The organism is Spongiivirga citrea (assembly GCF_010671565.1).
Taxonomy (GTDB): Bacteria; Bacteroidota; Bacteroidia; order Flavobacteriales; family Flavobacteriaceae; genus Spongiivirga; species Spongiivirga citrea.
In genome coordinates this window covers 1-115,343 of sequence record NZ_JAABOQ010000003.1, presented here as the reverse complement: position 1 = coordinate 115,343, position 115,343 = coordinate 1, and the positions used below count along the sequence as shown (strand labels likewise).

The 115,343-nt window shown below is 36.5% G+C and carries 86 protein-coding genes and 1 tRNA gene; 50 read left to right on the top strand and 37 right to left on the bottom strand.

Annotated features, from left to right (window positions below; genetic code table 11):
* From GWK10_RS07110 to GWK10_RS07095, 4 genes are all read right to left on the bottom strand, one after another.
* Complete coding sequence (locus GWK10_RS07110) at nucleotides 1–798, bottom strand: undecaprenyl-diphosphate phosphatase (RefSeq protein WP_164030846.1); 798 nt, start codon at nucleotides 796–798, stop codon at nucleotides 1–3.
* A 67-nt stretch (nucleotides 799–865) separates the two neighbouring features.
* Nucleotides 866–1,129 carry a DUF3098 domain-containing protein gene (locus GWK10_RS07105; RefSeq protein ID WP_164030843.1) on the bottom strand — a complete coding sequence of 88 codons (264 nt, stop codon included), beginning with the start codon at nucleotides 1,127–1,129 and terminating at the stop codon, nucleotides 866–868.
* Complete coding sequence (locus GWK10_RS07100) at nucleotides 1,126–1,503, bottom strand: hypothetical protein (RefSeq protein WP_164030839.1); 378 nt, start codon at nucleotides 1,501–1,503, stop codon at nucleotides 1,126–1,128. Before GWK10_RS07100 ends, GWK10_RS07105 begins: the two co-directional genes overlap by 4 nt.
* Nucleotides 1,503–2,381 (bottom strand): cell division protein FtsX, encoded by an 879-nt coding sequence (locus GWK10_RS07095; protein ID WP_164030836.1) that lies wholly within the window; start codon nucleotides 2,379–2,381, stop codon nucleotides 1,503–1,505. The genes GWK10_RS07100 and GWK10_RS07095 overlap by 1 nt, the downstream gene beginning before the upstream one ends.
* Nucleotides 2,382–2,472: 91 nt before the next feature.
* Here GWK10_RS07095 and GWK10_RS07090 point away from each other — a divergent pair, with 91 nt between their 5' ends.
* From GWK10_RS07090 to GWK10_RS07070, 5 genes are all read left to right on the top strand, one after another.
* Nucleotides 2,473–3,408 (top strand): ketopantoate reductase family protein, encoded by a 936-nt coding sequence (locus GWK10_RS07090; RefSeq protein ID WP_164030834.1) that lies wholly within the window; start codon nucleotides 2,473–2,475, stop codon nucleotides 3,406–3,408.
* Between the two features lie 44 nt (nucleotides 3,409–3,452).
* A complete protein-coding gene (locus tag GWK10_RS07085) occupies nucleotides 3,453–6,497 on the top strand; it encodes a leucine--tRNA ligase (RefSeq protein ID WP_164030832.1) in 3,045 nt (1,014 codons plus the stop codon).
* Between the two features lie 270 nt (nucleotides 6,498–6,767).
* A complete protein-coding gene (locus GWK10_RS07080) occupies nucleotides 6,768–6,929 on the top strand; it encodes a hypothetical protein (protein WP_164030828.1) in 162 nt (53 codons plus the stop codon).
* Nucleotides 6,930–7,181: 252 nt separating this feature from the next.
* Nucleotides 7,182–7,649: a hypothetical protein gene (locus GWK10_RS07075; RefSeq protein ID WP_164030824.1), complete on the top strand. Its 468-nt coding sequence runs from the start codon at nucleotides 7,182–7,184 to the stop codon at nucleotides 7,647–7,649.
* Nucleotides 7,650–7,743: 94 nt separating this feature from the next.
* On the top strand, nucleotides 7,744–8,436 hold the full coding sequence (locus GWK10_RS07070) for a zinc metallopeptidase (protein WP_164030818.1): 693 nt from the start codon (nucleotides 7,744–7,746) through the stop codon (nucleotides 8,434–8,436).
* Between the two features lie 89 nt (nucleotides 8,437–8,525).
* Here the strand turns inward: GWK10_RS07070 and GWK10_RS07065 are convergent, their stop codons facing one another.
* Nucleotides 8,526–8,996 carry an Lrp/AsnC ligand binding domain-containing protein gene (locus GWK10_RS07065; protein WP_164030815.1) on the bottom strand — a complete coding sequence of 157 codons (471 nt, stop codon included), beginning with the start codon at nucleotides 8,994–8,996 and terminating at the stop codon, nucleotides 8,526–8,528.
* Nucleotides 8,997–9,053: 57 nt separating this feature from the next.
* Entirely contained in the window at nucleotides 9,054–10,418 is a 1,365-nt protein-coding gene (locus GWK10_RS07060) for a saccharopine dehydrogenase family protein (RefSeq protein ID WP_164030811.1), read from the bottom strand.
* 75 nt (nucleotides 10,419–10,493) lie between these two features.
* Between GWK10_RS07060 and GWK10_RS07055 the strand changes: the two genes are divergently transcribed.
* Nucleotides 10,494–10,892, top strand: coding sequence for a DUF423 domain-containing protein (locus GWK10_RS07055; RefSeq protein WP_164030807.1), 399 nt, complete (start codon nucleotides 10,494–10,496; stop codon nucleotides 10,890–10,892).
* A gap of 91 nt (nucleotides 10,893–10,983) precedes the next feature.
* Nucleotides 10,984–12,600 carry a phosphoenolpyruvate carboxykinase (ATP) gene (gene pckA / locus GWK10_RS07050; protein WP_164030804.1) on the top strand — a complete coding sequence of 539 codons (1,617 nt, stop codon included), beginning with the start codon at nucleotides 10,984–10,986 and terminating at the stop codon, nucleotides 12,598–12,600.
* Nucleotides 12,601–12,702: 102 nt separating this feature from the next.
* Here the strand turns inward: pckA and GWK10_RS07045 are convergent, their stop codons facing one another.
* Nucleotides 12,703–13,449 carry a uroporphyrinogen-III synthase gene (locus tag GWK10_RS07045; protein ID WP_164030800.1) on the bottom strand — a complete coding sequence of 249 codons (747 nt, stop codon included), beginning with the start codon at nucleotides 13,447–13,449 and terminating at the stop codon, nucleotides 12,703–12,705.
* A 15-nt stretch (nucleotides 13,450–13,464) separates the two neighbouring features.
* Entirely contained in the window at nucleotides 13,465–14,151 is a 687-nt protein-coding gene (locus GWK10_RS07040) for a DUF4271 domain-containing protein (protein WP_164030797.1), read from the bottom strand.
* Between the two features lie 120 nt (nucleotides 14,152–14,271).
* Here GWK10_RS07040 and GWK10_RS07035 point away from each other — a divergent pair, with 120 nt between their 5' ends.
* The 3 genes from GWK10_RS07035 to GWK10_RS07025 are packed head-to-tail and all read left to right on the top strand — an operon-like array spanning nucleotide 14,272 to nucleotide 16,788.
* On the top strand, nucleotides 14,272–15,012 hold the full coding sequence (locus GWK10_RS07035; RefSeq protein ID WP_164030794.1) for a polyprenol monophosphomannose synthase: 741 nt from the start codon (nucleotides 14,272–14,274) through the stop codon (nucleotides 15,010–15,012).
* Nucleotides 14,999–16,342 carry a dihydroorotase gene (locus tag GWK10_RS07030; RefSeq protein ID WP_164030790.1) on the top strand — a complete coding sequence of 448 codons (1,344 nt, stop codon included), beginning with the start codon at nucleotides 14,999–15,001 and terminating at the stop codon, nucleotides 16,340–16,342. Before GWK10_RS07035 ends, GWK10_RS07030 begins: the two co-directional genes overlap by 14 nt.
* Complete coding sequence (locus GWK10_RS07025; RefSeq protein WP_164030787.1) at nucleotides 16,339–16,788, top strand: DUF4296 domain-containing protein; 450 nt, start codon at nucleotides 16,339–16,341, stop codon at nucleotides 16,786–16,788. The genes GWK10_RS07030 and GWK10_RS07025 overlap by 4 nt, the downstream gene beginning before the upstream one ends.
* Here the strand turns inward: GWK10_RS07025 and GWK10_RS07020 are convergent.
* The gene (locus tag GWK10_RS07020; protein ID WP_239540723.1) at nucleotides 16,766–17,806 is read right to left on the bottom strand and encodes an NAD-dependent epimerase/dehydratase family protein; all 1,041 of its coding nucleotides are present in this window, start codon (nucleotides 17,804–17,806) and stop codon (nucleotides 16,766–16,768) included. The genes GWK10_RS07025 and GWK10_RS07020 overlap by 23 nt on opposite strands.
* Before the next feature lie 218 nt (nucleotides 17,807–18,024).
* On the opposite strand from GWK10_RS07020, the gene GWK10_RS07015 reads away from it, so the two are divergent.
* Together GWK10_RS07015 and tyrS are read left to right on the top strand one after the other, a co-directional pair.
* The gene (locus tag GWK10_RS07015) at nucleotides 18,025–18,192 is read left to right on the top strand and encodes a DUF6747 family protein (protein ID WP_164030783.1); all 168 of its coding nucleotides are present in this window, start codon (nucleotides 18,025–18,027) and stop codon (nucleotides 18,190–18,192) included.
* A 227-nt stretch (nucleotides 18,193–18,419) separates the two neighbouring features.
* Nucleotides 18,420–19,715, top strand: coding sequence for a tyrosine--tRNA ligase (gene tyrS, locus GWK10_RS07010; protein ID WP_164030780.1), 1,296 nt, complete (start codon nucleotides 18,420–18,422; stop codon nucleotides 19,713–19,715).
* Nucleotides 19,716–19,791: 76 nt separating this feature from the next.
* Here tyrS and GWK10_RS07005 read toward each other — a convergent pair whose 3' ends face one another.
* The 3 genes from GWK10_RS07005 to GWK10_RS06995 form a co-directional block, all read right to left on the bottom strand.
* Nucleotides 19,792–20,244 (bottom strand): YHS domain-containing (seleno)protein, encoded by a 453-nt coding sequence (locus GWK10_RS07005; protein ID WP_164030776.1) that lies wholly within the window; start codon nucleotides 20,242–20,244, stop codon nucleotides 19,792–19,794.
* Between the two features lie 98 nt (nucleotides 20,245–20,342).
* The gene (locus GWK10_RS07000) at nucleotides 20,343–21,314 is read right to left on the bottom strand and encodes a LuxE/PaaK family acyltransferase (RefSeq protein WP_164030773.1); all 972 of its coding nucleotides are present in this window, start codon (nucleotides 21,312–21,314) and stop codon (nucleotides 20,343–20,345) included.
* 48 nt (nucleotides 21,315–21,362) lie between these two features.
* The gene (locus tag GWK10_RS06995; protein ID WP_164030770.1) at nucleotides 21,363–21,731 is read right to left on the bottom strand and encodes a T9SS type A sorting domain-containing protein; all 369 of its coding nucleotides are present in this window, start codon (nucleotides 21,729–21,731) and stop codon (nucleotides 21,363–21,365) included.
* A gap of 221 nt (nucleotides 21,732–21,952) precedes the next feature.
* On the opposite strand from GWK10_RS06995, the gene GWK10_RS06990 reads away from it, so the two are divergent.
* Together GWK10_RS06990 and GWK10_RS06985 are read left to right on the top strand one after the other, a co-directional pair.
* Nucleotides 21,953–22,636, top strand: a complete 684-nt coding sequence (locus GWK10_RS06990) for a response regulator transcription factor (protein WP_164030767.1) — start codon at nucleotides 21,953–21,955, stop codon at nucleotides 22,634–22,636.
* Nucleotides 22,637–23,677: a sensor histidine kinase gene (locus GWK10_RS06985; RefSeq protein ID WP_164030764.1), complete on the top strand. Its 1,041-nt coding sequence runs from the start codon at nucleotides 22,637–22,639 to the stop codon at nucleotides 23,675–23,677.
* Here GWK10_RS06985 and GWK10_RS06980 read toward each other — a convergent pair.
* Nucleotides 23,651–24,712, bottom strand: coding sequence for a glycosyltransferase (locus tag GWK10_RS06980; RefSeq protein WP_164030761.1), 1,062 nt, complete (start codon nucleotides 24,710–24,712; stop codon nucleotides 23,651–23,653). The genes GWK10_RS06985 and GWK10_RS06980 overlap by 27 nt on opposite strands.
* A 225-nt stretch (nucleotides 24,713–24,937) precedes the next feature.
* Here GWK10_RS06980 and trmB point away from each other — a divergent pair, with 225 nt between their 5' ends.
* The 3 genes from trmB to GWK10_RS06965 are packed head-to-tail and all read left to right on the top strand — an operon-like array spanning nucleotide 24,938 to nucleotide 26,579.
* Complete coding sequence (trmB, locus tag GWK10_RS06975) at nucleotides 24,938–25,612, top strand: tRNA (guanosine(46)-N7)-methyltransferase TrmB (RefSeq protein ID WP_164030758.1); 675 nt, start codon at nucleotides 24,938–24,940, stop codon at nucleotides 25,610–25,612.
* A 3-nt stretch (nucleotides 25,613–25,615) separates the two neighbouring features.
* The gene (locus GWK10_RS06970) at nucleotides 25,616–26,242 is read left to right on the top strand and encodes a LysE family translocator (RefSeq protein WP_164030755.1); all 627 of its coding nucleotides are present in this window, start codon (nucleotides 25,616–25,618) and stop codon (nucleotides 26,240–26,242) included.
* 1 nt (nucleotide 26,243) lies between these two features.
* A complete protein-coding gene (locus GWK10_RS06965; protein WP_164030752.1) occupies nucleotides 26,244–26,579 on the top strand; it encodes an MGMT family protein in 336 nt (111 codons plus the stop codon).
* Between the two features lie 30 nt (nucleotides 26,580–26,609).
* Here the strand turns inward: GWK10_RS06965 and GWK10_RS06960 are convergent, their stop codons facing one another.
* Entirely contained in the window at nucleotides 26,610–27,452 is an 843-nt protein-coding gene (locus GWK10_RS06960; RefSeq protein WP_164030749.1) for a hypothetical protein, read from the bottom strand.
* A gap of 168 nt (nucleotides 27,453–27,620) precedes the next feature.
* Between GWK10_RS06960 and GWK10_RS06955 the strand changes: the two genes are divergently transcribed.
* The 4 genes from GWK10_RS06955 to GWK10_RS06940 all read left to right on the top strand — a co-directional run bounded on the left by GWK10_RS06955 (nucleotide 27,621) and on the right by GWK10_RS06940 (nucleotide 30,475).
* Nucleotides 27,621–28,751 (top strand): Mrp/NBP35 family ATP-binding protein, encoded by a 1,131-nt coding sequence (locus GWK10_RS06955; protein ID WP_164030747.1) that lies wholly within the window; start codon nucleotides 27,621–27,623, stop codon nucleotides 28,749–28,751.
* A gap of 2 nt (nucleotides 28,752–28,753) precedes the next feature.
* Nucleotides 28,754–28,999 (top strand): NifU family protein, encoded by a 246-nt coding sequence (locus GWK10_RS06950; protein WP_164030744.1) that lies wholly within the window; start codon nucleotides 28,754–28,756, stop codon nucleotides 28,997–28,999.
* An 88-nt stretch (nucleotides 29,000–29,087) separates the two neighbouring features.
* Complete coding sequence (locus GWK10_RS06945) at nucleotides 29,088–30,143, top strand: NAD(P)/FAD-dependent oxidoreductase (RefSeq protein WP_164030741.1); 1,056 nt, start codon at nucleotides 29,088–29,090, stop codon at nucleotides 30,141–30,143.
* 11 nt (nucleotides 30,144–30,154) lie between these two features.
* Nucleotides 30,155–30,475, top strand: a complete 321-nt coding sequence (locus GWK10_RS06940) for a 2Fe-2S iron-sulfur cluster-binding protein (RefSeq protein ID WP_164030739.1) — start codon at nucleotides 30,155–30,157, stop codon at nucleotides 30,473–30,475.
* Here GWK10_RS06940 and GWK10_RS06935 read toward each other — a convergent pair.
* Entirely contained in the window at nucleotides 30,472–31,371 is a 900-nt protein-coding gene (locus GWK10_RS06935; protein ID WP_164030736.1) for a metallophosphoesterase, read from the bottom strand. The two genes, GWK10_RS06940 and GWK10_RS06935, sit on opposite strands and share 4 nt — an antisense overlap.
* A gap of 187 nt (nucleotides 31,372–31,558) precedes the next feature.
* On the opposite strand from GWK10_RS06935, the gene GWK10_RS06930 reads away from it, so the two are divergent.
* Nucleotides 31,559–33,931, top strand: coding sequence for a GAF domain-containing protein (locus GWK10_RS06930; RefSeq protein WP_164030733.1), 2,373 nt, complete (start codon nucleotides 31,559–31,561; stop codon nucleotides 33,929–33,931).
* A gap of 11 nt (nucleotides 33,932–33,942) precedes the next feature.
* Here GWK10_RS06930 and GWK10_RS06925 read toward each other — a convergent pair whose 3' ends face one another.
* Nucleotides 33,943–34,656 (bottom strand): GLPGLI family protein, encoded by a 714-nt coding sequence (locus GWK10_RS06925; protein ID WP_164030731.1) that lies wholly within the window; start codon nucleotides 34,654–34,656, stop codon nucleotides 33,943–33,945.
* A 43-nt stretch (nucleotides 34,657–34,699) separates the two neighbouring features.
* Nucleotides 34,700–35,899 (bottom strand): Pycsar system effector family protein, encoded by a 1,200-nt coding sequence (locus tag GWK10_RS06920; protein WP_164030727.1) that lies wholly within the window; start codon nucleotides 35,897–35,899, stop codon nucleotides 34,700–34,702.
* 53 nt (nucleotides 35,900–35,952) lie between these two features.
* On the opposite strand from GWK10_RS06920, the gene GWK10_RS06915 reads away from it, so the two are divergent.
* Both GWK10_RS06915 and GWK10_RS06910 read left to right on the top strand, forming a co-directional pair.
* The gene (locus GWK10_RS06915; RefSeq protein ID WP_164030724.1) at nucleotides 35,953–39,642 is read left to right on the top strand and encodes a metallophosphoesterase; all 3,690 of its coding nucleotides are present in this window, start codon (nucleotides 35,953–35,955) and stop codon (nucleotides 39,640–39,642) included.
* A gap of 17 nt (nucleotides 39,643–39,659) precedes the next feature.
* Complete coding sequence (locus tag GWK10_RS06910) at nucleotides 39,660–40,331, top strand: TIGR00266 family protein (protein WP_164030719.1); 672 nt, start codon at nucleotides 39,660–39,662, stop codon at nucleotides 40,329–40,331.
* A gap of 2 nt (nucleotides 40,332–40,333) precedes the next feature.
* Here GWK10_RS06910 and ccsA read toward each other — a convergent pair whose 3' ends face one another.
* From ccsA to GWK10_RS06825, 17 genes are all read right to left on the bottom strand, one after another.
* Nucleotides 40,334–43,483 carry a cytochrome c biogenesis protein CcsA gene (gene ccsA, locus GWK10_RS06905; protein ID WP_164030715.1) on the bottom strand — a complete coding sequence of 1,050 codons (3,150 nt, stop codon included), beginning with the start codon at nucleotides 43,481–43,483 and terminating at the stop codon, nucleotides 40,334–40,336.
* Nucleotides 43,484–43,541: 58 nt separating this feature from the next.
* The gene (nrfA, locus tag GWK10_RS06900) at nucleotides 43,542–45,047 is read right to left on the bottom strand and encodes an ammonia-forming cytochrome c nitrite reductase (protein ID WP_164030712.1); all 1,506 of its coding nucleotides are present in this window, start codon (nucleotides 45,045–45,047) and stop codon (nucleotides 43,542–43,544) included.
* A 15-nt stretch (nucleotides 45,048–45,062) separates the two neighbouring features.
* Nucleotides 45,063–45,668: a cytochrome c nitrite reductase small subunit gene (gene nrfH / locus GWK10_RS06895; RefSeq protein ID WP_164030710.1), complete on the bottom strand. Its 606-nt coding sequence runs from the start codon at nucleotides 45,666–45,668 to the stop codon at nucleotides 45,063–45,065.
* Nucleotides 45,669–45,744: 76 nt separating this feature from the next.
* On the bottom strand, nucleotides 45,745–47,025 hold the full coding sequence (locus tag GWK10_RS06890) for an alginate export family protein (RefSeq protein WP_164030707.1): 1,281 nt from the start codon (nucleotides 47,023–47,025) through the stop codon (nucleotides 45,745–45,747).
* A 113-nt stretch (nucleotides 47,026–47,138) separates the two neighbouring features.
* Nucleotides 47,139–48,005 carry a hypothetical protein gene (locus GWK10_RS06885; RefSeq protein WP_164030705.1) on the bottom strand — a complete coding sequence of 289 codons (867 nt, stop codon included), beginning with the start codon at nucleotides 48,003–48,005 and terminating at the stop codon, nucleotides 47,139–47,141.
* On the bottom strand, nucleotides 47,986–48,891 hold the full coding sequence (locus GWK10_RS06880; protein WP_164030703.1) for a GyrI-like domain-containing protein: 906 nt from the start codon (nucleotides 48,889–48,891) through the stop codon (nucleotides 47,986–47,988). Before GWK10_RS06880 ends, GWK10_RS06885 begins: the two co-directional genes overlap by 20 nt.
* Nucleotides 48,892–48,907: 16 nt before the next feature.
* A complete protein-coding gene (locus GWK10_RS06875) occupies nucleotides 48,908–50,245 on the bottom strand; it encodes a vanadium-dependent haloperoxidase (RefSeq protein WP_164030700.1) in 1,338 nt (445 codons plus the stop codon).
* Nucleotide 50,246: 1 nt separating this feature from the next.
* Nucleotides 50,247–53,492, bottom strand: a complete 3,246-nt coding sequence (locus GWK10_RS06870) for a CRTAC1 family protein (protein WP_164030698.1) — start codon at nucleotides 53,490–53,492, stop codon at nucleotides 50,247–50,249.
* Nucleotides 53,485–56,835, bottom strand: a complete 3,351-nt coding sequence (locus tag GWK10_RS06865) for a VCBS repeat-containing protein (protein ID WP_164030695.1) — start codon at nucleotides 56,833–56,835, stop codon at nucleotides 53,485–53,487. The genes GWK10_RS06870 and GWK10_RS06865 overlap by 8 nt, the downstream gene beginning before the upstream one ends.
* A complete protein-coding gene (locus GWK10_RS06860) occupies nucleotides 56,828–60,136 on the bottom strand; it encodes a VCBS repeat-containing protein (protein ID WP_164030692.1) in 3,309 nt (1,102 codons plus the stop codon). The genes GWK10_RS06865 and GWK10_RS06860 overlap by 8 nt, the downstream gene beginning before the upstream one ends.
* 138 nt (nucleotides 60,137–60,274) lie before the next feature.
* Nucleotides 60,275–61,900, bottom strand: a complete 1,626-nt coding sequence (locus GWK10_RS06855; protein WP_164030686.1) for a RagB/SusD family nutrient uptake outer membrane protein — start codon at nucleotides 61,898–61,900, stop codon at nucleotides 60,275–60,277.
* Nucleotides 61,901–61,918: 18 nt separating this feature from the next.
* The gene (locus GWK10_RS06850) at nucleotides 61,919–65,044 is read right to left on the bottom strand and encodes a SusC/RagA family TonB-linked outer membrane protein (RefSeq protein WP_164030682.1); all 3,126 of its coding nucleotides are present in this window, start codon (nucleotides 65,042–65,044) and stop codon (nucleotides 61,919–61,921) included.
* 304 nt (nucleotides 65,045–65,348) lie between these two features.
* Nucleotides 65,349–68,705 (bottom strand): alpha-amylase family glycosyl hydrolase, encoded by a 3,357-nt coding sequence (locus GWK10_RS06845; RefSeq protein WP_164030679.1) that lies wholly within the window; start codon nucleotides 68,703–68,705, stop codon nucleotides 65,349–65,351.
* 65 nt (nucleotides 68,706–68,770) lie between these two features.
* Nucleotides 68,771–70,210, bottom strand: a complete 1,440-nt coding sequence (locus tag GWK10_RS06840) for a SusE domain-containing protein (RefSeq protein ID WP_164030674.1) — start codon at nucleotides 70,208–70,210, stop codon at nucleotides 68,771–68,773.
* Nucleotides 70,211–70,233: 23 nt separating this feature from the next.
* A complete protein-coding gene (locus GWK10_RS06835) occupies nucleotides 70,234–71,334 on the bottom strand; it encodes a SusE domain-containing protein (RefSeq protein ID WP_164030670.1) in 1,101 nt (366 codons plus the stop codon).
* A gap of 18 nt (nucleotides 71,335–71,352) precedes the next feature.
* Nucleotides 71,353–72,936, bottom strand: coding sequence for a RagB/SusD family nutrient uptake outer membrane protein (locus GWK10_RS06830; protein ID WP_164030667.1), 1,584 nt, complete (start codon nucleotides 72,934–72,936; stop codon nucleotides 71,353–71,355).
* An 11-nt stretch (nucleotides 72,937–72,947) separates the two neighbouring features.
* Entirely contained in the window at nucleotides 72,948–75,884 is a 2,937-nt protein-coding gene (locus GWK10_RS06825) for a SusC/RagA family TonB-linked outer membrane protein (RefSeq protein ID WP_239540722.1), read from the bottom strand.
* Between the two features lie 237 nt (nucleotides 75,885–76,121).
* Here GWK10_RS06825 and GWK10_RS06820 point away from each other — a divergent pair, with 237 nt between their 5' ends.
* The 16 genes from GWK10_RS06820 to GWK10_RS06745 all read left to right on the top strand — a co-directional run bounded on the left by GWK10_RS06820 (nucleotide 76,122) and on the right by GWK10_RS06745 (nucleotide 98,069).
* The gene (locus GWK10_RS06820; RefSeq protein ID WP_164030662.1) at nucleotides 76,122–77,162 is read left to right on the top strand and encodes a LacI family DNA-binding transcriptional regulator; all 1,041 of its coding nucleotides are present in this window, start codon (nucleotides 76,122–76,124) and stop codon (nucleotides 77,160–77,162) included.
* A gap of 98 nt (nucleotides 77,163–77,260) precedes the next feature.
* A complete protein-coding gene (gene pgmB, locus GWK10_RS06815; RefSeq protein ID WP_164030659.1) occupies nucleotides 77,261–77,917 on the top strand; it encodes a beta-phosphoglucomutase in 657 nt (218 codons plus the stop codon).
* Between the two features lie 25 nt (nucleotides 77,918–77,942).
* The gene (locus GWK10_RS06810; RefSeq protein ID WP_164030656.1) at nucleotides 77,943–80,255 is read left to right on the top strand and encodes a glycoside hydrolase family 65 protein; all 2,313 of its coding nucleotides are present in this window, start codon (nucleotides 77,943–77,945) and stop codon (nucleotides 80,253–80,255) included.
* Nucleotides 80,256–80,365: 110 nt separating this feature from the next.
* On the top strand, nucleotides 80,366–82,228 hold the full coding sequence (locus GWK10_RS06805) for a glycoside hydrolase family 13 protein (protein WP_164030653.1): 1,863 nt from the start codon (nucleotides 80,366–80,368) through the stop codon (nucleotides 82,226–82,228).
* Between the two features lie 23 nt (nucleotides 82,229–82,251).
* Nucleotides 82,252–84,126, top strand: coding sequence for an alpha-amylase family protein (locus tag GWK10_RS06800; RefSeq protein ID WP_164030650.1), 1,875 nt, complete (start codon nucleotides 82,252–82,254; stop codon nucleotides 84,124–84,126).
* A gap of 221 nt (nucleotides 84,127–84,347) precedes the next feature.
* The gene (locus GWK10_RS06795) at nucleotides 84,348–85,076 is read left to right on the top strand and encodes a glycerophosphodiester phosphodiesterase (RefSeq protein ID WP_164030647.1); all 729 of its coding nucleotides are present in this window, start codon (nucleotides 84,348–84,350) and stop codon (nucleotides 85,074–85,076) included.
* The gene (locus GWK10_RS06790; RefSeq protein WP_164030645.1) at nucleotides 85,073–86,284 is read left to right on the top strand and encodes a BaiN/RdsA family NAD(P)/FAD-dependent oxidoreductase; all 1,212 of its coding nucleotides are present in this window, start codon (nucleotides 85,073–85,075) and stop codon (nucleotides 86,282–86,284) included. The genes GWK10_RS06795 and GWK10_RS06790 overlap by 4 nt, the downstream gene beginning before the upstream one ends.
* 99 nt (nucleotides 86,285–86,383) lie before the next feature.
* The gene (gene dnaE / locus GWK10_RS06785; protein WP_164030642.1) at nucleotides 86,384–90,763 is read left to right on the top strand and encodes a DNA polymerase III subunit alpha; all 4,380 of its coding nucleotides are present in this window, start codon (nucleotides 86,384–86,386) and stop codon (nucleotides 90,761–90,763) included.
* A gap of 4 nt (nucleotides 90,764–90,767) precedes the next feature.
* On the top strand, nucleotides 90,768–91,964 hold the full coding sequence (locus tag GWK10_RS06780) for a multiheme c-type cytochrome (protein ID WP_164030637.1): 1,197 nt from the start codon (nucleotides 90,768–90,770) through the stop codon (nucleotides 91,962–91,964).
* A 136-nt stretch (nucleotides 91,965–92,100) separates the two neighbouring features.
* The gene (gene trxA / locus GWK10_RS06775; protein ID WP_164030633.1) at nucleotides 92,101–92,418 is read left to right on the top strand and encodes a thioredoxin; all 318 of its coding nucleotides are present in this window, start codon (nucleotides 92,101–92,103) and stop codon (nucleotides 92,416–92,418) included.
* 178 nt (nucleotides 92,419–92,596) lie between these two features.
* Entirely contained in the window at nucleotides 92,597–93,526 is a 930-nt protein-coding gene (locus GWK10_RS06770) for a DUF58 domain-containing protein (RefSeq protein WP_164030631.1), read from the top strand.
* A 222-nt stretch (nucleotides 93,527–93,748) separates the two neighbouring features.
* A tRNA-Asp gene (locus GWK10_RS06765) sits at nucleotides 93,749–93,822 on the top strand.
* A gap of 421 nt (nucleotides 93,823–94,243) precedes the next feature.
* Nucleotides 94,244–94,978 (top strand): LytR/AlgR family response regulator transcription factor, encoded by a 735-nt coding sequence (locus GWK10_RS06760; protein ID WP_164030628.1) that lies wholly within the window; start codon nucleotides 94,244–94,246, stop codon nucleotides 94,976–94,978.
* Between the two features lie 181 nt (nucleotides 94,979–95,159).
* Nucleotides 95,160–95,315, top strand: coding sequence for a hypothetical protein (locus tag GWK10_RS06755; protein ID WP_164030624.1), 156 nt, complete (start codon nucleotides 95,160–95,162; stop codon nucleotides 95,313–95,315).
* A 29-nt stretch (nucleotides 95,316–95,344) separates the two neighbouring features.
* A complete protein-coding gene (locus GWK10_RS06750; protein WP_164030621.1) occupies nucleotides 95,345–97,402 on the top strand; it encodes an ATP-binding protein in 2,058 nt (685 codons plus the stop codon).
* The gene (locus tag GWK10_RS06745) at nucleotides 97,389–98,069 is read left to right on the top strand and encodes a response regulator transcription factor (RefSeq protein WP_204263101.1); all 681 of its coding nucleotides are present in this window, start codon (nucleotides 97,389–97,391) and stop codon (nucleotides 98,067–98,069) included. The genes GWK10_RS06750 and GWK10_RS06745 overlap by 14 nt, the downstream gene beginning before the upstream one ends.
* A gap of 338 nt (nucleotides 98,070–98,407) precedes the next feature.
* Here the strand turns inward: GWK10_RS06745 and GWK10_RS06740 are convergent, their stop codons facing one another.
* On the bottom strand, nucleotides 98,408–98,926 hold the full coding sequence (locus tag GWK10_RS06740; protein ID WP_164030614.1) for a DUF456 domain-containing protein: 519 nt from the start codon (nucleotides 98,924–98,926) through the stop codon (nucleotides 98,408–98,410).
* 152 nt (nucleotides 98,927–99,078) lie between these two features.
* On the opposite strand from GWK10_RS06740, the gene GWK10_RS06735 reads away from it, so the two are divergent.
* From GWK10_RS06735 to GWK10_RS06710, 6 genes are all read left to right on the top strand, one after another.
* Complete coding sequence (locus tag GWK10_RS06735; protein WP_164030611.1) at nucleotides 99,079–99,447, top strand: BlaI/MecI/CopY family transcriptional regulator; 369 nt, start codon at nucleotides 99,079–99,081, stop codon at nucleotides 99,445–99,447.
* The gene (locus tag GWK10_RS06730; RefSeq protein WP_164030608.1) at nucleotides 99,444–101,723 is read left to right on the top strand and encodes a M56 family metallopeptidase; all 2,280 of its coding nucleotides are present in this window, start codon (nucleotides 99,444–99,446) and stop codon (nucleotides 101,721–101,723) included. The genes GWK10_RS06735 and GWK10_RS06730 overlap by 4 nt, the downstream gene beginning before the upstream one ends.
* Before the next feature lie 3 nt (nucleotides 101,724–101,726).
* On the top strand, nucleotides 101,727–102,857 hold the full coding sequence (locus tag GWK10_RS06725; protein WP_164030605.1) for a tetratricopeptide repeat protein: 1,131 nt from the start codon (nucleotides 101,727–101,729) through the stop codon (nucleotides 102,855–102,857).
* 57 nt (nucleotides 102,858–102,914) lie between these two features.
* Nucleotides 102,915–103,373 (top strand): hypothetical protein, encoded by a 459-nt coding sequence (locus tag GWK10_RS06720; protein ID WP_164030604.1) that lies wholly within the window; start codon nucleotides 102,915–102,917, stop codon nucleotides 103,371–103,373.
* A gap of 125 nt (nucleotides 103,374–103,498) precedes the next feature.
* Complete coding sequence (gene ruvC / locus GWK10_RS06715; RefSeq protein WP_164030601.1) at nucleotides 103,499–104,053, top strand: crossover junction endodeoxyribonuclease RuvC; 555 nt, start codon at nucleotides 103,499–103,501, stop codon at nucleotides 104,051–104,053.
* 91 nt (nucleotides 104,054–104,144) lie between these two features.
* Nucleotides 104,145–104,765: a LysE family transporter gene (locus GWK10_RS06710; RefSeq protein ID WP_164030599.1), complete on the top strand. Its 621-nt coding sequence runs from the start codon at nucleotides 104,145–104,147 to the stop codon at nucleotides 104,763–104,765.
* Here the strand turns inward: GWK10_RS06710 and GWK10_RS06705 are convergent.
* Nucleotides 104,762–105,556, bottom strand: coding sequence for a DUF2797 domain-containing protein (locus tag GWK10_RS06705; RefSeq protein ID WP_164030596.1), 795 nt, complete (start codon nucleotides 105,554–105,556; stop codon nucleotides 104,762–104,764). The genes GWK10_RS06710 and GWK10_RS06705 overlap by 4 nt on opposite strands.
* Before the next feature lie 41 nt (nucleotides 105,557–105,597).
* Between GWK10_RS06705 and GWK10_RS06700 the strand changes: the two genes are divergently transcribed.
* The 4 genes from GWK10_RS06700 (at nucleotide 105,598) to GWK10_RS06685 (ending at nucleotide 111,618) form a co-directional block, all read left to right on the top strand.
* Nucleotides 105,598–107,127 carry a GH3 auxin-responsive promoter family protein gene (locus tag GWK10_RS06700; RefSeq protein WP_164030595.1) on the top strand — a complete coding sequence of 510 codons (1,530 nt, stop codon included), beginning with the start codon at nucleotides 105,598–105,600 and terminating at the stop codon, nucleotides 107,125–107,127.
* Between the two features lie 94 nt (nucleotides 107,128–107,221).
* A complete protein-coding gene (locus tag GWK10_RS06695) occupies nucleotides 107,222–109,690 on the top strand; it encodes an ATP-dependent Clp protease ATP-binding subunit (RefSeq protein WP_164030591.1) in 2,469 nt (822 codons plus the stop codon).
* Between the two features lie 114 nt (nucleotides 109,691–109,804).
* Nucleotides 109,805–110,251, top strand: a complete 447-nt coding sequence (locus tag GWK10_RS06690) for a hypothetical protein (protein ID WP_164030588.1) — start codon at nucleotides 109,805–109,807, stop codon at nucleotides 110,249–110,251.
* 14 nt (nucleotides 110,252–110,265) lie between these two features.
* Complete coding sequence (locus GWK10_RS06685; protein ID WP_164030585.1) at nucleotides 110,266–111,618, top strand: DUF5458 family protein; 1,353 nt, start codon at nucleotides 110,266–110,268, stop codon at nucleotides 111,616–111,618.
* A 141-nt stretch (nucleotides 111,619–111,759) separates the two neighbouring features.
* On the opposite strand, the gene GWK10_RS06680 is transcribed toward GWK10_RS06685, so the two are convergent.
* Nucleotides 111,760–115,343, bottom strand: a 3,584-nt coding sequence (locus GWK10_RS06680; RefSeq protein WP_164030582.1) for a beta strand repeat-containing protein, incomplete at its 5' end; no start/stop codon positions are given.

Genomic DNA, 115,343 nt, shown 5'->3' with positions numbered 1-115,343 from the left:
CTATTGCGATAAATATGAATACATAATGGCACCTGCCCCCACAATAAGACAGTAAACGGCAAAATAACTAAGCTTACTCTTCTTTACAAGACTAATCATCCATGTACATGCGAAAAGGCCGGCAACAAAAGCCGCAATAAATCCAGCCGAAAGTGGAACTAACTGCGAACTGTCTAAGGTGATTTTGCCGTCTAAAAGTGTCTTGGCTATGCTGCCGAAAATTAATGGAACAACCATTAAAAATGAGAATTTTGCAGCTCTTGTTTTATCAATTCCTAATAGGACAGAAGTGGATATCGTTGCACCGGATCTAGAAATACCCGGTAACATTGCAATTGCTTGAGAAAGGCCGATTATAAATGCATTTGGATAACTTACGCTTTTCTCTGTGTTCTTTGCTCTATCGGCTAAAAATAACAGCAGTGCAGTAACCAACAACATAAAACCGACTAGTTGTAAATTCTCGCCAAAAAGGGCTTCCAGTTGTTCTTCAAAAAATAGGCCTAAAAAAACGGCAGGAATCATCGAAAGGATAATTTTTAATGAGAATTGTGTTTCTTCATTCCACTTAAATTGAAACAAACCTCTTACAATCTCCATTACTTCCTTTCTAAAAATAACCAAGGTACTTAATGCAGTGGCAAAATGCATTACTACTGTAAAAAGTAAGCTTTCTTCTGGAACAGATTCGTCACCTAAAATGGCTTTTCCTAGTTCTAAGTGTCCGCTTGATGATACTGGTAAAAACTCAGTAAGTCCTTGAATAATACCAAGAATAATTGCATCGATGATCTCCATTAACTGGAAGTATTAGCTGTTGATTTTCGGCAAAAATACACTATAAATTTGAGTTGAAGTGTGAGATCTATTTCTTGTTAGGCGAAGCTAAAATGGCATAGATTTCAATAGCAAAACCTATAAGTACTAAAGTAGGTGCTATTCGTATTCTTCGAGTACTATAAATCTCTGGATTAAAAACGTTGGGGTCGTCGCTAGCACCACCCGCCATTAAGATAAAACCTAAGGCAATAAATGCAATGCCGATAAACATAAAAAGATAGTTGCGCTTACCGAAAACAAATTGTTTTGAAGGTTCTTGTTCAGGCTTTTTAATATTCTTTTTACTCATTGGTCTTCAATTTCATTAAAAATGACCTTATCATCAACCACTAGTTTTGATATGTGTGGATGTATGCCATCTGTGGTTAAAGGGGTCCATCTTTTAATGCTGTGCAAAATAACCCTTTTATTTAAAACCGTGTTGTTAAGACTATCTAAATAAAGCCCAAGTTTCATCCCTCTGTTAATGTAAAAAGGTCGTTCTACTTGTTTTATTTTGAAATAGATGTCATTGCCACTCCCCTGATAAATATCGGTTACAATTCCTTCAACCTGAACAACATCTTCGGCAGTCACATTTTTTATAGGGCGAAAGGTGATCCAAAATAAGACCAAAAAAACAACGAATAGCGTAATCGAAATCGTCCAGAAAAAATACTTCATTAGGCGTATAACTGATCTGTTCGTAAGTTGAGAAAACGCTGGGTTGCAAAAAAGGTGCTAATCCAAGTAATGATAATACCTACTAATAAAATACCAGTAAACAATCCCGCTATAAGTAAGGTGTCACTAAGTAGATTGAGTTCTAAGAAGCTTTTATTAAGGTAGTATAATACTACAGCTACACCAGCGATTGCTAGAAGAGCTCCTACGATGCCTAGTTTTATGCTTTTCCAAATAAATGGCTTTCTAATAAAGCCTTTGGTGGCACCAACCATCTGCATGGTCTTAATAATAAATCGCTTTGAATAAACTGATAATCGTATCGAGCTATTAATCAGCAGCACCGCTATGAATGTAAAAACACCACTTATAACCAATACCCAAAAACTAATGCGCTTTACATTGTCATTAAGTAGGGCGATGAGAGGTTTGTCATATACAACTTCATCTACAAAATTTTTCGAGCTGATTTCAGTAGTGATTTCCTCTAAAGCTTCTGGCGAAACAAAATCAGCTTTTAGAAAAATATCCATACTATTCTGCAGGGGGTTGTACCCTAGATAGCTTAAAAAGTCTTCGCCAATTTTTTTGCTTTGCTCTTCAGCAGCTTGTTCTTTCGAAATATAAGTAACCGATTTGGTGTAATCGGCCATCGATAGTCGTTTTTGTAATCTATTTACTTCAATTTCTTTAGCGTTGTCTTTTAGATAGACTGATAAAGCAATCTTTTCTTTAAAATGGTCGGCAACCTTTTTGGTATTCAGTACTAACAATCCCAATAAACCCAGTAAAAAAAGCACCAATGAAATACTGATAACTACTGAAAAATAGGAGGATATTAAGCGACGTTTTTGATATTTATCGTACGATGAACTCATGTAGATTTTTGGTAAACAGAAATTTCACAAACAAAAGTAAACGAATTATATATCGTATTTTAAATTCGTATAGATATTATAACCACATATTATGAACATTGTTGTATTTGGTGTAGGCGGGGTAGGTGGATTTTTTGGTGGAAAATTAGCGAAAGCAGGTCATGAAGTTACTTTTATTGCCAGAGGGAAGCATTTAGAAGCGATTAAGGAAAATGGTCTTACTGTAAAAAGTATCGAAGGTGATTTTAAAATCCCAAAAGCAAAAGCTACTGATGAAGTAGCAATAGTTAAACACGCCGATGTTATTTTTCTCGCTGTAAAATCGTGGCAGGTAGAAGATATTGGTAAGCAATTGAAATCGGTGTTAAAACCTGATGCCGTTGTAATTCCATTACAAAATGGTGCAGATAATGCAGAAAAATTACTGATTTCCCTCCGGAAAAATCAAGTTTTAGGAGGATTATGTCGAATTATTAGTAAGATTGAATCACCGGGTGTGATCAATCATTTTGCATTTCATCCTCAGATTATTTTTGGGGAACTGAATAATGAAAAATCGGATAGAGTTTTAAAAATACAGTGGTTGTTTATGGATGCAAAAGTAGATTGTATAGTGCCTGAAGATATCCAAGCCGCCATTTGGACAAAATTCTTATTTATTACAACAATTAGCGGACTTGGTGCTTTGACCAGATCAGAAATTGGTGTTATGCGCGAGGATGAAAAACTACGCGATATGATGCAGCAAACGGCAAACGAAATTCTGGAAATTGCCAATACAAAAGGAATTAACATCAATCAAAAGACAATTGAAAAGGCATTCGCTGCAATTGATAAACAAGCATATCATACCACGGCATCCATGCAGCGTGATATAATGGAAGGAAGACCTTCAGAACTAGAAAATTTTAATGGATATGTTGTAAAAGAAGGATTGAAAATGGGGATTCCTACTCCTGTAAATTCTTTTATTTATAACTGTCTACTGCCAATGGAGAAAAAAGCACGAAAGCACCTTAGAAATTAGGTAAAACCCTGTATTTTTGCAGGCTGATATACAATACAAATACCGTGCAATATCACTTTAATACTATAGAAGCCAAATGGCAAAAACATTGGGCAGAAAATGGAACTTTTCATGCTCAAAATAATTCTGATAAACCTAAGTACTATGTCTTAGATATGTTTCCTTATCCGTCGGGAGCAGGGTTACATGTTGGGCATCCTTTAGGATATATCGCCAGTGATATTTATGCGCGCTATAAAAGGCATAAAGGCTTTAATGTATTGCACCCGCAGGGCTATGATAGTTTTGGTTTACCGGCTGAACAGTATGCTATTCAAACCGGTCAGCATCCTGCTATTACGACAGAAACTAATATTAAGAGGTACCGCGAGCAACTAGATAAAATCGGATTTTCATTTGATTGGAGTCGTGAAGTGCGAACATCAGATCCTAGTTATTACAAATGGACGCAGTGGATATTTATTCAATTATTCAACTCATGGTATGATAACGATCAAGATAAAGCGCGTTCAATTGATGACTTAGTTTCCATTTTTGAAAAAGAAGGGAATAGCAAGGTCAAAGCAGCTTGTGATGACGATACAGAGGCATTTGATGCCGCTACTTGGAATTCGCTTTCGGAAGACGAAAAACAACAATTACTATTAAAATATAGACTGACTTATTTAGCTGAAACCGAAGTAAACTGGTGCTCCGCTTTAGGTACAGTATTGGCGAATGATGAGATCGTAAATGGTGTTTCAGAGCGTGGCGGACATCCAGTTATTCGTAAGAAAATGACGCAGTGGAGTATGCGTATTGCAGCCTATGCGCAACGTTTACTAGATGGATTAAATAAAATAGATTGGCCGCAGCCGCTTAAGGATTCGCAGGCTAATTGGATAGGGCGTAGTGAAGGAGCTCATGTTGAGTTCAGAGTTCAGAGTTCAGAGTTCAGAATTGGGGTGTTCACAACTAGACCTGATACTATTTTTGGAGTATCATTTATGACTTTAGCTCCAGAACATGAGTTGGTTTCTCAAATTACTACTCCAGAGCAAAAAGAAGCAGTTGATGCCTATGTTGAAGCAACTGCAAAACGAAGTGAACGTGAACGAATGGCTGATGTAAAAACCATTAGTGGGGTATTTACGGGGGCATATGCCGAGCATCCATTCTCAAAAGAACCAATCCCAATTTGGATAGGCGATTATGTATTGGCTGGCTACGGTACAGGAGCTGTTATGGCCGTACCCTCCGGGGATCAACGTGATTATGATTTTGCAAAGCACTTTGGTATCGATATTCCCAATATTTTCAAGGATATAGATATTTCTGAAGAAGCATTTGCCGATAAAGACAATACTGTCATCGCTAATTCGGATTTTCTTGACGGATTGCCATATAAAGAAGCAGTAAGAAAAGCGATTGACGAATTAGAAAAAATAGGACAAGGCAAAGGCAAGATTAATTACCGATTGCGTGATGCGGTATTTAGCAGACAGCGTTATTGGGGTGAGCCATTTCCGGTATATTATAAAAACGGATTGCCGCAAATGATTGATTCCAAACATTTGCCCATTGAATTACCAGAAGTTGAGAAGTATTTACCAACTGAAACAGGAGAACCCCCTTTAGGAAATGCCACTGACTGGGCTTGGGACACAAATAAAAATGAGGTTGTTTCAAACGATCGTATTGATAATGAAACCGTTTTTGCTTTAGAACTAAATACGATGCCAGGTTGGGCAGGAAGTTCGTACTACTTTAACCGCTATATGGATCCGCATAATGAAGAGGCCTTTGTAAGTAAAGAAGCCGTGGATTATTGGAAAGAAATTGACCTATATATAGGGGGAAGCGAACACGCCACTGGCCATTTATTGTATTCGCGTTTTTGGCAAAAATTCTTGTTCGATCGTGGGTATTTACCGGTTGATGAATATGCAAAGAAGTTGATTAATCAGGGGATGATCTTGGGAGAAGGGGCATTTGTTAGCTTTTATAGGGGTCCGTATTGGAACAGTAAAAATTCAGCTTCGGAAGGTTCGGATTTCAAGACGATTTTGTTAAGTTTTGATGTTGTTCTTTTTATTAGGAAACATATAAAGTTTTTTGGAACCCTTTGGCTATCTAACCCGGAGAATATAGCAAGTGACTTTGATAGATATAAGATTGATGGAACTACTCAAAATAAAATACTTAAGATTTATAATGAATTAAATTCCTTTGCAAAAGAATTAGGATATGATGCAATAGATTGGAATAGAAATTTATTTCAAGTCTTTCCTTCTAGAGTTGATGTAAGTATGGTCAATATAGATAATACAATTGATGTGCTTGAATTTCAGAAGAAAACAAAACAATTCAAGGATTCAAAAGTTCTTACAATGGAAGATGGCCTTTTCAAAGTTTCTAGAGAAACGGAAAAAATGTCCAAGTCCAAGTACAATGTCGTCAACCCAGATGACATCTGTGAACGCTACGGGGCTGATACTTTGCGCATGTACGAAATGTTTCTAGGTCCGCTTGAGCAAGCCAAACCTTGGAATACTGCTGGTATTACAGGAGTACATTCTTTCCTTAAAAAAATGTGGAAGTTGTATGCTGATGATAATGGCGTAAAAGTCACCGATGCTGAACCTTCAAAAGAAAGTTTAAAGACACTACATAAAACCATTAAAAAGGTAGAAGAAGATATCGAGAACTTCTCGTTTAATACATCGGTATCAACCTTTATGATTGCGGTAAACGAATTGACAGTTCAAAAATGTCGATCTAAAGCCGTGTTAGAGCCCTTGTGTATACTAATATCGCCTTATGCTCCGCATATCGCAGAAGAGCTGTGGTCGCTTCTAGGGCATGAGGATAGCATTTCAACTGCGTCTTTCCCAGTGTTTGAAGAAAAGTATTTGGTAGAGGATAGTAAGACCTACCCGATATCATTTAATGGCAAAATGCGTTTTACGATGGATTTACCTTTAGACCTTAGTAAAGATGATATAGAGGCAGCAGTAATGGTGCATGAAAAAACAAAAGAACAGCTACAAGGTCGCACTCCAAAAAAGGTAATTGTAGTACCAGGTAAGATTGTAAATATTGTTGGTTAGAAATTTATTTTGTTAATAAAGTGTTGATAAGGTAGGGTATTTGGTTTTTAGGTTGTTATATATATGCAACCCCAAATTGCTAAATCTTAACAACATGAAAAAAGTACTTATCTATTGTAGTTTGCTTACCACTTTATTAGCTATTGCTATCTGGTAATAACAAACAGACCTAAAACAAATAAAATCCCGCACTTAGCGGGATTTTTTGTTGAAAGAGGTAGGGTATTTTAAGGAGTTGTTGTTATATAAGTAACCCCAAACTTTTCTATCATGAGATGTACAAAACAAATTAAAAGAGGACTTATCTATTTTGTAATTGCCTTAGTACTAAGTGTTGCAAATATCGCTTTAAACTCATCTGAGACTGAAATGGATAATGCTACCGATACTCAATTTTCTGTTGCAGTAACACAACCAGCTAACTTCAAATAAAAGAGAGTAGTTTACCCTTTAGAACCAGACCTAAAATGAACGATTTATTCGCTGTCTTTCTTAGCAATTAAATTACTGACTAAAGGTTAAAAATATTTCAAAAGATCTTGCTAGAAAGCAAGATCTTTTTTGTTTTAAAAATATATTTTAAATAACTGATTATCAATTATTTAAAATAATAAATTTATATGAAATTTGGGTAGGGTTTTTTAGGTTTAAACTGTTTTATATACGAACATAATAATAACCAAAATGACAATTAAATTTCCCCTTGCCCTTCCAACCTTAATCCTTGCTTTTTTCTTACTACAATCTTGTTCTAAAGATGAACCCGTAGAAATAGAAAATCTAATGACCATTGAAAATTTTATTCCGGAAGGAAAAATTAATGGAATAGACTTTAATCCGGATAGTGGTTTTGCGATCGTAAATGGAAATAATCAATTAATTATAGTACTGTCTGAAACTGAATTTTCATGTGATAATCTAAGTTTACAAAATGAGAATCACGTTACCATAAAAACTAAAAATGAAACGGGTAATGTAGATGAGACGGAACTAGTGCTGTGGGAAAACTTAGCTAGTGGTGCTATCATGCAAAATACCACAATTACTATAGATAGTATTGACGATACCCACGTACAAGGTACATTAAGTCATGAAATTGATACTGATAACTTTATAGAAGGAAAATTTCAAGTAATGATCTGTCAAAACTGACAAATTTTCACAAATATGACATCAAGTTAAAACCTCGCTAATCTGGCGAGGTTTTTGCTTTTTAATAACTATATTTAATAAAAACTAGAAAGTTATGATGACCTATTATATTTTGGTAGGTGGTATTGCGTTAATCAGTATGTTAGTTAGCAACCGCCTAAAATCTAAGTTTAAGCACTATTCAAAAGTCCATTTGCGAAATGGAATGAGTGGCGCAGAGATTGCGCAAAAAATGTTGTCTGATCACGGCATTAGTGATGTAAAAGTTATTTCTACTCCAGGACGCCTTACCGATCATTATAATCCAAGAGATAAAACTGTGAATTTGAGTGAAGCAGTTTATAGCCAACGAAATGCTGCTGCTGCTGCTGTAGCTGCACATGAAGTTGGTCATGCCGTCCAACATGCGCAAGCATATAGTTGGCTAACAATGCGGTCTCAGTTAGTACCGGTTGTAGGAGTTGCCTCAAAATTTTCGATGTTTGCCATAATGGGGGGTATTATTTTGATGAGTGCAGCAAGTGTTGGTATTGGTAAAATGGTATTATTAGTGGGCCTAGGAATGTTCGCCATGGGAACCCTTTTCAGCTTTATCACACTACCTGTAGAATATGACGCCAGTAACCGAGCACTGGTCTGGTTAGAGCGAAAAAACATGGTAAGTCGGGAAGAATTGTCTGGAGCTAAAGATTCGCTTAAATGGGCTGCAAGGACTTACTTGGTTGCTGCTTTGGGGTCATTGGCAACCTTGGTTTACTTCGCATTTCGATTTTTAGGGAATGACTAAATAGAAATATTGAATGATTTATTTAAACCATCAATACTATTTGTGTTGGTGGTTTTTTTATTGGGTATTCGAGACTATTCTGCTAAAAACTAAACTTTAATTTGCCGTTCTATCTGCTGATTTAGACTAATAAAAGTTTCTGTGCGCTGCACTCCTTTTATAGTTTGAATCTCCTTATTCAGCAAGTTCATTAAATGCTCGTTGTCCTGACATAAAATTTTTATGAAGATGGACCAGTTTCCTGTCGTATAATGACATTCGAGTACTTCGGGAATTTGTTTTAACTGGCGAACAGCATCCGGATTGCTCATTGCTTTGTCTAAAAAGATTCCGATAAACGCCATTGTATTATAACCCAGTGCTTTTGGATTAATAATAAATTTTGAACCAGAAATTAGACCAGAGGATTCCAACTTTCGCAATCGTTGGTGTATTGCTGCTCCTGAAATTCCGATTTGTCTGGCAATTTCCAGTATTGGTTTACGGGCGTCGGCCATTAAAAATCGTAGAATCTTTTTATCAATCCCATCAATTTGAACGATCTCATTTTTTAGCTTCATAACTATTCGAATTGAAAGTAAATGTAGCTAAAATCAGAATAAATGAAATAAAAACTATTATTTGTTTTGAGGATTGTAACCTACATAAGACACTTGCTTTTCGTGAAACACAATACCGTAATCTTCTAGTTCCTTTAAAATAGGATCGTATACTTCTTTGGTTATAGGTAGTTGCACGCCAGGTTTTTTTATCGTCCCGTTTAAAATATGTAACGCTGCAATAGCCACTGGTAGTCCCACTGTTTTTGCCATAGCCGTATAAGGCTGATCATCCCCGATAACAACAAGGTTAGAATCAATTTGTTTCTTTACTCCGTTTAGTTCATAACCAAACTTATGGTACATCACTATCATATCCTTATCATCAGGGGCTAATGTCCAGCTATCCATTAATATTTTTTGAAGCATTTGGGCTGGTGTGGCATCTTTTAACCCTATCATTTTATTAGGATTAAACAGGTCAAGTTCTTCTAGCTTCAGCCAGAAAATGTCATCTTGGTCAATCTTTAAAAGATGGCGCAGTTTAAGTTCAACACTATCAGTTAAACTGTATGGAAGGAAAGAATTGATAAAATCACGATAACTCATATGTTCGCTGCCTTCCATAATATAAGTGTCGTCGGTCATTCCTAACTGAACAAAAATATTCCAAGCTTTACTAAAGCCAACTTTTCTTATGGTGCCTCTATAAAGGGTCAAAATATCATCAAGACCATACACACTGCGGTATTTTAAAGAATCGCGATTAGCATAGGCTTCGAATCTTCCGTGTCCTTCAATTTCTAAAAACTCGGTACGTCGGAATAATTTGTGATATGGGATGTATTTATAACTGCCTTCCTGAATAAATTTAGCTGCACCTCCATGTCCAGCCAATACAACATTTCTAGGATTCCACGTGAATTTATAGTTCCATAAGTTGTTATCGCTTTCTGGAGCTACTAATCCACCTGCAAACGATTCAAATAGCAATAATTTGGCACCGCCTTCACGAATACGATCAATTATTTGCATAGCACTCATATGGTCGATACCTGGATCAAGGCCAATCTCATTCATAAATACCAAGCCGGCACTTTTAACTTCTTGATCTAGTGCACGCATCTCATCGCTGATGTATGATGCCGTTACCATGTGTTTTTTAAATTGAAGACAATCTTTTGCTACTTGAATATGAAAGCGTGCAGGAAGCATACTAATTACAAGATCACAGGCTTTGATTGCAGTTTGTCTTCCTTCCGTATTAAAAACGTCTAGCGCTATTGCACTGGCATTGGTATGATCTCCGGTAAGTTGTTTGGCATTCTCAATTTGTAAATCTGCGATGGTGATATGCAGTTGTTCAGTTGCAGATTTGTCTAAAAGGTATTGTATTAAAGAGGAAGCTGATCTTCCTGCGCCAATTACCAGAATTTTTCTCATAGCTTTGTACTAACGATCAAGTGTTATGTATGTAACACAAATATACCTAAATGTTATATTTAAAAAATACAATATATGAATAAGGTTGATAAAAAGTTGGTGCTTACAGCAGCGCTATTCGGACTAATTGCTGTTTTAATAGGGGCTTTTGGCGCCCATGGATTAAAACAACTAATTAGTGCGGAACAAATACAAACCTTAGAAACAGGTGTAAAATATCAAATGTATCACGCGCTATTCATGTTATTGATAGCGTGTATTTCGGCATTAAAAACTAAAACGAAGAATGTGCTGTGGCATCTTGTAACAATTGGAATTATTCTGTTCTCAGGATCTATTTACGGTTTGACAACAAACGACCTTACTTCATTTAATTTTAAATCGATTGCCTTGATTACGCCTGTGGGTGGGACATTGCTTATTATTAGTTGGATTGTTTTATTCGTTAATGTGCTTAAAATAAAGACGAAATAATATCACATTAGAGTACCTAGTGGTTAAATAATTTATAGTTTTGCTATCTGTTTAAACATTAGAAACACATAACAACACAACACACAAATTCATGGATTCGAACACCGAATTAACGAAAACGATTTCGCTGGAAAAATACGGTATTAAAACCGAAAAAATTAACTACCAGCTTAGTCCAGATGCGCTTCATGATATTGCAATTGAAAAAGGTCAAGGAGTTGAAGTAAATTCCGGGGCGCTTGCGATTAACACTGGCAAATTTACGGGAAGATCACCATTAGATCGTTTTATTGTAAAAGATGATATTACCAAAGATAAGGTTTGGTGGGGCGACATTAATATACCTTTTAATAGTGATGATTTTGATGCACTTTATGATAAGGTTGTCGATTACTTAGGAGATAAAGAAGTCTTTGTGCGTGACGCTTACGCCTGCGCTGATGAAAATTATAAGCTAAATATCCGGGTAGTTAACGAATATCCTTGGTCTAATATGTTTGCATATAACATGTTTTTACGACCATCGGATGCAGAATTAGAAAGTTTTCAAGAAGAATGGCTCGTAGTAAATGCGCCAGGATTTTTGGCAAATCCGGCAGTAGATAAAACACGTCAGGCTAACTTTGCAATTCTAGACTTCACAAGAAAAATCGCATTAATTGGCGGAACAGGTTATACCGGCGAAATAAAAAAGGGGATTTTCTCTGCTTTAAATTTTATTCTACCCGTATTTAAAAATACACTACCAATGCACTGCTCAGCTAACGTTGGTAAAAATGATGACACGGCAATATTCTTTGGGTTATCGGGTACTGGCAAGACGACATTATCGGCTGATCCTGATCGCCGTTTGATTGGTGATGATGAACATGGTTGGACAAATGAAAATACTGTTTTCAATTTTGAAGGAGGGTGTTATGCAAAAGTGATTGATCTTTCATCTGAAAAAGAACCGGAGATTTATAACGCAATAAAACGAGGAGCAATCCTTGAGAACGTAATTATTGACGATAAAGGCGCAGTTGATTTTGGAGATACAAGTATCACCCAAAATACAAGAGTAAGTTATCCTATCTATCACATTGAAAATATTCAAAAACCATCAATTGGGCGAAACCCTAAAAACATCTTTTTTTTAACAGCAGATGCTTTTGGTGTGCTTCCTCCAATTTCTAAATTGACACCAAGTCAAGCGGCCTATCACTTTATATCTGGTTATACTGCAAAAGTTGCCGGAACCGAAGCTGGTGTAAAAGAGCCTATTCCGTCATTCTCTGCTTGTTTTGGAGCGCCATTTATGCCATTACATCCAACAAAATATGCCGAAATGTTAAGTACTAAAATGAAAGAAGCTGGAGTAAATGTATGGCTTGTGAATACTGGGTGGACTGGTGGACCTTATGGAGTGGGGTCTCGAATTAAACTTAAGTATACACGAGCAATGATTAATGCTGTACTTAACGGAGATTTAGGATTGTATAATTATGACGATTACCATATTCACTCTGTTTTCGGAGTGGCGCAACCTCGATCTTGCCCAGGTGTGCCAACGGAGGTACTTAGTCCTAGAACTACATGGAATGATGATGAAGCTTACTATAAAAAGGCATTTACCTTATCAAATGCATTTCGAGAAAACTTTAAGCAGTTTGAGTCTTATGCGAGCGAAGAAATTCGCCGTGGAGGACCCCAACGATACGCTTTTTAGTAGAGGTGTAATTAAATAAAAACAAAAAAATCCCTGAAAGTTAATTCAGGGATTTTTTTGTTTTATTGAATAAGCAGCAACTCACGCTGTTGCCCTAAAGTATTATTTTTTATTAGCTTGAGAAATGTACTTTTCTAATGCCATTGTCATCGATGGTGTTTCAGGCGTTGGGGCCTGAATATCGATTCGGAGTGCTCTATTGGTTGCTTCACGAACCGTGGTGTTACCAAAAACAGCAATACGGGTATCGTTTTGTTCAAAATCTGGAAAATTCTCAAACAACGATTGAATACCTGAAGGGCTAAAAAAGACTAGAATGTCATAATACACATTTCTTAAGTCAGACAAGTCACTAATAACCGTTTTGTACAAAGTAGCACGTGTCCATGATACTTTTAGGTCGTCCAAAATTTCAGGAATAATTGGTTTCAATTTATCTGAAGACGGAAGCATGAATTCTTCGTCTTTGTACTTTTTGACAATTATTGATAGATCCTGAAATGTACGTTTGCCAACATAAATTTTACGTTTACGGTATACAACATATTTTTGAAGGTAATATGCAACCGCTTCCGACTGGCAGAAATACTTCATAGTATCTGGGACTTTAAATCGCATTTCTTCTGCGATTCTGAAAAAGTGATCGACTGCATTACGACTTGTTAGTATAATTGCAGTGAATTTATTCAGGTCGATCTTTTGTTGTCTAACTTCCTTCGCGTCAACCCCTTCTACATGTATAAAGGGTCTAAAATCGATCTTTACTTTCTGCTTCTCAACAAGCCTTAAATAAGGAGAGTTTTCTACTTTAGGCTCCGGTTGAGAAACCAGAATGGTTTTCACTTTCATAAGCGATATTTCGTATTAATTTGCGTTTAGGTGAATCACTTTTAACACAACTAAATAGGGTGCTATTTCAAGTGCGCAAAGATACAAAATAAAATAAAACAGATTGTCTATGATTAGTTTTTGATATTTCCTGAAGATAATTAGCTGGGCAGCGAGATTAACTAATATAAACAATGCTATTGTTATATATAATAAGGTGTTGTTGCTAAAACTAAAGTATATCAATAATGCATTAATCGGAATTAAGTATAAGCTAATCAGATTTCTATAGCTTATTTTTTGAAAATTATAGTCCTCAAACAGGGCATCAATTTCAAAGACTGCTGCAATAGTTTTTTCTAAAAAATACTTAAAAGCAATGATTACCAATAAATATGAGATTATTTTTATAAAAAGATAATCCGTGGTTGCAGCAACATCAGATAAAGCAAAAAAGGATAAATAAATGAAAATAGCAAGACTAATTATTTGAGCTGAAAACAATAAAAGGCTAAAGCGATTAATTACGAGATTTTTTTCCTTGCCATAGATAGAAATGTATTTGTTGTTGGTAAATAAGGAAGTAAAATAGGCAAAACGTGATTCGAAAAGGCTTTTTGCGACTGTAGTTAATACTAATGCTAGTACCAGTAATATGGTTAGCCAATCGTTGGTTTCTACGTTTCGTATAATCGCATCAGTCATCGTTGGTAAAAATAACATTATTGTATTGATTGCGCTATATGGTATTTGCAATTTACTAACTAGTTGTTCTTGATTTTATAGTAACAAAGATGGTCATCAAAATGTGTACTTTTGTTGCCCAAAATAAATAATGATCACATGAGTGATGCGCTGGTAATTATACCTACGTATAATGAAATCGAAAATATAGATGCTATTGTAAATGCCATATTTGCAAAGCATCCAGCGTTTCATATTTTAGTAGTAGACGATAATTCTCCTGACGGAACAGCTGCACGTGTCGCCACACTTCAAAACTCATATAAGGATCATCTTTTTATATTAAATAGAGAAGAGAAAAAGGGATTGGGAGTTGCCTACATCGCCGGATTTAAATGGGCTTTATCGCGTGATTATCAATTTGTTTTCGAAATGGATGCGGACTATTCTCATGATCCTAATGACCTAGCTAGATTATATGCAGCCTGTAAAGACGATAGTTTTGATGTCGCCGTCGGATCACGTTACGTAAAAGGTGTAAATGTGGTAAACTGGCCATTGGGTAGAGTGCTATTATCTTATTTTGCTAGTATGTATGTGCGTTTTATTACAGGATTACCTGTAAAAGATGCCACAGCCGGATTTATATGCTTTAGGCGAGAAGTTTTAGAAGCAATTAATTTTGAAAAAATACAATTTGTAGGCTATGCCTTTCAAGTAGAATTAAAGTTTAAAGCCTGGTTAAAAGGCTTTAAAATCAAAGAGGTTTCAGTTATTTTTACAAACAGAGCACTCGGGAAATCGAAAATGAATACTTCTATCTTCTCTGAGGCTATTTTTGGTATTATGACCATGAAGCTTCGTAGCATTTTTAATAGAAAACAATATGAGCAAAAATAAAACCCTGATAAAAAATGCATTGGTCGTTAACGAAGGAGCGAGTATTAAAACCGATGTGCTTATTGAAGGAGATTATATCGCAAAAATTGCGAATGAAATTACCCCTGATAATGATTGTTTAGTAATTGATGCTAGTGGTAAGTTGTTATTACCAGGTATGATCGATGATCAGGTTCATTTTAGAGAGCCTGGTTTAACTCATAAGGGAACTATTGCAACGGAATCGAAAGCAGCTATAGCTGGAGGAATTACCTCGTTTATAGAAATGCCAAATACCAATCCACAAACAACTACGGCTGAAGAATTTGACAATAAACTAGCTACTGCTGCAAAGTCAAGTTATGCCAACTATAATTTTATGTTTGGCGGGACCAATGACAATCTAGACGAGATTTTAAAGATCGACCCTAAAAAGGTGGCAGGACTTAAGTTATTCCTAGGCAGTAGTACGGGCAATATGTTGGTTGATGATGAAGATATCATCAGAAAAATATTTAGCAGTACAAAGTTGCTAATTTCTGTGCATTGTGAAGATGAAGCTACGATTAGACGAAATTTAGCGGAGTATAAAGAAAAATATGGGGAGGATATTCCGATCGAGTTACATCCAATCATCCGAAGTGAAGAGGCTTGTTATTTATCATCATCAAAAGCAATTGAACTTGCAAAGGAAACCGGTGCTCGATTACATGTATTTCATTTATCAACTGGAAAAGAAACGGCATTATTTGACAATTCCATCCCCCTAAAAGATAAAAAGATAACCGCTGAGGTATGTTTACATCATTTATGGTTTTCTGATGAGGATTATAAAACAAAAGGAACTCATATTAAATGGAATCCCGCAGTTAAAACGGCAAGAGATAGAGACCAATTATGGGAAGCTTTATTAGATGATCGTATAGATGTAATTGCTACTGATCATGCCCCTCATACCATGGATGAAAAAGCGAATGTTTACACCAAAGCGCCATCGGGAGGGCCCTTAGTTCAACATGCAATTGTAGGTATTTTAGAAGCAGTTGCTCAAGGAAAATTAAGCTACGAAAAGGCTGTAGAGAAAATGTGTCATAATCCTTCTATCTTATTTGAAATTGAAAAAAGAGGATACATTAAAGAAGGTTTTTATGCTGACATAGTATTAGTTGATCCAAAGGATACTTGGACCGTTGAAAAAGATAATATTTTATATAAGTGTGGGTGGTCACCGTTTGAAGGAACTACTTTTCAACACAAAATAACGCATACATTTATAAATGGTAAACTAGCCTATGAAAATGGGAATTTTGATGAGCATTTGCATGGAAAACAGTTAACTTTTAATCGATGAGAAAACTATTTGTATTCATAGTATTACTAAGTTTTTCGTGCAAAAAGCCGGATGCCATTAAAAAGCCCGAAAATTTGATCGAGAAAGAGAAGATGATACAGGTTTTGTATGACCTACATATGCTAAGCGCTACCAAAAGTAGTGCGAAAGAGGTATTGGCAGATCATAATATTGATTCAGAGAACTATGTATTTACGAAATATAGCATAGATAGTACTCAATTGGCTCGAAGTATCACATTTTATGCATCAAAACCAGCACAAATGCTAAAGATGTATGAAGAAGTTAATGGTCGACTAGCAGCTCAAAAAGAGTTGTTTGAAAAAGAACGTGATGCGCGTAATGAGGAAAAGAAAAATGAAGCAAAGAACCTTAAAATGCGAGATTCAATAATAAAGCTTACTCAAGACAAGAAAAAAATTCCTAGTCCCGCACGTTCTCAATAAGGTAATGCTCACTCACTTCTGCTATAGTATCTTCTAGGTGAGTGAATTTATAGCCGATAGCTGCTTGTATTTTTTGATTGTCGTATTCAAGTTCTTGCAGGGCGGATATAGCACTTCCTTTAAAAAACCTTCTTTTTTTGTTAAACAAAATATGGGCAGTCTTATCCAGTCGCCATGCTAGATGAAGCATCCAACCGGCAGCTTTTTTTGTTGTTGGTTTTACCTTTAGATGGAAGGCGATCAAATCGAAAACTTCCTTAAAACTCCTATTTTCGGCTACCAGAATGTAACGTTCGTTGCTAATTTTGCTATTTGTAAGATCAATCATTACCTCAACAACATCTTTTACATCAACAAAACCAACGCGACCATAGGTGTAATACTTAAGGCCTTTAGCTACACTTCTAAATAGTTGACCGCTACCACCGCGCCAAAACCCACTTCCTAAAATTACACCAGGATTTACAATTACGGTATCTAGCCCTTCTTGAGAGCCTCGCCAAACCTCCAATTCCGCGCCATATTTTGTGATGGAGTAAATATTATTTTGCGCTTCAGGATTCCAATGCGTTTCTTCAGTAATTGGTTCGCCATTTTCGTTTACTCCTAGGCTAGCGATCGAGCTGGTATAACAAAGTTTGCTGACCTTGTTAGATAAACAAAGATTTACAACGTTAGCCGTTCCCTCGATATTTACTTTCTTTAATTTTTTGGCCTCCGCCTCATCAAAAGATATAATGGCTGCACAATGATAAACAATATTAATATCGTTAAACGCTTCTGCAAGCTTTGGCACTCCTGTAATATCAGCTTGAAACCAATCGATAGTATCAAAAAGGGCATCTACGTTGTCGGTGTAGTAAGCCAGAATATTTTTTACTGCTAGTTTTTTTTTCTCAGTTCGGTATATTGCACGAACCTTAGTTTTGGTTAAGAGAAGTTTTGCCAATAAATGGCTGCCCACAAGACCGGTTGCGCCTGTAATAAGAATCATATTGTAAAAGTAAGTATTCGCCATGTAATTCTATTGACTGTTGCTTGTTTGAACGAACGTTAATATTTTGTTAACATAAAATGTTAATTTTTTAACACTTAAAACCTTTATCGATTTTTTTCCTTTGCTAAACGAGTATTTTGATTAAGGTTATTGTAGGGTTTAAACTCTGGTTATACATTCGCTATAACCAATCTGAAAACCTATTGTTTTTATAATGAACACTTAAAAAACAATAGACTATGACAACATTTCTACTTTTTAAAAAATTATATGCTGAAGCATTTAATGGCTTGACATCAGCATCTGAATTATTATTAAAAACAATTACTTGGTTCGTGTTAGGGACTACGGCTATTGGGCTATTTGCATTTGTATTTAGAATCTTTACAGGATTCTTCACCATTTAGTAGAATTACGACCAAGTTCAAAAACCGCTTATTTATAGGCGGTTTTTTTTATTCCATATTCTTCACAAGCTTTTTTAGAACAAGTATTTTCCATTTAATAGCTGCCTGTTATTAGGAAATTGGCGAATTAAAAAAAATCGACACCATTTTATCTTAAGGATATGCTCGATTTTACCCCACATAGCTACAATCAATTAGTATATTTGCCCGTATTTTAAAAAATTCTGATGGATACAAATTTTGTTGAAGAGCTACGTTGGCGGGGAATGGTTCATGATGTTATGCCCGAAACTGAAGAAACACTCCTTAAAAAATCAATAGCAGGTTATATTGGGTTTGATCCAACGGCCGATTCATTGCATATTGGTAGTCTTGTACAAATAATGATTTTAATGCATTTTCAACGGGCAGGGCATACGCCGATAGCGTTGGTCGGGGGTGCAACCGGAATGATAGGCGATCCGTCGGGTAAATCGGCGGAAAGAAATCTGCTTGATGAAGAGACCTTAAATAAAAACATAGCCGGTATAAAATTGCAACTAGAGCGATTTTTAGATTTTGATGCTAGTACTTCCAACAGTGCTCAATTAGTAAACAATTACGATTGGATGAAAAACTTTTCGCTAATCGATTTTGTGCGCGATGTAGGGAAGCATCTAACGGTAAATTATATGATGGCGAAAGACTCAGTTAAAAAGAGGTTGAGTGCAGAGTCAAAGGTAGGAATGTCGTTTACGGAGTTTACTTACCAACTTTTTCAAGGGTACGATTTTCTTCATTTATATCAAGAATATGACTGTTTGTTACAAATGGGCGGATCTGACCAATGGGGCAATATCACTACCGGAACCGAGCTTATTAGACGAAAAACTGGTGGTAAGGCCTATGCCTTAACATGCCCATTAATCACAAAAGCAGACGGAACCAAATTTGGTAAGACTGAAGGAGGTAATGTATGGCTTGATAAAAACAGAACATCACCTTACAAATTCTATCAATATTGGTTAAATGCGACCGATATAGATACAGAAAAATACGTTAAGATTTTCACCTTTTTGACAAAGGATGAAATCGATAACTTGATTGCCGAACATAAAGATGCACCACATCTAAGAATACTTCAAAAACGAGTTGCCGAAGAAGTAACCAAGCTAGTTCACGGTCAAGAAGACCTTGCTAATGCTGTAAAAGCCTCGGCTATTTTATTTGGCAAATCGACTGCTGATGATTTGAAACAGTTAGATGAGCAGACATTTTTAGATGTTTTTGAAGGAGTTCCACAAGCTACTTTGCCGATGAGCGAACTTGAAAATGGATTGGATATGATTGGAGCGCTGGCAGCAAAAACTAATTTCTTAGGTTCTAATGGTGAAGCACGACGAGAGCTAAAACAAAATTCAATTGCAGTAAATAAAGAAAAAGTAAAGGAGGATTATGTCATTTCTAAAACCGATTTGATAAACGGGAAGTACGTGTTACTGCAAAAGGGAAAAAGAAATAATTATTTAGTGATATTTGAATAGTTTCAAAAAAATGAAAAACCCCGCAATTTTGTAGATATGCGAGGCTTTTCGAAACTAAATAACTAAACAACTAACCTTAACTCTTTTTCTTTCCAATTTTTTCCCATTTTTTGTCGGCTTCTGCTTGTAATTTTGCAGCCCCTTTCTCTTTCCATAGCTCTAGCGTATTTGTACCCCAGGCGTTATAGAAAAGATATAATTTATCGTCTCGAATCTCGTATGTTTCCGGATCAACACTTACTTTTTTCCCTTTTGCGGCAACTGCGTAAGCGCAATAACCACCATATTGAGGAACGTATTTTTCGGGATTTGCTTTAAATTGCTCCAAATGTTCTTTGGTTGCAAAACTGAAAGTAGCACCGTCATATTCGGTCGTTATTTTCTTATCTCCCTTTTTAGGCGTTCCTTCAAAATAAGAAACAACATCATAACCTTCAATTGCAAAACCTTTCTTAATGTAGTAGTCATTTTTTTGAGCATTACTTACAAAAGCTGCTAAAAAAAGTATGATGGCAAATGTGTTTTTCATTTATATATCCTTTTACAATGATTAGGTCGAAAAAAAGCAAGGACATTACAGCATTAAGAAAAGTTTATGAAATTTTGGCAAAATCAAATGGTATTCGATTAAAGCACCATCAAATTACACCCTCGTATATCGGCATGATCAAAACGTCCTAGGACCTCAAAATTACCATTAACTTGTACCTTACCAAGATCTTGAGTTGCTATAAATGAACAGGAATTATAATTGGCTAGATCGATGATATTGAGCCCTCCTGTTTTTGCGGTCGCTTGAATTGTCAAAGGATCATCAGTTTCTCGAGAAGTGACTCTCATCCATGGTGGGCAGGCGAAAACGCCATTTCCTAAAGAGTAGGCTTGCGAAAGTAATTCGGTCATACCATATTCACTATGTATAGTGGCTACACCAAACCCTTTTTTTAACTTGTCATGAAGCTCCTTTCGAGTCAGTTCTTTTCGACGACCTTTCATACCTCCTGTTTCCATAACCGTTGTATGCTTTAAATTAAAAGTCATTTTTTCAACGAGATCTAATAATGCGAATGATACCCCGATTAACAATGTTCTTTGACCAGACTTTTCTAGGCTCATTAGTGTATTTGAAAGCTCTTCAATATTGTCTAAATAGAATCCGCTTTTAGGATGACTACTTTTTTTTATAAAATCGTCAACCATATATATTAAAGACGAACCTGAACGCTCTAAGTAGGAAGGTAACAATGCTAATAGTGCATAGTCTTCGATGTCTCCATAAAAATGATTGAATCCATTCTGGTAGCTTTTTTCATATAACGAAAGGTCGCTCACAAAATGAGTACTCGTGTTTCCTGTAGTACCGCTGCTGGTAAATTCATGAAAAGTAGAAGTATTAGTGCTAACTACTTTATGCGATTTAAAAAATTGAATTGGTAAAAAAGGGATATCCTCGATACGATGTACATCACTAGGATGTCTATATAGTAAATCACAAAATGCGCGATACACGCCATTATTTTCAAACTGATGTGCAAAGGTTGCTAGAGCTGCCTTTTTAAAATCATCATCAGTTTTTATTGAAAAAATGTCGTGTCGCATGTACCCCACAAAAGTAGGGCTATAGTATTTAAAATAGGAAAAAGGGTGCTATTTAATGACCAATTTTCGAGCAATTGATCTACCGTCTTGAACAACCTTCATAATATAGACGCCAGCTGTTAAACTAGTAACATCTAATTGATTGTTTTTTAATCGTTGTTTCAAAATTTCTTTACCCAGTATATTGTAGACAAGTACGTTTTCGTGCAATTTTTTGTCTGATTTGATAGTTACGAACTTGTTATACTTTACTGGATTTGGGTACATCAAAAGTGTATCTGCAGTATTTAGTGAATTGTTGTTCACTACTGTTTTTTCACTCTGCGACTTGTTGATTTTTTCTGGCGGATTCGCCATTTGGGCAAATACCAAGCATGGGTAAACGCTTAGCATTAGTGCTGTGCATAATTTGTTCATAGGTGTAAGTTTTAGGTGCTAGATTGGGGTCTAACAATCAACAATATACGAATGCATTTGAAAAAATCATCAAAACTTTAACATTTAACAATAAAAATCGATGAATTACATCTCTTACCAACTACCTTGTTAACTTCATGTTACCTATATTAAATCAATGTAAACTTTGATAAACAATTAATTTTATCGTTACTTTTGGGTAAAATCATGTGCAACAGCAAATGAAAAAAAAGGATACAAAAATTCTTTTAGTCGACGATGAACCGGATATACTAGAGATCGTTGGTTATAATTTGTCATCAGAAGGCTACTCTGTTATCACAGCTAAAAACGGGATTCAGGCCATTGAAAAGACAAAAAAGCATAAACCCCATTTAATTATTCTAGATGTGATGATGCCTGAAATGGATGGTATTGAGGCATGTGAAGAGATTAGGAAAATTCCTGAAATGAGTAATGTATTAATAACCTTTTTAACTGCTCGCGGCGAGGATTATTCACAAGTAGCCGGCTTTGATGCTGGTGCTGATGATTACATTACAAAGCCCATAAAGCCAAAAGTCCTGGTGAGTAAGGTAAAGGCGCTATTGCGCCGTTTAAAAGATGACGATGCGAATCCTCAAATAGTTTCGGTTGGCGAACTCACTATTGATCGAGAGGAATATAAGATCATTAAAAATGGTGAGGATATTATTTTACCGCGTAAAGAATTTGAATTATTGGCATTGCTTACCTCAAGACCCGGAAAAGTTTTTAAGCGAGAAGAAATTCTTGATAAAGTTTGGGGTAGCGAAGTAATTGTTGGAGGTCGAACTATTGACGTACATATTCGTAAATTGCGAAAAAAGATAGGTGACCAATACTTCCAGACCATAAAAGGTGTTGGTTACAAGTATACACAATAAATGGCCAGAGAGCTTAAAACATCCTACAGATTTGCAGTGCGAGCCTCATCTCTTATTGCAGTTGTTTTAACCGTTATTTTCGTTGCGCTTCAGTTTTTCTTATTTGATATAAGTTGGTGGGCTTCTTTAGCCTTTCCAATTTTAGTTTTGGCTATTTGTTTTACGGTCATTCAGTATGGCGTACAACGCTTTATTTATAGACGTATTAAACAGATTTATGATGACCTTACGCTTTTAGAATCTACAAGTTTTGAAAAGCAGCCGATTACTAATGATATGAAAACGCTCACAAAAGATATTGAAGAGTTTGCGCGTAATAAGAAGTTGGAGGTCGAGACTTTAAAAATCAAAGAAAATTATCGGAAAGAGTTTATGGGAAATGTGTCCCATGAGTTAAAAACGCCACTTTTTACTGTGCAAGGCTATCTTCTAACCGTTTTAGATGGTGAAATGGATGCAGCACTTCAAAAAAAATACCTTCAAAGAGCTAGCAAAGGAGTCGAAAGATTGGTTTATATAGTGAGTGATCTTGATATGATCACAAAGCTGGAAATGGGAAATCTCAACTTAGAGTATGAGGACTTTGACATTGTTGATCTCGTTCAAAATGTATTTGATCTATTAGAGATGAAAGCTTCCAAAAAGGATATCACCCTTATGTTTGATATGGATTATGAAGAACCTATATTGGTGCATGCTGATAAAGAGCGTATTCAACAAGTGGTCACGAATTTAATTGTAAATTCTATTAAGTACGGGACCAAAGGCGGCACTACTGAAGTAAGCATTGAAAATTTAATAATGAACAAGGTAATTATCCGTATCACCGACAATGGCGAAGGCATTTCCGGGTCGCATTTACCAAGGATTTTCGAACGTTTTTATCGGGTTGATAAAAGTGGATCTCGTAAAGAAGGAGGTTCCGGTCTTGGCCTGTCAATAGTAAAACATATTATCGAGGCTCATGATGAACGAATTTATGTAGAAAGTGATTATGGAGTGGGCTCAGAATTCTCATTCACCCTCGAAAAGACCAAATAGGTCAGTTAAATTGGTTTGCCTATCAAAAGAAGAAAATCCCGTATAATTAGTCATTCTTTTAAGCTGATCAATGGTAAAATCGTCCTGCTTGCAGTAAGGTGCTAAACCTTGTTTATCTAATTTTTTTGCTAAATAAACTTGTTCAAATTGCCCTGGCGTTGGAATAAAAAACGCCTTCTTTTCTAATTTTGCTAAATCCATTATAGTGGTATAACCTGAGCGACATAAAACCATCGCGCTTTGATTGAAAGCCAACTCTAAGGATTCGCTATTCATAAAATTAAATACTGTTGTATTCAGAAACTCGAACTTTACCTGTTTTGCTTCTATTTTGCCACGTACAAAAAGGACTTTACCATTAAACATTTTCACCTCTTCAAAGAGCTTTTCTTCAAGTAGTGTACGTTGCGGTTCTGGTCCGCTAATGATGACCATAAGATCATAAAAGGTAATCGCCTCTAGTTTGTTTAGTCGACTTAAAGGGCCGATGTATTTTATAGGCAAAGAGTTATTTTTTAAATGCCCCAATTTTCCACTTAAATTAGGTTTACCCTGCACGTCAGGAACCCAACATTCTTGAAATTTCTTTATGACCTCTTGATGCATCTTACTGCTCAACCAAGAAGTACTTCCAGACAATACGTTTAGCTGGTGCGTAATGAAAACACAAGGGATGGCTTTATGTCTTACGCCCATTCTATTGTCAGAAATAATACCGTGAATTTTGCCCTGCTTTACAAGTTTTTTAATGACCTCTTTTTCATTTGTCATGGCTTTAAGCATCTTGGGAGAATCTTTTATCATTTTTAGTTTAAAATTCTTCCCTTTTTTAGCATACTTGATGTTGTATGAAGGTAGTTCGATACACTCAATACCAGGAAATTCTTTTTCTAACAATGATAATGCAACACCATCGCTACCAATAAGAACCTGATAGCCTTTTTCTTGTAATGCTTTAATAATAGGAATACAACGAGTTGCATGTCCTAAACCCCAATTCAGGGGCGCTACTAAGATGGTTTTTTGCTTGGTCATGCAAACAAAGATACACTAATCATAAGAATTCTAATTAAGACTTTAAGTTGTTTGCATAACTTGATAATTAGGCTTTTAGTAGTGTAGAAATACAAGAGTTAAATGGCTGAAAAGTCGAGTTTTTGACCTTTTATAGGTAGTGATATTTATTCTGAAATCTCGATCACCTTAGCTAGTGTCAATTCATTATATGTTTGTTAATTTTGCGAAAAAGTTAAGAACGCAGTGGGTAGTAAGAACAAGTTAAAACGATTTAAGGAAAACGAGCAATTTGCCAATGTAGTGCAACCCAAACGGGATGATATTACCGCAAATAATTTTTCATTAAAGGGTAAGTGGAGTGCTGACTTTTTTAAGAATGAGAACCCAATTGTTTTAGAGTTAGGTTGTGGTAAAGGTGAATATACCGTCGCACTTGGTAAAAAATACCCCGACAAGAATTTCATAGGGGTCGATATTAAGGGGGCTCGTTTCTGGCGAGGAGCCAAAACTGGAATTGAAGAAAATATAACCAATATAGGTTTTCTCAGAACTCAAATCGAACTGATAGATCAATTATTTGCTGCAGAAGAGGTTTCTGAGATATGGATTACTTTTCCTGATCCGCAAATAAAATATAAGCGTACCAAGCATCGCTTAACCAATATGGATTTTTTAGATAAATACCAGACGATTTTAAAGCCAGACGGGATTGTTCATTTGAAAACTGATAGCGAATTTATGCATGGTTATACGCTAGGATTGCTCCATGGTTTAGGTCATGAAATTGAGCATGCGCATCATGATGTTTATAGTAATACCTATGCACCTGAGGAAGTTACGTCTATTCAAACATTTTACGAAAAACAATATCTAGAAAAAGACAAAGCGATTACGTATATTAGGTTTAAAATTAACTAGGCGTTGGGCATCGCAAATCATCTTCTTTTTGGATTTTTAGCTGGTTTTATAGGAGTAATTCCTCCAGGTTTGCTAAATATGACTGCGGCAAAGCTTAGTATTGATCAAGGTAAAAGCAAATCTTTATTGTTTTCTTTGGGAGCTTCACTAGTTGTTATTGCACAGGTTTCTATTGCTGTTTTGGCTTCTAAGTATTTAAATAGACATCCAGAAATTATTGAGGTTTTAGAAAAAGTAGCAATAGGTATATTCTTCATACTGGCAATCTATTTCTTTTTTAAAGCACGAGCCGAAAGAAGATCAGATGCTGAGGTAAAAATCCATAACAAAAAAAGCGTTTTTGGTCTTGGTTTATTTTTATCTTCGATTAATATATTTCCTATTCCTTTTTATGTTGCGTACAGCACATTTTTAAGTGCTAAGTCTTTATTCTCTTTCGAAAAAATTACTGTAAGCGTTTTTGTTGCTAGTGCGGCTGTTGGTACTTTTTTAGCACTTTGGCTGTATACATTTTTAATAAGAAAACTGAAGGAGAAAGGGGAGGTCTTTGCTAACAACATTAACTATTTTCTTGCTGCGATTACGTTGTTTGTTGCGATATTTACATTAGTTAGAATTTACAACCGTTAAGATGGCAAAATCCGATAACGACAATTTTTTTGAGAAGGTCTATCAGGTAGCTAAATTAATTCCCTACGGAAGGGTAACATCTTATGGAGCGATCGCGAAGTACTTAGGCGCAGCCAGAAGTGCAAGAATGGTTGGTTGGGCGATGAATGGTTCTTCTAGTAAAGATGATGTTCCAGCTCATAGAGTAGTAAATAAAATCGGATTATTAACTGGGAAACATCATTTTCAAGGCACTAATTTAATGCAGCAACTGCTAGAAAGTGAAGGCGTTGAGGTTATCGAGAATCAGATTCAGAATTTTGACAAAATCTTCTGGGATCCTGCCAAGGAACTTTGAATTTAGGTACAAAGTACTGTGTATTTAGTACTAAAAAACCACTCCGACACCTATGGCGAAATTAGAAACCGGCACACTACCCAATTGATAGTGTTCATATCCACCTGATATATTATAACGGTTCAGGTGATACTTCAATCTCGATTCGAAAATGTCTACGCTATTACTTCCCAAAAATGCATGCTTGTGGTTAGCGAATAGGCTAATCGGGTTGGCTATAAACCATTCCGCACCCACGTTCAATGTAAAACCAAATCGATTTACGTCATTAGCCACATAACTTACACCTGGACCATACCACAGCGCAAAACGAGGAGTGCGAATGCGATAATAGTTAAACGATGCATTAAAAAGTGAAAATGACTCCGTTCCTGTCGGACTTTCTTCAAATAATTGCAAATAACCAGCATTTATGGAAAACCGCTTTTCAAATCGAAAGTCTAGGTTTAAATGATTTCCATACAATTTACTATCCGCTTTTACCAAGCTGTTGTTAATATCAAAACGAAAAGGGGTTAGGTTTTCGTTAGTAAAATCAGATTCGAACATGAAATTACCAGCTTTGCCATTGGCATATGGGTAAGGTGTGAATTCGGCAAAATGCATTTGCCCTTCGCGTTCCCATTCGGTTTCTACTAATAATCCATAACTAATAAAGCCTCCAACATATATAACGGGTTCGATAAATGCCTCGATAAGTAAAATTTCCCAAATATCCGAATCGTCGTCATCACTTGATGATGAGTTTGCGTACGACGATGAGGACGAATTATCTTTTTTCAGGTCTTGTTTGGCTCGACTTAAACGAGTTTGTGAAAATCCTAATGTAGAAAACAGAAATAAGACTAAAACTGCAAGGTTTTGAAATTTCATTTGTAGAAGGTGTTTAGTTTCATTTCCTATTATCACAAACCATACCAACTGCATAGACACACTCGATTTTTGTATTATTCAATTCAATAAAATCTAGCAAAATTGTAGATGATAAGGCCTATATTTGTAATTTAGAATCAGTATAAAAAAGCGAAGGATAAAGAGCGCATGAGTTTTACTAAAAATGATGTAAAAGAAGCACTACAAACAATTACTCTTGCCGGTGATGGCAAGAATATGGTAGAAAGTGGTGCAGTACGAAATATAATGACCTTTGCAAATGAGGTAGTGGTCGATTTAACATTGACAACTCCTGCAATGCATATTAAAAAAAGAGCAGAGGCCGATGTAATCAAGGCAATCAAAGAAAAAGTATCGGAGGATGCGAAGATTACGGTCAACATAAAAATAGATGCTCCTAAAAACCCTAATGAAATTAAGGGTAAACCGATGCCCGGTATTAGCAATATTATTGCTGTGGCTTCTGGTAAAGGTGGAGTTGGGAAATCGACAGTAACCGCTAATCTAGCAGTTACCTTAGCCAAGATGGGTTTCAAAGTCGGTATTTTAGATGCTGATATTTATGGTCCATCAGTGCCAATTATGTTTGATGTTGAGTTTGAAAGGCCTTTGGCCGTTAATGTGGATGGAAAATCGAAAATGAAACCGGTCGAAAGCTATGGCGTGAACGTGCTATCAATCGGGTTTTTTACCAAACCAGATCAAGCTGTTATATGGCGTGGACCAATGGCAGCAAAAGCGCTAAATCAAATGATTTTTGACGCTGCTTGGGGTGATTTAGATTTTTTATTACTCGATTTACCTCCAGGAACAGGCGATATTCATTTATCGATTATGCAGTCGTTGCCCATAACAGGAGCTGTTGTAGTAAGTACACCACAACACGTCGCATTAGCTGATGCTAAAAAAGGAGTGGCAATGTTTCAGCAAGAAAACATCAATGTACCCGTTTTAGGTATTGTTGAAAATATGGCATACTTCACACCAGAAGAATTGCCAGAAAATAAATATTATATTTTTGGCAAAGAGGGTGCAAAGAATTTGGCTGAAGATCTTGCAATTCCATTTTTAGGAGAGCTTCCATTAGTGCAAAGCATTCGAGAAGCAGGAGATGTGGGAAGACCAGCAGCCTTGCAGATGGGTACACCTTTGGAAGAAGCTTTTGATGAGCTTACCAAAAACATTGTGCAAGAAGTAGTAAATCGTAATGACGAATTACCACCGACTGAGGCTATTAAAATAACAACAATGGCGGGTTGTTCCGCTGTAAAAAAGTAAGTATGACAACTGAAGAGATCAGGTTAAATGTAGAAAAGGCATTAGAAGAGATTCGTCCGTTTCTAAAATCGGATGGAGGTGACATTTCATTGCTAGATATTGAAGATGATAAGCGGGTTAGAGTTCAGCTTGAAGGTGCTTGCGTAGGATGCAGCGTAAACCAAATGACCTTAAAATCTGGAGTTGAAATGACCATTAAGAAATATGCTCCACAAATTGAAGAGGTAATTAATGTTGAACCTGCCTAAGAAATTGCCAATGTCGATTGCTATTTGAGCGCGCTATAATTTAAGTAGCTGCAAGGCTTAGATAGCACAAAATTTTCTCCTTTAAAAAATGATCAAAACAGATATATTAATTATCGGCGCTGGACCAACTGGTCTTTTTGCCGTTTTTGAAGCAGGTTTACTCAAACTAAAATGCCATTTAATCGATGCACTTGCACAACCGGGCGGACAGTGCACAGAGATATATCCTAAAAAACCCATCTATGATATTCCTGCTTTTCCAGAAGTATTAGCTGGCGACTTGGTGACCAATCTAATGGAACAGATCAAGCCGTTCGAGCCTGGATTTACATTGGGAGAACGAGCAGAAACAATCGAAAAACAAGACGACGGTAGTTTTATAGTAACTACAAATAGAGGGACTCAACATCATGCTCCAATTGTTGCCATAGCTGGTGGCTTGGGGAGTTTTGAGCCAAGAAAACCACCTTTAGAGAATATTGCTAAGTTCGAGGATAAAGGTGTCGAGTATATCATTAAAAATCCAGAAATATATCGAGAGAAACGTATCGTCATTGCCGGAGGTGGTGACTCTGCGCTTGATTGGGCGATTTATTTGGCCAATGTTGCTGGCGAGGTTGTACTGGTTCATCGCCGCAATGAATTTAGAGGAGCACTAGATTCGGTCGAAAAAGTAGCTGAGTTAAAAGCTCAAGGTCGTATTCAATTAATAACACCAGCTGAGGTAACTGCTTTAAACGGGACTGATAAGCTAGAGGGTATTACTATTCAAAAGAAAGATGAAGATCCAATTAACCATCCTTGCGATCATTTTATTCCACTTTTTGGACTAGCGCCTAAATTAGGACCTATTGCAAATTGGGGACTAGAAATTGAAAAAAATGCGATTGTTGTCAATAATTCGTTAGATTATCAAACCAACATTCCCGGCATCTATGCCATCGGAGATGTAAATACCTATCCAGGTAAATTGAAATTGATTTTATGCGGTTTTCACGAGGCTACGCTAATGTGTCAAAGTGCATATCAACGAATCAATCCAGGCAAAAAAAATGTATTAAAATATACTACAGTAAGTGGAATAAGCGGATTTGACGGCAGTAAGAAAGAAGCACCAAAAGCAGTAGTAAAATCAATTAATTAGTTGCAAGTAACATGTCAGACGTAACAATTAAAATCACTGATAGAGAAGGTGAGGTTCACAAAGTTCAAGCACCAACAGATATGGCTATGAACCTTATGGAGGTTTGCAAGGCGTATGAACTTCCCGTTGAAGGCACCTGTGGCGGTATGGCTATGTGTGCTTCTTGCCAATGTTATGTATTGTCCGATCACGAACTTCCAGAAATGAGTATAGATGAGGACATGATGCTAGCAGAAGCATTTTATGTTAAAGACAATAGTCGTCTAGGTTGTCAAATTCCGATTACCGAAGAATTAGAGGGATTGGAGGTCGAATTGGCTCCTGAAAGTTAAGCTTGCTGGTAACTGGTTAGTAATTCAGGTCCTTCTAATACAGCACGTTCGATTTTTAAAACGCCATTATCGGTTGTTGCAACATACCATTTTATTAAACTAATTCTTCCGTTTTCTATTTCAATACCAGTAATACTCCTAGGGTGTACACAACTACCGTCATTAAAAAAAGGAAATTTATCTTCAGGATGAGCAAATCGAGGACGATGTGTATGTCCCACTATAGTCATGATGTTATTGTTAGCAGCAATCCATTTTTTAATTCTACGCTCGATTTTCATCAGTTCTTTGTAGTTTTTTGCCGGACTCGTTGGGTCGGCTATACCAACCACTTGTAGTGGTTTCCATAATATGCGGACTAGAAAACGACTCACTCTCCAAAAAAGATAATTCCACCAATCTGCCTGATGTCCATGTGACAAAAAAATCTCCTTTTTAGTATCGGTATGTTGTAAAACTACTGCTTCATGAATTTCAATTTTGGGAAATAATTCTTCTTCACAACCAAAACGCTCATCAAAATATTTGTAAAGGTGTTTTTTTACATAACTCTCATCTCGATATACCATGTCGTGATTTCCCCAAATACGATGTAGTCGACCTTTGGCATGAAACATTTGCATTAGCTGGTATACGTTTTTGTGCGCTGCTAGAATCTGTTCAAAAGTTAGATTTTCCCATAATTCATCACCATCACCAAGTTCAATATAGGTGTAATCTTCTTGATAATATTGCTTTAAGGCATGAAAGTAGATGTTTCGATTATTGCTAAAATCATCCGCAAAACTGTTGTCACCACGATGACAATCACTAAACAGTATAATCTTAGAGCTGTCATCAAAATCAATCCGTTTGGCATTATTATATGCTCTAGTCAGTCGGGTTTGTGATGACATATTTAAAAGGGTTGGTTTTATAATTAGTTAGTCTTGAACACTGAATCAACGCGATTCGGGATCAGGTTAGATCTTCATTTGTTCAATAAAAGTAGTGATTAATAGCAGATTATGCCCTGTAAGGTTTAACAGATATTTACGTCTAAAACATGCTAAATTAACTTAATTTTGTATTGAACATACCAAAATGAGCGAGTTAACCAAAGACTACATATCACCATTAAGACTAAAAATTAGCTTTAATAAATTATTAGAGCAATATGAGCAATTGGTGGATAGTAGCGATGAAATAGTTGCGGAAAACGCTCGAAAAATGCTTGCTATTGCAAATGAGTATCCTGAGCTGCGTGATGGTTTTGAAGAACTTGAGAAGCTAGAATTGTACAAGCCACAAATAGCTCAATTACTGCGTGATACATTTTCTCCTGTTCTTACTAATAACGAGATAAAAGCTGCAACAATACCATTTCATAAAACAATTTTCAATTCTTCTAGCAGATTTAAAAAAATAGTAGAAGAAGCTGGTGAAGATTTTGATCTGGAGATTACTAATATGAGTGACGACCAATTTTATATTATGGGTTGTGTTGTCGCCTTGCAAATGTGTCATGGGTATAACCTGGATTTTAGAAGACCTTTTTATTTTGAAATCCCAGATAAAAATGGAATTACTAAATACTATCGCATTTTATACAATGCTGATTTTATGGAGGTAACCGCCAATAAGAATGCATTGCCCATTACTCAAGAAGATGTTGATGAGTTGATGGACAATTTTGAGAATGTTGAACTTTGGAAAGAGAAGTTTCCGGTAGATAGTTATGACTCTAGAGGCTTCATCATAGCTAATATGTTCGATGCTACGGCTGATGTATCAATTTCCAATATTAAGTCAACTTTAATAAAGGCTGATAAACGACAGAGCGAGAATTTCATGACAGACTTTCATGGGGTATTCCAGTCGTTTTTCAACATCCCCGACCTTCAAGTTGGGTTTTCCGTATTCAACGAAGAAGAGCAAACTTTCGAGCGAGTTTACGGAAAAGGAATAAAGAGTTATTTATTATTTGATAAGGATCAAACTTCCTGTAATGATATCTTATGCAAGGGCTCGTATCAATCGCTAATTACAGATAAAACATATTTCGCCATTTCGGACGTAGAAAAGTATTACGAAATGTCAAAAGGGCAAGATCCTTATAAATCCCTTTATGAAAATGGGATTAGAAGCGTCATTTTTGCTCCAATTGTTTATGAAGATGAGTTATTAGGCATTATAGAACTTGTTTCTAAACAAAAAAGAATGCTCAATAGTGTAGTAGCGAACAAGCTTGAAGATATTATGCCGTTTATTGTTTCATCGGTACAGCGGTCTAAAAATGAAGAAGAGAATGAGATCGAGGCTATCATTCAGCGAGAATGTACATCGATCCATCCAAGTGTTTTTTGGCGTTTTGAAAAAGAAGCGAAGAACTTTATAAAGAGCGAATACAAAGGGGAAAAACCAGTATTTAGTAATATCTCTTTTGACAATGTTTACCCATTATATGGGCAGATCGATATCAAGGGATCTTCAGACGCTAGAAATCAAGCAACCAAATTAGACTTGACGGAACAATTGCATGCTGCCAATGCTGTAATTCAGGTTGCCGCTAGGTTTGAATCATTACCTATTTACGATCAGTTATCCTATCAAATAGAGCGTATGCTTGAAGATATTCAAAACTTTTTTCAAGTTGATAGCGAACAACAAATATCAGAGTTTCTTCATACAGAAGTACACCCACTATTTAAACATTTAGAGAAGAAAAGTGGTGATTTATACCAGAGAGTAGACAAATACTATAAGCTGTTAGATGATAGTTTAGGATTGGTTTACAACCATCGAAAGGATTATGATAACACAGTTTCAATGGTTAACCAGCGAATGGCTGAAATGCTAGACAAAAAGCAAAAAAGTGCGCAGAAAATGTATCCTCATTATTTTGAGCGTTTTAAAACTGACGGTGTCGAGCATAATATGTATATCGGCGAGTCGATAACAAAAGAAGAAAGCTTTAATCCGCTTTATTTGCGAAACCTTCGTTTATGGCAACTTCAAGTCATGTGCGAAATGGAAAATGAATACTACCATATGCGCTCTGACTTTCCTATGCAGTTAGACGTCGCATCAATGATATTGGTCTTTAGCAGTCCTCTAAGTATTAGCTTTCGTATGGACGAAAAGCAATTTGACGTAGACGGCACGTACAATGCGCGTTACGAAGTCGTTAAAAAGCGTGTAGATAAGGCGATTATTAAAGGTACCACCAAACGAATTACGGAAAAAGGGAAGATCACAATTGTTTATGCTCAAAAAAGTGATGAGATCGAGTACCTCGATTATATCAGATTCCTTCAATCTAAAAACTATTTAGATAAACGTATTGAGATCGTTGAATTAGAAGATCTTCAGGGGGTTACCGGACTTAAAGCCATTCGAGCTGATGTGTTATATAGTAACGAAAAAGACGAAAAACTATTTACCTATAACGATTTGATGAAAGAGCTAGAGGCTTAGTTTTGTCCTTTTTAATTACTAGGAAAACCCGGTGCCGCTTTCAGAGCGAGTTGCTTGAATTCATCTTCAGAAATTGCCTTAGTAAAATCTGGCGTATCAATTAAGACTGGTTCTTCATGCCAAGTAATCGACTTAAGTTCGAATTGCATAGCACTTTTAGCCACCACCACCAGGCCTGGAAGTCCTGAATATTGGCTAGGGCCATATGGCATTTTGATATCTGTAGAAAACCAAACCTCACTAGGATATTTTTTATTTTTCTCAACCTTTTTAGTCGCTTTTTGACAGTGATATCCGTTAATTGTTTTAGTTTCGGGCCATATCTGCCAATCGTTTAAGTCAATATTTACTAAATAGTTATCGTTGAGAATTGATGTTTGTTTATATAGCTTTAGTTTTTCTTTGTCAAAGTAAAATTGTTTTTTTCCTCCTGCAAAAATATGAGTTATGTTTGGTACGGTGAAACTTTGTTCTAAGCCCGGTTCTACATAGTAAAATGAATGATTTTTAGTAAACATTAAAGTACTTTCAACATCTAAGGCTTGATTTATAAAGTTATTAGCCATTAGTTTAGACTCGTCATCTTCCAGGCTATTAATCGATGCAGCTTTTTTAATATCAGGATTTATACTTACTGTATATGTTACAGTAGCACTTTTTGTTTGTTGTGCATTTGTTAAAAGAAAGCCGGTCGCAATAAGAATAACTGAAAGAATAAAACGCATATATGGATTTTTTTTAAGTTTATACACAAGAATCTTACCCAATTTAAGTCATACTATAAAACTTAAACGCAATGCCAAAAGCAATCACCGAAATAATAATGCCTATCATAAATATGGCATAAGTGAGTCGCAGTATTTTATATTTTCTGTGTAGCACCTTTCCTAAAAAGTAAAGATCTTTAGTCATTGAAGAATACAAATAATCTTTATCTTTTAATACCTCTTGTATTGCCCATTCGAAATCATCAAGTCTCATTTTGTGAAAGTTTCCAAAAAACAATAAATTCACTTTTTTGTTAGTGACATCTTCCTTAGAAAACTGACCACTTGTTACATTCGGGCGCGTTGCTAACACCGACAAAAACATCGATGCTACGCTAAAAATTATAAAAATAACTGTTGGGACAATAAGGTATTCGTTAGAAGGGTTATCTAGCTTAGGAATTAAATTTGATAGTGCTAGTGAAATGATAATCGCATTTACCGATAGTAAAATATTCGCTTTTGTATCGGCAATATCACTTAAGGTAATGTGATTTCTAAGTGTTACACGAAACATAGTTTCAACCCCTCGTTCGGGCATCGCCGCCTTTTTCTTTTTAAAGGCAAATTCTTCTTCCTTCTGCTTTTTTCTGTCAGCTTGTTGCTCAAGTTTTTTGATTCTTTTATAAAGCAAAGCAAGATTGCGCTCTTTTCCTTTTTGCCATTTTTCTTGTGCATACTTGGTATAGTACTGATGTTCTGAACTCATAAAACGGGCATTTTCTTTGGCCCATTCCATATCAGAAAACGACTTGATCCCTAACTGGTCAAGTTCCTCTCTGAGCAACTCGTTGGTTTCGGTATAGCTTTTAGCAGCAAAGTGAGAACAGTCGGCATCCTTAATTATTTTTTCTAATAATGATGCTGGTTCTGCATTCATTTTAGTAGCGAGAATACACCTTTTTACCTCATCAATAATGGGTTGACTAACTTTTTTAGATTCTAAAAATTCGGTTGCTATTGCTGCGCCATTTTCTTCATGATTTTCATGCCCTTTTGTAAATCCCGTATCATGAAACCAACCAGCTATTTGTAAGATGATCTTTTCCTCATCATTTAGTGATTCTTTTTCAATAAGGGTATTTACATTTTTTACAACCCTAATTGTATGGTACACATTATGGTATATATATGTATGCGATAATTTTTCTTTTAAAAGGGAAATAACATAGTTTTCAGTATCTATGAGAAGTTGTTCCATACAAATGAATTAATTTAGTACTAATTTAAACATTAATTGTTACTAAAGGGTTTATGGGTAAAAGGGGGCTTCATTATCTTGTAATCGTACTAATATTAAGTGCTTGTGCCACTTTTAAACCACAATATTTAGACGAAGGAAAACAATCAACCTTTCCTGAAGAAAAGACGATTACGCATTCCTTTTATTTACTAGGAGATGCAGGTTTGTCCGAAATGGACAAAACAGCTCCAGCCATATCGGCTTTTAAAAATGCATTAAGTGTTGCGTCGAAAAACAGTACCGCTATTTTTTTAGGAGACAATATATATCCCGACGGACTGCCCAATAAAAAACATCCTGACAGAAAAATTGCCGAACATCAATTAAACGTGCAAACAGATGCAGTTGCTAATTTTAAAGGGAGAACGATGTTTATTCCTGGTAACCACGACTGGTATAGTGATGGTCTTGAAGGACTTAGTAGACAACAAAATTATATTGAAAAAAGACTAGAAAGCAAGAAGGTTTTTTACCCTGAAGATGGTTGTCCATTAAAGCAGGTGAAAGTAAATGATGATATCGTTGTAATTGCTATTGACACACAATGGTATCTAGCTAATTGGGACAAGCACCCCACGATTAACGATGATTGCGAGATAAAAACGCGTACTAAGTTTTTTGACGAACTCGAAGGTTTGATTAAAAAAAATAGAGGTCGTACTACTATTCTAGCAACACACCACCCTATGTTTACTAATGGTCCACATGGTGGTCAGTATTCGGTGAAACAGCAGTTTTATCCAACAGGGAAAGGATTTCCGCTACCAATTTTAGGTTCCATTGCTAACTTAATAAGAAAAACAGGAGGAATATCGCCTCAAGATTTACAACACAAAAGGTATCGCGAACTTCGAAAGCGCATTATCACCCTAGCACAAGAGTCTGAAAAGGTGATTGTAGTTTCTGGCCATGAGCATTCACTACAATATATAGTTAATGATAACACGGTTCAAATAGTCAGCGGTTCAGGTTCTAAGAAATCAGCGACAAGAACTATAGATGGCGGTCAGTTTTCTTATGGTAAAAACGGATTTGCACGCCTTGATATTTTTGAAGATGGATCTTCATTTGTTCGGTTTTATGCCGTTGAGGGGAGTAATACACAAGAAGTGTATAGTACGGAAGTACTGAAGGCAAAAAACAAGCAAATTCTAACTGATTTTGGAGATAACATTCCGTCTAGTGTTTCAGCTTCAATTTATACAAAAGAAGAAGTAACTAAAGGAAAGGTTTTTAAAGGTTTATGGGGGGAACGTTATCGTAAATATTATGGTACTAAGGTCGATGTACCCACAGTATTATTAGACACCTTACTTGGAGGCCTTAGTCCAATTAGAAAAGGAGGTGGTCATCAATCTAAATCGTTGCGATTGCAAGATAAAGACGGGCGAGAATATGTAATGCGAGCATTAAGAAAAAGCGCGTTACAATATCTTCAGGCAGTAGCCTTTAAAGATCAATATGTACAAGGACAGTTTGAAAACACCTATACTGAGAAACTCTTACTAGATGTTTTTACGGGTTCACATCCATATGCTCCTTTTGTGGTAGGGAAATTGGCAGATGAGGTTGAAGTGTTTCACACAAATCCAACGTTGTATTACGTTCCAAAGCAAGCTGCTTTGAATGAGTTTAACAACGAATTTGGAAATGAATTGTACATGATCGAGGAGCGAGCCGCTTCAGGTCATGGTGATAAATCAAGTTTTGGATTTAGCGATGAACTTATCAGTACTGATGAGCTATTTGAGAATCTTAGAAAAGATGAAAAATATAAGCTCGATGAAGAATCTTATATACGAGCGAGGCTTTTCGATATGGTAATAGGAGATTGGGATCGACATGAAGATCAATGGAGGTGGGCTGAATTCGAAGAAGGCGATCACATAGTCTATAGACCGGTGCCAAGAGATCGAGATCAGGCATTTTCTATTATGTCCGATGGTTTTTTACTTGGTTTTGGTGTGAAAATCATACCTACTATCCGTCTACTTACTTCATATAACGAAAAACTAAGAAGCACAAAGTGGTTTAATGTGGAGCCTTATCCTCTTGATATGGCACTCATTGATGGTTCAAATAAATCAGTTTGGGATGCTCAGGTTCAAGCTATCAAAAACGGATTGACAGATGAAGTTATTCACGAAGCATTTAGGCAAATGCCTGCAGAAGTTCAAGATGAGACGATTACCGAAATCAAGCTGAAACTAAAAGGGCGTCTACGCAATTTGCAAAAAATTTCAGATGAGTATTATAAACATATGAATCGTTTTACAGTGGTAAAAGGTACAGATAAAGACGATTGGTTTGATATTGAAGCGCTTGAAGACGGTAATATTAAGGTTACCGCCTTTCGAATTAAAAAGGGAAAGAAGGCATCAAAGTTTCACGAACGAGTATATAGCAAAGAGGATACTAAAGAAATATGGATATATGGTTTAGATGATGATGATCATTTTGAAGTAATTAAGGGAGGAAAAAGCAAGATCAAAGTTCGCTTAATTGGTGGTCAAAATAAAGACACCTATGTTCTAAATGGCAACGGACGAACCCATATATATGATTTTAGATCGAAGAAGAGTGAAGTAACTGGTAATAAAGCGAACATTCATTTTACCAATGATTACGAAACCAATGTGTATGATTATAAAAAGATTAAAAACAACGTTAACCAATTACTGCCAATAATTGGTTTTAACCCCGATGACGGATTCAAAATTGGGGTAAACAACAAATTCACCTATAATGGTTTTGCTAGAAACCCGTTCACCCAACAGCACACCCTAAATGCAAATTACTTTTTTGCTACAAGCGGATTTTCATTGGCGTATGAAGGTGAGTTTGCCAAAGTATTTGGTAACTGGAACTTTATGATCGAAGGGCTTTTTACGAGTTCAAATTACGCCATTAACTTTTTTGGTTTTGGTAATGAAACGGAAAATTTTGACGATGATCTTGGTTTGAATTTTAACAGGGTCCGACTTTCAACGTCGCGATTTGCACCTTCGTTAGTTTGGCGTGGTGAGTTAGGGGCTAAGTTCCAAGCTGGAGTTTCTTATGAAAATATTGAAGTAGAACAAACAGCAGATCGTTTTATTAATCAGTTTTTAAATACTACAGGAGAGATATCTCAAAACTTTTTTGGCACTGATGCAAAATATACTTTTAGTAATGTAGATAATATTGCTTTTCCAACCTTGGGTATGGGGGCGGAGTTACACGGGGGTTTTAAGGTAAACGCCGATGATACAAGAAGAGCATTTGCGTATTTAGTTCCTAGTTTGTCTTTTAATCATAAATTAGTGCCAAATGGGGGTGTTGTATTGGCGACAAAGATCAAAAGTCACCTCACTTTTGGTGATGATTTTGAGTTTTATCAAGCTGCCAGCATTGGCGCTAATGATGGCCCTCGAGGTTATCGAAATCAACGTTTTACGGGTAAAAGTTCATTTTATCAAAATACTGACCTACGCTTTAATATTCAGGATATAAAGTCTGGTTTAGTGCCATTAAATATTGGATTTTATGCTGGATTTGACTACGGTAAAGTGTGGGTGCCTAACGAGGTGAGAACGGCATTCAATACGTCTGTCGGTGGCGGAGTTTTTATCAATGCAGTAGATATGCTAACAGCCAATATTTCTTTCTTCGGTTCAGAAGATGGAGGGCGTTTTGCATTCCGTTTTGGGTTTGGGTTTTAATATAGTTATAGCGTTCAATGAATTCCGAAATATCATCTTATCCAAATACATATTTACAAATAGAACTAGATCAAGGAGAACAAATTCTTACCGAAAGAGGTGCAATGATTTTTGCTCAAGGCGATTATAGTATAAGAACAAAATACGAAGCCAAAAATTTGAATAGTTGGATACTTAGAATTTTTGACGGCAAAAGTTTTAGATATAATATATACCAGGCAAAATCAAAAACATCCTTGGTGTTTACACCTGATAAGAACGGTGAACTTCTAAAACTTGATGTAAGTGATAGCAGATCGATTATAATTGAACCATCGGCTCACTTCGCGCGTATAGGGGAAGTCGAACTTACAATGATTAAACAAAGTGCATTTAAAATTTTTTGGGATGGATTTAAAATGAGAACCAGGGGAAACGGTGAGTTGGTGCTTGTTGGCTATGGGAAAATCATTGAAAAAGTAATAGATTCTGAAAATGAGATTTGGGTTGATGAAGATTACTTATTAGCATATGACGAAAGTTTAGACGTTCGAGCTGTAACGAGGGGGGTTAGGGAATTGGTAAGTAGTGGAGAAGGATTCTTATACGCCATAAAAGGAAAAGGTAGTATCTGGCTACAAACTAGAGAAGAAAGTAGCATGAAGAGCGGCGGCGGAATAATTAGCAGTATTCTAGGATTTTTCAGATAAGACTATTTTACTCTCGATGGTGCTTGCCTTACCCTAAAATATGCAACCACTGAAACTAGTACAACTAATATCACTAGAACATAAATAAACTTAGGAATTGGCAAAGGATCTCCCGCAGCATAACTATGCAATCCTGACAGGTAATAGTTCACTCCAAAACTGGTCATTATGATTGATCCAAATGCAAATACACTTGCGGTATTCAATGCATAACGGCTTCGTAATCCAGGAATAAAGCGTAAGTGAAGTACTGCAGCATAAATGATTATACTTATTAATGCCCAAGTCTCTTTTGGGTCCCAGGCCCAGTAGCGTCCCCAACTTTCATTTGCCCAAATCCCACCTAAGAAAGTTCCAACGGCTAGTACGAACAATCCAATGGTCATTGCTATTTCGTTAATATAGGTCAGTTCTTTGATCTTTACCGTAATAGTGGCAGCGTGTTTCTTGGTTTTAAATATCATCAGTAGTAATGCCATTAATCCAAGTATTGCCGAAAGTGCCAGAGGAGCATAACTACTTACAATAGTGGCGACATGTACTTTTAGCCAGTAAGATTTCAATACTGGCATTAAATTGGTGATTTCGGGATTTATCCAATCGAGGTAACTAACGAATAACAAAGTGCCCGTAAATAGCGTAGCCAAGGGCAATGAAAAGTCCGATTTCCGATAGGTCAGTATTCCACATAGCATGAGCACCCATGCGACGAAAACAAGCATTTCGTAACCGTTGCTCCAAGGAGCATGTTGGGCTACATACCAACGTAAAATTATATTTCCAGTGAATACCAATAGACTAATAAGTGATAATATGACCAAGGTATTCCACAGTATATTGGTCAGTTTGTTGTTTGTAAATATGCGTATAATAGACAATGCGAGTAGGATAAAACCTAGCGTAAAAAATAATTGAAACAACCAGAAGTTCAGATTCATTTCATTGTACCACAATTCAGCAGCTACTCGGTTATCATTTGGTATTATTTCTTTTCCTAAGACATCTTGATAGGTTTTGATATAGCTTAGGTCTTCGTTTGCCTTTGCGTAATTTTTGGTATTTAATGCGTTGAAATAATTTGGTATAATACTTTGAACAAAGTCAGCATTTTCTCGACTGAAATTACTAAAATCATGAGTATAGCTATACCAAGTATTATTCTCATCATCTTTCCTGGGAAATATCTTTAAATAGTTCCCCGAGAATACATTAAAAAGAATATTAAACCGTTCGTCAATGTTCAACATTTCTTTATCAAACTCATTCCGGTTGGCAGGTTTTTTGGCATTGGCAGCTTCAACTGATTCTGCAAGAATATATTTTCCTTCTGCATTTAGTAATGCATTGAATGAAACTAAATCTTGATCTGTAGAAATCAATGGAGCTAAAATATCTCCTCCTTTTTTCTTATCTATTTTAATAATGGGGATGCGTTGCCAAGCTTTAGGGTCGGCATGCATGGCAAGAAAAGCTTGATCTGCAGTAAAACGAACTTGCTGATTGCCCACTTCAAATTTATAGTAAGGCTTCCTAGAGACTTTGCGCAAAAACTCGGATGCTAGTGTATTGATTGGTTTTATGCGTCCGTCAAGGTCCTGCACCATCAATCTACCAAATAAACTGGCGTGCGAAGCTTCTATTTCTTGTGCGCTTATTTGCTCTTTAATTTTTACTACAAGAGAATCGTTGTATGTATTTGCTGAGGTTAAGGAAAAACTAGCTACTACTAATAATGTTGTTAAAGCCGGTTTAGGTTTTAGTTTCTTCAATTTTTTGTTGATTTCTACAAAACGAGAACCTTTGCCAAAAAGCGTCCAGAACATGCCTAATCCCATTAAAAAATAGCCTAGATAACTAACATAGGTGCCCCATTGATCGTGATTAACGGATAGTACAGTTCCAAGTTCATCGGTATCATAGCTAGCTTGAAAAAATCGATAACCACCATGATCGAGTACATTATTCATAAAAATGCGATATGGCTCTTCTTGATTATTCTCCACCACTGCCACTTCACTAGCATAAGAGGATGGGCTAGTAGATCCTGGATAACGTTCTAGTTGAAAATCATACAGTTTAATACTAAAAGGAATGGTTATTGGGATTGATCCATATGCGAACGACATCTGGGCTCCTTTAATTTCAACATCCTGCCAAATGGGCAAATGACCTTCTCTATAAAAAAGGCTAACTTCCTTAGTAGTTTCTCCTACGCTTAAATTCAGTACAACAGCATCTTCTTTAAGCTCGTCATTATCTCTTGGTTTTTCGGCACTACTTACAAAATCTATAGTAGCATTTTCGTGATAAGAGAGCGGTACAAACGAAAAATCACCAGCTCGATATAAGGTTCTTAACTCCAAAGGTTGAAGGCTATCTTTTTCGATTTTTCCACCGGCTTGTTTAGCCATAATGTAGTAGTCAATGTCATGCGGACTTTTAATCTTTAACTCTCCATCAATATTTTGAAGTTGAATAGCTTCCTTATCATCAACACCAAATGCTATTTTATGACGGTGCTGTCCGATTTCCTCTATTTCACCTTTTTTTAGAAAAACAGTTTCACGACCATTTCCTGTTGAAATTACTAACTGCAAGATTGCTTCGCCTCCTTCTTTATTGTCTATGATTTCTGGAGTTGCATCAGCTATAAATCGGGAATGAGAAATGCTAATTGGAATATTGTTATGCTCAACATTAATAGTAAAATCATTATCCTTCAATGCGGAATAATAAAATTCCTTTCTAATATGAGTTGGGTTGGTATCATCTTTTACATGAACCTGAATAAAATTGCGATCTGAAATTACGGTATTAGATGTTTCACCTTCGCGTATTCGCATAACACCTTCGTAAGCGGTATACCGTGTTATTCCGGCACCTAAAATGATTACAATAAATGCCAAATGGAATAATAAAATACCCCATTTCTCTTTTCGCCATAGCCGGTACTTATATATGTTACCAGCAAAACAAATGGCAAGGAGTACCATAATCAATTCAAACCACCAAGCATTGTACACTAACACTCTTGCAGTAGCGGTTCCAAAATCATTTTCGATAAAAGTAGCAACGGCCATTGATACTGCAAAAGCTATCAATAGAAATACCGCCCAACTAGGTGAGAACAGTAGTTTTGAAATCTTTTTCATAGGCATTAAAAAGAGGGTGTCAAACACCCTCTAAAATGTATTTTTTGGATAAGTATCACTATTTTTTATCTTGAGTCAAACTAACCTTATCGGTGTCGTAGGCAGCCTCTCGTTTTTTGGCTTTTTCCAACCATTCGGGAACAAGGCTTTTAGTAAAACGTTCTTTATCAGCCTCCATTTTTTCAATGTCAAGGCCAATAAATTTTTGGGCTTTTTCTTTTGTGTCAATATCGGGCAGAGGAAGTTCTTCATTAAATCCTAAAGAAGCCAGCAATCTAGCCAGTTTCAATCTAGCATCTTGAACTTTATTTGTGCCACTACCTAAAACTCGTGCTGTTTCTACTGGTGAGTGAAACGAACCACCGTGAGCCGCCGATGCATAATCCCATCGCCATTGCGCGTGTCTGATGTCTTGTAAGATATCTTTCATTTGTTCTTCAGTAGCGCCTAATTCCCAAGCCTTACCGGCTTCAAGGTGTGCTCTTACTAGAGCATCTTCCAATTTCAATCTATTCTCAGCAGCTTTTTGTTGACGGTCATAAACGTTGGTAATTAATTCGGTAGCTTCTTCACGATGACAAACTTGACACGAATTGGCAACATTACTTAAAGGAGATTTAACATGGTGATCTGTGAATTTGACTCCACCCTCAGTTCGGTAGGGCATATGACAGTCAGAACATGAAACACCACGTTCAGCATGAATACCTGTCATGAAAATTTCATAACCTGGGTGTTGCGCTTTAAGCATAGGTGCTTTACTTATCGAATGAGTCCAATCCTTGAAATTAAGATCGTCGTAATATTTTTCCATGGCCTCTACGGTCATTCCATCCTTCCAAGGGAAAGTAAGGTAAGGTACTCCTTCTACTCCTGGTTTTTTCTTGTCAAAATAATACTCGACATGACACTGAGCACAAACAAGAGAACGCATTTCATTATGAGTGGCCTTTTCAATGTCTTTTCCCATCGCTTGAAACGCTTCGACTAGTGCCGGTCTCGAAATACGTAGCCCCATGTCTTTAGGATTATGGCAATCAGCGCAGCCAATGGCATTAACAACTTCCTCTCCTTTAGATGACCATTTACCAGAATAGAACTCCGCTATTCCTTTTTCATTCATTAAACGTGGTACATCAGGGCTTTTACAGGTCCAACAGGTGGAAGGCATTGGGCCATCATCTGGTCCAGTAGGGGCTCCTGTTCGTAGGGAATTATGTAAATCTTCAATAGCATATTGATGACCTCTACCTTGGTTGTAGTCTTTTGCAAAACCATAGCCAGCAAATAACATAACTAATCGTGGATCTTCTTCTAATACATCTCGCATTTTTGATCCACCTTGATAGGACGCGAAAGAAGTATCAGTAGTTTGCAGAAATGATTGATACTCTTTAGGGAAAGTTTTACCCCAAACCTCATTTCTAGGTTCATTTTCAGAAATATTAAATTCCGGAGTATAGGCAAATTGCGCTTCAGATTTCCTGTTGACGACGCTAGAGGCTAAAAGGCCTAAACAAAAAACAACTACGATTGTAATTACTAATAATACCCAATTTTTCATAAGCTAAAATATATTTTATTTCTCCTGTACCGCCTCTTTCAGCCATTCAGGAATTTTGGTTTTTTCATCTAATTCATCAGTGGGCTTAGGTGCAATATGATATGTTATTGAACTACTTCCATGTACGTCTCCGTGAGGCACATTCTGATGACATGACCAACATGTTCTTTTAGTACGATTATCTATATGATCATCAAGGTAAGTGGTCAGCTTGCTGTCAGTTACTTGACCAACATGACAACGAATACAATTCTGTTGTACCACCGCTTCTGAATCTTCTTTAATACGAATTACCTGTGGTTCATTGCGAGCTGTAAAAACCGAAGCATGGTATAATCCATCTTTAGCTTTGAAGTAATACTTTTTAGCTACATTATCTTGTGGGACATGACAATCGTTACAACTAGCAACTTTGTGGTGGGAACTATTAGACCAGCTTTTATAAACTGAAGTCATTACATGACAATTAATACAGGCTTGAGGGTCATCTGACAAATAAGAAACAACTTCAGCTTCTTTGGCAACAAACAATCCTAATCCTAAAAACGCACCTAGCATCAATACTGCTATTGACCTCCAATTTGACCCCTTTTTAGGTAGAAAACGATCTTTTAAATCCATATTGCTGCTTATGAGGTGGTTAGATTCTTCAATTTACTAAAAAATGCCAAGACCATTGCTATTAAAAAATGGTTTATTAGTTACTTGTCGAAGTGAATAGTGTTGGTCTAATTAACAACCGCGCCCATGCCCAATTATTTGTATTGTTATTAGGACGTCCACCTTTTATTAAACTCATACTATCTCCTGCGAACATATGAGAATACCCTAAATTAAGCACCACATTTTTGATTAGTTCTTTTTGGGTGAATACAATATCAATTTCAGTACCCAAATAACTATTAGCATTGTTTGCTAATTCAGCATTTGCTAAAAAATAATGGCCTTTTACCAGTAAAGTTGATCGCTCCCCTGTTTTGAAAACAGCTTTTGCGTATATGTCATTCAGGCCAACGTTGTTGGCATGATTTCCTACATAGAAGTAATCCATAAAACCGTTGAATTTATGATTAGTACCATATAACGGGAAGAATGATTTGTTATCGCCAGTACTTCCCTGATCAGTACCGCTAAGTAGTTCAAACCCGAGTCCGAATACAGTTTTCTGAGGTTTGTAGATTGCCTCTAAAGAAACATCATAGGAACTCAAATCTGTATTTGCGTTTGCTTTGCCGAATTGATAATAGGCGAATCCATTCATTTTTATAGAACCTATTGGAAACGAGTAGAAACCGCCGGCAGTATGTCTATAAAATGTGCCATCTGGAATATCATCGTTTATACCTGTAAATTTCTGGAATCCTGTATTCAGGAATAAGAAGCTAGCTGATGATTTTTCCCATTGTTTTTTCAAGTAAGCATATTGCATTGCTTTGTAGGTAAAGAAACCTGTGATATCAAACCCGGTGCCTTCAGTTTGTCCTGCAGTTTGCTGGCTAAACGCGAAACCAAAATGAGCTTTAAACTTATCTTTTTCATATTTAATTAAAGCTGCATCATGAAAGCGACCTTGCATGGCCCAATCGAGTCCACCAAAAATACGCTGATCGTCATAAGAGATTATTTGACGACCTAATTTAGTCGACCAAAATTCATCTAATTTTAGTTCTGCCCATGCTTGAAATAGAGAAAACGAATCATTACCATCGACCGGCAGAATCTGTCTAGTGTCGCCCCAAGTACTTACGTCTTGTACTGCAACCATCAACGACAGATTTTCTAATCCGTATTTAATGTTAAGGCGTGTGCGCTGTGTAACAAATGCCGCCGGTTCTGCATTATCCGGAAATAGATTTCCAAATCCGTGACGATATTCGAATCGAGGCCTGATATCTGCATCAATCTTAAGTTGAGCAAAGCAATTAATAGAAGATAGAGCAAATAACAAACATAAAACTAGTTGTAGTTGAGTTTTCATTTTTATGATTATTTTAAGACATCAAAATAACTTCATAAAAATATGGAATAGGATGACATTTGTCATTCTTCTTAAAAAGAATTCAAAATGAAGTAGTTAAGTAATTTTCAATATTACTTAAGCATAAAGGAGTACAAATTTTGACCTGAGAGTTGATATAACTCATCAGAAATTAAAATAGTAGTATCGTCCAAAAAACAAACGGATTCTTTTTGTGAGCGATGTCCCAATGGAATGTTATTAAGTGTAGCCGATGCGATTGTTTTTTCATTAAAATTGTCAATCGTCCATAATCGGTCGTAACCTAATAAAACAACCTTTTTGGTAGTTGGGTTAATAGCTGCTGACGTAATTTGACACTCTTTTGATTGCTCACAAGTTTTAAGCTTCGCTAATAAAGTTGCTTTGTGTTTTCCAGATTCTGCAGGTACTTTATAAACTAAAAATGTACCATCAAAGTGCTTTTTCGAGGATCGATTTCGGGTAAAGAGATAAAGGTTATTGTCCAAGTAAAAAAAAGCTTCTACATCAAAAAGCAATTTTTTATCTTTTGGAGGATAGTTCAGTTGTTCAGGAAAACTAAACTCAATTTTTTCAGACTTTAATTCATCATTTTCGCTCAATTCTGGATTGGGTATCTTATAAATGCTGAGTGTTTTTCTTTTGTTTGTATTATTACCAAAATCCCCTATATAGATGTTTCCTTCCTCATCTTTGGTTAGGTCTTCCCAATCTTTATTTTTAGCACCTTTAATTTTTATGTCCCTAATGAGCTGACCTTTTTCATTTACACCATATAAATGATCTTTATTTCCAGAATCGTTTACGAACCAGAATAATCCATTTTCTGAGATTTTTGAAATGCCTGAATTTTCCTCAAGTACATCTGGTAGTTTAGTGATGTACTTAAGTTGGCCGTAGTCTTGAGTACAGCCTACAAACGTTAGACATGACAATAAGTTAGTTATCAGATTTTTCATCAAGAGGCATATATATTTCAGCTAGCCAACTTAGTTCGTTCCCACCAGTACTCGGATTATTATGAAAGACCTCAATAGGACTATTTTTAATACTAATTTTGTTTTTTCTAGCATATGTACGCAATGCGTACCATGCTCGGTCTGATGATAAATAGTTGCCGTTGTATGAGGCTTTTATTGCTTTAAAACCTTCAACTTTCTTAAACCGAATATTATTGAGTTTAGGTAAGGAGTCAGGTTTTATAATAGGGTAACAGAAATTGTAATGAATACTGTCATTTGTCATATCCCATTTTGTGACTTCTACAAAGGGAAGGCCTTTTAACTCGATGCCGTTAGCAATTAAAACGGAGTTTAAGAACGAATAATTATTCATCATCCCAAAGGCCTTATCAGATTGTTTCATTTTTAAGGAAACATAGGCACAGTATCTTGATTTAAACGTATCATTACCATCAACTGAAACTTTAAAACCTTCTATATGACTAGTTAACGCTTTGTTGAAATCTAAAATTGTCCGCTTTGTGGTTTTTTCAAATGCTGTTTCACTGAAAGGCGTTGTAATTCTATTTATTAAACTGTTGCTCTTGTCAGTTACATATACTTTAATAGTTGAGGTACTATCTGTCAATGGAGTAATTTTCCATTTATAGATATAACTTGAATCTGAAATAGAAAGGTGCTGTGTTAGATTCACTAAATCCGAATCAAATTCCACCCTTGAATTTTCTAAACTATTGCTCCAAACCTTAAGTGTTTGATTAATAGCACCCGGAAATGTTTTTACTTTAATACTTCCTAAGAAATCATAGGGCTTAATAAACAGATACCAAACTAAGAAACCAACTATCGTAAATGAGATAAGTGCGATAATTCTCTTTTTCATCAATGAAAACAGCTTATTATTTAGGGTTGTACATATTTAAATGCTGCACAACAAAATCGCCTAGATCACGACCTTGTTTTACACCAACTTCTACGGCAGCTCTATAATGAATGCCTCCATACATACGGCTAATGGCGGCCTCATCGGCAGCAGCTTTAAACGATTTGAAATTTCTGATTGGAAGCCCGTACGGTAGTTCAGTATCATCAGCAAAGGCAAAATTATCACCATAGATTGATGTTAATGCCGTAGAGGCTGCACCTGAAACGACACTATGTCCACTGGTGTATTCTGGAAAAGGAGGTGTTTGCAAAATAGGCTGCCAGCTGTCATCAATATGCTCATTAATCAATGTCTCTGGTCTAATTAGATTGCTTCGGTATTTTTCATCCCAACAACTAATAAATGCATCTGCAATGGCTATCGATGTTTTCGTATAAGTATACGCAGTTTTAGCGAAATCAGAATTACTATTCTTGGCAGCGATTTTAGCTATACCTATCCAATGTGCTCCAGGAGTTATTTTTTTGGTAGCAAACATTAAATGCCCACGCGTAACTGAAACATAAGGATTACAATCCCAAAATTGTGCTATTTGAATTTCTTCTGATGTATCTCCTTTTTCTGTGATTTGCTCACTAATATCATACACTTCTTTTACCTCTTTATAGAAAGTAGAATTCTTTTCCATCGAGAATGGAGGTGGTGGAGTTGGTTTAAATTGTGCCGCGGAATCGATTATGAAGGGCCTAATTTTGTTCCAATGCGGCTCTATCCCATCCATATATGCCGGTGGAGTTGGCTGCCATCTAGAAGCATCTTCAGCATCAATAGAGAACTTTGGCATCGTACGTGTTTGCTTGTAATTATCTTTGTCAAACCAGTCGGCAATATGCTGGGCTACTTCTAAGCCGTAATCTTTAGATTTTATAAATTCATCCCGATTAGTTTTTTCCCACTTTTCATATAAACTATCGCGATATACTGTTAGCTTGTCTTCGGAGAAGATAAGCCTTCTACTTATGTCAAGATGCGCTACAATGGCCGCTAACTCATAATTTATGGCCTTAGTTTCTTTTGGTACAGGAATGGCAGTAAGCGAACGTACTTGACCAGCAAGAGAAGTATATTGGTCATCTTTTAATGCAATTATTTCATAGGCAGCAATATTAGGATACGCATAAATTCTGCTAGCTACTGGTGGTGAGAATATATCGTGAATCATAATCTCGGTCATTTTATCAATTGCGTTATGAAGCTCTTCGGGATTTACATTGATTGGTTTTACTTCTTTGGGTTTACATGAAGCTACTACCAACACCATCAATACACATATTTTAAAAAGGTGGTTCATGCTATTTAATTTTTGTTTTAAATGAATATACTTGTACACTATCATTATTAAAAGTAGCCATCAAATATGGCTTTTTATTCAAATGAAGAATGTTTAAATGTCGGGCGGATTTGTTTAGAAAATCCAATCCAATTCGGTTGCCTAAAATAATATCATTTTCATTATTTATCAAGGCTCCAGGAAATGCGTTAAAGCGACCGTGATATGGCTTTACTCCAAAATAATTTCCGGCGATTAGCAATTCTTCTTTTTGATCATTATCAAAATCATATTTTACAAATGAAGTAATAGGAGCTAGTTGCAATTCTTGTTCAAAAGGAACAAAAACAAAACTCCCTTTTTCATTTTTTAAATAACCAGACTTCAGTTCGGTTACTTTAAAGGTTTTCGCATTTTTAAGCTGTTTAGAATCAATAATTTCCTCAACTGTACTTCCAGCGAATTTTTGGTAACTAGTAAACTTCTTTTTCAAGCTTACCATTTGAGATGCAAGGTCGTCTAATGTGGCTAGGGTGTAATATGATCCATCTTTTTCTACAGCAACGATCGTTTCGGTGCTTCCGTTGGCATCAAAATCACCGTAATACATTTTTAAAGGATGTTTTTCAGAAGCTTTGAATTTAGTATTTAGTCCAAAATTACCCAGCACATAATCTGTGTCCCCATCCTCATCAATATCAAAGGGAGAAATACATTGCCATAAACCGATGAGCTCATCGAGCATTTTCACTTCCGCTAATTCCCCATTTATGTTAGCGAAGAACTTGGGTTGCATCCATTCTCCTACAAGAATAAGATCTTTAGATCCATCATTATTAAAATCATCCCAGATAGCATCCGTGATCATACCGGCATTTTGGAGCTCGGTATTTTCTATAATCTCAAAATTACCATTGTTGTTTTTTAGTAAATAAGAATTTGGAATTTTACCATAATCTGTAGTCACCATTTGATTACCAATGAATAAATCATCATCTCCATCATTGTCAAAATCGGCAGCTGAAATAACAGAAGCATTTTCGAACATTTCAGGTAAATCTGAGCGTTTGAAAGACCCGCTGTTTTTTCTGAAATAAGAATCAAGTAGTGGTTTGGCTTCTCCGAAGAAATCACCACCACCAGTACCAATAACAAGATCGTTTTTACCATCGCCATCAAAATCTTTAATGATTGCTGCTACCTCTTCGTTAATCGAATCTTTAAGAATTTGTGGAATCTTAGTTTTGGTATAAACTGAATCTCTTTCAGCAAAAACGGTTGCACTATTAAATTTAGAGCCGCCAAAGAAAATATCATCTTTACCATCATCATTGATATCTCCAATAGCCAAAGCAGGACCGCGATCCGAAAATTGAAATGGAATTAATTTCTGTCTATTAAAATCGGTATAGTTATCTTCCTTATGCTTAAAATTGATGCCCAAATTACCAGTGACCTTATTAAAAATAGTCTTATTGATATTTTTTGGCGACACTGGTTGTGTATTAGCAAGTTCTATTTTTAAAGACTGATTCGTTTCCACATTATGCATTAACTGAAACGTGCGATCTGGCCAAACAACTTTAATAGAGTCAACTATGGTTGTATTTCCATATCCAAAATGGATAATAGGCTCTGAGCTAGCTTGAAATCCCCTTACAGGATATAACTCCTTATATTGTAGAACACCTTTATGATATGAATAAATCTTGGTGCCAATACCAAACCAGTTTTCACTTTTATAGTTAAACGATAGTTTTAGATAATTGGCTTTTTCATTAGTATTATTGATGTAAATTGTTGGAGCAGCATCGATATTGTTAGTAATGATGTCTAAGTCACCATCGTTATCTAAATCGCCATAAGCTGTGGCACCAGATACTAAGGTGTCATTTGTTATCCATTTTTGTGATTCATCTTTAAAACGAAGATCAGGGGTTCCAGAGAACACATAATTGGAAACGGCTCCTGAAGGAATCATATTAATCGCTTGATCGTCTACTAATTTAGTATTATTGATTTTCTGTTGAATTTGATCATTCGAAACGAAATTGATAAAATCGAGATCGTTTGGGCGTTTGGGAATCCCGTTGGAAATAAACAGATCTTGTTCTCCGTCTTGATTGTAATCACCAAAAAGCGCACTCCAACTCCAGTCGGTTGCAGCTATGCCGCTCAACAACGCAGTTTCTATAAAATTGCCATCAGGTTGGTTTATTTGAAGCATGTTTCTGGTAAACTGATAATGGTAACCATATCGCTCAATACGCAATTTTTGCGTTTGTATGTTGTCATCACCTTCTGTAGATTTCAGTGCTTTTTCATCTTCTGGTAGCATATCTAATGAGATAATGTCGGGCAACCCATCATGATTTATATCGGCGACATCGCTACCCATAGAGAATCGGGTAATATGACCAAAATGATCTTTGACACTTTCTTTAAAGGTGCCGTCACCATTGTTCAAATAATAATAATCATCTTCATGAAAATCATTGCCGACATAAATATCTGGAAAACCGTCATCATTGAAGTCCGATATTGCTACCCCCAATCCATAACCGTTAATTCCACCATAAATTCCAGCTTTTTCGCTTACATCTATGAATTTACCGTTGTCGTTTTGTAAAAGTTTGTCTCCGGTTTCATAAGATCTTTTGAATCTTAAATTGGCCTTACCATATGATTCCTGAGTATGAATGGCGTGGTTTAGAAGGTAAATATCTAAATCTCCGTCAAGATCGTAGTCTAGAAATGCTGCAGATGAGCTATAAGAATCAAAATCAAGCCCATATTTTGCTGCACTTTCGGTGAAAGTCGCATCACCATTATTTATGTATAATTCGTTATAGCCATCGAATCCGTTAACGCCTACAACAGCGCAAACATAAATATCTAGAAGTCCATCTCCATTGACATCACCCATAATAGCCCCTGTATTCCAGGTGCTATTTCCTTCAATTCCTGCCTTTTCAGAAATGTTTTCAAAAGATAGATTTCCCTTGTTGAGATATAGTTGATTTTTAACTTGATTCCCAGAGAAGAAAATGTCTGGAAGACTATCGTTATTTATATCTCCGATGGCGACACCACCGCCATTGTAATAGTATAAATAATCAAGTATGTTCATTTCATCAGTGTCGGTCAATGTGTTGACGAACTGAATCCCTGTTTCTTTTGCGCTAGGATTTGAAAAAAGTCGATTACTTGAAGAATCACAGCCCACAAGAATTATCGAAAGAACAATGATGAGAACCAGTTTATTCATTGATGGCAAAAACCTTAGGTTTATCATTATTGATGGCGGCAACTAAAAATGTCTTACCTGACTTGTCCTTAAGCTGCTTTAAATGTTTCAGTTCATTTTTCACGAAGAAACCACTTGTGTTATAATCTTGCCACTTAAAGTTGAGCTTTCCATCACCTAATAATACATGACCGTAACTTGCATCTAACCTGGAGTATTGCGGTTTAAACTCAAAATCATTACCTCCCATTACTAGATCGAGATTTCCGTCCTTATTTACATCGATACAGCTTATGTCGCAAATACAGGAAAGCTGAACTCTTGGCGGTAGCTTCTTGAAAGTAAATTTGCCACCACCTTCGTTAATAGCAATAACAGATTCTCCAGTTTTTACTTCCTTCATGATCGACTTTTTAAACACTTCCTCTGGGAAAAGTTCGTCAATCGTTTTTTTCGCGTATTCCGATGCCTTTAGGTTTTGTTTTTTTAATGATACTATCTGTTCTGTCAATTCCTTTTTTTGATGAATTGGATAATCTTTACCATCTTTTTGCATGGTAACAATCTGCTCAACAGTACCATTGTTGTCAAAATCGTTTATCCACATTTTCATAGACTGCCCTTCTTTTGGAGCATAATGGAGATTCATACCTTGATTACCTAGAATCAAATCTTTATCCCCATCATTATCGAGATCTGCTGCTTCAACCGCTCCCCACCAGCCACTTAGACTGTCTAAATCACTGTTTAATTTGCTTAGACGCCGTCCGTTGTTTTTGTAAATCGTTGCAACTCCCCAGTCAGAAACTGTAATAAGATCTTTTTTTCCGTCCTCATCCATATCTTCCCAAATGGCATTAGTAACCATTCCAGCTGTTTTAAGGTCGTAAGCCAATCTTTGGGTAACATCAACAAAAGTACCATCGCCATTATTTTGAAGCAACAGATGATTCGGACTAACACCAAATGTCCCAACGGTGTTTCTTGATCCGATAAACAGATCTTGATCACCATCATTGTCAAAGTCATTAGTAGTGATTACGGAAATATTTTTAAAGGTTGATGGCATGGTAAATGGAGACTTACTAAAGTTGCCTTTTCCATCATTAAGATATATTCTTGCTCGATATGCTATTTCTTCGCCAAGTTGATTTCCACCGCTTCCGACAATCAAATCTTGATCACTGTCACCATCTACATCAACAAAGGTTGCAGCCGTATCTTCATATTCCTTGTCAATAGATTGAAAAACAGCTTGCTCTTTGATATTAAATTTCCCATTTCCTTGATGTAAATATAGCTGAGCAACTTGCCCCTTTGCACCACCAATAAACATATCCTCATGTCCATCACCATTTACATCGGCAGCCGCCATCGCAGGCCCTTCTTGTGATACTAGATTATATATAAGCCCCTCGTTATTAAAATCATTGTAATTGTTTTCTTTGTGTGCGATAAGTTTGCTAGATTCTACCTCTTTTAAAAACGGTTTTTTCTTTCTAGGAACTGGAATTTGATATGTATTTGTAGCTTCTTTGTTTTTTAAAGTTATTGTTTGATTTGGATTAACATCGGTTAATAGTTGAGTCATATCATTAGGCCAAATGACTCTTACCGAATCAATTTTGGCTGTTTCGCCTAGCCCAATGGTCATGTCATAATCCATAGAAGATTGAAAGCCCCGAAATGGCATTAATTCTTGGAAAACGATTTTGTCTTGGTAGTATAATTTGACAGTGGTACCAATGGCAAACTTATTTTGATCATCGCCTTCGAACTTTAATTTGATGTAATTGTGGTTTCTTAAACTATCAGTTTGATTCTCATATACAAATGCCGGCATGTTCACATTGTTCACAACGACATCTAAATCACCATCATTATCGAGATCACCGTAAGCAGCTCCATTAGACATACTCGCCAATTCAAATCCCCAATCTTTATTTGCATTTGAAAAAGTTATGTCACCATTATTGCGGTATGCATAATTAGGTTGTGGTCTAATAGGCATTTTATTAATGATAGAATCAATAGATTCCTTACGCCCGGTAAGTGCCATTTTTTGGATGATCTCATTGGCAAAAAAATCAACAAAATCGAGGTCCGTTAGATCGTGATTGATACCGTTTGTAATATATATATCACGAAGGCCATCATTATCCATATCAAATAGTAATCCAGCCCAGCTCCAATCGGTTGCATCAACGCCACTATAGTATGCTATTTCAGAAAACGACCCATTACCATTATTGAGCTGTAGCGTATTTTGAATATACTGCTGATAGAAGTCTTTACTTTGTTTTAATTTAAACACATTATAGCCTTCAAATTCCATTACCGATTTTACCCGCTGATCAGCTTCAGGAAGCATATCGGTGATAAAAATTTCCGCAAAACCGTCATTGTTAATATCGGCCATGTCAATTCCCATAGCTGATAGCGATAGGTGAGAGGTCCATTCTTTTATTTCTTCTCTAAACGTACCGTCTTGATTATTGATATAAAGGTAATCACGCTCATAAAAATCGTTAGACACGTATATATCTGGGTACAAATCTTGATTGATATCGGTTACAACAACACCTAAACCAAAACCAATAAGACTACCGTAAATTCCAGCTTCTTCACTTACATCTATAAATTTTCCGTTATCATTACGCAATAACATATCACCAACTCCTCTGAAAATAAATGGGACACCTTCCCAATCTTGAGCTCTTACACTTCGCTGTTCTGCATAGCCTAAGCTACTAACAGGAATGTTACTATTATTTAAAATGTAGGCGTCTAGGTCGCCGTCTTTGTCGTAGTCGAAGAATGAAGCATGTGTTGAAAAACCAGTTTTTGCCAAATTGTATTCATTTGCTTTTTCGGTAAAGGTTAGATCACCATTATTGATATATAAATCATTGTCATGGTTGTTTCCTTCTAAATTCCCTGCATTGCTGACGTAAATATCCAGTAAACCATCTTGATTAACGTCGACCATATTTACCCCTGTAGACCAAGGTTTATTGCCTTCGACACCCGCAGATTTGGAGATATCTTCAAATTTAAAATCACCTTTGTTTAGATATAATTTATTTGCGCCCATATTGGCGGTCATATAAATATCTACTAGTCCGTCATTATTGATGTCACCTATGGCAACACCACCGCCATTATAAAAGTTGCGGTATTTAAAAATATTGAAATTCTTTTGGTTGGCTACTTCATTGACAAAATCGACGCCTGTTTGAGAAGCAGGCAATAAATCAAATAGTGTGGTTGTGTCTGAAGTGCTATTTAGTTGTTTTTCATTCTTCTCGTCGCAAGAAAAACACCAAATAAAAATGGAAAAAAGTAAAATTAAACGCTTAATCATTATTAGTATTGGTAACTTTTTTTAAGAAAATTGGTTTGCCATTATTAATGGTGACCACAAAATGTTCTTCACCATTTACTACTATTTGTTGAATGTTTCTAGCAGGACCGTTTACGATAGGATTTTGGGGTATATTGGTGTTGAAATAGCCGTTTCTATCATTTTGTAAAAGTAGTCCATGCGATGCATCCATCCTACCCAATTGGGTGCTAATTTCTAGGTTATTGCCAACGAAAAATAGGTCATTATAGCCATCTTTATTAAAATCGGAAATCGCAACGTCATTAACCGTCGATAACTGAGCCAATTTGGGCAATATTTTTGGAGTAAAATTGCCATTCCCGTCATTTTCGTAGTAGGTCGATGATAATGTATAACAGTATTTTTTTTCTGCTTCTTTCAGTTTTTTTGAAGTAAATAAATCATCTAAAGAAGCTTTTGCAAATTTGTTATATGATAAAAATTCCTTGTTTAGTTGCGGTAATTGTTGAACCAATTCGTCCTTAGAAGCTAAAGTTGTTTCCTGTCCTTTGTAAAAATATGTTATCAAGGTTTCAGTTGATTCATTATTGTCAAAATCGTTGCGATACAAGGTTAGGGGATATTCTTGAGAAGCCTTGAGCTTGCTGTTTTCTCCGAAGTTACCAGCAACAATATCTAGGTCACCATCCTTATCAAAATCATGAACTTGAGCGCTATTCCATAGCCCATTTGTATTTTCAAGACTTTTATTGGACTGCAATTTTAGCTTCTTTCCGTCATTTAAAAATATAGATATTGGCATCCAATGACCGACAGCAATTAAATCTAGAAATCCGTTATTGTCGATATCTTTCCAAACCATATCTTTTACATTTCCCAACCATGAAAATTCCGGAGCAATAGTATTGGTGACGTCTTCAAAAACCCCATTCCCTTTATTTATAAAAAGATATTGTTTTGGGGTTTGTCCGAATTCACGCGGGACTAGATCGGAGCTAATGGCAATATCCATATCGCCATCTTTATCAAAATCTACTGCGACGGCCTTTGAGGCATTTATTTCTATATTTTGGAATTGAGTGATATCCTTTTCAAAAACACCTTTGTTATTTAAATAAATGCGAGGTTTTAATGCCTTTCCATTTATGAATTCGTTTCCACCACTTACTATTAATAGATCAACCCATTCATCACCATTTGCATCAAAAAATACTTGAGATGTATCTTCATTAATCGCGTCCTCTTGAAAAGTGCCTGATTGTATCTGCTCAAAAGTGCCATCATCTTTTTGAATAAACAGGGAAGAGGCTTGTGCCTTCGCTCCACCTACAAGAAGATCATCTTTTTTGTCATTATTGACGTCAGTAACTGTAATTGAAGGCCCTTCATTTGTACTCGCATATGGAATTAGCGGATTGTAATTAAATTCTAATGACGTTTGATCTTTATGCTTAAAGTCAATTAGGTCTTCTGTCTTCTTGAAAATAAAATTCGTAGAACTATCGATTTGTCTCAAATGATCATGAGCATTTTTTATATCTAAAATAATAGAGTGGTTTGGTTTTACATTGACCAATTTTTGTTGTTTTCCAGTTGACCAATTAACAATAAGTGAATCTACTTTGGTTGCGGTATTCAATCCAAAATGAAGTCGGGATGGAACCGCAGAGAGATAACCGCGACTACTATAATTTTCAGCAAATTGCATTTTACCCTCACTATAGATTTTGACTTTAGAACCTATTCCAAGAATATTTTCTTTTGGTCCTTTGAATTGAATGTTTATATAATTCTTTAAGGTGTCCGTTTTGTTTTCTAATAGGAATGGGTATTCGTTCACATTGTTTACCACAATATCAAGGTCCCCATCATTATCTAGATCGGCATAAACGCAGCCGTTGCTAAATGATTTTTCTGAATTTGTCCATTCTGATGTGATGTCTTTAAAAGTAAGATCTCCGTTATTTTTAAAGAAGAAATTTGAAGTTTTCTTTTCGGGTATTTTTTTTATTAGTTCTAAGTCGTCCTCTGACATTCCCTGATCAATTCCTTTTTGTATCTCATCATTGGAGATGAACCGAACAAAATCCATGTCATTCGTAGCACCTTTTATTCCATTGGCAATGAAGATATCTTTCAAACCGTCATTATCATAGTCTGCAACTAAGGCTCCCCAAGACCATTCCGAGGCCGAAATACCTGATAAATTACCAATTTCGCTAAATGTATTGTTTCCTAGGTTTAGTTGTAAGGTATTTTGCATGAATTGCGGCGCATATCCATTCTTGAGGTAATTAGTATAGGTTGGGTAAGGGAATTCTAACCCAGAGGCTTTGTAGGTTTCTAAATTTTCTGGTAGCATATCCAATGATACTACATCTACTAGACCATCATTATTTATATCTGCTATATCATTACCCATTGAGAAATGAGAAGTGTGGGCTATACTATTTTCGTCTTTGGAGATGATTTCTTCGAAAGTTCCGTCTTGATTATTGATATATAAGTAGTCGTTTTCATAAAAATCATTACCTACATAAATATCGGGATATCCGTCACTATTGATATCGCTTATCGCCAACCCAAGGCCATAGCCAACCTTTCCTTGAAAAATTCCAGCATTTGCAGAGACATCTACAAAAAGGCCATTATTATTTTGATACAAACGATCTCCAGAGCGAGCATCTAATTTTTCCCGTTGCGATCCTTTACCATATGCGCGATTTGGATGAACCGAGTGATTCATTAAAAATAGATCAAGGTCGCCATCAAGGTCATAGTCAAAAAAAGCTGCCTGCGTAGAAAGACCAGAAAAATCAAGTCCAAAACTGGCAGCATCTTCTTTAAAAGTAGGAATACCATTGTCGTCAATACCTTGATTGACATATAATAAATTTTGTCCAGATAATGATCGGTAGTTGCTTGCTTTACAGATATAAATGTCAACTAGTCCATCTTGATTTATATCGGTATAAGTAACTCCCGTCGACCAGCTGTTAAAATTTTTAATTTTGGCCGTTTTCGTTACATCAATAAATTTGAGGTTACCTTGATTGATGTACAGTTTATCTTCTCCTTCATTAGAAGTAAAAAAAAGATCAATAAAGGAGTCATTGTTAAAATCGGCTGCTGCTACTCCAGCACCATTATAGTAGTAAAGGTAGGTTAGGATGTTAAGCTCTGGAGTTGGATTCAAATCGTTCTTAAAGTCGATTTTTGAGTGTGAATAACTGACTTTTTGGAAAAGGGCGTTGCTACTTTTTTTACACGAAAAAAATAGAAAGGAAAAAGTAAATAATAGTCCTAAAATCCTTTTCATTAAAGATGACGATAAGGACGCAATATATATAAACTTGTTAGAAGAATAAAGCAAGTAAATGTTAAGGTATGCGCGGGGTTATTAACAAAAAAGCCGTTCAGAATTTGAACGGCTTTTTAGTCTTATAAAATTCCTTAATTAGTAACCAGGATTCTGTACCAAATTAGGATTAGCTAATATTTGTGGTAATGGAATTGGGAATAACAAGCGAGTTGTGTTTCCTGCTTGTCCGTCACCTTTTAATTCCCAGTCTCTTAAGTACTGACCAAAACGAATCATATCGTTACGTCTCCAGTGCTCAGTGAATAATTCACGACCTCTTTCATCAAGTAGCTCTTGTTCGCCTACTGACGCAAGTGGAGATGCCTGACGTAAAACACGTAATTCATTTACCATTGCAGTTGGATCACCACCACTACGCATCATAGCTTCAGCTTTCATTAAATGAGCATCTGAATATCTAAAGATCATAGAGTGGCTAGTAAAAGCTCCAAATCTTGGGTTATACTTAATAACACGAATACCAGTAGTTTCATCATTATTAATCAAACTAGATTGGCCTTCACCATTAACAAAGTCTCTTTTGAAAGTTAATGGAGCACCTTGTCTATCTTGTAGAGGAGTACCATCAAGTGCATATTGCTGACCGATTAAGAATCCATTACCAACATTTGAGCCGTCTTCGAATCCGCCATTATCTGTCGTACCAGCACGGTCTGTGAATGGTAGTCCTTCAGAAGGTACACCGCCGCGACGCTCTTCTTGACCATCCAACGGAGTTTCATCCAATTCAACACGGTTGCTATTAGCATCACCTTCAAACATATCATAATATTCAGCAAGCGTACTAAAGCCATTCCAGCCTCCACCAGAAATTTCAGTAGAGTTGTAATGTAATACATTGAAAATACGATTACCTACTGCACTGTCACCCCATAGAATGGTTTCTGAGTCAGCCGTATCTCTAAAGATATCGAAATAACCAGCCTGTAATGCAAACCCATCTGCAGCAATAGCATCAACTAAAGAAATCACTTCAGCCATATCAGATGAATCAGGAGTACCGCCTCCGCCTGTAAGTTGATTAACATAAATGTGCTTATTCAACAAAACCTTGGCTTTCAGAAATCTTGCGGCGGCTTTGCTCGCTGTTTTCAAATCATCACCAGCATTAGCTCCAGTTGATGGTAAACCGGCAATTGCCGCATCAATATCTGCGATGATGAAGTCAACTGCAGCTTGTCCACTTAACACTTCTGGTACAGAAGATGAAGAGAGTGTAACGTCTCTAAATGGAACTTGACCAAAAAAGTCTAGCGCTTGCCACATAGAGAAGGCTCTTAAGAAGCTCGCTTCAGCAGCAATAGTTCCAGTAGCATTACTTCTCGGATCTAAAATTTGAGAAGCTGTTAGCTGGTTCGCATTCCATTGATTAAATGGAGTGATGATATCAACCTCCTCTAAACCCCATTCATGTTGGTGTAGTTTTCTCCAACGTCCGTTATCACCCCAGTCTGGTCCGCGAGTTGGAATTAACTGTGCGTCAGTTGTAACCTCATTCAGAGCGTACGTATTCGCCTGATCGGCTCGCTGACCAGCAACATTTTGATAAAGCTGGTCTAATGAAGATTGTGGACTTTCTAAGCCCTGAAAACCTTCACTAATAAAAGAATCAGTTTCCTCGATCTCAAGATCTGTACAGGAACTGAGGGCGCCTATTGCTAGAGCAGTAACGCCACAAAATTTTAATATACTTTTTCTCATAATAAACAATTTTTTCAATTAGAATGTAGCATTAATGCCAAACGTTATTGTTCTTGGATTCGGGAATGCAGACCAGTCAATACCTCTTACCGGAATTCCTGAGCCTAAAGTTCCTGTACCTACAGTCACCTCTGGATCGATACCACTATAATCTGTAATCAAAAATAAGTTTTGACCAGTAAGAGATAATTTCACACTTTTGAAAACACCATCTCCTGTTAGAGGCACGTTATAACCAATGGTTGCGTTCTGAAGACGAATAAAATCACCTTTCTCTAAGAATCGCGTTGACACAGCAGTTGAAGCACCTTGGTTTTCTCCACTAGTTACAACATTTTGGGTAACGTTACGTGCGGTTCCAATTTGTCCAGCGTTAAAGAATGAATTTGCTGTATTATTATAAACAGAGAATCCAAACTGACCGGCAAAATAAGTACTAAAACTCCAGTTTTTATGCGATACATTTAATGATAGACCAGTATTAACATCTGGTAATGCATCTTCTCCGACAAAGGTCTTGTCAGCATCAGGATCGCCTACACCATTTCCGTCGATGTCAGCATATATTGGGTTTCCACTGCTGTCAAAGCCTTCAAAGATTGCCATATAATATGAAAATAATGAATTTCCAGCTTCAAAACGTTGAGCAAAAGCACCTGATAAACCAGGCCCGTTAATTGCCCCTGTGTTAATTGCTCCATCAAAATCTTGGATTTCATTATCATTAAAAGATATATTGAAGTTCGCAGAGAATGTTGTGTCCTCTGTTTGAACGAAATCATATCCCAAAGATAGTTCGATACCTTGATTGATGATTTTAGCGTCAACATTACCAAATTGGAATGGGTTAACTGCTGGAGCAGCTGGAGGTGTTTGCAATAACAAGTCATTTGTTTCGCTGCGATAAACATCAAAGCTACCAGTAAAACGATCAGAGTTAAAACCGAAATCGAGACCTAAGTTATAATTTAAAGTAGACTCCCACTTTAAGTCAGGAACATCTGTAGCTACAATTACAGTACCATTTCCATTCACAGTAAGGTCATTGTTTGTTCCTCTTCCAGAAAAACGCTGGCGTGCAACAAAATTACCAAAACCTAAACCATCTTGGTTACCTGTAATACCAGCACTTAGACGTAATTTTAAAGTAGAAACATTTTCTCCTACAAAATCTTCTTCACTCATTTTCCATGCAAATGCACCAGATGGGAAGAAACCATATTGATTTTCCGGACCGAATCTAGAAGATCCATCCGCACGCACTGTTGCTGTAAATAAATACTTATCGTTTATGCCATAATTAGCTCTTGCAAAGAACGATTGTAATTCATCGGTATTGTCAAAATTATCTGCAGAAATCGCTTGAACTTCTCTTGAGAATTGAAAAGGAATTTCTTCACCAGAAACTACAGTAGGAAACAATCTATTTACTATTAGACCATTGCTATTAGTTCCATAATAGAATTGTTGGAATGAGCCTCCAATTGTTGCTTGTGCAGCATTAACTACACTTCTTAGTTCTGCTCCCATTGCATTTAAGTCAACAGTTCCAAACCCTCTTCCTTGAGCATTTCTTCCAAAAGTTCTAAAATCCTGGAAAGCATAACCTGCTACAACATCTAAGTTAGAATTTTCAAACTCCTTAGCATAGTTTACAGTCAATTCTAATGTCTTATTTTCTCTCTCTAAAGTATTGTATGAACCAAAACCGTTACCTTCTATACCATTAAAGTTTTGAAGGTTTGCAGATAAGACAGAAGTATTTTCACTATCTGATTGGTCCCATCCAAGATTTACTTTTGCAGAAAGCTCTGGAGTGAATTGGTACTCTAAAGATCCATTCAATAGCAATCTGTTAGTATTTGTACGGTTTTGAGTTTCAGCTAAGTAGTTTGCTGGTTGTACTTGACCGCCACCATCATCAAAGTCGGCAAATGCCGGCCATGTTGGGTTTGCGGAATATGCTGCACCTAAAATATCTCCTCTAAATCCTGCGCTAGCGTCCAATGGAGGTTGCTCTCTATTTACTCTGGAAAGTGAAGCTTGTAAACCTAACTTTAACTTATCATCAAGAAAACGCTGGTTAAAGTTTACCCTTCCTGTTATTCTTTCGAAATCTGATTTTTCTACAACACCAAACTGCTTGCCATAACCAAAAGTTGCTCTAACATTTCCAGAACCGTAGTTGTGTGAATAAGCTAAATTTTGATTTGTAGAAGTTGTATTTCTAAGTACAACTTGCTGCCAGTCGGTATCCCCGCCAAAGTCGTTTGCTGCTGCGTTACCACCAAACTGAACAACTGCATCTAAATAATCTTCACGATTTAATAAATCAAATTCTCTTAATGGAGCTGAGAAACTTAAATTCGAAGAAAATTCAAAAACGCCTCCAGCACCGGCCTTACCACTTTTTGTGGTAATAATAACAACACCATTAGCTCCACGTGATCCATAGATTGCTGTTGCAGAAGCATCTTTAAGGATACTTATAGCCTCGATATCGTTAGGATTTAAGAAGTTTAGTGGATTACCCACTGCACTACCACCATCACCTGCAGTACCTTGTGCGTCGGTATTCTGTCCAAATAATGGAACCCCATCTACCACAAATAACGGATTATTATTTGCTCTTACAGAATTAGCCCCACGAATGTTAATTTGAATACCCGCTCCTGGTTCACCACTCGTTTGTTGAATGTTTACACCAGCAGTTTTACCTTGTATTAATTGCTCAGGTGAAGCGATTACACCACTATTAAAATCTTCAGAGGTGACAGCCGCAACAGAACCTGTGGCATCTTTTACTGTAGTTTGACCATAACCAATAATAACTACTTCGTCTAAGGCTTGTGCATCCTCCACAAGTGTTACATTAATTGTAGTCTTTCCGTTTACTGCGATCTCTTGTGTCGCAAATCCAACATAACTAAAAACTAAAACAGCGTCAGAACCGACGTTATTTAAGGTATAGTTACCATCGAAGTCAGTTTGGGTACCATTGGTGGTTCCTTTGACAACTACGCTTGCCCCAGGCAATGGGCCCGAAGCATCCGATACAGTACCGGACACCGTTTGTGCATTTGCAAAGCCGAAGCCTAACAATACGGCACAAAGTAATAAGCCTTTAAATAGACTATTCTTCATAAATTATAGAGTTTTAAGGTTTGAATTAATAGTTTAAAATCAATTTAAGTATCGTTAAAAATATGTAAAATAAAAGTTAACAAGGAAAAGATAATACCATAAAAGTATAAAAAAATACCGAAAACGTTTTCGCTTCCAAGCCCTTATTTTATTTAGCTATCCGTTAAATTTCGGTAATAATTTTTGTTAATATCTATTTTTATTGTGATAAAAAATTGATTGTTGATAATGTTGTAAACATATAAACGGAAAATATACCAAGTATTTTCACATCAAATTTTTAACACAATTCTGATTCTACTTCTTATTTCTTTACAATTTTAAATACCTTACTATCCAGATTTTTAGAGGCTATTTGCAAGAGGTAATTTCCGTTTGAAATATCACTAATATCAACTTCCAAGTTTTGATTGGCTGCGTGTTTTTTTGTTTGAATGAGTGTTCCTGTTAAAGAATAAATGTTTACCGTTACTATATGAGTAGTATTATCATCAAAGTTTAGAAATAGTTTTCCAGTAGTTACTGGGTTCGGATATAGCAAAACCTCTTCACTAAGTGTAATCGTTTTTTCAAAAACTCCTTGACAATCTTTATCTGTTTTTACTACTAAATGGTTGACTTGGTTATTCAATTCCAAGGTCAGGGTACTCTCTTCGGTATAAAAAACTGTATTGTTCAAAATAACTTGGTAGCTTCTGGAACCATTCAATTGTAATGTTATTTTCTTGGCTTCTTTGTCAATTTTACTACTAACATTTAAAAGGTCAGGTTCAGTGATAGTTGCAGTAAAGCATTGTTCGTAATCTGGTTGCGAATCGATTTTGATGCAAATAGTGTAGCTTCCTGCCATTAATTCATCAAATGAAACAGAATCAGTAAAACTTTTAATACTAGATTCATCATTATTAATGGTAGCACTATAGCTGAGTAAAGTGTTTTGGGCTGAAATAGTAATTTTTCCGTTATCGCTTGCACTACAAGTTTCGCTTTCTGTTTTGATAGAAAAATTATTCGGTGGTAAACTAAAAACTGCACATCCAGTAACATCAACAGTAGTCCCTTCTTCAGTATCGGGACAAAGATCTTCTCCATTTTGGACACCATCACCATCATCGTCTAGAGGGAAAAGTAAAGAGGGTTGATTACCAAAAATCTTGAATTCTCCAGGAAGTAAGGTGATAACTTGTTGGGTGTCGCTGATAGTTGTTTTTTTATTGAATTTCAAAAACTCATACCAATAACCCGGTTCTTGAAAATCAGGATTAATTTCTTGAGAAGTGATGCCAAAGTTCCCTATTATCGTAACATATTGAATTTCGCTTCCAGTTGCAGCTGGATTATTGAGGTGTATAGTTTTTAATCCGTTTGATCTACTAAAGTCAATCTCAAAATCAGTTGTTTCGAATATGGCTTCTTCTTTTTTTAGTTGAATAAGATCGGTCCATGTATCATAAATAGCTTTTCTGTTAGGATCATCATTGTATTGCCAAAGAATGGGTTTGTTACCTGTTCTGCCATTTTCATCTATAGATATATCATAACCCAATTCTCCAAATTGCCAGATCATTTTCGGCCCGGGAATGGTAAAAAAGAATGCTCCAGCTGTCTTCATCCTTGCAAGTGCAGTATTGAGTTCTTTTACATTATATGAACTGTTACTATTTCCAAATTCTAAGTTTTTGAACATCAAACGTTCCTCATCATGACTTTCCATATATGAAATGGTAGATGGCTGTTTAAATCCTTTTTGTTGATATGAAGCGCCAGAGAAATTTGATTTTCCATTTTCGTGAAAACCTAAAGTCGCTTCATTATAAGGGTCAGTCTGTTTGTTCCATAACATGATGCCTTTGCCTTCATCTATGCGATAGTCGGCCCATTGTTCTTCTTCTTGAAGTTCACCTAAATGCTCGAAAATGACATAAAAATCGTCATCAGATGCCCATTGATTATCGGCATACCCTTTTAGAACATCTATGCGGTCTTGTTGTAAACTATTCGTACAATTTTCATCAGAAGCGCTACAGTTTTGGGTAAATCCTTTGGTTAAATCCCAACGCATTCCATCTATTTTAAACTCATTAATCCAATAGCTTACTGTTTGGTTTACATAATCTTGTGTTGCCGAACTTTGGTGGTTGAAATCGTTGAATACATTAAAAGAATGCCGTGGAGTGGGGTTGAAAAAAGGATTTTGAGCAGTTGCTTGGCCACCTGTGCCGCCATTATCCGTATTCCACATACGATAATAAGGATGCTGCCCACTCGCATGGTTATAAACTACATCGATTATTACGGCAATACCTCGAGCGTGGCATTCGTCAATAAATGATTTAAATGCATTTTTGTTTCCATAGTATTTATCAAGTGCCATTTGAAAAGCTACGTTATAGCCCCAACTTTCATTGCCATCAAATTCATTTACTGGCATCAATTCGATTGCATTAATTCCTAGATCTTCTAAATAATCTAGTCGTGCTTTTACGGCATCAAAACTATGTAATTCATCAAAATCACGAATTAGTAATTCATAAATTACAAGATCTTCTTTCTTAGGTTTTACAAATCCAGTACTTTGCCAAATGTAATCTGGTTCTCCTGTGCGTAAAACTGTTATAGCCTGCGATTGTCCCGTTGGATAAGTTGGGAGGTTAGGATAGGTTGTAGTATCAATAAAATTATCATTTCCAAATCCATCAAGTATAGTTGTTGAATAGGGGTCTGGAATATTAATGTCAAATTCAACTAGATACTGATACAAATGATCAAATTGGGGAGTGAGTCCTGTAAGTTCTAGCCAAAATCTATCAGTGGCTGGATCTTTTTTCATTAGGTAGGTATCGTTCGTTTCCCAATTGTTGAAGTCACCAATTATATGTACAAATTCTTTTTCAGGTGCAAAAAGAACGAGAGTAGCCTTTGTAGCGTCTGTATTATCAAAATTAATTCCATCAACCAATCCTACAGGCAAGGATTCCTCAATTACTGTGGGTTTAATTACTACTTTGAAACTAGCAATTTTAGTATCTGATCCGCTAGTAGCAATTAATTCAAAATCGGTATTAGAAGTAAGGTTGGTTGCGGTAAATGAATAGTTAGTTGATGAACCTGAGGTGCTATTAATTGTTGTTCCGTTCGCTTTTAATTCAAAGGTTGCTTGGATTGATGAAGTAGCTTCAATTAATAGATTGTCTCCACTATTTAATACAGTAGTTTCTTGTGATGGAGTGGTGAGGGTAATTTGAAAGTTGCCGACTTGAACTATATTATCTTGGGTTTTTTTATCGCCAGTACCGTCTTTGGCCTTCACAAGCATACCTATTCTGTCAATACCTGTTGTGTTGTAAAATGATGTTGGGATTAGGGAATATGAAAAAGTGCCATCACCATTATTGGTCATTTTTTGCGATTCATCACTGTTGGTCCATTCCCCATTGGTAGGCGAATTAATAGCACTAGTTGCGGCGGGGCTATCAAAATACCATGCCCAAAGGTATACATCAGTTACGCCCCATTGCGATACATCAATTCCCGATACTGTAATAGTGATTTCCTCATCTTCATTAAAGGCATTGGGTACTATTGCAAAGGTCGCTTCTTGCTCTTGTGCAATACCAAGAAATGGAAAGATGGATACAAATAATTGAAATAACTTTTTCATGGCGTTTGTTTTAAATGCAAAAAGGGCTGCATGAAAATACAGCCCATTTTACTAAAAAATGAAAATTAGTTGTCTAGTGGTACTAGTACGTAACTTCCGTCAAGGTCGTTAAACCATATATCATAGGTTCCAGCAATTACAGGAATTCCAGGCCCATCAAATGAGCCCAGTCCGAATAATTCGGTAGCAGAACCCCAGTTAGTATCCCAGGAGTCGTTTGCTCTAAATTTTAATTCTCCATCTAATAGGGTAATATTATTTGCATACCATATGTGAGAATCAAAAGGCGATTGAGTCATATCTGTATCAGGTTCTGCCCAGCCATCATTATTACCAGTTCTAGATGATCCGATCATTCCAATTGTGTTATAATCGGTTGCTCCAGATGCGTCATAATTTTCAATAGAGAATGTTCCAGAAGTTCCGGCAATGTCAACTGAGAAAGTATAATAACCTGCAGCGGGTGCGTTAAAAACGCCAGGATCAGACCCTGTGCCGTCGTTTACAGCTAAAGTGCTACCGTCATTAGTTCCCCATTGTGGTTGCCATTGTCCTTTTATCTCTAGTAACTTAAAGGCATCACCATTAAAGTAAGCAGTGTAATAATATTTACTTCCATCATTCGGATCGCGGAAAAGTGGAGGGTTGTTATTGTTGTTATCCCATCCTGGAGCAGTTGCAGCTCCTACAAAAAATAAATAAGGGAAATCGAGACTATAGGGCGTTAACGAGAATGTAACTGTTTCTGAAAGTCGCTCTAAGGTTCCAGATTCGGTCACTTCTTTGGCAAAGATCTTCATATCGACAGATCCTTTAACGCCTGCTTCAAGACCAACACCTATAGCAGCTGCATTTAAAACTCCATGCGGAATTTCAGCTGTTGTGCCTGCCACGTCAGAAGCAACGATAACAGGATTGGTAAAATCAGTTCCGCTTTGTGCTAATTGAATATCATACACCACACCATCGCCATCTACATTGTCGTCCCAACTTACTGTTAATGCGGTATCATCTATGGTCGCATCAGAAAGCACAATATCTGTTGTGCTAGACGGACTTGTGATTACTGCTGGGTCAACTGCATAAGCTATCACATCAAATCGGATAGTATTACTTGTTAAGCTGCCAGCTTTTAATCTGATGTAAGCCACAAAATCAGTATTTGCTGTTGCACCAAGGTCTAATAAAACAGTATTAAATTCAGCAACAGTTCTTGAAAATGTTTTCTTATCTGTGCTTCCAAGTTGTATTGGTGAAGTGAAATCAAAATCAGAAGCGATTTCAACATCATAACTACTTGCACCTGAAACTTCATCTTCCCAGGTAATGGTAAATGCTGGATTTTCGGGTAGGGCAAAATTAAGATTGATATTGGTTATGCTCGGCTGATCAATTTGAAATACTGCTTCAGGAGCAGTCACTTCGATACTTTCGTCTTCATTACAAGAAGCTGCAACAAAAACGAGCGCTATTAAAAAACTAAATTTTAAAATTAGTGATTTCATTGTGTTTTGAATTAAGATCACAATTATGATTGCGATAAGTTAATAGGAATCATTATGTAGCGCCCAGTAAGGTCATTAAACCACACATCATACTCATCTTCAACTAGTACAGGAACGTTAGCTCCTCCTTCGGTAGCCTGACCGGAATATGCAGTATCCGCTCCCCAAGTAGTTGAGCCATTTGCCATGAATTGAATTTCACCTCTAGTAAGACGAACTCCATTAAGCTGCCAAATGTGTGGGTCAAAAGAAGATTGAACCATGGCAGTTTCAGAGGCATTTCCAGGAGAGCCAGAACCTACAATTCCAACACTTGATAATGCAGCAGCAGAACCGTCAAATGGTGTTACTGTGAATTTATTAGTATTAAAATTTGCAACAAATTCGTAGAATCCAGCTCCATCTGTAAGATTGAATACGCCAGGATCAGAACCGTCATTTGGCGCTAGATTAACTCCGTCATTAGTTCCCCATTGTGGTTGCCATTGTCCTTTAAATTCTAACATTTTAAAAGCACCATCTGCATAAAAACCAGTGTAGTAATAAACGTTGGTATCACTAGGATCTCTAAATAATGGTGGATTGTTATTATCATTATTCCAATCAGGTGCGGTCGCATTTCCTACTAAAAAGTAATCTTTAACTGGATAATTGTAAAATGGTAACACCTCCAATTCAATGGTATTTGAGGTAGCTGCTACACCGTTTTGATTTCCTAAAGAAGCAATTACTCTGGTGTAAGCGTTATTCCATTCAAAAGGAGTAAGTCCCGCCATATCTGACGCAGAGTTTAGTTCTCCCACGGAAAGGGTAAGCGATGTTACACTAGTTGTAATTCCTGCTACAACCGGATTCGTAAATGCCTCATCTGATGCGATTTCTACAGTGTAGTTGATAGCTGTTTGCACACCATAATCTGCTTCCTCCCACGTAAATGTAATGGCAGGGTTTCCTGTGTTAGATGCATCAAGCTCGATTCTGCTAATATCCAAAGTTGCTAGTAATGCGCTTTCAGATTGGCTAATTTGCAAGGTATCTTCCTCCTCGTTGCAAGCCGTATTAAAAAGAGCTAGTACAAATGCTGATAGAAATAGCATTGCACCTTTATATATGTTCTTTTTCATTATTAAAAAGTTTTAAGTTTAGTAGCCTTGGTTTTGTTTTAAATTCGGATTTGTTCCAATACTTTGTGCTGGTATTGGGTATACGCGAAGGTTATTGCTGATAGCAGTACCAGTGCGAGAGTTTCCTTTCCAATCCCAATTAAACGTACCACCAGTATATTTATCAAAACGAATAAGATCTTGACGTCTATGACCTTCCCAGAATAGTTCGCGTACACGCTCATCTAAAATGAAATCTAAACTCAGATCGTTAATTGTGATTTGTGGGGCATTCGCACGAACTCTCAATTCGTTAATGTAATCTGCTGCTTGTGTTTTGCTAGCGCCACCAATAGTAGCACCTCTTTCAACCGCTTCTGCATACATCAGGTAAACATCAGCATAGCGGAATAATGGAAAGTCGGTATCAGCAAATAAATTACTTGCTGATGGCTCACCGGTCGAGGTGTTGTTTGTGAATTTTTCAACTACATATCCGGTTGTTCTGTCAGCTATGTCAGTAACGTTAGCTGGTCTATTAGCTGAAATTATCGTATTTCTGTCGCCACTTGCAGCTGTATTTATAATTGCTGAATGCTGGGCTTTCATACGTAGTGCACCACCAAATCCTCCAACACCAATAGCAGCTGAATTATTTTCAAGATTACCTACTTCACCATTCAAAATAATAGTCATACCACCATAACTTTGAGAAGAAGTCGCATCAGAAATAAAAGTGAAGATCAGCTCTTGACTCAAATAATTATCACCTGTAAAATTGTGCGCATAAACAGGATTTAATGAATAAGCACCAGTTGCAATAATATCATTGCAAATGCTAACACAATCATCATATCGCGGGGTACCAAGATATACCTCAGCATTCAAATACAATTTTGCAAGAAGCATCATAGCCGCTCCTTTGTCCGCGCGACCATATTCGTTTTGACCAGCATCTGGCAAATCGCCCATAAAAGCTTGCACTTCAGATTCTATGAAGTCAAAAAGTTGTTGTCTTTCAGCCTGAGGTGGTTGAAAAGTTGGATCTACTGCCGAGTTCTCATCCACGAATGGTGCCTTCCCGTATAGATCGATAAAATAATAGTATGCCAATGATCTTAGGAAGCGAGCTTCAGCTCTAAATGATGCTATTTCTGGAACTTCGGAGCTAGTAACACCTTCCGTTTGTCTTAAAAAGTCGTTTGCAAAGGCTACAGATTGTGCCATACGTGACCACATACCAAGAACAAATGAGTTGGAATCGGTCCAGGTATTACGTTGTATTCCGGCTACGCCAGGATCATTTTCGTATGACCATATTGCAGCATCGGCAGAAAGTTCTTGCATATACCATAATGCTCGAGTGAACACACCAGAACCAGCATCGATTCCTGTGATGCTTGAGGTTACTGCATTAGTTTGCCCTGGTAAGGCAAAATTTGCATAGATACCTGCAAGTAATTGCTTGTAGGCCTCAGGACTGTCAAGAAATTGCTCAGCCGATGTAGTATCATCATCAGTAGGAGTTGTATCTAAATCATCAGTACAGCCAACTACTAGCAGCATTGTCATAAAGACAAGTGCAGCAGAGATTTGTTGTTTTAAATTGAAATATTTTTTCATAATTCTTTTGTTTAGAAACTTAAGTTAGCACCAAGTAAAAATGTTCTAGGTCTAGGGTAAATAGCCCCGTCAATTCCATTTCCTGATGGAATTTCTGGATCAAGTCCGCTATAATCAGAAATTATAAAGACGTTTTGTACACCTGTCCATACTCTTAGTGAAGCTTCGGTATTTGCTAATTCATTAAAAGTGTAGCCTAGGTTGATATTGTCCATTTTTAAGAAAGAACCGTCCTCTACATAAATGTCAGAATTGATTATTTGTGAATTCTGGTTGATGAAGTTGGTAGTTGTTACCGTCGTAGGAACATTGCTCGGGAATCCGTTTCCATTAAGCAGGCTGTAATATGCATTTGCCGATGACACATTGTTGTATACTTCATTGCCTAAACTGGCCCTTAGTGTAAATGAAAAATCGAAGTTCTTATAGGTGTTTGTCGAACGAAGCCCCATAGTAGCGAATGCATCGGCATTTCCTTTTATGTATCGATCTGATGCGTTGATAATGCCATTTCCATCAAGATCTTGAAATGCACCTTCGATAGGCTCTCCAGCTGTGTCATACAATTGCTTGTAAACAAAAAATGAGCTTGGGTTTTCACCTTCTCTCCAAACCTGAATAGTACCCCCAGTTCCACCGGCTCTTCCACCAACATTAATGTCAGCTCCTAATGGTAGTTGGTCAATTTCTCTATTTAGAAAAGTGGTGTTGAAACTTAAATTCCAATTGAAATTATCATTTCTAACAACGTCACCTTCTACGGTAAGTTCAATACCTTCAGATGATAATTTACCGATGTTTTGGGCACCACTATTACTAAAGTTGGCACCGTCAGCCACTGGAGAATTTACCAAAAGATCTTTTGATTCTTTTCTAAAAACATCAATACTACCAGATAGTCTTTGATCGAACAATCCGAAATCGATACCAGCGTTATACTGCGTTGTTTCCTCCCATTTTAATAAAGGGTTTCGATAGTTCGGTAAGGCAGTTACGATTGGTGTAACCCCAAATACGTATTGTGCAACATTACTTGAAAGACCAAGGGTAGATTGAAATGCATTTACCAAAGAACCTGCATTAATATCTTGTTGACCAGTAATACCCCAACCTAAACGTAACTTTAAATTAGATACGGTTTGAGAATCTTTTAAGAAGCCTTCTTCATTAATCTTCCAGGCAAAGGCGGCTGCAGGAAAGTTACCCCATCTAAAATCATCTGTAAATCTTGACGACCCGTCTCTACGATATGTTAAGGTTAATAAGTACTTGTTTGCAATATCGAAATTAGCTCTACCAAAAAATGAGGCTAATACTACATCAATAGCTTCAGCATTATCCGGTTCTGTTGGGTTAAATGCATTTAAGTTATTCGTTCCAAAATCACTTCTAACAAATTTCTGGTAGTCATAACCACCGGTAATTTCAAGGCCTAGGTTGCCAACTTCTTTATTATATACTAAGTAGGCATTTAACTGGGTGTTTTCACGAATACTTTCAAAAGCTGAATTGTTGTTTTGTTGTGGATCTCCAATTCCTGTATTGGCATTAAAACCATTAATGGAAATAGGATCGGTAATATTAGTTCCTTCACCATTAGATTTGTCATAACCTAGTTGCACCACGGCTCTCATGTCGGGGAAAAAGTGCAATTTGTAATCAAACTCAGCACGGCCATAAAAACGATCTACATTACCAAAATTGCGCACTTGTAATAAGTTAGCAACTGGGTTGGTAGGAGCATTTGCTCTTCTGTTCCCATTTCCGTCGATATATTGGAAAAAACCACCAAAAGGATTACTAGGGTCTAAAACCGGTTGTGTCGGGTCAAAGCGCAAAGCAGCACCAATGTTTCCTGCGCCTGCAAAACGGTTATCTTCTCTTGAGTAATTTGCATTTAGGTTAATTCTTAAATGCTCATCAAATAAACTGGGATTTAATGCTAACGAGTAGGTAGCACGCTCAAAGTTTGAAGTTTTTAAGGTTCCTGGTTGTCTATTATATCCAACTGATAGCCTTGCCGGGATAGCTCCAAATAAAGATCCGCTTGCTGAAATACTATGGTTTACAGAAAATTGTGTTTCAAATATTTCATCTTGCCAGTCGGTATTAGCTGAACCTAATTCATTTGCAATTAGTGGCTGTCGTTGGTTTATTTGATTTCTAAATTCGTCAGCGGAAAACACATCAATTCTATCGGCTACAGTATTGTAACCTGTAGTCACATCATAATTCACGCGAAGCGAACTTTTACCTTTTTTCGTAGTAATGATGATCACACCGTTCGATGCTCTAGATCCGTAGATAGCAGATGCTGATGCATCTTTTAGAATTGAAAAAGATTCAATATCATTTGGATTTATACTTGCCAAAATAGATCGCGAACCTCCTGCAGTATCATTTGTTATTGGTAGTCCGTCTATTACAATTAAAGGGCTATTGTTAGCGCTTAATGAAGCACCACCTCTAATTCGAATAGTACTACCTGAACCTGGTGCGCCTGAAGTGTTTACTGTAACACCAGCAGTACGACCATTTAAAAGGTTCTCTGCTGTAACCATGTTACCTTGGTTAAAATCTTCAGAAGTAACCGCCGTAACCGACCCAGTTGCATCTCTTACAGTCGTGCTACCATAACCAATAACTACAACTTCATCAAGTTTGTTAAGGTCATCTTCTAAAGAAACATTGATGACATTAGTATTTACCGAAAGCTCGATAGTCTTAAAGCCAACGTAAGAAAAAACTAGAATGTCGCCCGTGTTCGCATTAATGATGTAGTTACCATCAAAATCTGTTTGGGTTCCATTGGTAGTTCCTTTAACTACCACACTTGCGCCTGGCAAAGGAGTGCCTGTTGCTTTTTCAGTCACCGTCCCTTTTACTTGATTTTGTGCAAACATTCCAATCGGAATTAGAAACAGCACTAGCAAAAGGTACTTTTGCATTGTTTTCATAAAAATTGATTAATTAAAATTTAGTTTGAAATAGAGTTGAGTTTTAGCTCTCGCTGGCACGAATCTATATAAATAAAGTGTTAAATTGCGCCCATCGTAGAGCTGACGGGCACTTACAACGTTTTCGTGTTGAAAACTTTTTTGATTTGAGGGTTGTTATTAAATCAAAAGCGAATAAATATGCCATTCGAAATTTTTGATTTCCATTTTTGAAAAATTCAGAAAAATATGAAACGAAAAATGACACTTAAACAAATTGCTCGCGAATTGGATGTATCCATTTCGACCGTGTCAAAGGCATTACATGATAGCAAAGAGATTAGTCAAGACAATAGAGATAGAATTCAGGCATTTGCCAAATTGTATAACTACCGTCCGAATAATATTGCTCTGAGTCTCAAGAATCAAAAAACGAAAAAGATAGGTGTTATAATTCCAGAAATAGTGCACCATTATTTTGCAAAGGTGATTTCCGGGATAGAAAAAGTAGCCAATAGAAGAGGGTATAATGTTATTATTGCAGTATCAAATGAAGCTTTTGACAAAGAAGTAATCAATGTTGACACCTTAATTACCGCTAACATAGATGGTTTTATAATGTCTATTTCAAAAGAAACCATGCTAAAGCAAGATTATCACCACTTAAAGGAGTCTATTAATCAAGGGGTGCCTATTGTAATGTTCGATAGAGTCGTGAATGAAGTTGCCTGCGATAAAGTAATTATTAATGATACTGAGGCAGCTCGACAAGGTGTGTTGCATTTAATCAATTCAGGTTGTAAAAATATCGTACTGGTTGGTACCAAAGATTATATTAATATCGGAAGGCTGCGAACTGAAGGCTATATTCAGGCGTTAACCGAAAATAATATCGAAGTAAGAGAAGAGCTTATTCTTAAACTTGAGGAAGCAGGAGATAATATTGAAGAACAACAAGGTGTTGAAGCACGACTAAACAAGATTTTTGATGAAAACCCTGAGATCGATGGTGTTTTTGCTGTGAATGAGATTTATGCAATAACATCATTAAACCTAGCAAGGAATAGAGGGTTGTCTGTACCCGAAGATGTGTCTGTAGTAAGTTTTTCAAACGGAGTACTTTCAAGGCATGCACGCCCAAGTTTAACGACCGTTAATCAACAAGGAGAATATATGGGAGAGGTGTCGGCAGAAATACTTATCGATAAATTAGAAGAAGTTACTTCCGAAGAGGAGTTCGAAACAAGAATCATCCCAACAGAGTTATTAAAAAGAGAAACCACTAAATAAAGGCAAGCAAAGTTATTTTGTAATTTTAAAGTATTGAAAAAGATGCTTTTGAAATTACTAGGTAATACTAAAAAGACTTTTAAAGTTAAAAAAACATAATGAGTACACAAGGATTTATTTTCGACCTAGATGGTGTCATTGTTGATACTGCCAAATACCATTATTTGGCATGGAAAAATTTGGCCAATAACCTAGGTTTTGACTTTACCGAAGAGCAAAATGAGCTATTTAAAGGAGTAAGTCGTGTAGAATCACTTAAACTATTACTAGAAATTGGCGATAAGACCATCTCTCAAGAAGAGTTTAACCAGTTGTTAATTAGTAAAAATGAAGAATATTTAGAGTATATCGAAAAAATGGACGCTTCCGAAATTCTTCCCGATGTACCTAAAGTTCTAATGCATCTAAAGGATGAAAAAGCACCAATTGCTTTGGGGTCGGCTAGTAAAAACGCGACACCCATTTTAGAAAAAGTACAGTTACTTTCATATTTTGACACTATTGTAGATGGTAATGATGTTACTAAAGCTAAACCAGATCCAGAAGTATTTTTGTTAGGTGCACAACAACTAAATATTCCTGCCGAACAATGTATTGTTTTTGAAGATTCTATTGCGGGTATTCAGGCAGCTAATAAAGCAAATATGATTAGCATAGGTATCGGTGATGCAAAAGTGCTTCATGAGGCTGATCATGTCTTTGACGATTTCACAAAAATTTCAATTCAATTTTTAAATAAGCTAATTGCAGGATAGCAAGACTAAATAAAAGAAGTAAATAATGAATCAAGATTATATAAAAGCCGATCCGTGGTCAATTATAGAAGAAGGGTTTGACATAGATAAGGTAAAATCATCTGAAAGTCTATTTAGTATCGGTAATGGCGCAATGGGTCAACGTGCTAATTTTGAAGAACACTATTCAGGTCCTACATTTCAAGGTAGTTATATAGCAGGGGTTTATTATCCCGATAAAACAAGAGTAGGATGGTGGAAAAATGGCTATCCGGAATATTTTGCCAAAGTATTAAACGCCCCTAACTGGATTGGTATTAATGTACTTGTTAATGGAGAAACACTCGATTTAAATAAATGCAAGAATATTACTGAATTTAAGCGTGAGTTGAATATGAAAGAAGGTTGGTATCAGCGTTCCTTCGTCGCAACAATGCCAAATAATATACAGGTAGCGGTTGTGTCAACGCGTTTTCTTTCGTTAGATATTGATGAGCTAGGTGTAATTAAATATGATGTTACCCCAATCGATCAAGATGCAACTGTTGGGTTTGATGCCTATCTCGATTCAGGTATTACAAATGAGGACACGAATTGGGAAGATAAATTCTGGGAAACGATAGATGTTAAAGATGAAGGTGATTCATCTTTCATAACAACGCGTACCTTAAAGACCAATTTTTATGTGTGTACCTATATGCAAACTTCTTTGAGGCTAAATGATCAAAAAATTGAAGCCGCTCCTGTAGCTGAAAACGCTGCGACTATTGCCTCTTTAGGTTATAAGGTAGACGTTCAGGCAAATCAAACAATCTCATTTTTAAAGTACGGTGGATATACAGTATCAACCAATCACGATAAATACGACCTGATAAGCGCAGCAAAGCAAACGATAGAAAAAGCCACTAATCTAGGCTATACCAAGTTGCTAGAAATGCAAAAAGACGCTTGGGCCCATATTTGGGAAATGGCTGATATTACAATAGAAGGTGATGTTAAGGCTCAGCAGGGAATACGATTTAACATTTTTCAATTAAATCAGACGTATTTAGGACGTGATGCGCGATTGAATATTGGTCCAAAAGGGTTTACTGGAGAAAAATATGGCGGAAGTACCTATTGGGATACCGAGGCATATTGCATCCCATTTTATATGGCGACCAAAGATCAACAAGTTGCGAGGACTTTACTAGAATACCGATTTAACCATTTAGAAAAAGCTATTGAAAATGCCGAAAAGCTAGGGTTTAAAAACGGAGCTGCTTTATACCCAATGGTAACCATGAATGGCGAAGAATGCCACAATGAATGGGAAATCACTTTTGAAGAAATACATAGAAACGGAGCAATAGCATTCGCAATTTTTAATTACCACCGCTACACCGGCGATTATAGTTATATTCCTGAAAAGGGCCTTGAAGTTTTAATTGGTATTGCTCGTTTTTGGCATCAGCGCGCCACTTTCTCGACTGCAAAAAACAAGTACGTAATTCTTGGGGTCACCGGACCCAACGAATATGAGAATAATGTAAATAACAACTGGTATACAAACTACCTAGCTAAATGGTGTATTGACTATACGGTTGAAAATATTCAGAAAATTCAAGCTGAATATCCTGAAGATTTCGAGCGAATTATGGGAAAAACCGATCTTGATTGGTCCGAAGTTGAGCTTTGGCAAGAGGTAGCGGCTAAGATGTATTTTCCATATTCCGAAGAGCATAATGTATACTTGCAACAAGATGGCTTTTTGGATAAAGAATTGATAACAGTAGCTGATCTTGATAAATCACAACGTCCAATTAATCAAAAATGGTCATGGGACAGAATATTACGTTCACCTTACATAAAACAAGCCGATACGTTGCAAGGGTTTTATTTTTTTGAAGATCACTTTACAAAAGAAGAACTTAAAAATCACTTTGAATTTTACGAACCATTTACAGTTCACGAATCTTCTTTATCGCCCTGTGTGCATTCTATTCAGGCCGCTGTTTTAGATAGAATGGATCAGGCATATACGTTTTACTTGAGGACTTCTCGTTTAGATCTTGATGATTACAATAAGGAGGTAGAAGAAGGACTTCATATAACCAGTATGGCAGGTACTTGGATGAGCATAGTAGAAGGTTTTGGAGGTATGAGAATTAAAAATGACACGCTTTCATTCGACCCGAAAATCCCTGAGCAATGGGAAGCATACTCGTTTAAGATCAATTTTAGAAATCAAATTATTACGGTTAATGTCTCTCAAAATGATGTGGCATTTGAACTAGAGGGAGATCGGGATCTTAGCATTTTAGTAAAAGGCGAAGAGCGCATTATTTCACCAAAGCAAATGCTCAGTACTAATCACTAATATTCATAAATAATATCGCAGCGAGTATCATTTAGGCAGTTTGTCAGGATGGTACTCGTGTAGGTATTTACAATCGCATCAACCAAAAACCATTAATCAATCAAACCAAAATGAACCGATCAATCACTGTTTTTCTTTTTTTAATATTCGCAAATCTAACTAGCGCGCAAATCGACCGTGTTGAACCACCTAATTGGTGGATTGGTTTTAAAAATAGTAAGTTACAATTACTAGTAAAAGGTGAAAATATTGCTAGTGCTATTCCGTCTATAGAATACGAAGGTGTAAGCATTAATAAAATTACGAGTGGAGATAGTTCGAATTATATTTTCATTGATTTAAATATAGATCGAAATACAAACGCCGGAACTTTTGAAATCGTATTTAAGCCTAAAAAAGGCAGAAGGATCAAATATAATTATCAATTAAAATCACGAGTAAAATCAGCCGAAGACTATATTGGTTTTAATAGTACTGACGTAATTTATTTGATAACCCCAGATCGCTTCGCTAACGGAGATCCATCTAATGACATTAACAAAAAGATGAACGAGAATACGATCGATCGAACTGATGATTATGGCAGACATGGGGGCGATATTAGAGGGATAATAAATCATTTAGATTACATAGAAAATATGGGTTTTACGGCCATTTGGCCATCGCCATTATTAACAAATGATATGTTCCAAGCATCATATCATGGCTATGCAATGACTAATTTTTATGAGGTCGATCCGCGTTTTGGTACCATAGATGAATATATAGAACTGGCCACTAAAGCGCGTCAAAAAGGAATCAAGCTTATTATGGATCAAGTGGCTAATCATTGTGGATTAGAACATTGGTGGATGAAAGACCTTCCTTTTAATGATTGGATTAATTTTCAAAAGAAATTTGAAAGTAAGGATAAGATGGTCTTTTCTAATCATCGTCGTACCGCTAATATGGATACATATGCATCGGCCATTGATAAAAAGGAGTTATCCGAAGGATGGTTCGTGAATACAATGCCTGATCTTAACCAAAATAACCCGTTCATGGCATCTTATATCACTCAAAATAGCATTTGGTGGATTGAAACTTTAGGTCTTGGTGGTATTCGTCAGGATACATATCCATATCCCGATAAAAATTTTATGTCTAGTTGGGCTGGTGCAATAATGAAAGAGTATCCAAATTTTAATATTGTAGGAGAAGAGTGGAGTTACAATCCATTACTAATTAATTATTGGCAACAGGGTGCTAATAATAAGGACGGATACCAATCTAATTTACGATCAACAATGGATTTTGCTATGCAAAATCTGGTGATAGAAGCCTTAAAGGAAGATGATAGCTGGAATAAGGGGCTTATAAAATTGTACGAAGGCTTGGCTAACGATTTTATTTACACCTCGCCAAAAGACATAATGGTATTTCCTGATAATCATGATATGGACAGGATTTTTACTCGACTTAATAAGGATGTAGTCAATACAAAAATGGCATTAGCTACATACTTGCTCATGCCTAGGACGCCTCAAATATATTATGGCACCGAAATACTTATGGAAAATACTGCCAAGCCCGGGGATCATGGATTAATTCGTAGTGATTTCCCCGGAGGCTGGACTGGGGATTCCACAAATGCCATTACCGGTGAAGGACTAACTGAGGATCAAAAGGAGATGCAATCTTACTTAAAAAAGCTATTGAATTATCGCAAGACAAGCACTGCAATACATGATGGTAAAACGGTGCATTTTGGGCCTGTAAATGGGATTTATGTCATTGCTAGAATTTTAAAAGATGAAACTGTGTTGCTGCTGCTAAATAAAAATCAAGATGAGATTAATCTTGATTTAGATAGGTTTAAGGAACTAGGATTATCTGGCAAGAAAATGACCAATATAATTAGTAACGAAGTGATTACTTGGAAACAAAACTTAAAGTTGCCGGGCAAAGGAGCATTTATATTTAGTAGCAAGTAATTGTAAAGAGAGCCAATAGCACTATGTTTCATAAAAGAATAGCCTCATTTTTGACCGGTTTAATAATTTTAGGAATTATTACTTCTTGTCACGATGAAGAAAAAAGCAAAGTCATTCCTGAAAAAGAACTTATGGGTAAAAAAGTAGTATATCAAGTCTTTACCAGATTATTTGGCAATACAAACACTACCAATAAACCTTGGGGAACAATCGAAGAAAACGGTGTTGGGAAATTCAACGATTTTACAGAGAAGGCGTTAAAAGAAATTAAAGATCTGGGAGTAACACATATTTGGTACACAGGTGTCCCACATCACGCTGTTATAAATGATTACACCGCTATTGGGGTTTCAAATGATGATCCTGATGTGGTCAAAGGACGAGCGGGCTCACCGTATGCTGTTAAAGATTATTATAATGTAAATCCTGATCTGGCAATAAATCCAGCCAACCGACTTGAAGAATTTAAAGCATTAATAGATAGGACACATAATACTGGTTTAAAACTCTTAATTGATATTGTACCTAATCATGTTGCAAGAAAATATGAAGGGAAAAACAATCCTGAAGGTGTAACCGATTTTGGAGCTGACGATGACCCAAGTGTAGAGTATGCGAAGAATAACAACTTTTACTATGTGCCAGGGGAAAACTTCGAAGTACCAGACTGGTTGAATGATTATCGAGTTTTAGGAGGTGATACAAACCGATTAGTAGATCATAAGTTCAAAGAAAGTCCAGCAAAATGGACAGGAAACGGAGCAAGATCAGCTAAACCAGGATTTTACGACTGGTACGAAACGGTAAAGATTAATTACGGCGTTCGATCTGATGGAACTAAGGATTTCGATGTTTTGCCTGATGATTTTGCCTCCAAAAGTCATGAGGAACACTTCAATTTCTGGAAAGATAAAGAAGTGCCTGATTCTTGGATAAAATTTAAAGACATCGCATTGTATTGGACAGAAATGGGTGTTGACGGTTTCCGTTTTGATATGGCTGAAATGGTTCCTGTTGAATTTTGGAGTTATATGAATTCCGCGATAAAAAATAAGAATTCAGATGCTTTTTTGCTTGCTGAGGTTTATAATCCCGCCCTATATCGTGAGTATATTTTTAAAGGAAAAATGGACTATCTATATGATAAGGTAGAGTTGTACGATTCCCTCAAGCATATTATGCAAGGTCATGGATGGACGGATCATATTTATACCGTTCAAAATGGACTTAGAGATATTGAACATAATATGCTTCATTTTTTAGAAAATCATGATGAGCAGCGCATTGCAAGCCCAGATTTTGTGGGAGATGCACAAATAGGTAAGCCTGCAATGGTTTTGTCAGCAACCATAAGTACCTCACCAACCATGATCTACTTTGGGCAAGAAGTGGGTGAACCTGGAGGGGAAAATGCTGGTTTCGGTCAACCCACTCGTACTTCCATATTCGACTATATAGGGGTGCCACATCATCAACGTTGGGTAAATGACAAAAAGTTCGATGGTGGCCAACTAAGTAATGAAGAAGCGGATTTAAGGGATTTTTATAAGCGTCTTTTAAATGTCACGATTGATCATAAGGCTTTTATGGGCGAATGGCGTGACATTCATTATTTCAATAAAGAACGTACGGAAGGATATGATCACCGTGTATACTCTTATCTGCGTTGGAAAGACGACGAAAAACTCCTAGTGGTAATTAATTTTGATCGGGATAAATCCTATGATGTCAATATAAAAATCCCAAAAGATATAGTTGATTTATGGAAGCTTACAGAATCTTCGTATGAGTTGACCGATTTGCTATATCAGAAAAAAAATACACTTGCTGTAGATGGCATTGCTAATACTAATATTAGCCTTAAATCATTAGAGTCAGTTGTTTACAAAATTGAATAAGATACTTGCTTATTCTTAAACATATTTAATACAAAATAGCAAGCTAACGGTTGTTTACGTCTCTTTACAGAGATTATTTTGTATTTCTTATATTTAAATTAAGTTTTGTCTAATGGATGTCAAATTTATCCCAATTAACTAAAACATTCTTCTGTTAATTACAACCGTATTTTTATGAATAAAAGGTAGTTTAACGTAGTGCGTCAGTATAAAAACTTAATATGAAGAAAAAAATTCAGTTCATCGGTTTGAATGGTACCGTGAAACTCCCCCCTGAAAATACACTTGAATCCATTCAGAAAACGCTTGAACTAGGTGCAAAATGCATTGAAGTAAACGTACATATTTGCGATTCTGGCGAGCTTGTTGTCATTAAAGACTCCGATGTCGATGAAACCACAAATGGCATGGGCGAGGTAGAAGATTTTACCTTAGAAGAACTCAAAAAACTTCGTATTCAAGATCAATATCAAATTCCTTCGTTAAAAGAAGTTTTAGATCTTATTAATGGGCAAGCCAAAGTTATTATTGAGCTTTCAGGTTTTGGCACATCAAATGCTGTTTCTGCTATTATTAAAGAATACGCCAAAAAAGATAATTGGAAACGTAAAATGTTTCTAGTTACCAGTTTCAATTGGTTCGAGTTAGTCGACTTTTACTCAATTGATCAAAAAACCCGAATAGGAGTACTGACTAAAAAACTTACAAAAGATACTTTGTCCCTTGCAAAAACAGTAGCTGCATTTTCCATCCATCCAAAAAACGGAAAATTAAAACAAAAGTTACTTGAAAAAGCGATCAAGAACGGATTTAAAATCAAACCGTGGGAAGCTGAGATTCCCGTTTTTGAAGCTGAAGCTTTGGAAGAAGTTGAGGTGAAATCTATTCAAGAAAGAACTCCCATAGAAGAAGTGTTGATTAGCCCAATACCCGAAGTAGCGGTTTCATGAACTTCGATATAGTGATTGTTGGCGGTGGTGCGGCAGGTTTTTTTGCAGCAATTCACTCAGCGCGTTTCAATCCTTCACTTAAAATTGCCATTTTAGAACGAGGCACTGATGTCCTTACCAAAGTAAAAGTCTCTGGAGGGGGGCGTTGTAATGTGACGCATGCCGAGTTCGATCCGAAAGAATTAACTACATTTTATCCAAGAGGTGAAAAAGAATTATTAGGTCCGTTTCATACATTTTGTAGTGGTGATACCATGACTTTTTTTGATGAGTTGGGTGTCGAACTAAAGATTGAAGATGACGGTCGTATTTTTCCCGTTTCTAACAATTCGCAAACCATTATCGATGCGCTTCTTTCTGAAGTAAAAAGATTAAATGTTCCAGTGCTTACTGGTCAATCAGTAAAGCAGCTTCAGGTTGAAAATGATATTTGGCATATTCAAACAAAAAAATCGACATTTCAAGCGAGGAAAGTGCTTATTGCGGTTGGCAGCAATCCCAAAATATGGGATTTGTTGGCAAAATTGGGACATACAATTATCAAACCTGTTCCGTCATTATTTACTTTCAATATTAAAGATGAACGAATCGAGGGTTTAGCTGGATTAGCAACTCAAGCTGAGGTAGAAGTGCTAGCCAATGGAAGTTTGTTTGCCGATGGTCCTTTGCTAATTACTCATTGGGGACTTAGTGGTCCGGCAATTTTGAAGTTATCGGCTTGGGGAGCACGAATTTTAAATGAATTAGCTTACAAATTTACAATTCAAGTAAATTTTATTCCAGATGAATCAATAGCATCTGTAGAGCGCAGGTTCGATGCAATGCGCAAGGAGAAAGGCAAGCAAAGAATTGTTGCAACACCTTTATTCAATTTACCAAAACGGCTTTGGCAAAGACTTGTGATTTTTTCTGAAATAGATGAAAATCTAAAATGGGCTGATCTTTCAAAGGTGAAACGAGAAGTCTTGATTAACTCACTGCAATTTGCCCAATTTCAAGTTGATGGAAAAAGTACTTTTAAAGAGGAATTCGTCACAGCGGGTGGTGTTGACCTGAAAGAAATCAATTTTAAAACCTATGAAAGCAAAAAACTACCCAATTTGTTTTTTGCTGGCGAAGTACTAAATGTTGATGCTATTACCGGAGGCTTTAATTTTCAAAATGCATGGACTAGTGGTTATATTGCTGCTAAGGAAATGGCCAACTAAAGACTAGATAAACTGTTAGTAACTCCTTAAAACTTACACTAGAAAAGGAATGAAATAATGGTATTTTTAAAGACTGATTTTTTCATTGCTCAATAGTTTATGTACCTAATATTCGACACCGAAACCACCGGTTTACCTCGCGATTATAACGCACCAATTTCAGATACAGATAATTGGCCAAGATGTATACAAATTGCATGGCAATTGCATGACGAAATGGGGCATGTGATTGAGCATCAGGATTATTTGGTACAGCCAGAAGGGTTTAATATTCCTTATGATGCAGAGAAGATTCATGGTATTTCTACTGAGTTAGCTCAGGAACAAGGTATTCCGTTAAATGAAGTGCTTGAAAGGTTCAATGAGGTATTAGATAAGTCCAAATTTGTTGTTGGTCAGAATGTAGGTTTTGATGTGAACATTATGGGTGCGGAATTCTACAGAGAATCCGTTGCTAACAAATTACAAGAGTTACCGGTACTTGATACGTGTACCGAAGTAACTGCTGATTTATGTCAAATTCCAGGAGGGCGATATGGTAAATTCAAATTACCAACCTTGACGGAATTGCATGAATTTTTATTTCATAAACCTTTCTCTGAAGCGCATAATGCAACAGCCGATGTAGAAGCAACTACCCGTTGTTTTTTAGAATTGGTTCGTAAGCGAGTATTTACAACCGAACAGCTAGATGTAAATCCGGATTATTTTGCGCGCTTTGACGAAGCGAATCCGCAGACCATTCAGCTTATTGGTTTAAAACACCTTAATCTAAAGGCTGAGTCAGCTAAAATTGCAAAACAGCTAGAGCCGGCAGATGACGGAATTTCAAAACAAGAACTTGACCAAAATTTAGCCAACCTTGCTGATGCTACTTTTGTTCATTTGCATAATCACTCTCAATTCTCGGTCTTACAATCAACCAGTAGTGTAGCTGATTTGGTGAAGGCTACGGCAAAACATAAAATGCCAGCGGTTGCCCTTACTGACCATGCCAATATGATGGGTGCGTTCCATTTTGTCTCGGCTGTAGGCAAGCATAATAATGGAGTTAAAGAACGAAATAAGGAAGCAGAAGAAAACGGAACGGGGTTTGAAAATGAGATAAAACCTATTCTCGGTTGTGAGTTTTTTGTATGTGAAAAACACGATGATAAATCGAGAAAAGATAACGGTTATCAAATCGTATTGCTTGCAAAAAATAAGAATGGCTACCATAATTTGGCCAAAATGTCATCTTTGGCTTATACTGACGGATTCTACTATGTGCCGCGCATTGATAAAGAGATAATAAGTCAATTTAAGGAAGATATCATTGTACTTACAGGTAACTTATATGGTGAAGTGCCTAGTAAGGTCCTGAATATTGGCGAAAAACAGGCCGAAGAAGCCTTAATCTGGTGGAAAGAACAATTTGGTGACGATTTATACGTAGAGATCATGCGCCATGATCGGGAAGATGAAAAACGAGTGAATCAAGTGCTCATTCAGCTTGCTAAGAAACATGAAGTGAAACTTGTGGCCACAAACAATACATACTATTGCAATCAAGAGGATGCTAATGCACATGATATTTTGTTGTGTGTAAAAGATGGTGAGAAACAGGCGACACCAAAAGGTCGCGGTCGTGGATATCGTTATGGTCTACCTAATGACGAATACTACTTTAAGGGTGGAGATGAAATGAAACAATTGTTTCAGGATTTACCTGAAGCAATCTTAAATATTCAGGAGGTTGTTGACAAGATAGAGCCTTTTGTTTTAGCTAGAGATGTACTGCTTCCTGCCTTTGAGATTCCAGAAGAATTTCAACATAAAGAGGACGAAGAAGATGGTGGAAAGCGAGGAGAAAATGCCTTTTTAAAACATCTTACTTATGAGGGTGCGAAAAAGCGTTATGGTGAAATTACTGAAGAAATAAAGGAACGTCTCGATTTTGAGTTAGATACTATTGAAAGAACTGGATATCCGGGATATTTCTTGATTGTGCAGGATTTTATTGCAGCCGCAAGAGACATGGATGTATCAGTTGGGCCAGGTCGAGGGTCGGCGGCAGGATCGGTAGTAGCCTACTGTTTGTGGATTACGAATATTGACCCAATTAAGTACGATTTACTTTTTGAGCGTTTCTTGAATCCGGATCGTGTAAGTATGCCCGATATCGATATTGATTTCGATGATGAGGGTCGTGGTCGGGTAATGGATTATGTTATAGATAAATATGGGTCGAATCAGGTGGCGCAAATTATCACCTATGGCACCATGGCTGCAAAATCTTCTATTAGGGATACAGCTCGGGTACTTGATTTACCGCTTCATGATGCAGATAGGATTGCGAAGTTGATTCCTAACATGTCGAAGCTTAATAAGATTTTTGGGGTTGAAGAAAAAGTCTTGAAATCTAAATTTAGGAGTGATGATTTGGTGTTGATCAATGAACTGCTCAATATTTCTGAAGGCGAAGATCTACAAGCGCAAACCGTTAATCAAGCAAGGGTTTTAGAAGGTTCCGTTCGTAATACTGGGATTCATGCCTGTGGGGTGATCATAACACCTGATGACATTACGAACTTTGTTCCTGTAGCAACGGCAAAGGATTCCGATTTATATGTAACACAGTTCGATAACTCAGTAGTAGAAAGTGCTGGCTTACTGAAGATGGATTTCTTGGGATTAAAGACGCTGACCTTAATAAAAGATACGGTTAAAATTGTAAAAGCCAAGCACGGTATTGAGCTTGATCCAGAGAATTTCCCGCTCGATGATGAGCCGACTTACGAGCTTTTCCAAAAAGGAGAAACGGTAGGGATATTTCAGTATGAATCGCCTGGGATGCAAAAGCACATGAAAAACCTAAAACCAACGGTTTTTGATGATTTAATTGCCATGAACGCCCTGTATCGACCAGGTCCGATGGAATACATTCCTAGTTTCATCGCACGTAAACACGGTGATGAAGAAATTGAATATGACCTTCCTGCAATGGAGGAATATTTGAAGGAAACTTACGGAATTACGGTCTATCAGGAGCAAGTGATGTTGCTTTCTCAAAAGCTAGCAAGCTTCACCAAAGGTGAGGCCGATGTACTGCGAAAGGCAATGGGTAAAAAACAAAAGGCAGTGCTTGATAAAATGAAACCCAAGTTCATTGAGCAAGCTGTTGCAAATGGTCATGCCGAAGATAAATTAGAGAAAATATGGAAGGATTGGGAGGCATTTGCTTCCTACGCTTTTAATAAATCGCACTCTACCTGCTACGCATGGATTGCCTATCAAACGGCCTATTTAAAAGCACATTATCCAGCAGAGTATATGGCAGCAGTATTATCCAATAATATGAATGATATCAAGCAGGTCACCTTTTTTATGGAAGAGTGCAAACGAATGAAGTTGGAGGTGTTGGGGCCGGATGTGAATGAATCGTACTACAAGTTTTCAGTAAATGATCGGGGCGCTGTTCGATTCGGAATGGGAGCGGTTAAAGGAGTAGGAGGTAATGCCGTTGCTACTATAGTGGAACATAGAAAAAAAGATGGTAAGTACAAATCCATTTTTGATATGGCGAAGCGCATTGATCTGCGAGCTGCCAATAAAAAGTCATTTGAAAGTTTAGTGCTTGCAGGAGGCTTCGATTCGTTTACTGATACACACCGTGCGCAGTATTTATTTAAGGATGGTGACGGAAGTTCGTTTATGGAGAAGGCTATTCGCTACGGGGCTAAATATCAAGAAAATGAGAATTCTGCACAGGTCAGTCTGTTTGGTGAATCTAGTGAGGTTCAAATAGCGGAACCGGTAGTTCCGCCATGCGAAGAATGGGGAACGATGGAGAAGTTGCGTCAAGAAAAAGAAGTAGTCGGAATATATATTTCTGGACACCCGCTTGACGATTTTAAAATAGAAATGGACAATTTCACAAACGGCAATGTATCATTGTTTCACAATTTGGAACAGCATGTAAATCGTGAAATTATTTTTGGCGGTGTTGTTAGTGATGTACAACATCGAGTTACCAAAACCAATCAAGGTTGGGCAGCTTTTACCATTGAAGATTATAATGACTCTTATGAATTCAGAATTTTTAAAGAAGCCTATTTAAAATTTCGCCATTTTTTAGTGCCAAATTCCTTTGTTTTTGTGAGGGCTTTTGTGAAAGAGGGCTGGGTAAATCGAGAAACTGGAAAGAAAGGTGATCCGAGAATTCAGTTTAATAACTTTGAGCTAATGCATGATGTAATGGATGCTTATGCGAAAAAGTTGACTATTCAATTGAATATTGATGATCTACAAGAAAGTAGAATCAATAGTTTAAAAGACACCTTGCATATGCATAAGGGAGAAAAGATCTTGAATTTTGTTGTATACGAAATGCAAGAAGAAATCAAATTAAGCATGGCGAGTCGCAAGCAAAAGGTGAAAATTAGCCAAGAGCTTATTGAAGAGTTGCGAGAACAGGAAGTAAAGTATAAGTTGAATTAAACTATTGAAAAATTATCAGTCTTATATCATTGTATTATTACTCAGTACATTTTGGATAGTATTTGCCTGTAAAAACTCCTATACAGAATCTGATTACGAACCTATAATCCCTATAGCAACTCACTTCAATGGCCAGGGGTTTGCCGGTTCAGAAAGTTGTTATACATGTCATCCTGAAATCTATAAAACTCACCTAGAAACGGCACATTTTAAGACCTCTGCTATCGCAGATTCATCAACTGTAAAGGGAGACTTCATAGATGGTGAGAACGTTGTAACAATAGGAGGTGTTGTTGAAATTCAATTAATAAAAACCGATACCGCGTTATTTCAACAAATTCATAAAATAGAGAATGATGAATTATTGATGACTTCGAAAATTGATATGGTCATTGGTTCAGGAACGAAAGGTCAGTCTTATCTTACATGGAATAACGATCAGCTCTCTCAATTACAAGCATCTTTCTTCGCGCCTTCAAAAAACTGGATAAATAGTCCAGGGTATCCAGATAGATTGGTTAAAAATCGCATCATCCGCCCTCGTTGTATGGAGTGTCATACGACCTATGCCAATCATGTTGAGGGGTTTTCAATCAAGAATCGATATGACAAAGATCAAATAATATTTGGCATTGATTGTGAACGTTGCCATGGTCCATCAGCAGAACATGTTGGATTTCATTTAAGTAACCCCGATGTAAAAGAAGCTGTATTTGTAACTAGTTATAATGAACTTTCTCAACAACAAAAACTGGATGCCTGTGCTTTGTGTCATTCAGGTATCACGATGAATTCTAAAAGAGAACCTTTTAGCTTTGTGATAGGGGATAAACTTGCTGAATTCTCTACTGCAGACTATCAGGAGGTAAAGGAAATAGAACTTGATGTTCATGGTAATCAATATGGGCTTTTAACAAGTAGTAAATGCTTCCAGAAATCAGAAAAGATGGATTGCTCAAGCTGTCATGATCCACACAAAAATGAGCGCAATAACGCTGGTAGTTTTAACATAAAATGTATGAGTTGTCATTCTAATAACCAAAAAAAATGCATTGAGGATAGTGTTCTGCTTCAACAAAACAATAACGACTGTATTTCATGTCATATGCCTATGTTTCCATCAAAATCTATGAAGATTACGCTGGATAGAGATACAATACCAGTTGAAGTACGAACGCATTTAATAGCAGTTTATAAGTAGTATAACTTGCGGTTGAAGTATAAGTTTTAACAATTACTACATAACAATAATGAATAATACAGCAGTAAGGAAAGCGAATAATATTTGACTACTTTTGTGATTTTAAAATTGAGATTAACAAGAAACAAATTATATTATGGCATTAGAAATAACAGACGCTAGTTTTGAGGAAACTGTCTTAAAAAGTGACAAACCAGTTTTGGTTGATTTTTGGGCTGCATGGTGTGGACCTTGTAGAATGGTAGGTCCAATCATCGAAGAAATTAGCAATGACTACGAAGGAAAAGCTGTTGTTGGTAAGGTAGATGTTGATGCAAATCAGGAGTTTGCTGCTAAATACGGTGTTCGTAACATCCCAACTGTATTGGTTTTTCAAAACGGAGAAGTTGTAGGTCGTCAAGTAGGTGTAGCACCTAAAAACGTATATGCTGAAGCAATCGATCAGTTGTTGTAAAAGATTATTTACATAATAATATATTAAAGGTTTGGTGCAGTGCCAGGCCTTTTTTATTTTAGGAAACTCCGTTTCAATGTAATTGAAATCGTTGGTTGAACTTATCTCGATGCATATCGGGATCTTTTAATTTATATAACGCTTTATTTCCTCCTAGATAAGGAGGATTAGGAGAACCATGAATCTACAACAAGAACTAAATAAAACCTCTGGATTTAAGAATCTCGAACTGCTTGCACAACAAGTGGTAGAGGGGTTTATTTCTGGAATGCATAAAAGTCCATTTCATGGCTTCTCAGCCGAGTTTGCCGAACATAAAATTTATAATCAAGGTGAAAGCACAAAACATATTGATTGGAAACTGTATGCTAAGACAGACAAGCTATACACCAAACGATATGAGGAAGAAACGAATTTGCGATGCCATTTGATCGTTGATAATTCAGCTTCTATGCATTATCCTGACTTAAAGAATTTGAGTGTTAGTTCGTTGAATAAAGTCGCATTTTCTGCCTTGGCATCTGCTGGAATCATGAATTTGCTTAAAAAACAACGAGATGCCGTTGGGCTGAGTGTGTACGGTAGCGAATATGAATATTATGCCCCTGAAAAAGGAAGTGAACGGCATCATCAAATGTTGTTGGGGAAGCTTTCAAAAATTGTAACTGATAAACCTAATAAGGGAATTACAGAAACCTACTCCTACTTGCATCAAATAGCGGAGAAAATTAAGAGGAGATCGCTTATTTTCTTGTTTACAGATATGTTTCAAACAGCGGTAGATCAAGAAAAATTATTCGAAGCTTTGCAGCATTTAAAGTACAATAAACATGAAGTGGTGATATTCCATGTATTTGACAGGAAGAAAGAGTTGACTTTTGATTTTGATAATAGACCCAAACGTTTTGTCGATGTGGAGACTGGTGACTATGTCAATTTATATGCTGATAATATAAAGGGGAACTACGAAAAAGCTGTAGCTGATTATTTTTATGCGTTACAACTAAAATGTGCTCAATACCGTATTAAATATGTGGGTTGTGACATTAATGGTGATTTCAATACTATATTAACTACCTACTTGGTCGAACGGCAGAAATTCGCTTAGATTTTGAGCTTATTTTAGTTTAATCTCAGGCCTGTATTTACTAGTATAAGTCTAGAACCTTGATTCTTCTTTCCAAGGTATTCTAAATGGGCTGAATATTTTTTAAAATTCTAGAAAAATCATTTGTCAAATTCAAAATGCGGTGTATATTTGCACCCGCTAAGTACTAATAGTACAAAGCGAAAACGTATGACGAGCTTCACGTCTTAAAATAACAAGCACGGTCTGGTAGTTCAGTTGGTTAGAATACCTGCCTGTCACGCAGGGGGTCGCGGGTTCGAGTCCCGTCCAGACCGCAATTTACTTCAAGAGTGACATGAAGTAAAAACAAAGTTGTGTTGTGATGAGCCAAGCGCTCATCGAGGTTTAGAAGTAAGCCAATGGAAAGCTTCTCGTGTAAAACGGGATGCTTTTTTTGTTTTTGACGATATTTATACAGCCATCAAGCCTTAAGGTTTCTAATTTCTCAAAGGATATAACATATCGTTATTTTTTTGATCTAATAAAAATGTCTATTTTTATGTTTATAGCCTTTCCCATGAGCTTTACTTTTTTCGAAACTTGAAAAAAGAGATAAAATTTTAACATAAAAATGCTGAAAATTGCGCAGTTTGCGCAACCTAATTGCGCAAACTGCGCAACGTTAGCTTATTTATAGTCAATATCTTTACGGTAAACAAGTAAACTTTTTTTGTCCCGTAATATAAATAAGGTGTAATGAAGTATTCCTACGTTATAATCGATGCTTTTGAAGACGACGTTCAGCGCTTAAAAGGAGCTTTAACGTTGTTTCCTGATTATAAATGTATGGGTACTGCCGATAACGAAAATTCGGGATTAGATCTTATTTTAAGAACAACACCGGATCTAGTTTTCCTAGACGTAGAAATTCCAGGCAATCATTTTAACATGAGCCTGTTCTCAATCATTACTGAACTTGCTAAATATACAAACAACCCTCCTACCTTTATTGTGGTTACAGCTACAAAAACTTACGCAATTGATGCTATTAGGAATGATGTCTTAGACTATTTGCTAAAACCAATAGACAGTTTTCAATTGCGTAAAGTTTTAATGCGTTACGAAAAAAAACGAACAGATCAACCACAAATTTTATGTATCAAATCACATGGCGATCATAAATTTGTTAATGTTGATGATCTTATTTATTTAAAGGCGGATAATAATACGACAGACTTGTTCTTAAGGGATGGTGAAAAGATCACTGCTTTTAAAACCTTAAAGCATTTTGAGCAGGCACTACCAGCTCATTTTACCAGAATTCACCACAGTTATATTATTAATTCAAAATGTGTGAGTAGAATTAATTTTGGTAAATCAACCTGTACTATCGACAATGCCAGTAACCTGATTCCTTTTTCCAAATCGTATCGAGAGAATGTTAAGCATTTAAAAAAGAGTCTCGATACCGGAAATATGCTTTACGTATAGCTACAACTAAAATTGACCCAATTACCCGTAAAACAGGTACGATTACTACTCAGTCTGGGTTAGTTACTATACACCACTTTTTTTAACAGTTTTTCGTGATACAAGGATATAGTTTTGAGCCTAATAAAGCACTATAAAGTGCTCTTAGCAAAAATACCTATAACACTTAAAACACCCTATTATGAAAACTATTAAAAGAGCAACTGCAATCGTATTATTATCATTATTTGCTTACTCTTGCACACCAGAAAATGCCAACAATGATGTCGATCTTTATGAGAATGCAGATGTTGAGGCTACAGAAGGAGAAGATCCTGAAGAACCTAAAAAAGATTAAAATATCTTTAATATTCATAACTTAGACGAATGTATCGTATTGCATTCGTCTTTTTTTTGCTCCTATTTTTCTCTTGTTCTAAAAAGAACGAAGTATTGACTCCTGAATTCAAAGTTGAGCTTATTAAAGATATTATAAGCCGTTCTCAATATGCTGATACTACAAAACAACATAAACTACAATTAGCCGATAGTGCTAAAAGTTTGATCAATACATTACAAAAGGACACTTTATACAATGAACTGGCAATTGAAGTAGCTTCCTGTTATTATATGATACGCGAATGGGACTTATATACTAAAGCTACTGATGTATTTCTTGAAAATGCAAAGCGAATCAATGATAGTGCCGCTATTGCAAAAGGGTATTACAATTATGGGTTGATAAAGAACCGCATTTTGCAATATGATAGTGCTTACTACTATTACTACAAGGCGTTTAAAGAGTATCAAAAGTTAGGGAATAATAAGCGAATTGGTAGGTCGGCTTTAGGAATGGCATTAATACAAAGAAAAAAAGGTGATTTGATTGGGGCTGAAGCTTCATATATAGTGTCATTGGATGCATTTAAAAAAATAGAGGCGTCAGAGTACATAGGTGACTGTATAAACGGTTTAGGGATTTTGAGGCGAGCAATGCGTGATTATGATCAAGCAATTTTGTATCATGAAGAATATCTAGAGTTAAAATCTGGTTTAGATGACGAGTTGGAAAAAGCCTTACCATTTAATAATCTAGGTTGGGATTATGAGAATAAAGGTGATCTAATAAAGGCCAAATCATATTATGAAAAAGGACTTGCTTTATATGAATTGAAGCAAAAGAAAACATCAACTTATGGTATTTTAATCGACAACTATGCACATGTTCGTTTTTTACAAGGAGAAGTTGGGCATTTACCAGCCCCGTATTTTGAGGCACTTGCTATAGCAGATAATCTTAATAACCTTAATCTGGCTATTTCAGCAAATCTTAATTTATCTGAATATTACGGTCATGTAGGAGATATTTCGAATGCAAAAAAATATGCAACAAATGCATATGAAATAGGAAGGGATAATATTTATTTAGAAAAGGTACCCAAAGCATTAAAACAGCTACAAAGCTTAACTGTTGGAAATGAGGCTTTACGATATGCTAACTTGTATATAAAGTTAACCGATAGCCTGCAGCAAGAAGAAAGGCGCTCAAGAGATCAATTTGCCCGAATCCGATTTGAGTCGGACGAATTGGAGGCTGAAAAGGAGTCATTGCAGATGGAGAACGAGAAAAATGAGACTCGTATACAATGGTTGACGATTGTTACTTTAGGGGTTTTATTAATTGGACTGCTTCTGTTTATAATTAAAAGGCAGCAGGATAGTAAGCGAAAGCTACTGGTTGCACAACGTCAACAAAAGGCTAATGAAGAGATCTATCAGCTAATGCTTACTCAGCAAACTAAGCTTAACGAAGGTCGTAGTATGGAAAGAAAGCGATTTTCAAAGGAGCTGCATGATGGTGTTTTAAGTCGATTATTTGGAGTGCGTTTAAGTTTAGAGTCGATGAACCTAAATGGACAAAATAGCACTAAGGAGCTTTACGTAAATGAATTGCAGGGTATTGAGAAAGAAATTCGCCAAATATCGCATGATTTAGGCAGTGATATATTTGAAGGGAAACAAGATTTTGTCAATGTGGTCGATGACCTTTTAATTAGACAGTCTTCAATAGCAGCATGGAAGTATGAGTTAATAGATGATGATCTTATTAATTGGGGTGTAGTGTCGAGTCCCTTTAAAATGCATATGTATCGCATTATACAAGAAGCTCTTCAAAACATAAATAAATATGCTGATGCTCGGCTAGTACACATTATTTTTGATAATAAAGAAAATGGGATTACCATTACTATAAAGGATGATGGAAAAGGTTTTAATCTTAAAGAAACATCTAGACGCAAAGGGATTGGCTTACAGAATATGCGCTCACGCGCTAAAGAGATTAACGCAAAGATTGAGATAGAAAGTGAAATAAATAAGGGGACCTCGATTACCTTAAGCGGCATAAAAATTGAAACATCGGCACTGGCTAATGGAAATGAATAATAATATCAAAATACTAATCGTAGATGATCATCCTATGATTATTGAAGGGTATAAAAACTCACTTTTAAACAGAGAGGCTGATGGTTATAATCTATTAATTGAATCGGCCAACGATTGTGATCTAGCTGTTAACAAAATAACGGCATCAATTACTTCACCACAACCCTTCAAAGTATTGTTTGTTGATATTAACTTACCGCCAAGTGCAAATGGTGAGTTCTTATCGGGTGAAGACATTGCCAAATTTGCCAAGTTGAAAATACCTAACAGTAAAGTTGTAATTCTTACCATGCATGGTGAAGATCAGCGTATAGGGCTAATATTAAAAAATGTTGACCCAGATGGACTATTAATAAAGACCGATGTTGGCGCAAAGGAGTTCGTCGATGCATTTCGATCTGTTTTAAAAGATGAGCCATATTACAGCGCAAGTGTAATGAAACATTTAAGAAGGCGCATACAGTATGATTTCGAGTTGGATATTAAAAATCAAAAAATACTCGAATACCTTTCAAAAGGAATTCCCACATCAGATATTACGGATATGGTTGGACTCTCTAGACGTGCAGTTGTCTATAGAAAAGGGCAATTAAAACAACAATTCGGAATAACCGATGCATCCGACGCAGAATTGATAGAAAAGGCAAAAAGCCTCGGATTTGTCTAAATTTTCCTAAAAAAGCTTCAAAATTGCGCACTTTGCGCAATACAATTGCGCAAAGTGCGCAAAGCTTCTTCAATGGTATTACTTAAATTTACACATAAGTAATGGTTAATACTTTTAAGCTATTTGATCATCCCGGTTGTCCTGTACACATGTTTTCATTACTTGATGCATTCCGCATATTTTATAGTTAGGGGATAATTATAAGGATACGACAAGCAGCCGGGGTTAGCTTAGTTAACCTGAAACGTTTTTATAGCCCGTAAGCGCACCACGAATAGAGTTTTATTCGAGGTGCGTTTTTTTATGGTCAATTTGAGATTGTGTTAAATGAATTTTGCCTACCACCAATCAAAAGAAAACAGGGCGCTCGCGTTGCCTACTAACGTATAAAAAAAGAAACCCGCATAGATCGCAGCCACCATAAACTTTAGAAAGGTTCCAGTCAAAAATCCAATAAAAGATCCAAAAGCGGCTTTCATTGCAGTTTTTTCATCTGCCTTATTAATGAGTTCACCAATAAGTGCACCAACAAAAGGCCAAATAATAATGCCAAAAAAACCTAGAATAGGAAAAACAATAGCAACGATTAAGCCTAAAGTAGTTCCTAGCATTCCTGCTTTACTACCACCAAAACGTTTGGTTCCCGCAATGGGAATAAGATAATCTAAAACAAAAACAGCAATAGCAATTACAAAGGTAATTCCTAGAAACCAAGGGTCGCTAGGTACGGCCTTAGTTAGGTGTAATAATAATAACCCAATCCAACTTAAAGGTGGGCCAGGTAATACTGGTAAAAAGCTACCAATAAGACCAAGAAATATAAAAAGTAGTCCGAACAGGACTAAAATGATATCCATAAAGTAAAATTAACTGTCTATTTGACGAGCTAAAACTAAAAGTGTTACAATTTTATGAACTAAATAATTAGTTTAAACTAATTATTTAGTTATATTAGCAATCTAAATTCTCAGAAGTATACTGCGCAAATACTTTTTTAAAACGGAAAATGATGAAGACACTTACTAAAGCAGAGGAGGAGATTATGCAAATACTGTGGCAGCTTAATCAAGCGAATGTTGCTTCTATTATCGAGCAGTTTCCAGAACCAAAACCCGCTTATAACACAATTTCTACCATTGTGCGAATCCTTGAAAGCAAAGAGGTGGTAAGTCATAAGAAAGTGGGAAAAGGCCATATATATTTCCCGTTAATTTCTAAAGAAGAGTATAGCAATCAATCCATCAATAAACTAATGGATGGTTATTTTCAGGGATCTTTTAAGAGTATGGTTTCGTTTTTTGTGAAGAAAAATGACATTAATGTGAAAGAGTTAGAACACATTTTAAAGGAGTTGAACAATAAAAATGAGAACTCATGATACAGTATATTTTAGAGGTGTTGGCGTTTCAGTTATTGTTTTTGCTGGTGTATGACCTATTCTTAAAGAAGGAAACTTTTTTTAACTGGAATCGAGCTTACTTGATAGGTACTTCATTGTTGTCATTACTAATTCCTTTTGTGAAATTAAGCATTATTTCTTCTGCAATACCAGAACAATATACCTATGTGTTTCCTATGTTTGAGCCTCTTGCTGAGATTACTCTCAATGCAGATGAGGCTTCAAGATTTATCTACCAATTTCAGTGGATGCATATTGTTTATGTAGGTATGTTTATTAGCTTTTTAATCTTATTATTTAAGCTATACAAGATTAACGTATTAGTTAGAAAGGGAGAACGAACCCAGTTTGAAAATTATACCAAGGTCCTATTAATGAGGAGCAAACAGGCTTTTTCATTTTTCAAGTACATTTTTTTAGGCGACGCTATAATTGACAAAGAACAAGATCAGATCATCGAGCACGAGTTGGTTCATGTAAAGCAAAAACACAGTATCGATCTCTTGTATTTTGAGTTGCTTCGCGTCATTTTTTGGTTCAATCCGCTCATTTATATCTATCAAAATAGGATGGCAGAATTACACGAGTTTATTGCTGATGCACAGGCGGTAAAATCAAATAAAAAAGCCTACGTAAATGAGTTGTTGGCTCAGGCATTTCAAACGCAACATATCTCATTTGTTAATCAGTTTTTAAAACCGTCTTTACTTAAAAATCGACTAAAAATGATTAGTCGTCAGCAATCAAAAACTGTTTTTAAGTTGAAATATCTGTTTTTGGTGCCGCTTGTGCTCGGAATGTTGATTTATAACAGCTGTGAGCAGTTGGATGATGAACTTGCTGGAGTTGATTTGTCCATTTCAATTGATGATGACGATGGAGCTCTAAAAAGAAGATTAATCAGTAAATATGAAGCCATGGACTTCGTAACACTTCATGAATTAAGAAATAACAATAAGTCTTTTAAGACCGCATCACCTTTAGATGAACTCGTAAGTAAACAGAAGTATTATGAATCTCGTATACAGGATATTGTATACATGAAAAAAATGACTGAGAAAGATAACATTAAAAGGCTTATTGAAGCTTCAGATGGTAGGATCAAATTCATGGCTTATGCATACAAAAGAGGACTAGAAAACCTTTCTTATTCGAACTATGTTAACGAACATAAATTCTATCAAGTTTTTGATAAGAACATTGGGATTTCGTTAAATGGTTTCACCAAAATTCTGATTGACTTTATTGATATTAAGACTAATTCCCAAACTAAAATTTTTGAGGCGCAAAACACTACAGACTTTTCGGGTGATGAATTGATTCAAATAAATCGACTGTTAGAGAATCACGTGAAAAATGATACTAAAAATTCCTTAATTATTACTGATGGAATTAATTCAGCTGAGTTTTTTGTGAATCCTAATTATTTAGAATTTAAACAATTATTGCGTGATGAGAAGTCTTCTGCGCGTTCTACTGCTAAAACCCCTTTCGCAGTAGTAGAGCAAGTCCCAATCTTCCCTGGTTGCGAAAATTCGTTGGACCAACGCGCCTGCTTTCGGGAAAAAATTCAAAATCATATTAAGAAAAACTTCCGCTATCCAGCAGAAGCGCAGGCCGAAAATGTTCAAGGTAGAGTATATGTGAATTTTGTGATTAGTACAGATGGAACAATCGAAGATTTACAAATGAGAGGTCCTGATAAACGCTTAGAAAGTGAAGTAGGACGTATCATTAATAAGTTGCCACAATTTATTCCAGGAAAGCAAAGTGGGATGTTTGTAAATGTACCATTTTCAATCCCCATTACCTTTAAACTGAATAATGATAAAGTTGCTGATGATTCTGTGATGAATTACTCAGAAAAACGGGCAAAAGAAAGAGATGAACAAATATCAAAATATCAGGACAAAGTAGTCCCCTTCGCAGTCATTGATGAGGTTCCTGTTTTTCCTGGTTGTGAAAATATTGGGAGTAAGAAAGACTGCTTTAATGAGAAATTGAATAACCACATTCGCAAGCATTTTAATTATCCTAATAACCTTAAAGAGGAAGGCATAGAAGGTGATGTTTATATCATGTTTGAAATTAATAAAAGTGGTAAGGTTGACTTGATTAAAGCCCGAGCAGCGGATCCACGTTTAGAGGAAGCAGCAAAAACGATCATCAATAAATTACCAACCTTTGAACCTGGCAGGCATAAAGGGAAAGCAGTACGAGTTCCGTATGCAACCAAAATCACTTATTCACTTTAGTTAATGAAAAAATATTTAGTATTCTATTTAGGCTGCTTTTGCTTAACTATTTCAGCACAGCAGTCTAATTTGAAAGTTGGTGACAGTCTTTACCAACTAGGAAATTATAGTAAGGCCATCTCATTTTACAAACAGAGCAACTCGGCTAGATCGCTTCATAAAATCGCAAAAACTTATAATTCCATTGGCAATCATGACAAGTCGATTGCAGCTTATAAACAGGCAATTGAAAAAGACAGTAATTTGATTATTGCGCAATATGAATTAGGTAAATTATTCATCAAGAAAAAGCGTAATAAGGAGGCACAAGAGGTTTTTGAAAGGTTGTATCAAAAAGATTCATTGAACCCCAATTATTCCTATTATTTAGGTTTTATTGAAAAGGATGATTCTATAAGTCTAGGACACTTTAAACGATCTTTCAACTTAGATACTAGTCACCTAAAAAGTATTTATCGAATAAGTCGACATTTTTTAGTGCATGAAGATCGCGATTCGCTTTTTTATTATAGTAACATCGGATTAGAACAAGACGAAAATTATGTCGATTTAATCAATTTACAGTCTCAATATTTGTTTAATCGTGGTTGGCACGAAGAGGTGCTACCACTTCTTAAAAAATTGATAGATTTAGGTCAAAAATCTGAGACGATTAGAAAACGATTAGCGATTACTTATTATCAGTTAGATGATTTTGAAAAGTCGCTGCCTTTGTTCTTAGAGTTGATAAAATCAAATCCAAATGAAGCGGGCTATCAAACCTATGTTGGTAATATTTATAAAAGAAAAAAAATGCCAAAAGAAGCACTACCCTTTTATGAAAATGCCTTAAAAATTAAAAACCCTTCAGTAAAGACGGAATATTTGGCATTGGCAAGAAATTATCTAGATCTTAATGATGAGGTAAAAGCCACGCAATTTATGGATAAAGCATTTAGGGAAAAACCTTACATCATGTATGAAGAGTTCATGTTATTGCGAATAATAGATAATCGGTTTACTGACCCAAATGTCAAGCTCAATTTCTTCTTGAAATACAAGAAAAGGTATCCGAAAGCTAATGACCGTTTTATGGAATGGATTAAAAGTCGAATAACCGAATATAAAGGGCAAATTCACGCACAGAAGAAATAAAACCTATAAAAATCGTACATTTCGTTTATGCAAACGAGTATTAAGTGCGGTTTCTTCATGTTTCTGTTGATAGCGTTGGTCACATCTTGCGATCTTTTCAAAGGAAAAGAAAAAGCAACTAATGAGGCCGTTCAACAAGAATTGGCTGAGATTGATTGGAATGTGGTAGACGAATTACCTTCTTTTCCACAATGTCAAGGACTTGTAGGTCAAGAAGCTAAAAACTGTTTCGAAAAAGTAGTTACTCAACATATGTTAACCCATTTGGGTTCCCAGCAATTTGAGATTTCTAAATCGATAAATGACACGATCTTTGTAAATATGGTTATTACTTCAGACGGGGAAGTTCAATTGAAAAAAATAAAACAATCCGCCTTACTGCAGCGCGAGCTCCCTGAACTTCAGGAAATAATTAAAGCCTCAATTACTAAATTGCCTAAGGCGCTACCAGCCCATAAAAGAGGCATTCCCGTAACTGCAAAGTTTGTACTTCCTATCTATTTAAATATTGATTGAGAGCCAGTTCTCTTTGACAAATTAGATGACGAAATGATTATCTCAAGATCTAATTACCGAAGAAAATTACCGCTCGGACATAGTTATAAATTCCATTTCGTTAGCTTTGTTGAAAACGAATTCGATTGAGTAAAGAACGTATCATTTTAGGGATCGACCCCGGAACCACGATAATGGGATTTGGATTAATAAAGGTGGTTGATAAAAAGATGCATTTTGTTCAATTAAATGAGTTGAATCTTTCAAAATACAAAGATCACTATCTTAAGCTGAAGCTTATTTTTGAGCGTACAATCGAACTTATTGAAACCCATAATCCAGACGAAATTGCCATCGAAGCGCCTTTCTTCGGGAAGAATGTGCAGTCGATGTTAAAATTGGGGCGAGCCCAAGGTGTGGCTATGGCTGCAGGTCTTTCTAGAGAAATCCCTATTACGGAATACCTTCCAAAAAAAATAAAAATGGCGATTACCGGTAATGGAAATGCTAGTAAAGAACAGGTAGCCAAGATGCTTCAAAGCATGTTAGATCTCAAGACACTACCTAAAAACCTAGATGCAACTGACGGTCTTGCCGCAGCGGTTTGCCATTTTTACAATAGTGGTCGAGTGGAAGTAGGCAAAAGCTATACCGGTTGGGAAGCTTTTGTAAAGCAAAACGAGAAACGAGTTAAGAAATAGTCTTCAGTTTTCAGTAGCCAGTCTTCAGTAAAATTCTGTTAAAATTCATAGCAGCTTGTAATGTTCATCTAAGTAATGCCACTAAGCGCACATGAATTGGCTTTTATATTTTCTTATTGGATTTGTGGCAACCACTTTGGGAGCAATCCCCTTGGGTACAGTTAACTTATCGGTTATCAATACAACCATTAAGCAAAATTCAAATTCGGCGATGAAAATTGCTATGTCGGCAGGAATAGCTGAAATTTTGTTGACGCTATTTGCCTTGCATTACAGTATGACCATTATGCATATTATTGAAGACTATAAATGGATTCAATACGGTATAGCTGGTCTACTGTTTGCTACCGGTATCCTGCTGTACTTTAAAAAACAGAAAAAATTGCATTCAGATTCAAGCACTAGAAAAAAGATCTTTAACGGGTTTATTCTGGGCGTTTTTAATCCGCCTGTTCTTGTGTATTGGATGTTGGCACTAGGTTATATTAACATGAATACCATTTCACTAAATATGACGACACCATTATCAGTACTTTTCTTGTTTTTATTGGGCGTGTATGCTGGTAAAATAGGAACACTCTATGGCTATAGTAAAGCTAGTGTTCTTTTAAAAAATAGGGTAGGACATATTGCAAATGCGATGAACCAATTAATAGGTGTTTTGCTAGTAGTAATTGGAATATTTCAGTTATCGAAATTGTTATTTTTCTAGGAGACAGAAATTGCAACAACCAAGCCTTCATTAGCTCTAACGTTAAAAACTGTGTTATCTTCAAAAATAAGATATTGACCTTTTATTCCTTTTAGAACTCCACTGAACTCAGGATTCTTTTTTAGATTCAAACTATTCACTTTTTCAGGATATTGTACTACCGGAAAGTGTAATTCGGTTTCTTCATTTTCATCAATAACATATGCCTTTGCTTCCTCTGGCACAAAAGGAATCAATTTAGATCGGTATGCCTTTAAATCTTCATCTTCGACACTATTGGTAAGCATTTTTCGCCAATTCGTTTTATCAGAGATGTGTTCTTTTAAAGCAACTTCAGTAATTCCCGCTAAATACCGATTAGGGGCTTCAACAATTTCTATTGCTTCATGTGCACCTTGATCTATCCAACGTGTTGGCACCTGACTTTTTCTGGTAACCCCTACTTTTATATTACTTGAATTTGCTAAATACACAATATGTGGTTGGAGTTGCATTCTCTTTTCATATTCTAAATCGCGATCTTCTTTATCTAAATGCGCCGTACTTAATTCTGGTCTCATAATCCAATCGGCTGCTTGAGGGACCTCAAAAAAACAGCTTTTACAAAATCCTTGTCTGTAAATCTCTCGGTCGTTACCGCAGTTTAAACATTGATATTTGACAAATGAAAGACTAATAGTTTTATGTAACAATTGGTTTAAATGAATGAAGTCGTTTTCTAGGTTTAGAAAATATTGAATTGGCTCAGAAAACTCCGTCTTCATTTTGGTTAGGACACCTTGAAAAAGCATAAAAGAATTTGTTATTTTTATGCAATAAAGATAGTACAATAATGGCAATACCTTTAGTAAATTCGATTGCTTCGTGGTTCTTGAAAAAGCGATTTCATCAGATCGAACTTTTTCTAAAATACCCAAATGAAGTACAGACAGAATTGCTACAGGGATTGCTTCAAACAGCCAAGAGTACTGAGGTTGGTAAGCTATATGAGTTCTCTTCTATTAAAAACTATCGAACATTCGCAGATAGACTTCCGATAACAAATTATGAAGATCATGCCGATCTTATTGAACGTGTAAGGCAAGGAGAACATAATATTTTGTGGCCCACACAAACGCGGTGGTTTGCGAAGTCAAGTGGGACGACCAATGCGAAGAGCAAGTTTATTCCGGTAACCAACGAGTCTTTAGAAGATTGTCATTATGCAGCAAGTAAAGATTTGCTTTGTTTGTATTTGAACAATAATGAAAATTCCCAACTATTTACAGGGAAAGGACTGCGACTAGGAGGTAGTAAGGAACTATATGAGGAAAACGGAACCGTATTTGGTGATTTGTCCGCTATTTTGATCGATAATATGCCAATGTGGGCAGAGTTTAGTAGTACACCAAGTAACCGAGTTTCATTAATGAGCGACTGGGAGGTGAAAATGCAGGCGATTGTTGATGAAACTATTAAAGAAAATGTGACCAGTTTAGCAGGTGTTCCATCATGGATGTTGGTGCTTTTAAACAATGTTTTAGAAACTACTCAAAAAGCCAATATTTTTGAAATTTGGCCTAATCTAGAGGTGTATTTCCACGGAGGTGTGAGTTTCAATCCTTATCACGATCAATATGGGAAGTTGCTGCCAAGACCAGATTTTAATTATTATGAAATCTATAATGCCTCAGAAGGCTTTTTCGCAATCCAGGATCAAAATCATAGTGAAGAACTGTTGTTAATGTTAGATTATGGCATTTTCTATGAGTTTATTCCTATGAACACTTATGGTTCTAGTAATCAAAAAGTAATTCCATTAAGTGAGGTTGAAATAGGACAGAATTATGCCGTTGTGATTACAACCAATGCTGGCTTATGGCGTTATAAAATTGGTGATACAGTTCGTTTTACAAGTGTGAATCCGTACCGCATTAAGGTAACAGGTCGCACGAAGCATCATATTAATGCATTTGGTGAGGAGCTGATTATTGAAAATGCGGAGCAAGCGTTAAAGCGAGTTTGTCGAGAGACGCATAGTGAGATTGTCGATTATACGGCAGCACCTGTTTTTATGAGTGGCAGAGAAAAAGGAGCGCATGAGTGGATGATCGAGTTTAAAACTCCACCGCGCGATGTACATCAGTTTTCCGAGTTATTTGATATTGCTCTAAAAGACCTGAATTCTGATTATGAGGCAAAACGGGCAAATAATATTACTTTAAACGAACCAAAAGTCCATATTGCGAGACAGCACTTGTTTTACGACTGGCTTAAGTCGAAAGATAAACTAGGTGGTCAGCATAAAATTCCAAGGCTTAGTAATGAACGTCAATATATTGACGAATTAATTGAATTAAATACGCCGGCTAAGACGTATTAGCATTGATATTTTCATTATCATCGAAAAAAGTGACGGTAATCTATGTTTAGGGTGTTTTTTTTCTTTATTTAGTTGTCCACAAATCAGCTAATTCATGCAAGCACTCGATTACTCCCTTAGTTCACCAACTAAAAATGCCATTCATATTGCTCAGGAATATGCTCGCGAGTATTACAACAATCAATACAACGCTGCCCATTTATTAAAAGCAATGGTGCATAAAGATGTCGATCTTAGAAATACTATTAGTAATGCTGATGTCGATATTTATTATATGGAAGAATGGTCAGATGTTCGCATTGAAGCCCTTCCTAGAGTGGTAAGTGTACCAGATAAAATAGCTGGCGATAAAAGTATAGAAGCTGTTTTTAACGAAGCTGATAATGTTCGATTAAAATTGGGGGATGATGAGATTAGTCCGATATGCTTATTAGTTGCTTTGTGTACCCCTGGAGTTGGTTTTAGTTATGAGCAATTAAAGACACTTCCCGTAAAAGCCGATGATTTTTTAAAGACTTCCAATACAAATAATGCTTCAACGGCAAAAAGGGCGACCCCAAAAGGCACTACTAAGTCAGTTAATAAAGATGCTTCTGTTTTAGACGAATATTGTATTGACAAAACCAGTGCATCCAAAAATAATGAACTAGAATTTGTTTTTGGTAGGGATGCAGCAATCAAAACAATTACTGAAATTCTAGGACGTAGATCGAAGCCAAATGTTCTTATTACCGGTGAACCAGGTGTTGGTAAAACCGTGTTGTTAGACGGATTTGTAAATGCTATTGTGAGCAGTGCAGTTCCTGATCTTTTAAAAAATGCGCAGGTGTATGAGCTCGATTTGATAAGCTTAATGGCTGGTGCTAGTTATAAGAGTGAAGTTGAAGATAGATTTAAAAAAGTAATTACGGCATTAAAGGAATTTGAAAAACCTATTTTGCTAATCGATGAAGTTAACAATCTCACCGAAAAAGATAGTGGAAATCAAGGTTTAGTGAATATTCTAAAAGCTGAATTGGTAAAAGGGGATATTACGTTTATTGCTACAGCAACCAATGATTCTTTCAGGAAACATATCGAAAGTGATGAAGGTTTAGCACGTCGTTTTGAAAATATATCACTGTCCGAACCATCAGAAGATGATGCATTGCAGATGATCTCGAATACCGTAAGTAAATACGAAGATCATCATAAACTGTCTATAAATGATGAGACTGTTGCAGAAGCAATTCGACTTTCAAAACGCTATAATAAGGATAGAAGTTTACCGGATTCGGCAATCGATTTGATTGACAGAACGATGAGTGCCGCGAGATATATGGTCGAAACTACAGCTGATCGCGTAAAAAGTGTATTGGATGAGGTTGGTGAAATCAACAATAATGAAGATCGTGAATCTGCATTGAAAGAAGTGCAGTGGCTGGCAGATAATTTAGATAGTAAATTCAGTTATTTATTGTTTAATGAGCTTTCCGAAGATGATCAAGTAAATCAATTTGAGAAATTGGAAGAGGGTGTGAGCTCGCTAACATCCATCCTAAAAAAGTTTACGGACAAATCTTCAGAAGAAAAAACAACAATCGATAAGAACGATATTTCAGCAACAATCGCGAATAAAACTGGAATTCCGATCGGAAAACTGCAAGCTGATGAAAAGGAACGCTTGCTAACAATGGAGGATCATTTGCAAAAGCGAGTGATTGGTCAAGATCATGCAGTAAGTGTTATTTCGCAATCAGTCTTAGAGTCTCGATCTGGATTAAGTAAGCCTGGATTACCGATTGGTTCTTTCTTTTTTACTGGACCAACCGGTACCGGTAAAACCGAATTGGCAAAATCGTTGGCTGAATTTTTATTTCAGACTGAGGAAGCAATTATTCGTTTCGATATGTCCGAGTTTAAAGAAGAGCACTCGGCGGCGCTGCTTTATGGTGCGCCTCCAGGATATGTTGGTTATGAGGAAGGCGGACTCTTGGTGAATAAAATTCGACAAAAACCATACAGTATTGTCTTATTTGATGAGATTGAAAAAGCGCATCCGTCGGTATTTGATATTTTTCTTCAAATTTTAGATGAAGGAAAGCTACATGACCGTTTGGGCAAGACAGGAGATTTTTCGAATGCTGTAATCTTGTTTACATCAAATATTGGTAGTGAGCATGTCGTAAAATCGTTTGGTGCTGGTATTGTTCCAAAGTCTTCCGATCTACTAGAAATTATGGGAGCACATTTTAGACCAGAGTTTCTAGGTAGGCTGACAGAGATAGTTCCTTTTTCTCCAATAACTGAGGAAAACGTGGTGAAGATCTTCGAAATTCAGATGAAAGATCTGCATAAAGCATTGGCAAAGCAAGAGATAGAATTGAATCTGTCTGATGCTGTAAAGCAACATTTAGCACTTAAAGGATTTACGCCTAAATACGGAGCGCGACCATTACGTGCTGTAATACGAACGGATTTACGATCGCCTTTATCTAGAAAGCTGATTACAGGCGAAGTAGCAAAAGGAAATACTGTCGATTTAGACTTTAAAAAAGACGAAATCGTCTGGAAAATATCATAAATATTGAATGATTACTAGCAGGTAATAAAGGGTTGTAATACCCGTGTAATCAATTAAATTTGAGTATCTGCAAGAAAATTTACTATCTTTAAATCAAATTGTTAATTTTTTAATATGAGCGACACTTACGGATTAGGTGGAACCGAGGTAAAATCGGATGCTGGCGAAGCTATTTTAGACATCAGCCAGAACAAGACCCTTTTGGTTCAAAAATTAACCCAAGATCAACCCCTTAAGCCTGAAATCGTATCAGGATTGACTTCCATGGAGTCAGTTTTTGAGCATTACAAGCCTGAAATTGAAGTTGAATTTGAAGATGCTGACGGAGCCGAAAGCAAAGAGTCTTTAAAGTTTAGCAATTTAGGTGATTTCGGAAAGAATGGAATTATTAATCAAAGTGATTATCTAAATGCACTTGATACTGAAAAAGAGCAGTATCTAAAGGTAGTAAAGCAGTTAAGGTCTAACAAGATTTTAAAATCTGCCTTAGAAGATCCTGAAGCAAAACAAGCACTGTTAGATTCCATTTATTCACTTATAGCTGAACTTCAGCAAGGCTAAACAATTACTAGACAATGGCATTAGGAAGAAAAAGTACTTCAAAAGTAAATATAAAAAACCCAGCTGAGAAGCTTAAAGAGAGTGAAGAAAAGTTAGCCAAATATGGTGGCTTTGACTTACTTGAAGCAGCGATCGATGATGTTCAGAATATGAACCCAGATCGTAAAGCGAGAAAGAAAATATTTTTAACAGAGTCGAGCAAGAAAGCAGAGCGCAGCAAGTTGCAAAAAACTTTAGAGATTTGGGCTGATATGTTGAGTTCATCTGACGACATTTCACAAATGGTGGATGAGTCGGAAAAGCGTTCAGCACAAGCACATAAATCACTTGAGAAAAATCTTGGAGCTGCTTTAGAGCAAACACGCGAAATGGAGCAATCCTACCGTTCGGTGGCTTTGTTCTATAAAAATACGGAGTCTGATAAGGTTAAGAATATCAATATCGTGAATGCAGAATTAGATCAGCTTAAAGATCTTGATAATACGCGATTCATTGACGCAATTGCCGAGGAATTAAAAAGCGGTTATGACCGCTTAGATCTTCGCGATAACTATAGTCTACTTGTGGTTCCTGGATATTTAGGAAGCAATAAAGTGGTTGAGAAGTGGGCGAAGATTGCTCACGACAATAAGGTAATGATGGTTACTGACTTTGAGCACTTAGATGAGCCAGATGATGTAATGGAAATGTTTGAGCTAGCCAATTTAACAGGAGGCGATAAATTTCGCTCTAATGTAGTAATGGCATGCAACTGGCTTGTTGGTCGTGGTAAGCATGATGAAGTTGGTGAAGATGAAGACTTGTTTGTACCACCATCTGGAGCACTTGCTGGAAAGATATACAAAACGCTAATGTCTCAAGTTACTGCCGGTAAGAAGTTTGGTGGTATGAATGAAGTAGATGGTGTTCGTTTTGATCTTAAGAAAAGTGAGATTGCTCATTTGGAGAAATTAGGATTGGTGCCTATGGTGAACGAATACGGAAAAGTAATGGCATTTTCTGCTAAAACTCTTTTCAATGGTGATAATCTTGGACTTCAAACTTATTCTGTAGTTAGGGTATTCGATTATGTAACCAAAGTATTAATGGATTTCTTAAACCGTCGTGCTTTTGAAAATTTCAATGCTAGAACACGGAAAGAACTTATGGGACAGATTGTGAAATTCCTTGATGGAATCACAGGTCCAGATAAGTTAATTGAGGATTTCTCAATCAAGCGTTTCGAACAAGATCCGACACAAAAAGACAGAATCTTTTTAGATATACATATGAAGCCATATTTCCCCGCCAAAAACTTTATGATCAAAATGGATGGTCAAAAAGGTGATGATGGTAATGAGTGGGATGCTGAGTATGAGCAGCAGTAGAATATATACTTACTTGTTAAGAAATAAAAGGCTTCATCATAGAAATGAGGCCTTTTTTATATCCATTATTGTGGCTAAGTGATTTAGCTTCATCTTATTTATGTCGAAGCTTTGGTTTTGAGGTTACTCACATGAGCAAAATTATTGTATAGCTACTACACTTCCAGAATTTCCACTTGTTCCCATAAAAGCACCAACTAAAGAATAGCTATACATGCCAGGAGGAAATGTTGGGGTATCGACTGAATCAGAAACTCCAGAATTTACACTAACTACATATGGTGTTCCATCTATTGTAAAAGTTACTGTGGATCCCCCTGATCCACCGAATGCACTAACTCGGAATGCCGAAGGTGCACCAGAAATTGTTATAGTTCCGCTTGCGAGCGAATCGGTTGTGTTAATAGTGTTGTCATCGCTGAAAGTTACCGTGCTAGCGCTAGTTACGGTCACAGTAAAAGTATCAGTACTAGTCTCTCCATATAAGTCTTCAACTTCAAGTTCTACAGTATATACCCCAGGAATACTAAAAGTATATGACTGTGTTCCAGCTGTTGTTGCCGTTACTTCTGAACCATCTTCAAAACCTTTCCATGTATATAATACGATACCGCCAACTACATCGGAGGATGGATAACTCGCAAATGCAGTAGTAAAAGGTGCTGGACCACCAGCAGAGTCTGCAGAAGGAGAAATCTCTGCTGCAGGTATATCGTTTACAATAACCGTCCTAGTTACATTGATTGATGGATTGGATACTAGAGAGTAGGTAAAAGTGTAAACTCCTGGTGTGTTAATATTGTATCCGCCTTGGTCTACATTAAAAGGTATTGTATTACCACTACCATCATTGGTTGTCACTCCAGGATCAGAAAAACTAGTCCCTTCTAAGACAACAATTTCATTTAAACCGTTCAAAGTTATCGTCGGGTCAATACCTGTAATAGTGACCGATATGATTCCTTCTGTAATTGAAACATTTCCGTTGGAATCTCTCAATTCATAAGTTATTGTAGCAATGTCCGTTTCTCCAGCATTCAAATTCCCAAAGTTAGCATTAGGATCGAATGAGAATGCACCATTGTCATTAATCGTTACCAAACCACCACCGACAACGCCAACTTCCACATTTACAGCAGCCGTAGAACCGTTTACACTATGTACAACAAATGAGTCTGCATCTGGATCTCCGTCGACAGCAGTCCCTGGTCCATTATCAGCAAAAAGATTTCCTGTGACTATAGTATTTTCAGAGGTGTCAAATGAATCATCAACCGGCACTGGTGGCTGATTAGTTACAACATAGTCAATGTTGAATGTATTTGTTCTTGTTGGGACAGTTTGCCCCGCAGGTGTTGCTGATACGCTTAAATTATGGAGATTTATAGATGTTCCCGTATAATTGAAATTAAAACTGGCCCCTCCATTAACTGTAGTATTAATCTGAGTATCTCCTGCATTAAATATCCCATCAATTTGATCGCTATTAATAACTAAATTGTAGGTTGATATAAATGAGGTATTTGTAGGATCTACTCTAACACTAAGATTTGTCACTTGCGTGCCTGCCGTTTCCGTAATTGTAGTTGTTGGATTTACAGTAATAGCAAAATCAATAACATTAATTTGAATATTTTGTGGATTTCCGGTTACGGTACCTCCAGAAGAATTTCGAGCTTCTAAGTCAAATGCTGTAACCCCGGTAGCGGTTGCAGTTTCATATCTCCACGTTGTTAATCCGGTTGAATTAATTGTCGTCCAAGTATTAGCACTAACAGGATTATTGTTTTGATCAAAAAGTGTGCCTCCAGCCAAAGTGCCAGGAAGCCACCTCACTTCATAAGTGCCCCCACCTACTGCCGATGGACTAATATTTAAGTTGATATCAGTTTCGTTATTGAAAAACAAGAAATTATCTACAGAACTGGCGCTGAAAGTGAATGGAACAGCTGGTAATTGATATTGTATTGTTTGACTATCACTTTTACTATATGAAGCAAATGAACTTGGTCTTACATCCACCGTAATGACGTGATCTATAGAAGTATTGCCAACATAGCTGAAATTAAAAATTCCTGGCGCTATATTGCTGATATTGGCTGAACCTCCATTATATGAAGTTGTTCCAACGGTTATTGTTCCATTGGTGCCTTGATCAGTTGTTATTATAATGTCATATTGATTACCGGGTTGGCCAAAGGTTTCGCTTATTAATACTGCGAAATCAACTTCAGTGCCTGTATCTTCTGAGATAGGATTCGAAGTTGGAGATGTAATGGAAGCTGCAAAGTCTTGAACGGCAATAGTAAAAGACTGTGTTCCTATTTCTGTTCCTGAAGCATCTTTTACAAATATTTCAAAGGACGCGTTTCCGGCAGCATTTCCTATAAATGTCCAATTAGTAATGTTGTTGCCAATAGATATATCTGTATCCACGTTAATACTCGTGCCATTAGATAAGTCAAAAGAACCTGTAGCGTTTCTATATCCGGCAGTGTAAGGCCCATTACCCCCATTTGTTTCATCAATATCGATAGTAATTTGTACATTTTCAGTCACGTAACTGGCGTTCTTTGCACTGTTAACTGCTACTGTTGCTGAACCATTTACATTGACTATAATCTCCTGGCTAGCTGTATTTGTATTTGTGCATCCATCAGTATCTTCAATAGTAAGTGTTGCTGTAAAAGGAGATCCTGCGCTTGTGCTATAAGTATGATCAACCGTCGGATTTGTTGTGGTTTGTATAGGCGATCCATCACCAAAGTTCCATGTATAGGTAATTGCGCTACTAGCAGTCGAGGCAGAAGCATCAAAGTTTACCGTTTCACCTTCGGTAATTGTTAGCTGATCTACATTAAACGAAGCAATTGGTGTCGCGTTGACTACTACAGTTCTTGTCATATCAGTAGCTCCTGCTGCTGAGTACGTCAAAGTATACGTTCCAGGCAGATTAGTATCAAACGGATCAGGAGAAGATGTGGTGGTAACAGGAATTGTATTCCCATTTCCATCTTCAGCTGAGACAGTATCGGTAAAAATAGCTTCTTGGCATAGTGTCACAGTCGCTGGAAGTGCCCCGAGATCGATAAATGGAGAAGTGGCAGGGTTTACTGTTATTTCTTGACTAGCATTAGTTACAGAAGTACACCCATTAGCGTCTTCAATAGATAAAATTGCTGTAAATGGTGATCCCGTATTGGTACTATATTGATGTGCAATAGTTGGGTTTGTGGTTTGTTGGATTGGCGATCCATCACCAAAGTTCCATGTATAGGTAATTGCGCTGCTAGCAGTCGATGCAGAAGCATCAAAATTAACCATGCTACCTTCTGTAATTGTCGCTTGATCGACGGTGAAGGAAGCTACTGGAGTTGCATTAACTACAACAGTTCTAGTCACATTAGTAGCTCCTGTAGCTGAATAAGTTAATGTATACGTATTAGGAACGTTAGTATCAAACGGATCAGGAGAAGATGTGGTGGTAACAGGAATTATATTTCCATTTCCATCCTCTGCGGACACGGTATCATTAAAAATGTCTCCTTGACAAAGTACAATTGATGCTGGAAGTGTACCGAGACTAATACTCGGCATTCCTTGTGCCGCATCAATTTCAATATCTTGAGTATTGATACATCCATTACTATCGGTTACAATTAGTTGTGCTGTAAATCGTTCTGCAGTAGTATAGGTATGAGTTATATTACTAGGAAAATCAAGCA

Coding starts and splice junctions, on each gene's coding strand:
- GWK10_RS06690 (WP_164030588.1), top strand. CDS start 109,805: ATGAGCGACACTTACGGATTAGGTGGAACCGAGGTAAAATCGGATGCT.
- GWK10_RS06915 (WP_164030724.1), top strand. CDS start 35,953: ATGGGTAAAAGGGGGCTTCATTATCTTGTAATCGTACTAATATTAAGT.
- GWK10_RS07090 (WP_164030834.1), top strand. CDS start 2,473: ATGAACATTGTTGTATTTGGTGTAGGCGGGGTAGGTGGATTTTTTGGT.
- GWK10_RS06985 (WP_164030764.1), top strand. CDS start 22,637: ATGGCCAGAGAGCTTAAAACATCCTACAGATTTGCAGTGCGAGCCTCA.
- GWK10_RS06855 (WP_164030686.1), bottom strand. CDS start 61,900: ATGAGAAAAAGTATATTAAAATTTTGTGGCGTTACTGCTCTAGCAATA.
- GWK10_RS06935 (WP_164030736.1), bottom strand. CDS start 31,371: ATGTCATCACAAACCCGACTGACTAGAGCATATAATAATGCCAAACGG.
- GWK10_RS06790 (WP_164030645.1), top strand. CDS start 85,073: ATGAACTTCGATATAGTGATTGTTGGCGGTGGTGCGGCAGGTTTTTTT.
- dnaE (WP_164030642.1), top strand. CDS start 86,384: ATGTACCTAATATTCGACACCGAAACCACCGGTTTACCTCGCGATTAT.
- pgmB (WP_164030659.1), top strand. CDS start 77,261: ATGAGTACACAAGGATTTATTTTCGACCTAGATGGTGTCATTGTTGAT.
- GWK10_RS06720 (WP_164030604.1), top strand. CDS start 102,915: ATGTTTCTGTTGATAGCGTTGGTCACATCTTGCGATCTTTTCAAAGGA.
- GWK10_RS06890 (WP_164030707.1), bottom strand. CDS start 47,025: ATGAAAACTCAACTACAACTAGTTTTATGTTTGTTATTTGCTCTATCT.
- GWK10_RS06725 (WP_164030605.1), top strand. CDS start 101,727: ATGAAAAAATATTTAGTATTCTATTTAGGCTGCTTTTGCTTAACTATT.
- nrfA (WP_164030712.1), bottom strand. CDS start 45,047: ATGAAAAATTGGGTATTATTAGTAATTACAATCGTAGTTGTTTTTTGT.
- GWK10_RS06840 (WP_164030674.1), bottom strand. CDS start 70,210: ATGAAATCACTAATTTTAAAATTTAGTTTTTTAATAGCGCTCGTTTTT.
- GWK10_RS07070 (WP_164030818.1), top strand. CDS start 7,744: ATGATGACCTATTATATTTTGGTAGGTGGTATTGCGTTAATCAGTATG.
- GWK10_RS06745 (WP_204263101.1), top strand. CDS start 97,389: ATGGAAATGAATAATAATATCAAAATACTAATCGTAGATGATCATCCT.
- GWK10_RS06950 (WP_164030744.1), top strand. CDS start 28,754: ATGACAACTGAAGAGATCAGGTTAAATGTAGAAAAGGCATTAGAAGAG.
- GWK10_RS07045 (WP_164030800.1), bottom strand. CDS start 13,449: ATGAAAGTGAAAACCATTCTGGTTTCTCAACCGGAGCCTAAAGTAGAA.
- GWK10_RS06920 (WP_164030727.1), bottom strand. CDS start 35,899: ATGGAACAACTTCTCATAGATACTGAAAACTATGTTATTTCCCTTTTA.
- GWK10_RS06755 (WP_164030624.1), top strand. CDS start 95,160: ATGAAAACTATTAAAAGAGCAACTGCAATCGTATTATTATCATTATTT.
- GWK10_RS06960 (WP_164030749.1), bottom strand. CDS start 27,452: ATGAAATTTCAAAACCTTGCAGTTTTAGTCTTATTTCTGTTTTCTACA.
- GWK10_RS07025 (WP_164030787.1), top strand. CDS start 16,339: ATGAGAAAACTATTTGTATTCATAGTATTACTAAGTTTTTCGTGCAAA.
- GWK10_RS06865 (WP_164030695.1), bottom strand. CDS start 56,835: ATGATTAAGCGTTTAATTTTACTTTTTTCCATTTTTATTTGGTGTTTT.
- GWK10_RS06705 (WP_164030596.1), bottom strand. CDS start 105,556: ATGCTTTTTCAAGGTGTCCTAACCAAAATGAAGACGGAGTTTTCTGAG.
- GWK10_RS06910 (WP_164030719.1), top strand. CDS start 39,660: ATGAATTCCGAAATATCATCTTATCCAAATACATATTTACAAATAGAA.
- tyrS (WP_164030780.1), top strand. CDS start 18,420: ATGGATACAAATTTTGTTGAAGAGCTACGTTGGCGGGGAATGGTTCAT.
- GWK10_RS07095 (WP_164030836.1), bottom strand. CDS start 2,381: ATGAGTTCATCGTACGATAAATATCAAAAACGTCGCTTAATATCCTCC.
- ccsA (WP_164030715.1), bottom strand. CDS start 43,483: ATGAAAAAGATTTCAAAACTACTGTTCTCACCTAGTTGGGCGGTATTT.
- pckA (WP_164030804.1), top strand. CDS start 10,984: ATGGATTCGAACACCGAATTAACGAAAACGATTTCGCTGGAAAAATAC.
- GWK10_RS06735 (WP_164030611.1), top strand. CDS start 99,079: ATGAAGACACTTACTAAAGCAGAGGAGGAGATTATGCAAATACTGTGG.
- GWK10_RS06930 (WP_164030733.1), top strand. CDS start 31,559: ATGAGCGAGTTAACCAAAGACTACATATCACCATTAAGACTAAAAATT.
- GWK10_RS07030 (WP_164030790.1), top strand. CDS start 14,999: ATGAGCAAAAATAAAACCCTGATAAAAAATGCATTGGTCGTTAACGAA.
- GWK10_RS07060 (WP_164030811.1), bottom strand. CDS start 10,418: ATGAGAAAAATTCTGGTAATTGGCGCAGGAAGATCAGCTTCCTCTTTA.
- GWK10_RS07055 (WP_164030807.1), top strand. CDS start 10,494: ATGAATAAGGTTGATAAAAAGTTGGTGCTTACAGCAGCGCTATTCGGA.
- GWK10_RS06825 (WP_239540722.1), bottom strand. CDS start 75,884: ATGCAAAAGTACCTTTTGCTAGTGCTGTTTCTAATTCCGATTGGAATG.
- GWK10_RS06760 (WP_164030628.1), top strand. CDS start 94,244: ATGAAGTATTCCTACGTTATAATCGATGCTTTTGAAGACGACGTTCAG.
- GWK10_RS07110 (WP_164030846.1), bottom strand. CDS start 798: ATGGAGATCATCGATGCAATTATTCTTGGTATTATTCAAGGACTTACT.
- GWK10_RS07015 (WP_164030783.1), top strand. CDS start 18,025: ATGACAACATTTCTACTTTTTAAAAAATTATATGCTGAAGCATTTAAT.
- GWK10_RS06710 (WP_164030599.1), top strand. CDS start 104,145: ATGAATTGGCTTTTATATTTTCTTATTGGATTTGTGGCAACCACTTTG.
- GWK10_RS06800 (WP_164030650.1), top strand. CDS start 82,252: ATGTTTCATAAAAGAATAGCCTCATTTTTGACCGGTTTAATAATTTTA.
- GWK10_RS07100 (WP_164030839.1), bottom strand. CDS start 1,503: ATGAAGTATTTTTTCTGGACGATTTCGATTACGCTATTCGTTGTTTTT.
- GWK10_RS06835 (WP_164030670.1), bottom strand. CDS start 71,334: ATGAAAAAGAACATATATAAAGGTGCAATGCTATTTCTATCAGCATTT.
- trxA (WP_164030633.1), top strand. CDS start 92,101: ATGGCATTAGAAATAACAGACGCTAGTTTTGAGGAAACTGTCTTAAAA.
- GWK10_RS07020 (WP_239540723.1), bottom strand. CDS start 17,806: ATGGCGAATACTTACTTTTACAATATGATTCTTATTACAGGCGCAACC.
- GWK10_RS06700 (WP_164030595.1), top strand. CDS start 105,598: ATGGCAATACCTTTAGTAAATTCGATTGCTTCGTGGTTCTTGAAAAAG.
- GWK10_RS07000 (WP_164030773.1), bottom strand. CDS start 21,314: ATGCGACACGACATTTTTTCAATAAAAACTGATGATGATTTTAAAAAG.
- GWK10_RS06685 (WP_164030585.1), top strand. CDS start 110,266: ATGGCATTAGGAAGAAAAAGTACTTCAAAAGTAAATATAAAAAACCCA.
- GWK10_RS07035 (WP_164030794.1), top strand. CDS start 14,272: ATGAGTGATGCGCTGGTAATTATACCTACGTATAATGAAATCGAAAAT.
- GWK10_RS06805 (WP_164030653.1), top strand. CDS start 80,366: ATGAACCGATCAATCACTGTTTTTCTTTTTTTAATATTCGCAAATCTA.
- GWK10_RS06795 (WP_164030647.1), top strand. CDS start 84,348: ATGAAGAAAAAAATTCAGTTCATCGGTTTGAATGGTACCGTGAAACTC.
- GWK10_RS06850 (WP_164030682.1), bottom strand. CDS start 65,044: ATGAAGAATAGTCTATTTAAAGGCTTATTACTTTGTGCCGTATTGTTA.
- GWK10_RS07075 (WP_164030824.1), top strand. CDS start 7,182: ATGACAATTAAATTTCCCCTTGCCCTTCCAACCTTAATCCTTGCTTTT.
- GWK10_RS06875 (WP_164030700.1), bottom strand. CDS start 50,245: ATGAACCACCTTTTTAAAATATGTGTATTGATGGTGTTGGTAGTAGCT.
- GWK10_RS06820 (WP_164030662.1), top strand. CDS start 76,122: ATGAAACGAAAAATGACACTTAAACAAATTGCTCGCGAATTGGATGTA.
- GWK10_RS06860 (WP_164030692.1), bottom strand. CDS start 60,136: ATGAAAAGGATTTTAGGACTATTATTTACTTTTTCCTTTCTATTTTTT.
- GWK10_RS06925 (WP_164030731.1), bottom strand. CDS start 34,656: ATGCGTTTTATTCTTTCAGTTATTCTTATTGCGACCGGCTTTCTTTTA.
- GWK10_RS07065 (WP_164030815.1), bottom strand. CDS start 8,996: ATGAAGCTAAAAAATGAGATCGTTCAAATTGATGGGATTGATAAAAAG.
- GWK10_RS06845 (WP_164030679.1), bottom strand. CDS start 68,705: ATGAAAAAGTTATTTCAATTATTTGTATCCATCTTTCCATTTCTTGGT.
- GWK10_RS06880 (WP_164030703.1), bottom strand. CDS start 48,891: ATGAAAAAGAGAATTATCGCACTTATCTCATTTACGATAGTTGGTTTC.
- GWK10_RS06830 (WP_164030667.1), bottom strand. CDS start 72,936: ATGAAAAAATATTTCAATTTAAAACAACAAATCTCTGCTGCACTTGTC.
- GWK10_RS06770 (WP_164030631.1), top strand. CDS start 92,597: ATGAATCTACAACAAGAACTAAATAAAACCTCTGGATTTAAGAATCTC.
- GWK10_RS06995 (WP_164030770.1), bottom strand. CDS start 21,731: ATGAACAAATTATGCACAGCACTAATGCTAAGCGTTTACCCATGCTTG.
- GWK10_RS07005 (WP_164030776.1), bottom strand. CDS start 20,244: ATGAAAAACACATTTGCCATCATACTTTTTTTAGCAGCTTTTGTAAGT.
- nrfH (WP_164030710.1), bottom strand. CDS start 45,668: ATGGATTTAAAAGATCGTTTTCTACCTAAAAAGGGGTCAAATTGGAGG.
- GWK10_RS06965 (WP_164030752.1), top strand. CDS start 26,244: ATGGCAAAATCCGATAACGACAATTTTTTTGAGAAGGTCTATCAGGTA.
- GWK10_RS06980 (WP_164030761.1), bottom strand. CDS start 24,712: ATGACCAAGCAAAAAACCATCTTAGTAGCGCCCCTGAATTGGGGTTTA.
- GWK10_RS06945 (WP_164030741.1), top strand. CDS start 29,088: ATGATCAAAACAGATATATTAATTATCGGCGCTGGACCAACTGGTCTT.
- GWK10_RS06730 (WP_164030608.1), top strand. CDS start 99,444: ATGATACAGTATATTTTAGAGGTGTTGGCGTTTCAGTTATTGTTTTTG.
- GWK10_RS06885 (WP_164030705.1), bottom strand. CDS start 48,005: ATGAAAAATCTGATAACTAACTTATTGTCATGTCTAACGTTTGTAGGC.
- GWK10_RS06810 (WP_164030656.1), top strand. CDS start 77,943: ATGAATCAAGATTATATAAAAGCCGATCCGTGGTCAATTATAGAAGAA.
- GWK10_RS06870 (WP_164030698.1), bottom strand. CDS start 53,492: ATGAATAAACTGGTTCTCATCATTGTTCTTTCGATAATTCTTGTGGGC.
- GWK10_RS06695 (WP_164030591.1), top strand. CDS start 107,222: ATGCAAGCACTCGATTACTCCCTTAGTTCACCAACTAAAAATGCCATT.
- GWK10_RS06750 (WP_164030621.1), top strand. CDS start 95,345: ATGTATCGTATTGCATTCGTCTTTTTTTTGCTCCTATTTTTCTCTTGT.
- GWK10_RS06955 (WP_164030747.1), top strand. CDS start 27,621: ATGAGTTTTACTAAAAATGATGTAAAAGAAGCACTACAAACAATTACT.
- GWK10_RS06990 (WP_164030767.1), top strand. CDS start 21,953: ATGAAAAAAAAGGATACAAAAATTCTTTTAGTCGACGATGAACCGGAT.
- GWK10_RS07080 (WP_164030828.1), top strand. CDS start 6,768: ATGAGATGTACAAAACAAATTAAAAGAGGACTTATCTATTTTGTAATT.
- GWK10_RS06740 (WP_164030614.1), bottom strand. CDS start 98,926: ATGGATATCATTTTAGTCCTGTTCGGACTACTTTTTATATTTCTTGGT.
- GWK10_RS07040 (WP_164030797.1), bottom strand. CDS start 14,151: ATGTTATTTTTACCAACGATGACTGATGCGATTATACGAAACGTAGAA.
- GWK10_RS07105 (WP_164030843.1), bottom strand. CDS start 1,129: ATGAGTAAAAAGAATATTAAAAAGCCTGAACAAGAACCTTCAAAACAA.
- GWK10_RS06940 (WP_164030739.1), top strand. CDS start 30,155: ATGTCAGACGTAACAATTAAAATCACTGATAGAGAAGGTGAGGTTCAC.